110 protein-coding genes, 4 tRNA genes and 2 pseudogenes (2 of these 116 cut by a window edge) are annotated in these 111,925 nt (G+C 61.0%); 55 read left to right on the top strand and 61 right to left on the bottom strand.

Annotated features, from left to right (window positions below; genetic code table 11):
- The 4 genes from QNM96_RS13070 to QNM96_RS13055 form a co-directional block, all read right to left on the bottom strand.
- Positions 1-199, bottom strand: the 5' portion of a protein-coding gene (locus QNM96_RS13070) for a hypothetical protein (protein ID WP_283836842.1). Its footprint begins 752 nt before the window's first position; 199 of the gene's 951 nt are visible here — the first part of the coding sequence; it begins with the start codon at positions 197-199; its stop codon lies beyond the left edge, outside the window.
- Between the two features lie 97 nt (positions 200-296).
- Entirely contained in the window at positions 297-1,694 is a 1,398-nt protein-coding gene (locus tag QNM96_RS13065) for a signal recognition particle protein Srp54 (protein ID WP_283836841.1), read from the bottom strand.
- Between the two features lie 83 nt (positions 1,695-1,777).
- Complete coding sequence (locus QNM96_RS13060; protein WP_283836840.1) at positions 1,778-2,377, bottom strand: hypothetical protein; 600 nt, start codon at positions 2,375-2,377, stop codon at positions 1,778-1,780.
- Positions 2,378-2,471: 94 nt separating this feature from the next.
- Entirely contained in the window at positions 2,472-3,110 is a 639-nt protein-coding gene (locus tag QNM96_RS13055; protein WP_283836838.1) for a hypothetical protein, read from the bottom strand.
- Positions 3,111-3,338: 228 nt separating this feature from the next.
- Between QNM96_RS13055 and QNM96_RS13050 the strand changes: the two genes are divergently transcribed.
- A complete protein-coding gene (locus QNM96_RS13050) occupies positions 3,339-4,064 on the top strand; it encodes a hypothetical protein (RefSeq protein WP_283836837.1) in 726 nt (241 codons plus the stop codon).
- Between the two features lie 76 nt (positions 4,065-4,140).
- On the opposite strand, the gene QNM96_RS13045 is transcribed toward QNM96_RS13050, so the two are convergent.
- Positions 4,141-4,698, bottom strand: a complete 558-nt coding sequence (locus tag QNM96_RS13045; RefSeq protein ID WP_283836836.1) for a cupin — start codon at positions 4,696-4,698, stop codon at positions 4,141-4,143.
- A gap of 135 nt (positions 4,699-4,833) precedes the next feature.
- On the opposite strand from QNM96_RS13045, the gene QNM96_RS13040 reads away from it, so the two are divergent.
- Both QNM96_RS13040 and QNM96_RS13035 read left to right on the top strand, forming a co-directional pair.
- Positions 4,834-5,040, top strand: coding sequence for a hypothetical protein (locus QNM96_RS13040; protein ID WP_283836835.1), 207 nt, complete (start codon positions 4,834-4,836; stop codon positions 5,038-5,040).
- A gap of 75 nt (positions 5,041-5,115) precedes the next feature.
- Positions 5,116-6,576 carry a dihydrolipoyl dehydrogenase gene (locus QNM96_RS13035; RefSeq protein WP_283836834.1) on the top strand — a complete coding sequence of 487 codons (1,461 nt, stop codon included), beginning with the start codon at positions 5,116-5,118 and terminating at the stop codon, positions 6,574-6,576.
- A 264-nt stretch (positions 6,577-6,840) separates the two neighbouring features.
- Here QNM96_RS13035 and QNM96_RS13030 read toward each other — a convergent pair whose 3' ends face one another.
- Positions 6,841-7,041: a hypothetical protein gene (locus QNM96_RS13030; protein ID WP_283836833.1), complete on the bottom strand. Its 201-nt coding sequence runs from the start codon at positions 7,039-7,041 to the stop codon at positions 6,841-6,843.
- 103 nt (positions 7,042-7,144) lie between these two features.
- A complete protein-coding gene (locus tag QNM96_RS13025) occupies positions 7,145-7,945 on the bottom strand; it encodes a sulfurtransferase (RefSeq protein ID WP_283836963.1) in 801 nt (266 codons plus the stop codon).
- A 282-nt stretch (positions 7,946-8,227) separates the two neighbouring features.
- Here QNM96_RS13025 and QNM96_RS13020 point away from each other — a divergent pair, with 282 nt between their 5' ends.
- A complete protein-coding gene (locus tag QNM96_RS13020) occupies positions 8,228-9,091 on the top strand; it encodes a sulfurtransferase (RefSeq protein ID WP_283836832.1) in 864 nt (287 codons plus the stop codon).
- 342 nt (positions 9,092-9,433) lie between these two features.
- On the opposite strand, the gene QNM96_RS13015 is transcribed toward QNM96_RS13020, so the two are convergent.
- The gene (locus QNM96_RS13015) at positions 9,434-10,651 is read right to left on the bottom strand and encodes a polysaccharide deacetylase family protein (protein WP_283836831.1); all 1,218 of its coding nucleotides are present in this window, start codon (positions 10,649-10,651) and stop codon (positions 9,434-9,436) included.
- Between the two features lie 204 nt (positions 10,652-10,855).
- Here QNM96_RS13015 and QNM96_RS13010 point away from each other — a divergent pair, with 204 nt between their 5' ends.
- Positions 10,856-11,485, top strand: a complete 630-nt coding sequence (locus QNM96_RS13010) for a rubrerythrin family protein (protein WP_283836830.1) — start codon at positions 10,856-10,858, stop codon at positions 11,483-11,485.
- A gap of 33 nt (positions 11,486-11,518) precedes the next feature.
- Here the strand turns inward: QNM96_RS13010 and QNM96_RS13005 are convergent, their stop codons facing one another.
- From QNM96_RS13005 to rpl18a, 10 genes are all read right to left on the bottom strand, one after another.
- A complete protein-coding gene (locus QNM96_RS13005) occupies positions 11,519-11,791 on the bottom strand; it encodes a hypothetical protein (protein ID WP_283836829.1) in 273 nt (90 codons plus the stop codon).
- A 96-nt stretch (positions 11,792-11,887) separates the two neighbouring features.
- Positions 11,888-12,721 (bottom strand): hydroxyethylthiazole kinase, encoded by an 834-nt coding sequence (thiM, locus tag QNM96_RS13000; protein WP_283836827.1) that lies wholly within the window; start codon positions 12,719-12,721, stop codon positions 11,888-11,890.
- Complete coding sequence (gene thiE / locus QNM96_RS12995; RefSeq protein WP_283836826.1) at positions 12,718-13,437, bottom strand: thiamine phosphate synthase; 720 nt, start codon at positions 13,435-13,437, stop codon at positions 12,718-12,720. Before thiE ends, thiM begins: the two co-directional genes overlap by 4 nt.
- A 63-nt stretch (positions 13,438-13,500) precedes the next feature.
- Positions 13,501-14,118: an N-acetyltransferase family protein gene (locus QNM96_RS12990; RefSeq protein WP_283836825.1), complete on the bottom strand. Its 618-nt coding sequence runs from the start codon at positions 14,116-14,118 to the stop codon at positions 13,501-13,503.
- Between the two features lie 133 nt (positions 14,119-14,251).
- A complete protein-coding gene (locus tag QNM96_RS12985) occupies positions 14,252-15,970 on the bottom strand; it encodes a Coenzyme F420 hydrogenase/dehydrogenase, beta subunit C-terminal domain (protein WP_283836824.1) in 1,719 nt (572 codons plus the stop codon).
- Positions 15,960-17,660, bottom strand: a complete 1,701-nt coding sequence (locus QNM96_RS12980) for a ferredoxin--nitrite reductase (protein ID WP_283836822.1) — start codon at positions 17,658-17,660, stop codon at positions 15,960-15,962. Before QNM96_RS12980 ends, QNM96_RS12985 begins: the two co-directional genes overlap by 11 nt.
- 407 nt (positions 17,661-18,067) lie before the next feature.
- Entirely contained in the window at positions 18,068-18,919 is an 852-nt protein-coding gene (locus QNM96_RS12975; protein WP_283836821.1) for an NmrA/HSCARG family protein, read from the bottom strand.
- A 120-nt stretch (positions 18,920-19,039) separates the two neighbouring features.
- Positions 19,040-20,443: a signal recognition particle-docking protein FtsY gene (ftsY, locus tag QNM96_RS12970; RefSeq protein WP_283836820.1), complete on the bottom strand. Its 1,404-nt coding sequence runs from the start codon at positions 20,441-20,443 to the stop codon at positions 19,040-19,042.
- Positions 20,444-20,457: 14 nt separating this feature from the next.
- Positions 20,458-20,916: a prefoldin subunit alpha gene (pfdA, locus tag QNM96_RS12965; protein ID WP_283836819.1), complete on the bottom strand. Its 459-nt coding sequence runs from the start codon at positions 20,914-20,916 to the stop codon at positions 20,458-20,460.
- Positions 20,913-21,089, bottom strand: coding sequence for a 50S ribosomal protein L18Ae (rpl18a, locus tag QNM96_RS12960; protein WP_283836818.1), 177 nt, complete (start codon positions 21,087-21,089; stop codon positions 20,913-20,915). Before rpl18a ends, pfdA begins: the two co-directional genes overlap by 4 nt.
- Before the next feature lie 155 nt (positions 21,090-21,244).
- On the opposite strand from rpl18a, the gene QNM96_RS12955 reads away from it, so the two are divergent.
- Together QNM96_RS12955 and QNM96_RS12950 are read left to right on the top strand one after the other, a co-directional pair.
- Positions 21,245-22,153 (top strand): AEC family transporter, encoded by a 909-nt coding sequence (locus QNM96_RS12955; protein ID WP_283836817.1) that lies wholly within the window; start codon positions 21,245-21,247, stop codon positions 22,151-22,153.
- A gap of 76 nt (positions 22,154-22,229) precedes the next feature.
- Entirely contained in the window at positions 22,230-22,541 is a 312-nt protein-coding gene (locus tag QNM96_RS12950; protein ID WP_283836815.1) for an ASCH domain-containing protein, read from the top strand.
- A gap of 177 nt (positions 22,542-22,718) precedes the next feature.
- On the opposite strand, the gene QNM96_RS12945 is transcribed toward QNM96_RS12950, so the two are convergent.
- The 3 genes from QNM96_RS12945 to QNM96_RS12935 are packed head-to-tail and all read right to left on the bottom strand — an operon-like array spanning position 22,719 to position 23,825.
- On the bottom strand, positions 22,719-23,384 hold the full coding sequence (locus tag QNM96_RS12945; RefSeq protein WP_283836814.1) for a translation initiation factor IF-6: 666 nt from the start codon (positions 23,382-23,384) through the stop codon (positions 22,719-22,721).
- Position 23,385: 1 nt separating this feature from the next.
- A complete protein-coding gene (locus QNM96_RS12940) occupies positions 23,386-23,664 on the bottom strand; it encodes a 50S ribosomal protein L31e (RefSeq protein ID WP_283836812.1) in 279 nt (92 codons plus the stop codon).
- Positions 23,665-23,672: 8 nt separating this feature from the next.
- The gene (locus QNM96_RS12935; protein WP_049951558.1) at positions 23,673-23,825 is read right to left on the bottom strand and encodes a 50S ribosomal protein L39e; all 153 of its coding nucleotides are present in this window, start codon (positions 23,823-23,825) and stop codon (positions 23,673-23,675) included.
- 158 nt (positions 23,826-23,983) lie between these two features.
- On the opposite strand from QNM96_RS12935, the gene QNM96_RS12930 reads away from it, so the two are divergent.
- The 3 genes from QNM96_RS12930 to QNM96_RS12920 all read left to right on the top strand — a co-directional run bounded on the left by QNM96_RS12930 (position 23,984) and on the right by QNM96_RS12920 (position 25,589).
- Positions 23,984-24,553 carry a magnesium transporter gene (locus QNM96_RS12930; RefSeq protein ID WP_283836807.1) on the top strand — a complete coding sequence of 190 codons (570 nt, stop codon included), beginning with the start codon at positions 23,984-23,986 and terminating at the stop codon, positions 24,551-24,553.
- Positions 24,553-25,131, top strand: a complete 579-nt coding sequence (locus QNM96_RS12925) for a magnesium transporter (protein ID WP_283836805.1) — start codon at positions 24,553-24,555, stop codon at positions 25,129-25,131. The genes QNM96_RS12930 and QNM96_RS12925 overlap by 1 nt, the downstream gene beginning before the upstream one ends.
- A gap of 80 nt (positions 25,132-25,211) precedes the next feature.
- A complete protein-coding gene (locus QNM96_RS12920) occupies positions 25,212-25,589 on the top strand; it encodes a hypothetical protein (protein ID WP_283836804.1) in 378 nt (125 codons plus the stop codon).
- Between the two features lie 31 nt (positions 25,590-25,620).
- Here the strand turns inward: QNM96_RS12920 and QNM96_RS12915 are convergent, their stop codons facing one another.
- Positions 25,621-26,829: a TrkA C-terminal domain-containing protein gene (locus tag QNM96_RS12915; RefSeq protein ID WP_283836803.1), complete on the bottom strand. Its 1,209-nt coding sequence runs from the start codon at positions 26,827-26,829 to the stop codon at positions 25,621-25,623.
- Between the two features lie 193 nt (positions 26,830-27,022).
- On the opposite strand from QNM96_RS12915, the gene serS reads away from it, so the two are divergent.
- Complete coding sequence (gene serS, locus QNM96_RS12910; protein ID WP_283836801.1) at positions 27,023-28,402, top strand: serine--tRNA ligase; 1,380 nt, start codon at positions 27,023-27,025, stop codon at positions 28,400-28,402.
- 251 nt (positions 28,403-28,653) lie between these two features.
- Here the strand turns inward: serS and QNM96_RS12905 are convergent, their stop codons facing one another.
- Entirely contained in the window at positions 28,654-30,840 is a 2,187-nt protein-coding gene (locus QNM96_RS12905) for an elongation factor EF-2 (protein WP_283836799.1), read from the bottom strand.
- 250 nt (positions 30,841-31,090) lie between these two features.
- On the opposite strand from QNM96_RS12905, the gene QNM96_RS12900 reads away from it, so the two are divergent.
- Entirely contained in the window at positions 31,091-31,846 is a 756-nt protein-coding gene (locus QNM96_RS12900) for a DUF5781 family protein (protein WP_283836797.1), read from the top strand.
- Positions 31,847-32,123: 277 nt separating this feature from the next.
- On the opposite strand, the gene QNM96_RS12895 is transcribed toward QNM96_RS12900, so the two are convergent.
- The 8 genes from QNM96_RS12895 to QNM96_RS12860 all read right to left on the bottom strand — a co-directional run bounded on the left by QNM96_RS12895 (position 32,124) and on the right by QNM96_RS12860 (position 41,658).
- Positions 32,124-32,732 (bottom strand): 30S ribosomal protein S7, encoded by a 609-nt coding sequence (locus tag QNM96_RS12895; RefSeq protein ID WP_283836795.1) that lies wholly within the window; start codon positions 32,730-32,732, stop codon positions 32,124-32,126.
- 2 nt (positions 32,733-32,734) lie between these two features.
- Positions 32,735-33,163 (bottom strand): 30S ribosomal protein S12, encoded by a 429-nt coding sequence (locus tag QNM96_RS12890; protein WP_004267302.1) that lies wholly within the window; start codon positions 33,161-33,163, stop codon positions 32,735-32,737.
- A 278-nt stretch (positions 33,164-33,441) separates the two neighbouring features.
- Positions 33,442-33,861 carry a NusA-like transcription termination signal-binding factor gene (locus QNM96_RS12885; protein ID WP_283836786.1) on the bottom strand — a complete coding sequence of 140 codons (420 nt, stop codon included), beginning with the start codon at positions 33,859-33,861 and terminating at the stop codon, positions 33,442-33,444.
- Positions 33,861-35,054 (bottom strand): DNA-directed RNA polymerase subunit A'', encoded by a 1,194-nt coding sequence (gene rpoA2 / locus QNM96_RS12880; RefSeq protein WP_283836785.1) that lies wholly within the window; start codon positions 35,052-35,054, stop codon positions 33,861-33,863. The genes QNM96_RS12885 and rpoA2 overlap by 1 nt, the downstream gene beginning before the upstream one ends.
- A complete protein-coding gene (locus tag QNM96_RS12875; RefSeq protein ID WP_283836784.1) occupies positions 35,047-38,010 on the bottom strand; it encodes a DNA-directed RNA polymerase subunit A' in 2,964 nt (987 codons plus the stop codon). Before QNM96_RS12875 ends, rpoA2 begins: the two co-directional genes overlap by 8 nt.
- Before the next feature lie 3 nt (positions 38,011-38,013).
- Positions 38,014-39,843, bottom strand: a complete 1,830-nt coding sequence (gene rpoB / locus QNM96_RS12870; RefSeq protein ID WP_283836783.1) for a DNA-directed RNA polymerase subunit B — start codon at positions 39,841-39,843, stop codon at positions 38,014-38,016.
- A 6-nt stretch (positions 39,844-39,849) separates the two neighbouring features.
- Positions 39,850-41,430, bottom strand: coding sequence for a DNA-directed RNA polymerase subunit B'' (locus QNM96_RS12865; RefSeq protein WP_283836782.1), 1,581 nt, complete (start codon positions 41,428-41,430; stop codon positions 39,850-39,852).
- Positions 41,431-41,658, bottom strand: a complete 228-nt coding sequence (locus tag QNM96_RS12860) for a DNA-directed RNA polymerase subunit H (protein ID WP_283836781.1) — start codon at positions 41,656-41,658, stop codon at positions 41,431-41,433. It abuts the gene before it with no gap.
- 297 nt (positions 41,659-41,955) lie between these two features.
- On the opposite strand from QNM96_RS12860, the gene QNM96_RS12855 reads away from it, so the two are divergent.
- From QNM96_RS12855 to QNM96_RS12840, 4 genes are all read left to right on the top strand, one after another.
- Positions 41,956-42,028 (top strand) — tRNA-Asp (locus QNM96_RS12855).
- Between the two features lie 730 nt (positions 42,029-42,758).
- Positions 42,759-42,831, top strand: a tRNA-Asp gene (locus tag QNM96_RS12850).
- A gap of 730 nt (positions 42,832-43,561) precedes the next feature.
- Positions 43,562-43,634: transfer RNA gene (locus QNM96_RS12845), tRNA-Asp, on the top strand.
- 435 nt (positions 43,635-44,069) lie between these two features.
- Positions 44,070-44,522, top strand: coding sequence for a hypothetical protein (locus QNM96_RS12840; RefSeq protein WP_283836780.1), 453 nt, complete (start codon positions 44,070-44,072; stop codon positions 44,520-44,522).
- Here QNM96_RS12840 and QNM96_RS12835 read toward each other — a convergent pair.
- Positions 44,503-45,264 carry a protein-L-isoaspartate O-methyltransferase gene (locus tag QNM96_RS12835; RefSeq protein WP_283836779.1) on the bottom strand — a complete coding sequence of 254 codons (762 nt, stop codon included), beginning with the start codon at positions 45,262-45,264 and terminating at the stop codon, positions 44,503-44,505. The genes QNM96_RS12840 and QNM96_RS12835 overlap by 20 nt on opposite strands.
- A gap of 145 nt (positions 45,265-45,409) precedes the next feature.
- Positions 45,410-45,967, bottom strand: a complete 558-nt coding sequence (gene thpR, locus QNM96_RS12830) for an RNA 2',3'-cyclic phosphodiesterase (RefSeq protein ID WP_283836778.1) — start codon at positions 45,965-45,967, stop codon at positions 45,410-45,412.
- 144 nt (positions 45,968-46,111) lie between these two features.
- On the opposite strand from thpR, the gene QNM96_RS12825 reads away from it, so the two are divergent.
- Positions 46,112-46,873: a tetratricopeptide repeat protein gene (locus QNM96_RS12825; RefSeq protein ID WP_283836777.1), complete on the top strand. Its 762-nt coding sequence runs from the start codon at positions 46,112-46,114 to the stop codon at positions 46,871-46,873.
- 30 nt (positions 46,874-46,903) lie between these two features.
- Positions 46,904-47,194 carry a DUF424 family protein gene (locus tag QNM96_RS12820; RefSeq protein WP_283836962.1) on the top strand — a complete coding sequence of 97 codons (291 nt, stop codon included), beginning with the start codon at positions 46,904-46,906 and terminating at the stop codon, positions 47,192-47,194.
- A gap of 54 nt (positions 47,195-47,248) precedes the next feature.
- Here QNM96_RS12820 and QNM96_RS12815 read toward each other — a convergent pair whose 3' ends face one another.
- Both QNM96_RS12815 and QNM96_RS12810 read right to left on the bottom strand, forming a co-directional pair.
- Positions 47,249-48,130 (bottom strand): ABC transporter permease subunit, encoded by an 882-nt coding sequence (locus QNM96_RS12815; RefSeq protein ID WP_283836776.1) that lies wholly within the window; start codon positions 48,128-48,130, stop codon positions 47,249-47,251.
- Positions 48,127-49,122 (bottom strand): ABC transporter ATP-binding protein, encoded by a 996-nt coding sequence (locus QNM96_RS12810; protein WP_283836775.1) that lies wholly within the window; start codon positions 49,120-49,122, stop codon positions 48,127-48,129. The genes QNM96_RS12815 and QNM96_RS12810 overlap by 4 nt, the downstream gene beginning before the upstream one ends.
- Before the next feature lie 199 nt (positions 49,123-49,321).
- On the opposite strand from QNM96_RS12810, the gene QNM96_RS12805 reads away from it, so the two are divergent.
- The 4 genes from QNM96_RS12805 (at position 49,322) to QNM96_RS12790 (ending at position 52,221) form a co-directional block, all read left to right on the top strand.
- Entirely contained in the window at positions 49,322-50,569 is a 1,248-nt protein-coding gene (locus tag QNM96_RS12805; protein WP_283836774.1) for a SufS family cysteine desulfurase, read from the top strand.
- Between the two features lie 257 nt (positions 50,570-50,826).
- Positions 50,827-51,087, top strand: coding sequence for a hypothetical protein (locus tag QNM96_RS12800; protein ID WP_283836773.1), 261 nt, complete (start codon positions 50,827-50,829; stop codon positions 51,085-51,087).
- Positions 51,088-51,250: 163 nt separating this feature from the next.
- Positions 51,251-51,670 carry a Fe-S cluster assembly sulfur transfer protein SufU gene (sufU, locus tag QNM96_RS12795; protein ID WP_283836772.1) on the top strand — a complete coding sequence of 140 codons (420 nt, stop codon included), beginning with the start codon at positions 51,251-51,253 and terminating at the stop codon, positions 51,668-51,670.
- A gap of 146 nt (positions 51,671-51,816) precedes the next feature.
- Entirely contained in the window at positions 51,817-52,221 is a 405-nt protein-coding gene (locus QNM96_RS12790; RefSeq protein WP_283836771.1) for a hypothetical protein, read from the top strand.
- A gap of 55 nt (positions 52,222-52,276) precedes the next feature.
- Here QNM96_RS12790 and radA read toward each other — a convergent pair whose 3' ends face one another.
- The 4 genes from radA to QNM96_RS12770 form a co-directional block, all read right to left on the bottom strand.
- Positions 52,277-53,308 (bottom strand): DNA repair and recombination protein RadA, encoded by a 1,032-nt coding sequence (gene radA, locus QNM96_RS12785; protein WP_283836770.1) that lies wholly within the window; start codon positions 53,306-53,308, stop codon positions 52,277-52,279.
- A 162-nt stretch (positions 53,309-53,470) separates the two neighbouring features.
- On the bottom strand, positions 53,471-54,856 hold the full coding sequence (locus QNM96_RS12780; protein ID WP_283836769.1) for a PQQ-binding-like beta-propeller repeat protein: 1,386 nt from the start codon (positions 54,854-54,856) through the stop codon (positions 53,471-53,473).
- Positions 54,857-54,946: 90 nt separating this feature from the next.
- Positions 54,947-55,567 (bottom strand): hypothetical protein, encoded by a 621-nt coding sequence (locus tag QNM96_RS12775; protein WP_283836768.1) that lies wholly within the window; start codon positions 55,565-55,567, stop codon positions 54,947-54,949.
- Positions 55,568-55,675: 108 nt separating this feature from the next.
- Positions 55,676-55,951 (bottom strand): hypothetical protein, encoded by a 276-nt coding sequence (locus QNM96_RS12770; protein ID WP_283836767.1) that lies wholly within the window; start codon positions 55,949-55,951, stop codon positions 55,676-55,678.
- Positions 55,952-56,046: 95 nt separating this feature from the next.
- On the opposite strand from QNM96_RS12770, the pseudogene QNM96_RS12765 reads away from it, so the two are divergent.
- A pseudogene (locus QNM96_RS12765) lies at positions 56,047-56,199 on the top strand (IS5/IS1182 family transposase); the annotation flags it as partial.
- A 270-nt stretch (positions 56,200-56,469) separates the two neighbouring features.
- A complete protein-coding gene (locus QNM96_RS12760; protein ID WP_283836766.1) occupies positions 56,470-56,664 on the top strand; it encodes a hypothetical protein in 195 nt (64 codons plus the stop codon).
- Positions 56,665-56,690: 26 nt separating this feature from the next.
- On the opposite strand, the gene htpX is transcribed toward QNM96_RS12760, so the two are convergent.
- On the bottom strand, positions 56,691-57,599 hold the full coding sequence (htpX, locus tag QNM96_RS12755; RefSeq protein WP_283836765.1) for a zinc metalloprotease HtpX: 909 nt from the start codon (positions 57,597-57,599) through the stop codon (positions 56,691-56,693).
- A gap of 508 nt (positions 57,600-58,107) precedes the next feature.
- On the opposite strand from htpX, the gene QNM96_RS12750 reads away from it, so the two are divergent.
- Both QNM96_RS12750 and QNM96_RS12745 read left to right on the top strand, forming a co-directional pair.
- Positions 58,108-59,304, top strand: coding sequence for a 60S ribosomal export protein NMD3 (locus QNM96_RS12750; protein WP_283836764.1), 1,197 nt, complete (start codon positions 58,108-58,110; stop codon positions 59,302-59,304).
- Positions 59,297-60,454 carry a class I SAM-dependent methyltransferase family protein gene (locus QNM96_RS12745; protein ID WP_283836763.1) on the top strand — a complete coding sequence of 386 codons (1,158 nt, stop codon included), beginning with the start codon at positions 59,297-59,299 and terminating at the stop codon, positions 60,452-60,454. Before QNM96_RS12750 ends, QNM96_RS12745 begins: the two co-directional genes overlap by 8 nt.
- 223 nt (positions 60,455-60,677) lie before the next feature.
- Here QNM96_RS12745 and QNM96_RS12740 read toward each other — a convergent pair.
- From QNM96_RS12740 to QNM96_RS12730, 3 genes and pseudogenes are all read right to left on the bottom strand, one after another.
- Positions 60,678-60,934, bottom strand: a pseudogene (locus tag QNM96_RS12740) (AEC family transporter); the annotation flags it as partial.
- 5 nt (positions 60,935-60,939) lie between these two features.
- A complete protein-coding gene (locus tag QNM96_RS12735; RefSeq protein WP_283836762.1) occupies positions 60,940-61,062 on the bottom strand; it encodes a hypothetical protein in 123 nt (40 codons plus the stop codon).
- Between the two features lie 63 nt (positions 61,063-61,125).
- Positions 61,126-63,006, bottom strand: coding sequence for an ATP-dependent DNA helicase (locus tag QNM96_RS12730; RefSeq protein WP_283836961.1), 1,881 nt, complete (start codon positions 63,004-63,006; stop codon positions 61,126-61,128).
- 171 nt (positions 63,007-63,177) lie between these two features.
- Between QNM96_RS12730 and QNM96_RS12725 the strand changes: the two genes are divergently transcribed.
- Positions 63,178-63,264 (top strand) — tRNA-OTHER (locus QNM96_RS12725).
- 47 nt (positions 63,265-63,311) lie between these two features.
- Here the strand turns inward: QNM96_RS12725 and QNM96_RS12720 are convergent.
- On the bottom strand, positions 63,312-63,557 hold the full coding sequence (locus tag QNM96_RS12720; protein WP_283836761.1) for a hypothetical protein: 246 nt from the start codon (positions 63,555-63,557) through the stop codon (positions 63,312-63,314).
- Between the two features lie 105 nt (positions 63,558-63,662).
- A complete protein-coding gene (locus QNM96_RS12715) occupies positions 63,663-63,836 on the bottom strand; it encodes a DUF5786 family protein (RefSeq protein ID WP_283836960.1) in 174 nt (57 codons plus the stop codon).
- Positions 63,837-63,981: 145 nt separating this feature from the next.
- Between QNM96_RS12715 and QNM96_RS12710 the strand changes: the two genes are divergently transcribed.
- The gene (locus tag QNM96_RS12710; protein ID WP_283836760.1) at positions 63,982-65,001 is read left to right on the top strand and encodes a DUF5784 family protein; all 1,020 of its coding nucleotides are present in this window, start codon (positions 63,982-63,984) and stop codon (positions 64,999-65,001) included.
- Between the two features lie 267 nt (positions 65,002-65,268).
- On the opposite strand, the gene QNM96_RS12705 is transcribed toward QNM96_RS12710, so the two are convergent.
- Entirely contained in the window at positions 65,269-65,556 is a 288-nt protein-coding gene (locus QNM96_RS12705; RefSeq protein ID WP_283836759.1) for a DUF2795 domain-containing protein, read from the bottom strand.
- Between the two features lie 318 nt (positions 65,557-65,874).
- Between QNM96_RS12705 and QNM96_RS12700 the strand changes: the two genes are divergently transcribed.
- Positions 65,875-66,651: a PHP domain-containing protein gene (locus tag QNM96_RS12700; protein ID WP_283836758.1), complete on the top strand. Its 777-nt coding sequence runs from the start codon at positions 65,875-65,877 to the stop codon at positions 66,649-66,651.
- 60 nt (positions 66,652-66,711) lie between these two features.
- On the top strand, positions 66,712-66,876 hold the full coding sequence (locus tag QNM96_RS12695) for a DUF6757 family protein (RefSeq protein ID WP_283836757.1): 165 nt from the start codon (positions 66,712-66,714) through the stop codon (positions 66,874-66,876).
- A 26-nt stretch (positions 66,877-66,902) separates the two neighbouring features.
- On the opposite strand, the gene QNM96_RS12690 is transcribed toward QNM96_RS12695, so the two are convergent.
- Positions 66,903-67,226 carry a ferredoxin family protein gene (locus tag QNM96_RS12690; RefSeq protein ID WP_283836756.1) on the bottom strand — a complete coding sequence of 108 codons (324 nt, stop codon included), beginning with the start codon at positions 67,224-67,226 and terminating at the stop codon, positions 66,903-66,905.
- Positions 67,227-67,430: 204 nt separating this feature from the next.
- Here QNM96_RS12690 and QNM96_RS12685 point away from each other — a divergent pair, with 204 nt between their 5' ends.
- The 6 genes from QNM96_RS12685 (at position 67,431) to QNM96_RS12660 (ending at position 74,732) form a co-directional block, all read left to right on the top strand.
- Positions 67,431-67,817, top strand: coding sequence for a DCC1-like thiol-disulfide oxidoreductase family protein (locus QNM96_RS12685; RefSeq protein WP_283836755.1), 387 nt, complete (start codon positions 67,431-67,433; stop codon positions 67,815-67,817).
- Positions 67,818-67,947: 130 nt separating this feature from the next.
- Positions 67,948-68,997 carry a porphobilinogen synthase gene (hemB, locus tag QNM96_RS12680; protein ID WP_283836754.1) on the top strand — a complete coding sequence of 350 codons (1,050 nt, stop codon included), beginning with the start codon at positions 67,948-67,950 and terminating at the stop codon, positions 68,995-68,997.
- Between the two features lie 535 nt (positions 68,998-69,532).
- The gene (locus QNM96_RS12675; protein ID WP_283836959.1) at positions 69,533-71,191 is read left to right on the top strand and encodes an ammonium transporter; all 1,659 of its coding nucleotides are present in this window, start codon (positions 69,533-69,535) and stop codon (positions 71,189-71,191) included.
- 167 nt (positions 71,192-71,358) lie between these two features.
- Complete coding sequence (locus QNM96_RS12670; RefSeq protein WP_283836753.1) at positions 71,359-72,705, top strand: glutamate-1-semialdehyde 2,1-aminomutase; 1,347 nt, start codon at positions 71,359-71,361, stop codon at positions 72,703-72,705.
- 241 nt (positions 72,706-72,946) lie between these two features.
- Positions 72,947-73,801, top strand: a complete 855-nt coding sequence (locus QNM96_RS12665) for an NAD+ synthase (RefSeq protein ID WP_283836752.1) — start codon at positions 72,947-72,949, stop codon at positions 73,799-73,801.
- 166 nt (positions 73,802-73,967) lie between these two features.
- On the top strand, positions 73,968-74,732 hold the full coding sequence (locus tag QNM96_RS12660) for a hypothetical protein (protein WP_283836958.1): 765 nt from the start codon (positions 73,968-73,970) through the stop codon (positions 74,730-74,732).
- 95 nt (positions 74,733-74,827) lie between these two features.
- Here the strand turns inward: QNM96_RS12660 and QNM96_RS12655 are convergent, their stop codons facing one another.
- Positions 74,828-75,193: a group 1 truncated hemoglobin gene (locus QNM96_RS12655; RefSeq protein WP_283836751.1), complete on the bottom strand. Its 366-nt coding sequence runs from the start codon at positions 75,191-75,193 to the stop codon at positions 74,828-74,830.
- A 161-nt stretch (positions 75,194-75,354) separates the two neighbouring features.
- On the opposite strand from QNM96_RS12655, the gene hemC reads away from it, so the two are divergent.
- The 3 genes from hemC to QNM96_RS12640 are packed head-to-tail and all read left to right on the top strand — an operon-like array spanning position 75,355 to position 78,142.
- Positions 75,355-76,557 carry a hydroxymethylbilane synthase gene (gene hemC, locus QNM96_RS12650; protein ID WP_283836750.1) on the top strand — a complete coding sequence of 401 codons (1,203 nt, stop codon included), beginning with the start codon at positions 75,355-75,357 and terminating at the stop codon, positions 76,555-76,557.
- A gap of 1 nt (position 76,558) precedes the next feature.
- Positions 76,559-77,398 carry a uroporphyrinogen-III C-methyltransferase gene (cobA, locus tag QNM96_RS12645; RefSeq protein WP_283836749.1) on the top strand — a complete coding sequence of 280 codons (840 nt, stop codon included), beginning with the start codon at positions 76,559-76,561 and terminating at the stop codon, positions 77,396-77,398.
- Positions 77,399-77,401: 3 nt separating this feature from the next.
- Positions 77,402-78,142 carry a uroporphyrinogen-III synthase gene (locus QNM96_RS12640; RefSeq protein ID WP_283836748.1) on the top strand — a complete coding sequence of 247 codons (741 nt, stop codon included), beginning with the start codon at positions 77,402-77,404 and terminating at the stop codon, positions 78,140-78,142.
- Between the two features lie 174 nt (positions 78,143-78,316).
- Here the strand turns inward: QNM96_RS12640 and QNM96_RS12635 are convergent, their stop codons facing one another.
- Positions 78,317-79,309 carry a hypothetical protein gene (locus QNM96_RS12635; protein ID WP_283836747.1) on the bottom strand — a complete coding sequence of 331 codons (993 nt, stop codon included), beginning with the start codon at positions 79,307-79,309 and terminating at the stop codon, positions 78,317-78,319.
- A 354-nt stretch (positions 79,310-79,663) separates the two neighbouring features.
- Between QNM96_RS12635 and QNM96_RS12630 the strand changes: the two genes are divergently transcribed.
- Entirely contained in the window at positions 79,664-81,217 is a 1,554-nt protein-coding gene (locus tag QNM96_RS12630) for a DHH family phosphoesterase (RefSeq protein WP_283836746.1), read from the top strand.
- Between the two features lie 38 nt (positions 81,218-81,255).
- Here the strand turns inward: QNM96_RS12630 and QNM96_RS12625 are convergent, their stop codons facing one another.
- The gene (locus QNM96_RS12625; protein WP_283836745.1) at positions 81,256-82,008 is read right to left on the bottom strand and encodes a PHP domain-containing protein; all 753 of its coding nucleotides are present in this window, start codon (positions 82,006-82,008) and stop codon (positions 81,256-81,258) included.
- Positions 82,009-82,346: 338 nt separating this feature from the next.
- Here QNM96_RS12625 and QNM96_RS12620 point away from each other — a divergent pair, with 338 nt between their 5' ends.
- Entirely contained in the window at positions 82,347-84,044 is a 1,698-nt protein-coding gene (locus tag QNM96_RS12620; RefSeq protein WP_283836744.1) for a thiamine pyrophosphate-binding protein, read from the top strand.
- Between the two features lie 171 nt (positions 84,045-84,215).
- Here the strand turns inward: QNM96_RS12620 and QNM96_RS12615 are convergent, their stop codons facing one another.
- The gene (locus tag QNM96_RS12615) at positions 84,216-84,605 is read right to left on the bottom strand and encodes a hypothetical protein (RefSeq protein WP_283836743.1); all 390 of its coding nucleotides are present in this window, start codon (positions 84,603-84,605) and stop codon (positions 84,216-84,218) included.
- Positions 84,606-84,804: 199 nt separating this feature from the next.
- Between QNM96_RS12615 and QNM96_RS12610 the strand changes: the two genes are divergently transcribed.
- Both QNM96_RS12610 and QNM96_RS12605 read left to right on the top strand, forming a co-directional pair.
- A complete protein-coding gene (locus tag QNM96_RS12610) occupies positions 84,805-85,119 on the top strand; it encodes a DUF5783 family protein (protein WP_283836742.1) in 315 nt (104 codons plus the stop codon).
- A gap of 102 nt (positions 85,120-85,221) precedes the next feature.
- Positions 85,222-85,584: a NifU family protein gene (locus QNM96_RS12605; protein ID WP_283836741.1), complete on the top strand. Its 363-nt coding sequence runs from the start codon at positions 85,222-85,224 to the stop codon at positions 85,582-85,584.
- Between the two features lie 114 nt (positions 85,585-85,698).
- Here the strand turns inward: QNM96_RS12605 and QNM96_RS12600 are convergent, their stop codons facing one another.
- The 4 genes from QNM96_RS12600 to QNM96_RS12585 form a co-directional block, all read right to left on the bottom strand.
- Entirely contained in the window at positions 85,699-86,604 is a 906-nt protein-coding gene (locus QNM96_RS12600) for a ketopantoate reductase family protein (protein ID WP_283836740.1), read from the bottom strand.
- A 395-nt stretch (positions 86,605-86,999) separates the two neighbouring features.
- Positions 87,000-87,293 (bottom strand): hypothetical protein, encoded by a 294-nt coding sequence (locus QNM96_RS12595; protein WP_283836739.1) that lies wholly within the window; start codon positions 87,291-87,293, stop codon positions 87,000-87,002.
- Between the two features lie 66 nt (positions 87,294-87,359).
- Positions 87,360-91,001, bottom strand: a complete 3,642-nt coding sequence (locus tag QNM96_RS12590; protein WP_283836738.1) for a DNA polymerase II large subunit — start codon at positions 90,999-91,001, stop codon at positions 87,360-87,362.
- Position 91,002: 1 nt separating this feature from the next.
- Positions 91,003-91,422, bottom strand: a complete 420-nt coding sequence (locus QNM96_RS12585) for a DNA-binding protein (RefSeq protein ID WP_283836737.1) — start codon at positions 91,420-91,422, stop codon at positions 91,003-91,005.
- Between the two features lie 290 nt (positions 91,423-91,712).
- Here QNM96_RS12585 and QNM96_RS12580 point away from each other — a divergent pair, with 290 nt between their 5' ends.
- The 5 genes from QNM96_RS12580 to QNM96_RS12560 all read left to right on the top strand — a co-directional run bounded on the left by QNM96_RS12580 (position 91,713) and on the right by QNM96_RS12560 (position 98,183).
- On the top strand, positions 91,713-93,383 hold the full coding sequence (locus QNM96_RS12580) for an ABC transporter substrate-binding protein (protein ID WP_283836736.1): 1,671 nt from the start codon (positions 91,713-91,715) through the stop codon (positions 93,381-93,383).
- An 82-nt stretch (positions 93,384-93,465) separates the two neighbouring features.
- Complete coding sequence (locus QNM96_RS12575) at positions 93,466-94,464, top strand: ABC transporter permease (RefSeq protein WP_283836735.1); 999 nt, start codon at positions 93,466-93,468, stop codon at positions 94,462-94,464.
- A 2-nt stretch (positions 94,465-94,466) separates the two neighbouring features.
- Entirely contained in the window at positions 94,467-95,462 is a 996-nt protein-coding gene (locus QNM96_RS12570) for an ABC transporter permease (RefSeq protein WP_283836734.1), read from the top strand.
- A gap of 2 nt (positions 95,463-95,464) precedes the next feature.
- Positions 95,465-96,586: an ABC transporter ATP-binding protein gene (locus QNM96_RS12565; protein WP_283836733.1), complete on the top strand. Its 1,122-nt coding sequence runs from the start codon at positions 95,465-95,467 to the stop codon at positions 96,584-96,586.
- A gap of 49 nt (positions 96,587-96,635) precedes the next feature.
- Complete coding sequence (locus QNM96_RS12560; protein ID WP_283836957.1) at positions 96,636-98,183, top strand: oligopeptide/dipeptide ABC transporter ATP-binding protein; 1,548 nt, start codon at positions 96,636-96,638, stop codon at positions 98,181-98,183.
- Positions 98,184-98,331: 148 nt separating this feature from the next.
- Here QNM96_RS12560 and QNM96_RS12555 read toward each other — a convergent pair whose 3' ends face one another.
- Both QNM96_RS12555 and QNM96_RS12550 read right to left on the bottom strand, forming a co-directional pair.
- The gene (locus tag QNM96_RS12555; protein WP_283836732.1) at positions 98,332-98,595 is read right to left on the bottom strand and encodes a hypothetical protein; all 264 of its coding nucleotides are present in this window, start codon (positions 98,593-98,595) and stop codon (positions 98,332-98,334) included.
- A gap of 95 nt (positions 98,596-98,690) precedes the next feature.
- Positions 98,691-99,188 carry a hypothetical protein gene (locus tag QNM96_RS12550; protein ID WP_283836731.1) on the bottom strand — a complete coding sequence of 166 codons (498 nt, stop codon included), beginning with the start codon at positions 99,186-99,188 and terminating at the stop codon, positions 98,691-98,693.
- Between the two features lie 264 nt (positions 99,189-99,452).
- Between QNM96_RS12550 and QNM96_RS12545 the strand changes: the two genes are divergently transcribed.
- Positions 99,453-100,349 (top strand): DMT family transporter, encoded by an 897-nt coding sequence (locus QNM96_RS12545; protein ID WP_283836956.1) that lies wholly within the window; start codon positions 99,453-99,455, stop codon positions 100,347-100,349.
- Between the two features lie 97 nt (positions 100,350-100,446).
- Here the strand turns inward: QNM96_RS12545 and QNM96_RS12540 are convergent, their stop codons facing one another.
- Positions 100,447-100,875 carry a universal stress protein gene (locus QNM96_RS12540; RefSeq protein ID WP_283836730.1) on the bottom strand — a complete coding sequence of 143 codons (429 nt, stop codon included), beginning with the start codon at positions 100,873-100,875 and terminating at the stop codon, positions 100,447-100,449.
- Between the two features lie 186 nt (positions 100,876-101,061).
- Here QNM96_RS12540 and QNM96_RS12535 point away from each other — a divergent pair, with 186 nt between their 5' ends.
- From QNM96_RS12535 to serA, 6 genes are all read left to right on the top strand, one after another.
- Positions 101,062-102,405, top strand: a complete 1,344-nt coding sequence (locus QNM96_RS12535) for a 2-hydroxycarboxylate transporter family protein (RefSeq protein ID WP_283836729.1) — start codon at positions 101,062-101,064, stop codon at positions 102,403-102,405.
- A 478-nt stretch (positions 102,406-102,883) separates the two neighbouring features.
- A complete protein-coding gene (locus tag QNM96_RS12530; RefSeq protein ID WP_283836728.1) occupies positions 102,884-104,431 on the top strand; it encodes an ABC transporter substrate-binding protein in 1,548 nt (515 codons plus the stop codon).
- 15 nt (positions 104,432-104,446) lie between these two features.
- Entirely contained in the window at positions 104,447-105,391 is a 945-nt protein-coding gene (gene nikB / locus QNM96_RS12525) for a nickel ABC transporter permease (RefSeq protein ID WP_283836727.1), read from the top strand.
- Entirely contained in the window at positions 105,388-106,284 is an 897-nt protein-coding gene (nikC, locus tag QNM96_RS12520; RefSeq protein ID WP_283836726.1) for a nickel transporter permease, read from the top strand. The genes nikB and nikC overlap by 4 nt, the downstream gene beginning before the upstream one ends.
- 2 nt (positions 106,285-106,286) lie before the next feature.
- Positions 106,287-108,536, top strand: a complete 2,250-nt coding sequence (locus QNM96_RS12515) for an ABC transporter ATP-binding protein (protein ID WP_283836725.1) — start codon at positions 106,287-106,289, stop codon at positions 108,534-108,536.
- 157 nt (positions 108,537-108,693) lie between these two features.
- Positions 108,694-110,280: a phosphoglycerate dehydrogenase gene (gene serA, locus QNM96_RS12510; protein WP_283836724.1), complete on the top strand. Its 1,587-nt coding sequence runs from the start codon at positions 108,694-108,696 to the stop codon at positions 110,278-110,280.
- Positions 110,281-110,500: 220 nt separating this feature from the next.
- On the opposite strand, the gene QNM96_RS12505 is transcribed toward serA, so the two are convergent.
- The 3 genes from QNM96_RS12505 to QNM96_RS12495 all read right to left on the bottom strand — a co-directional run.
- Positions 110,501-110,743, bottom strand: coding sequence for a hypothetical protein (locus tag QNM96_RS12505; RefSeq protein WP_345782531.1), 243 nt, complete (start codon positions 110,741-110,743; stop codon positions 110,501-110,503).
- Positions 110,744-110,806: 63 nt separating this feature from the next.
- Positions 110,807-111,322 (bottom strand): TlpA disulfide reductase family protein, encoded by a 516-nt coding sequence (locus tag QNM96_RS12500; protein WP_283836722.1) that lies wholly within the window; start codon positions 111,320-111,322, stop codon positions 110,807-110,809.
- Positions 111,319-111,925, bottom strand: partial view of an SCO family protein gene (locus QNM96_RS12495; RefSeq protein ID WP_283836721.1) — the 3' portion only. It continues 227 nt past the right edge of the window; 607 of the gene's 834 nt are visible here — the last part of the coding sequence; the start codon falls outside the window, past its right edge — the gene reads right to left on this strand; its stop codon occupies positions 111,319-111,321. Before QNM96_RS12495 ends, QNM96_RS12500 begins: the two co-directional genes overlap by 4 nt.

Raw genomic sequence — 111,925 nt, 5'->3', positions numbered from 1 at the left:
GGCCGCTTTCGGCCCCGTCGATGGAGACAGCCGCTTTGTTCAAATTGCCGACGGCGCGGTTGATACTGCGCTCGTCGGCGCGGTGGTCGTCCGGAAGCGGCTCTCCCTCCTCGGAGTCCATGATTCCGCCCAGACAGCCGGCGAGAGATGAGACGACAGCTAAACTGCCCACAGTCGAGAGATACTGGCGACGATTCATACTGACGAACGCAGTTACGAGGGCAAGAAACTGATGGCCGAATCGGCTCGAGAAGGTGTTAGACGGCCATCATCAACAAACGACGAAAGGGTTTGGGTTATCCGAACGGACCCATGCCACCCATTCCGCCGCCGCCTCCGCCGCCACCGCCCTGTTGCATCTGTTGCATCATCCGTTGCATCTCCTTTTCGGAGCCCATACCCTGGAACTGCTTGATCGTTCGTTCCATCATCTTATACTGCTCGAGCAGTTCTCGGACCTTATCTTCGTCCGTGCCGGAGCCGCGAGCGATCCGCTCGACCTGGCTCGCACCGATCGCTTTCGGGTACTCCTTTTCGGCGTCGGTCATCGAGTCCATGATGACGCTGAAGGTGCGCATCCGGTCCTGGGTGACGTCCATCGCGTTGTCGGGGAGCTGGTCTTTGATCCCGCCGCCGAAGCCGGGGATCATATCCATAACCTGATCGAGCGGCCCCATGTTGTTCATCGCCTCCATCTGCTTTTGCATGTCGTTCAGGGTGAACGAGCCCTGCAACATGTCTTCGGGATCCCAGTCTTCCTCTTCGACATCGGTTTGTTGCATCGCTCGCTCGACTCGCTCTGCGAGCTGGCCGAGGTCGCCCATCCCGAGCAGTCGCGAGATGAAGCCGTCCGGCTCGAAGCGTTCGACGTCCTCGACCTCCTCGCCGGTCCCGAGGAACGCGATCGACGAATCCGTCTGGTCAACCGCCGTCAGCGCGCCACCACCCTTTGCGGTCCCGTCAAGTTTCGTGATGACGACGCCGTCGATGCCGATCGACTCGTCGAACTGCTGGGCCTGATCCTTTGCGCCCTGACCGATCGCCGCGTCGAGGACGAGCAGGGATCGATCCGGTTCGACGACGCCTTCGATCTGTTCGATTTCGGCGATCAGGTCGTCCTCGAGTGCATGGCGACCCGCCGTGTCCACGATGTGAACGTCGGCGTCACTGGTCGCCTCGAGGCCCTCGCGGGCGATCTGGACGGGGTCCTCGCCATCGGGGTCGCCGTAGAAGTCGACCTCCGCACGTTCGCTCATCTGCTCAGCCTGATCGTACGCGCCGGGTCGGAACGTGTCCGTCTGGATGACGGCCGGACGGAGTCCCTTCGTCGAGAACCACCACGCCATCTTGGCCGCGGAGGTCGTTTTACCGGATCCCTGCAGACCCGCAAGGAGGATCGTCTGCTCCTCGAGGGGCAGGTCCGTCGACTCGCCAATGAGTTCGACCAGTTCTTCGTAGACGATACGGAGGACGAAATCGCGTGCCGGAGTCCCGGCGGGGGGCTCTTCCTCGAGCGCCCGCCGTTCGATGTTGTCCGACAGCTCCATGACGAGCGAGACGTCGACGTCGGCGGAGAGCAGCGATCGCTGGATCTCCTTGACGATCTCCTCGACGTCCTCTTCGCTGATCCGTGACTTCCCGCGGAGTTTATCGAGGGTGCCCCGAAGGGAACTCCCGAGATCGTCGAGTACCATTTGCTCGGTGTACGAGACGGCGGCGTTAAAGCCTTTTTCTGTGATGGCCGACAGCGACTCGAGCGATCACGACGCCAGCACGATCACAACCCCAGTAACGCGTCCAGTACCATCTGTCCGGGGATGGCGCCGACGAAGACACAGAGAACGAGCGCAGTAACAGTCTTTTGGACTCGTTTTTCGTACTCGTTGAGGTCGGTATTATCGGCGTTCGAAATCTGGAGGGCGCGAACAGGACGCTTGTAAAGCGGCGTCTCGCGATAGCTCGGCGACTGATTCTGCAAGTAGCGTTTTCGCAGTCGTCGCTGTTTCCAGAACGACCACACAGTGTACCCAACCATCGAAACCGCAGTTCCGGTGAGCGACAAGAGCCACGTCCACCCGCTGATCGGATCCTCGAGATGGGGTTGATCGACGAACGGTTCGTCGGACTCGATGAGCAAGACCGCGACCAGCGCGAGCATGGAGAGTATCGTCAGCAGAAAGAACGCGAACGCGAGCCGAGCGAACAGCCCGCCCAGATCGGGCGGGATCACGATCGCACGGATCCACGACTGGTCGTCGCCCTCGCCGTCTTCGTCCTCACCGGCTTCGTCCCACCTCGCGTTTTCGGCGTCGGTTTCCGACCACCCGCTTTCGTCGTCGTCATCGTCGCCCGACCCGATCCGAATTCGCATGACCATGCTGGTCAGTTACTCGGTCGCGACTACTGAAAGATTTCGACAGTGTGTGGTCAGTACAGGTTTGACCAGTGAAAATTTGATAGCGATCAGAAGACTAGAAAAGTTCGTCGAGAGGCCGGTCTGCTCCGTCTTTGGTCTCGACGTTCTCATCCGGCTCAATAGGAGGAGCATCGAAGAGCCGGCCACCATCACGTTCTCGGGCAGCGAGCGCGTTATCGATAATCGCCTCTGTTTCGTCGTCGATTTCTGGGATTTTGAGGGGGTCACTGACGGCTTCTGGCAGTTCTGGTCGCGGCGCATCCTGATGTCTCTCGATTTTCTCGGTAAGATAGAGATTTTCCTGTAGGGCACGCAGAACCGGGACGTACCGGAGGTAGCTGTACTCATCTAAGAGGGATATTCCGTAGCTGGTGAACCCCCAAAACTCCTGTGGGTCGTTATGCTCGGCCTCATCTCCACGGTATTTGTACTTCGCCATCACCCGTTTCTCTGTAAGTCGGTCGAGATGCTCCCGGATGGTGGAGCGATTCTTGGGCACGAGGTATTCGAGTTCGTCGAGTGTCGCCAGGTACTTCGGATGCCCAAGCACGGCTTGGATGATGTGGTAGCGGGTTTCTTGAGTGAGGAATTGGTGTGCCCGTCGCTGTTTCTCGATCGGCATGACGTCGTCACCGCCAAATGGGTCTGCCTCGCCGCCGCCCGAACTTCGTGGACTCCCCGCACTGTTGCTCATACGTGTCTGTTTCGTCTCCACTCCTGTAACTGTTCGGGATAGGTAGGTTGGGATTATAGAGTATTTACAACCCGGATATGAACGTTTAAGTCGAACACATTTGTAGTCAATAATATGAACGGTCCACGGGTTCCGCGCAATTCGTACGCCATCTACCGGGCTGTCGACCGAATTTTCGAGGGGATTAGCTCCCCACCACAGGGAGACTACCACGAAGTCGTCCGGTATATGAACGAAGAACTCCCCCGGTTCGAGCAAGCCGATAGTAGCTACCTGGTTCTTGGTAGCTACCGCAGCGCATACGGACGACGCCTTCGAGAGTTCGCTAACTGCCTCAACATGCCAACGAACGCTGAATCAATCGTTCTCGGGGATACAATCGACTTGGATACCGAGGTTGTCCCCGAATTCGACATCAAAATCAACCTCCTCGGTGAGGCAGCAGATTACATCGCTGGCGTCTATGAGAAGGAAAACGGTGGGGAGAGTCCGGAACTCGGGGTTGTCAGAGCACTCTTCGTGAACAAGACATTCGTGTTGCCGCGCGACTATACTGGTCTCACCCGCGATAGCCTGGAGACGCGAGAAAACGTCATCCAAGCTGCTCTGGCGGTCTACTACGCTGACTTCGATCATATCGATAGTAAGCAAAGAGTCGCCGAAAAAAAGAAAGCGGAAATCGCATCACTGCTGACAGCAGCGCGAGAGGGAGGCGTCGACATCACCGAGCGAGAACTTACCGACATCATCAAAGAGCGTCAAAGCGACATTGATGAGGCGCCCGCCGAATATAGCTGGGTCCACCTGAGCTTCTTCAAACGGTTTGAGGCGATGGACCAGTGCCACCCCTGGACAACGTTGGCCGAGCTGCGAGATCTTGCCGATGAGATGCCGGGGCCAGAACGCCCGCGGTGGGAAACTGAATTTACCGTAGGGACGTTCCACGACGAATAGCTACACCGTACCGTTCACTAACTCCTATTCTCTCCGGCGTTGGGTATTCAGAGAACAAAACGACTCGAGAACCCACCTATTCGACATCCATCGTCGCGCCACAATCGGGACAGACGAGTTCCGACTCGGTTCCCGACGAGATTCCCATGTGCTCGAGTCCGCACTCGGGGCACCCAATAGTTCTATCGTCCAGCGTCGGAATTCGGGAAATTCGCACGTCGTCGCTGTTTTTCGGCGCACCCAGCGCGAACGCGACGACTGTCTCGTCAGCGTCGTTTTTCCCGGACTGAAACTCGCCGGGAGCGAACCGAATCGCTTCGCCGGCGTCGACGCTAATTTCGTTTCCGTTGCTCGAAGGGGCGTTCCCGTCACCCGAGCGGTCGTCCCCATCCTCTCCGTTCGAACTCGAGCGGTCTCGCCGGAGCTCGAACGTCACGGTCCCCTCGAGGACGAGAAACACTTCTTCTTGATCCATGTGCGTGTGGACCGAGCCGCTGAATCGTTCACCGGGCTCGAGGACGTACCGGGTGATCGCAACGTTGGACGTTCCCAACGGGTCGGCTAACGCGCGCCGATCCGAGTGACAGTCGTCGTCGGGAGTGGGCTCGACCTCGTCGATGGAAACGCGCTCCATGCTCGAGACAGTGACACGAATTGGCAAATACCTGTGGCACGAGCCGAAAGTGGTTTACACAACTCGAGGAGAGCCGAGCTCCGTCGGGAACCCGTTGTCAGCAGATATTTGATGCCGCCAGCGATAGTTTCGGGTATGACAGGCGACCCTCGAGACGCGAGCGAACTCGCGGATGACGAGTCGATCACCGTAACAGTCGAGAACGACCTCTTCATCGCAGAAGACGAAGAAACCGGCATCTCGAGCCAGGGGCAGACCGAGGAGGCGGCCCTCGAGAACCTCGCCGCGTCACTCGAGACGTACCGCGAGGGAGAGACGGACGACGATGGCGGCTGGCTGTAGTCGGGTCGACTCCTCGAGGCAGCTACAGCGGGGGAGCCTCGAGTTATTTGGCGGTCCTCGTAGTCGAGGACACGCATGGAAACGTACGATGTACTCGTCCTCGGCGGTGGCTCTGGCTCCCAAGTCGCGACGGCGGCGGCCGACGACGGCCTCGAGGCGGCCGTCCTCGAGCCCGGTCCGCTCGGCGGGGCTTGTATCACCAGAGGCTGCATTCCTTCGAAGGCGCTCATCCACCGAGCGGAGCTCCTCGAGGAGATCCGTCGCGCGGATCGGTTCGGAATCGACGCCGAAGTCACCGACGTCACCTACGGGGAGATCACCGATGCGATCCGCGAGACCGTTTTCGGGAAGGCAGATCGCCAACGCCAGAGCCTCGAGGCGAACGAACACGTTACCCTCTACGAGTCGGCGGGGCGGTTCGTCGACGATCGAACGGTCGAGCTCGTCGATCCCGAACGCGAGGAAAGCGGCGCTGATGCCGAAGGACGACGGATCCGCGGGGAAAACGTAATCATCGCCGTCGGCTCGAGACCGACAGAACCACCGATAGACGGCCTCGAGGACCTCGAGTACCTGACGAGCGACAACGCGCTCTACCTCGACGACCAACCCGAGCGCCTCGTCATCGTCGGCGGCGGCTACATCGCGGCCGAACTCGGTTACTTCTTCGCCGCGCTCGGCACCGAAGTCACGATTGTCGGGCGAAGCGATCGGCTCGTGCCTCGAGAAGACGAGGCGATCGGCGAGGTCGTGACCGAATCGCTCGAGCGCTACTGCGAACTCTACACCGGGTTCGAGGCGACGGCCGTCTCGAGTCGAAACGGTGGCGTCTCCGTCTCCGTCGAGTCGACCGACGGGGGGGACGGGGAGGGCCCAACGAAGGAACTCGAGGCCGACGAACTCCTCGTTGCCGCCGGCCGGCGTCCCAACACGGATACGCTCGATTTGGAAGAAACTGGCCTCGAGACGGCCGAGGACGGATCGATTCCGGTCAACAAGGGGCTCGAGACCGACGTGGACGGCATCTGGGCGCTCGGGGACGTGACCGGCGAGTTCCCGTTCAAGCACGTCGCGGACTACGAGAGCGAAATCGTCGCGGCGAACGTGCTTGGCGACGAGGCGCGTGCGGTCGATTACACGGGCGTTCCCCACGCCGTTTTCACGTCGCCGCAGGTCGCGAGTCTGGGGAAGACGGAGTCGGAACTCGAGGACGAGAATCGAGAGTACGACTCGGCGGCGACACCGTACGGTACCGCACCGATGGGCGTGGTCCTCAAGGCCGACGACGGGCTCGTAAAGGTACTCGCGGGTTCCGACGGAGAAATTTTAGGCTGTCACATCGTCGGTCCGCAGGCATCCACGCTGATCCACGAGGTCGCCGTCGTCGTCCAGCGCGGCGAGGGAACGGTGTCGGAAATCGCCGAGACGGTCCACGTCCACCCGGCGCTGAACGAGGTCGTCGTTTCGGCGTTCGACGAGGTTGCCTCGAAGCCGTACTCGACGACGCCGGACTGGCGAGACGTGAGCGAGATGTAGCGCAATCCCAGAGGTCACGTCGTTTCGGTTTCCCAGAGTTCACCGAGACAAGCGACGACATCCCTACAAATTCGCCCCACCACAACGAAGAAATCGGTAGGAAACGACGCGTCGACCGGATCCTCCATCCCGGCGAGTGGCGGCTGGTGGTGATAATCTCGAGCGTTGTGGGGGTTTTCGTGTCGGGGCCCCATCTTGTCATTTCGCTCGAGCGCGACGATGGGCAACGCCCTCGTGAGAAATTGGGAAGCTGTCCGAACGCGCTTAGCGGAATCGACGATACGCGCGGAGCATGATCGACGCCGCAGTTCCGATACCGGGAACGCGCGAAGAGAGGGCCGCAGCACCGAGTAATACGAGACCCTCGACTCGCCGGCCCTTCGCGAATTCGGCTATCGCATCGATCACGGTCGTGACGGTACTCGCTTTCTTGAGCGTGTCCGCTCGGTTACCAGTTGTGGACATCGGTTCGAGTAAACTAACGGGGTTTGCGAGAAAAACACAGTTGGCCTGCAGATGCAGGCTATGTGCCGTATGCAGACATCTACACCCGATATCCAAACCCAAATCAACGCGACTCGGTCTCGGTCTCGAGCGCACCGTCCGCCGCGATCCACTCCGTAAGACTCCCTTCGTAGAACGCGATGTCGTCGTAGCCCAGCGCCCGGAGGACGACGTAGGTGTGGCTGATCCGTCTGGCCGTGTTGCAGTAGAGGACGATCTCTCGGTCGGGCGTAATGCCGTGGTCGATCAGTAGCTCCTCGAGTTCGTCTTCGGGCTTTAGCCGCCGCGTCTCGTCGTCGACGACTTCCCGCCAGTCGAACCGAACCGCGCCGGGGAGGTGGGCCTCCGCAAACTCCTCGCGCTCGCGCGTATCGACGAATGCGGCGTCGCGCTCGAGCGCGGCTTCGACCCCCTCAAGGTCGATCAACGGGCTCTCCTCGGCGGTCAGCGGATCGGGCGCGTAGCTCGAGGACTCGATTTCGGGATCGTCGCTCGTCATCTCGTGTTCGCGACTCCAGGCGCTGAAGTCGCCGTCGAGGAGTCGAACGTCGTCGTGGCCGTAGACGCACGCGGTCAGGACGAAACGGGCGGCGAACACGCCGTGCATGTCGTCGTAGGCGACGAGCGTATCCCTGGGTTCGATTCCGGACTCCTCGAGCAGGTTGGCGAAGGCGTCCGCGCCGGGAAGCGTTCCGGGTTCGTCGTTCGACGCGTCGCGATAGGTGTCGAAGGGAACGTTCACTGCGCCCGGAACGTGGCCGATGCCGTCGAACTCCCAAGCGTCCCGCACGTCGACGGGACGGACCATCGGATCCTCGAGGTGTTCCGCGAGCCACTCCGGCGAAACGACGAGCGAATCATCCATTGGCGCTACCATGTCGTCGGAGCCTCGAGAGGGCACCGGTTCCGGCACCGCTCTCGTGGGTGCCGAGGTGGTGGCAAATGTTTCCGTCATCCGTTGCAAACGATCAGAGATTCCACGGAAAAAACAAACAAACCGACGGTAGCAACGCTATACGCACGGTTTACGCTCCGACGGATCCAACACTTTTGAGATTAAGAGGCAACGCTATCCGCCAAAATGAAGCTGTGACCGCATTGTCCGGTTAGAAGGGGTTCTTTGTGGTTCTCGATCCAAGTGGAATGTATGGCAACAGACTACGCCAACGACGTACTCGTAACGGCTGATTGGGTCGAAGAACGACTCGACGAGTTCGAGAGCGACGATCCGGAGCTTCGACTGGTCGAGGTCGACGTCGATACGGAAGCTTACGACGACGCACACGCACCCGGCGCGATCGGGTTTAACTGGGAGACCCAACTGCAGGACCAGACGCGACGGGATATCCTCGAGAAAGAGGACTTCGAGGACCTCCTCGGCAGCCACGGCATCACCGAGGATTCGACGGTCGTCCTCTACGGCGACAACTCGAACTGGTTCGCCGCCTACACCTACTGGCAGTTCAAGTACTACGGCCACGACGAGGTCTACCTGCTCGACGGCGGTCGAGAGTACTGGCTCGAGAACGACTATCCAACGACCGACGAGGAGCCCGACTTCTCCGGAGTCGAGTACGACGCCGCCGGGCCGCGCGAGAGCATCCGCGCCTACCGCGAAGACGTCGAAAACGCGATCGAACGCGGCGTTCCGCTCGTCGACGTTCGCTCGCCCGAGGAGTTCCGCGGCGAGATTCTCGCACCCCCAGGGCTCCAGGAGACGGCCCAGCGCGGCGGCCACGTCCCCGGTGCCCAGAACATCTCCTGGGCGGCGGTCACGGACGACGACGGCCTGTTCAAGAGTCCCGAGGAACTCGAGGAGCTCTACGCCGAGAAGGGAATCGACGGCGACGAAACGACCGTCGCCTACTGCCGAATCGGCGAGCGCTCCTCGGTTGCGTGGTTCGCACTGCACGAACTGCTCGGCTATGAGGACACCGTCAACTACGACGGATCCTGGACCGAGTGGGGCAATCTTGTGAACGCGCCGGTAGAGACGGGCGAGGCTGAGTAAGCGAAGCGAACGAAGCCTCGAGAAGTCGAACGGGGAACGAAGTGACCCGTAAGACGGGCGAGGCTGAGTAACCAACGGGAACGAAGCCTCGAGGCGGAGCGGTGACCGGTGGGAAACCGCGGAGCGGACGAAGCCGACGACTGACGCGAGAACGACCGATAGGGAGAGAAATTGGGCATCACTGCCGAACCAGCCCTCGAGGCGGAGCGTGACAAACAGGGAATCTCGAACGCTCGGTCGACAGCAAACCGCGCTGTGGTTCGGTCTCGATCGCCGTTTTCTCTCGAGACACGCCAGACGTCGACTTCCTCGCTTCCCGAATCTGCTACTTGATTTAGGTCTCTAGAGCACGTACTCTTCTTCGACGTCACCGGGGAGAACGACCTCGAGCTCCCCGTCGGCTTCCATCTCGCTCAGGTCGGCCATCGTCTCCTCGAACGAGTCGAGCAGATCGTCCTCGAGTTCGTGGTAGTAAAGCGTCGTGAGGCCGTTCATCTCCGCGGTCCACTCTAGGAGTTCTCGTGCATCCTCCGGATCCGGGTCACCGATGCGCGGGCAGAGTGTGGTGTTGGTGATCTGGCCGCCCGCACCGTAGCCGCTCGCGAAACAAAGGTCGTGGTGATCGCCGGCGGCTTCGACTGCGGCTTCGTCGAAGTTTCCGAGCGGGTACGCAAAGTAGCCCGCTCCGTCCTCGAAGCCGTTGTCCTCGAGCCACTCGACGGCCGATTCGATCTGTGCGGACGGATCGTCCGTGTCGGTCAGATCGCCGTTGTTCGCCGACTGACTGGCGATCGTCCACCCGGCGTCGTGCAGTTCCTCGAGTTCGCTCTGGCTCATTCGAGAGTCGCCACCGACGAAATCGGTGTTGACGAACGCCGTCGCGGGAATGTCGTACTCCTCGAGAACCGGGAACCCTTCGGAGTAAGTCGTCTCGTAGCCGTAATCGAACTGGACCATCACCGTGCCCGTCTCTGGACGCGGCGTGAAGTACAGATCGTCACACCAGAATTCCTTTTCCTTTTCGTCGCCGGTCCAGGACGCGATCTGGATCGAGGAAATCGCAGAGAGGTCCGGATCGCCGTCGATCGAACCGACGCCGAAGTTGTACCGCATGAGCGGCATATCCGCGGCAGACCGGCCGCGAAAATCGACCCGGTCGCCGTTTTTGTCGGTGAGCTGGATAATCGGATTCTGCAGGTCGTCGGAGGCGACTGCCAGCCCGGGCACCTCGTCGGAGAAATCCTGTGGCGAATCGAACTCGCGTCGGATCATGACGCCGCTGTCGGATTCCGATGCCTCGAGTCGCGCGGATTGAGAGCCGACGAGCGATCGATCTTCGTCGGCTGTGAGCGAGCCTTCGACCTCCGTCCACGCGTCGAGATCCTCGAAATCGTCGAACGTTCCGTCGTCGTCGGTTTCGACGTTATCTCCGTTCGGATCGCCGCCTTCGTTCGGGTCCTCGTCACCGTTTTCGTCATCTTCGGGATCGTCTCCCGAGCCCGCACAGCCAGCGAGTCCTACGACGCCTGCTGTCGTTACGAGGTACGTTCGTCGTTTCATTGTTCACTTGAAGACGTTCCACGTTCGGAGATTGTTATGACTTCATTACCGTCAGTTCAACCGGTAGAAGGGACCGAATACCGCCGAGTAACGACCGCCAAACCGCCGTTTTACCCGGCACAAAAAGGTCGGTTGAGGGTGAAATAGGATCCACTTCGACGCTATCACGACACAACTAACTCGATTCCGATCGTAGGCCGATCCATGACCAATGGCGAGACGTTTCTCGACCGCGTTCGTGAGACGAACCAGACACCGCTCTCCCGACTCGGGTCGTCAAAGTCGCTGTACGCCGCCACGGACGGCGATATCGACACCGAACCGGTCCTCGAGGCGACCGCCGACGCCGAGTACGCCGCATGGCATACGTTCGACGAGTGGGCCGAAGACGAATCGAACGACCGAGCGCGCGAAGCGTTCGAGACGACCGCCGAAGAAGAACGGGAGCACTACGAAACCGTCTCCGAGCAACTCGAGGCGTACGACCCCGAGACCGTTCCCGCGCTCCACGAGTATCTCCGCGGGCTCGAGTCGACCGTTCCTCGAGTCGGCGCGTTCGCCGGACGGATCCTCGCGAGCAAGCACTCGAAAGAGCAGGTCGTCGGCTACTTCGTCGGGAACGCAGATCCCCAGAGTGCACAGTTGTTCCGCGAGTTCGGCGGGGATTTAGACGAGCAACTCGAGCGGGTTACCGACCTCCTCGAGGCAGTCTGTAACGGGGAGGACGACTGGGATCGGGCCGAAGAGGCCGCAACAGGAGCCATCGAAGCCGCCTACGGCGAGTACGTCGAGAGTCTCGAGGCGATGGGGGCGAATCCGAAACCAGTCTGTTGATTCGACGCCCTAGTGGCCAGCGCCTCCGGGAGATCAGACGCCCTCGAGCGTTTCGCGGAACTCGTGAATCGAGTCAAGTGCGTCGTCGGCGTGATCGGCAACGTCACCGCCCTCCTCGTCGGCGATCTCGGTGATGATGTGTTCGTGACGGGCGAGTCGACCGTGATCGGGGCCGCGGTCGGCTGTCGCGAGCTGGTTGAGTTGGTTCGATTGTTTCTCCAGTCGTTCGCGCGCTTCGTCGTTGCCGGCCGCGTCGGCCGCATCTGTCAGCGATTCGGCCGCGTTCTCGAGTTCAGTTCGTGACATTGATGTCGGTTCAAGGTTCGGGCTCGAGTACAATAGCTGTTGGAGACGTCGATGTCGAGAAACTGCAAGCGATGATCGCAAGAGAGTGCAGATCGGTTACTCGAGCGGAGTTACTCGTCCCTCGGGATCCAGTTCGTCGACGACTTCCGCAGAGAGCTCGGCGACGGAATCGAGGAAGTTCGTCCGGTAGCTCGCGGGGCCGTTGTACTCGAGGTGCGTCGCCCGCTCGCCGGCGAGCCCGAACGCGAGCGTTCCCCGAACCGCCGCGGCTCGGTCGTCCTCGAGCGCGCCACAGAACGCGGCGACGGTGGCTCCGAGCATGCAACCGGTGCCGACGACCTCGCCCATCATCTCGTGGCCAGCCGAAACGGAGACCGCGTTCTCGGCGTCCGCGACGATATCCTCGACGCCGGAGGCGACGACGGTCGCACCGGTCGAATCCGCGAGCGATCGAGCCGTTTCGTCGATCTCGTCGTAGTCACCGATCGATTCGACGCCCTTGACGTCCGCTTCGACGCCCGAGAGGGCGCTTATCTCGCCGTAGTTGCCCTTGATAACGGCGAAATCAACTTCCGAAAGGAGGCTCTCGGCGACCGCCTCCCGCGACGGCGTCGAACCGACGCCGACGGGGTCGAGAACGACTGGAATTCCGCGATCGTTGGCCATCCGGCCGGCCTCGTGCATCGCTTCGACGTTGTCGTCCGCGATCTGGCCGGCGTTGATGAGGATCGCGCCCGCGATTTCGGCCATCTCGCCGGCGTCGCCGAACGAATCCGCCATCACCGGCAACGCCCCCCAGTGGAGGATGATGTTCGCCACGTCATTCATCGTCACCTGATTCGTCAGCGCCTGCACGAGCGGTTTCGACTCCTCGAGTGCGTCGAGTGTCGTCTCGAGTTCCTGCGCTGTTACCGCTTCGAAGTCGGTCATTGTACCACCCCTCCGTCGTCGACGGTCTTTCCGGTTTCCCCGGCCGCATCGGTGTCTTCGTTCGGCGCTGTCTCACCCGCACGTCCCGCCTCGACCGCGGAAGCGAGCGATTCGGTCGCCGCTTTCGGGTCGTCGGCGGCCGTAATCTCGCTGACGACCGCGACGCCGATTGCGCCCGCCTCGACGACGGGAGCCGCGTTTTCGGCAGTTATCCCCCCGATCCCGACGACCGGAATCGAGACGGTGTCGACGATTTCGCGGATCTGATCGTGGCCGATTCCGTCTTTGGATTCCTCAACGTTTTTTGAGGACGTGCCGTACACCGCGCCGACGCCGAGGTAATCCGCGCCGTCAGCTTCGGCCTTCGTAGCCTCCTCGAACGTCGAGGCCGAACAACCGATTATCGCGTCGGCTCCGAGCAGGTCTCGAGCGATCGCGACCGGGAGATCCGACTGCCCGAGGTGGACGCCGTCAGCGTCGATCGCCTGCGCGAGGTCGACCCGATCGTTGACGATCAGGTCGATATCCGCCGCCTCGGTGAGTTCCCTGCACTCGAGGCCGATCTCGTATCGCTCGCGCGTCTCGAGGCCCTTGTCCCGCAACTGGACGACGTCGATGCCGCCGTCGATCGCGGCACGGACAATATCCGGTGTCGATCGACCGGCTGAAATCGACGACTGAGTGACGAGATAGGTCTGCCACGTCGATGGATTCATGAGAGATACCATGTGGTGGTTCGATAAATCGCTTTGGACTGCGTCAGGTCGCAAAGACCGAAATCAGCCGACTACGTCCTGATCCCCGAACTCGAGGTGCGGTTCACCGGTGGCTACCAGTTCGTCCCAATCAGCTGACTCTCGAACCTCGGGAAACGGATCGGGACGCTCCGGATCCATTGGTTTCGTCGCGATTTCGCGCCGCCACCACCGCACGTCGTGCCAATCGCCCTGCGTGTAGCCGACCCGCGGAAAGTCGGCGAAGCGCTCGAAGCCGAGTCGTTCGTGAAATCGAACCGTTGCCGGGTTCGGGAGCGTCGTCACGGCGTAGGCGTCCCGGACGCCCTGGCGCTCGAGGACGGCAAACAGCGACTCGTACAGTGCTCGACCGACGCCCGATCGGCGAGCGTCCTCGGCAACGTAGACCGACAGTTCGACGACCCATTCGTAGGCCCGTCGTTTCCGAAGTTTGCTCGCGTACGCGTAGCCGACGACGTCGCCGTCGCGTTCGCAGACGAGCCACGGGTAGGTCTCGAGCGTCTCCTCGATTCGGTCGACCATTTCGGATTCGTCGGGAACGCTTTCTTCGAACGTCACCGCTGAGTCCTCGCAGAAGGGGGCATAGATACGTCGAACCTCGCCGGCGTCCGCTGGCGTCGCAACTCGAATACCGGATTCCATGGCCGCACTTCCGGCCGTTCGCCAATAAGTCCGCTGAACGAGGAAGGGAGAAGTTCCGACGCTGACGCTCGAGAGCCGATAAACGCAAAAAACGGAATGAAAACGAGATCAATCGAAACCGCAGCGGTGGCCGTTAGTGACCGTAGTCGTGCGGGTTCAGCTCAGTGCCGTAGTTCTCGGCGTGGTCCGTGTAGTCGATGAACCGGGGTGCGTCGGGATCGAACGGTCGCTCGAGGCTCTCGAAGGCCTTCTTCTTGTCCCAACCCTGGAGCTTGCCGACCGCGGACTTGTCCTCAAGGTCGTGGTAGTCCAGATCGGGTTCGGTGATCTCCCAGGCTTTCATGCCCTGTTCGGTTCGGACGATGACGCTCGAGTACTCGTCGGACGAGCCGACCGAGCCGACGGTGAGGTCGGCACAGAAGCCGGTGAAGTCGGCACATTCGTCGCAGCCTTTGAGCGCGGCGTCGTGGAAGTTCTCGATGTCTTCGTCGAGAATCATCTCGCCGTCGTGGTCGTAGACCATCAGCTTGCCGTGGAGAACGTCCATCTTGCCGATCTCATCGGGCGAAATGCCGCGCTGATCCTCGAGTTGCTCGCCCATGAGGCTGTAGTAGTTGAAGTTCTTCGTACACATCAACGCGATCGTGTAGTCGACCGCACGAATGCCCTCGTTCTGTTCCTGGTAGTCCCACTCGAAGTCCTGCAGGGCGCGGATCCCTTCGATCTCACACGGCGTGCCGACGAGCGCGAGGCTGAGTTCGTCGAACGGCTTGTCCGGGAGCTTGTGCTCCCATCGATCGAGGTTCAGGTTGCCAAGTGCCATCGTCTGATTGTAGATGGTCCCGGCGTTCTCGATCAGGTCCTCGTGACTGGTCGCGAGGTAGCTTTCGGCCTTCCAGGCTTCGTCCTCGCTTTCGGTCGCGATGAGTGCACCGTCGATTTCGCCCGCCTCGAGGAGGTGGGAGAGAACCGTCGTGACGACGCCGCCGTCCTGTGCGCCTTTCGTCCAGTCTTCGTCGACTCGCGCGGAGAACTCCGTAATCGGATCGCCGGCACCTTTGACGTTGTCGTCGCCGCCGGTGATCTTCCACTGGCGTTCATAGCGCAGGCCGCCGCGGGGACAGAAGTCCCAACAGAGCGAACAGCCGGTACACATCTTGACGAGTTCCGGCTTGCCATCGTCGCCGATTCCGATCGAATCGGACGGGCAGGCGGCGACACAGGTCCCACACTGGATACAGCGGCCGTCGTCGATGACGGCCTCGTCCAGTTCCATGAACCAGGTTTTCTCGTCGGGCGTCTCGATGTCGTTCATCTCCGAGCGAATCGAGTACGTCGGCGTCTCAAGGTCGACGCCGTCTGGAACGCCAACGCGCGTATCGGGAGCGTCGTCGTAGACGTCCTGGCTCGCGTTCTCAGCAGGCTCTGTGAACTCGAGGTCGCCGAGGTTGCCCTGTTCGTCGACATTTGCAACCCCTGCACCGTCGGTCGCAACGGCTTTCTCCTGAGTCTTCTCGCCGCAGGTGCAGGTGTTCGGCGAGCAACTCTCGCCGGCGTCGGCGTCGCCGCTTGCACCGCTTCCTGCGGGCTGAACGGGTCCTTCTCGAGCGTGGTCAGTGTCGGCCCGAGACCGCGGCGCTCGACCGCTGGTTTCGGGGACGATAACGTCTTCAGCGTTGTCGCCGCTGGATTCTGGAACGCCGGGGAACGGCTGCTCGTCTTCGCGGCTCGCGGTTTCACCGCTCGCTCGGTCCGAGGCCTCACTACGTTCGTCCTCGCGGCTCGCGTGTCGCTTCGCTCCCGCTCGCGTCTCCGAGGACTCGCTTCGCTCGTCCTCGCTATCAATCCCCATGGGCAACACCTCCTGCAACCGGCGCGTCGGCCTGTTGCATGATCGATCGAAGGCGCTCGTTGTCGACGCGGCGACACCAGGCGTAGAACTGCTCGTCGTCGTGTTTCTCCTCGGCGTAGGCGTCGAACAGTCGCTCGAGGGCCGGAATTACGGAGTCGGCCGGAACGGCGTGTTCGATCCAATCGAGGAACTCGTTGTCGGTGCCGAGCGAGCCGCCGAGGCCGAAGTCCATTCCTTCGACGAGGTTGTCACCTTCCTCGTTCGGACTGTCTTCGTCTTCCAGCTTCACCGTCTCGCCGCGGAAACCGATGTCCGCGATCTGTGGCTGTGCACAGGAGGCCGAGCAGCCGGACATATGCATCCGAACGACGTCGAGGTCGTCTGGCGTGTTGATGCGCTCGTCAAGCTCTCGAGCCCAGCGCTTGGTGCGCTTTTTGGTCTCGATGATGGCGTAATTACAGAACTCGTTGCCCGTACAGCCGACCGCACCGCGGGAGAACGGCCCCGGATCGGGCTGATAGTCCTCGGCGAACGGTTCGGCCAGAAGGTCCTCGACGTTCTCTTCGGGAATGTGCGTGATGAGGAAGTTCTGGTCGGTCGCGAGGCGCACGGAGGCGTCCTCGGTGCCGTACTTTTCGGCCGCTCGAGCGGCCTCGGCGAACTCGTCGCCGCCCATACGGCCGGCGATCACGTTGAAGCCGACGTACTGGAGTCCGTCCTGTTTCTGGTCGTGAACGCCGACGTGGTCGCCCTTGTAGCCGACGGTCAGGTTCTCGCCGCCGTCGGGCAGGTCGACGGTACAGCGGTCGCGGATGGCTTCCTCGAACTTCTCGGGACCGAGCTGTTCGACGAGATAGCGCATGCGGCAGACGCCGCGGTTGTTTCGGTCGCCGATCTCCTTGAACGTCTGGGCGACAGCACGACAGAACTCGACGGCGTCTTCGGGTCGGATGAACGCGTCCAGTTCGGAGCCCATCCGCGGCCCGTCCGAGAGGCCGCCGCCGACGCGGGCGTGAAAGCCGTAGAGATGTTCCCCGTCGATCTCCTTTTTCGCGGGAACGAGCCCGATATCGTTGATCTGGGATTGGCCGCAGTCGTGAGCGCAACCGGTGATTGTGAGTTTGAACTTGCGGGGCAAGTTAGCGTACTCGCGGTTGCCGGTGAAGAAGTCCGAGACGGCGTCAATAACCGGTTGTGCGTTGAAGCACTCGTGGTCATCGAGCCCGGCCGCGGGGCAGCCGAGGACGTTCCGGGCGGAATCACCACAGCCCTGGACCGTCGTCAGACCGACTTCGTCGTAGCGGTCCCACATTTCGGGGACATCCTCGACGCGGATCCAGTGTTTCTGGATATCCTGTCGGGTCGTGATGTCGAGGTAGGCGTCTCCCCAGAGTTCGTTTTGCTCTTCGCCGCCGTACTCCTCGGGGGCGACTGCGAGGTCGTCGGTAACTTCGCCGATGACCTCGGCCTGTTCAGGCGTGAGTTTTCCGCCGGGGACCTTCGTTCGGATCATGAAGTACCCCTCCTGTTTCTGGGCGTACATACCGGCCCACTTCAGGCGCTCCCACTCGCCGTCGCCAGCTCGCTCTTCGATCTCCTCGAAGGTGAGCCCGTCCTCGGCGTACTCGTAGACATCGTCAAGGACGTCAAGGGGATGCTTGTTCTGTTTGTACTGTTCGGTCGTGTTCACGCAGACCACCGCCGTGTCAAAAGGCGACCAGCTGGTAGCGTACTCGAGATAGCTGTCTCGCTCATCGGTTACCGGATCCTAGCACCCTACCACTATACCCTTCAGTAATCAGGCGAACCATGACGGGGCTAGGATAATCCGGTCAATATTACCACGACCCGAACTGGCCCGAGCGAGAAGAGACTTCGAAACGAACTGAACGGGTTCGGTCATCACTGGCACCGAAGCGGCCGTCGCGTATTCGCGGAAATTGTTTCCGGTAGGTGCTACGGGGCCGAATATCGATTCGAGAGAGAAATACCTTTACAATCATATTTCAGCCAATTGCGAGTCTCGTGCCGGCCCAATCGGCGTTCAAATCCGGACGGCTCGCCGGACCGAACGGCCAGCGATTGGAACGTCACCCGTCAGTCACGCCACTCCCGCTCGAGATACGTCTCGAGGCGGTTAAACGGGATCTCGTACTCGGCCCGAAGTTCGTCGATCGGTGATTCGTAGCCCGATTCGTTGAACCACTCGAACATCACGGCGTACTCCTCTCCCTGACTCTCTTCTACGTCCTCGATCGAGAGATGCTGAGCGCGAACCGGCGTCTCGAGCACGTCTGCAAAGCGAACGGCCATCGCGCGAAGGGAGAGTTCGTCGCTCGCGAATTCGCAAGATTCGCCCTCGTGAGCCTCGGGATCGGCAAACACGTCCGCAACGAACGCGCCGAGGTCCTCGACGTCGAGGACCTGCAACGGGTTCGACGGCTCGAGTCCCATCGCGAGCGTCCCGTCCTCGATCGATTCGCGAAAGCCCTCGAGATTCTGGGCGAAGAAGACCGGACGGACGACCGTCGCCGGGAGTTCGCGGTCGTCGATCATCGTTTCGATCTCCCACTTCGACTCGAAGTGGGGAATGCCGCTGTCGCGTTCGGCTCCGCCGACCGAGGAGAAAACGAAGTGATCAACTCCCACGTCATCGACCAGTTCGATCACGTTCCGTCCCTGTTCGACCTCGTCGTCGTAGCCGTGTTCCCAGTAGTTAGTCATCAAGAAGACGCCGTCGGCAGCTTCGACGAGCGGTTCGATGCTGTTTTTCTCTTCGAGACTCCCCTCGACGATCTCGGCCCCGCGCTCGGCGAGTTGGTGTGACTCGTGTTTGTCTTTGTCTCGAGTCAGCGCAAGCACCTCGAAATCCCGCTCGAGGAGATGCCGGGCGACGGCCCCGCCTTGCGTACCCGTCGAACCGACCACGAGAACTGTGTCGATAGCCATGGCAAGCCGGTTACAATAGCGGAGACTAAGAAATTGATCCGGGCGCTTGCAACCACGGAACATCGCACAAATACGAGAACCGTCGCATCGGACTCGAGCCGAACCTACCCTCGACAACGACTACTCGTCCTCGAGCAGTCGATCCGCCATCTCCTCGGGATCGAACCGCTCGAGATCGTCGTACTCCTGGCCAACACCGAGGAACAGGATCGGTTTCCCGGTAACGTGAGCCACCGAAATCGCCGCGCCGCCGTTCGAGTCGGCGTCCGCCTTCGTCAGAATCGCCCCGTCGATCTCGGCGGCTTCGTCGAACTCTCGAGCGCGGTTCACCGCGTCCTGTCCGGCGACGGCCTCGTCGACGAACAGGGTCATATCGGGGCCGACGACGCGACCGATCTTCTCGAGTTGATCCATCAACCCTTCGTCAGTGTGGAGCCGACCCGCCGTATCGCCGAGGACGACGTCGATATCGTTCGCTTCGGCGTACTCGACGGCGTCGTACAACACTGCGGCGGGGTCCCCGCCCTGATCGTGGGCGATGAGCTTGCTGTCCCGCGCCTCGGCGTGTTCGCGGATCTGCTCGTTGGCACCCGCACGATACGTGTCGCCGTTGGCCATCACGCTCGAGTAGCCGCGTTCCTCGAAGTACCGGTCGAGTTTCGCGATCGAGGTCGTCTTCCCGACGCCGTTGACGCCGGTGAAGATGATGACGATCGGCTTGTCTTCGGTCGCGATGCGCTCGTCGAAGTCGAACTGGCCGACGCTGATGACGTCGTAGATCGCATCTCGGAGCGCCTCCTCGACGACATCGCCCGTCGACGTCGTAAACGTCCGCGTCTCGCCGATCAGTTCGTCGCGGATGTTGTCGAGGATCTCCTCCGCGACGCCCATCTCGACATCGCTCGAGAGCAACGCGAACTCGAGTTCCTGAAGCGGAGCCTCAAGGTCTTCTTCCTCGATGACGAACTTCCCGCGAACAAGCGATTTGGCCTTCCGACCGAAGCCGGTCGAACCGTTATCGTCGCTTTCGCTGCCCTCGTCCGTCTCCGCAGTATCCGAGGCTTCCGCGTCGCCAGTCGCGTCCGAATCCGCCGTCACCGGTTCGTCAGTTTCAGTTCCCGCCGTTACGCCGGCGGTTCCCGACGGGGACGAACTACTGATTCCCGTCGACGAGTCGCTTGGCTCCTCGTCGATCGAAGCGGTATCAGTGGTGGACGTCGTCGCCGACCCACCCGATACCTCGGCCGTAGTTACGTCGCTCTCGAGTTCCGAATCGGCCGAAGAACCGTCCTGTGTCGCGTTGACGGTATCTGTTCGTGGTTCCTCGGACGCGTCCGGACTCGCCGCTGTGTCGGCGGTCTCGCTACCTGCATCCGCCTCGGCGACTGTCTCGCTTTCGCCTTCGGCGACTGCATCATCTGCGAGGTCCTCTGCAGGCTCTTCGACTTCCTCGACGTTCTCTTCGGCGGCCTCTTCGGCGTCTTTCCGGAAGCTCCCGAGTTTCTCCTTCAGGTTATCGAACATGGGTCGTAGACGGCTTATTCGTCAGGACCTTGACCCTGCTGGCCCTGCATCTGCTGCATCTGCTGTTGCATCGCTTGCTGTTGCATCTGCTGAGCCTGCTGCTCGAGTTGCGAACTCTCTGCTTCGAGTTCGGAGATCTGTGCGTTGACCTCGTCGATCTCGTCGTCGAGGTTCTCCTTTTTGTTCTCGAGCGTGTCGACTGCGCCCTCTCGCTCAAACTCTGCTGCGTAATCGGCACCGAGTTCGACGATCACTTCGTCGATATCTTCGACGGTTGCACGAACGTACGCGCCGCCACCGAGGGGAACCTGCACGACCGAGTCCGACTCGAGGGTTTCGACGGCTTCGATCGCCTCGTCGACTTCGGTCTGCTCTTGCTGGATCGCTTCGACGTTCCCTTCGAGCGCTTCGATCTGCTCGTCGAGCTCTTGAATCTGCTGGGAGAGCTGCTGGAGTTCCTGCTGACTACTCATTGCTGGGATACCTCCTCGAGTTCGATTCCGGTTCGTTTGACGCCGTGTCGACTCCCAATCTGGGAAAGCACGTGCTCGCGAGCGACGTTCTCGTTCTCGGCTTCGATCGTCGTCTCGAACGGTGCGTAACCATCTCGGTTTTTGAATCGACCGCTAACGTTGAATTCACTCATGCCCATTGCTCCGTCGGGGAGCCGGAAGAACCTTGCCTTCCCATCCGGTGTCGTGTCTGGATGACGACCCAATCCGCTCGGACAAGGATAACGAATTATGAACAGATTTGCGCCAAACCGAACGGTAAAAGACACCGCACGAACTGTGCGGGGGCATGGAGGTTGTCGGGCGTCTGCTAGCCCTGCTCGTGTTATTACTCGTCGGGACCGGATTACGAGCGAGCGAGATACTCGATACGAGCAGAACCGCGCGGCTAAACGATATCGCCTACTACGTCGCGCTTCCGGCACTCATCTTCATCTCGACGTACGATCAAGCGATAGGTGAACTCCTCACCCCGGCCCTGCTCGTCGGACTGCTCTTCGTCCTGTTCTCGACGGCGGGGCTCGCCTGGCTCGTCCACCGAAATCGGTCCTCGAGGCCGCGCCAGAGCGTCGCCATCGTCCAATCGTATCACTCGAATCTCGGCTATCTCGGGCTTCCGCTGGTCGCGGCGACGTTCGACGCCGAGGTAACCGCCATCGCGAGCGTGGTTCTCGGAATCCTTTCGCTGGTTCAGGTACCCCTCACTGTTCTGATTCTCGTCTTCGTCAACGAAGCGGAGACGAAAATCGGCCGAGAACTCGGAGGACTCCTCACGAATCCGGTTCTCCTCGCACTGATCACCGGGCTCGGCGTCGGGTCGTCGTCGGTCACCGTTCCCCCGCTTGCGGTGAGCGGACTCGACATCGTCGGCGCGTTCGCGCTTCCGCTCGCACTGCTCTGTGTCGGTGCATCTCTGCAGGTCGATCTTCCGTCGGTCGATTTCGGGGCTTCCGGCTCGGTCGTCGCGCTCAAAATCGTTTGTATGCCGCTGCTCGCCTGGATCGTCTTCTCGTTGCTGACCGTCGACGAGGCAACGTTCACCGCGAGCGTTGTCATGCTTGGAACGCCGACGGCCGTCTCGACGTTCGTGTTCGCGAACGAACTCGGCGGCGATGAAGAGTTCGCGTCGTTGAACGTCTTCGCGACGACGCTGGTTTCTATTGCGACGCTGTTCGTTCTCATCACGCTCGTGAGTTGACTCGAGAGGCGGAGCAAACGACTGGTACCGACTCGAGCAGCTGAACAGTTTTCCTCCTGGCGAGCGAACTCGAGCTATGAGCGAGATCGAACCAGGCGAACTCCTGCCGAGCGAACGAATGCGCGAACAGGCTCTCGAAGGCGAGATCACACAGATCCACCGCGGCCATCAGTACGCCGACCCGGGCGATACGTTCGCCATCGACGGGACGACGTTCGAAGTCACCGAGATCACGGAGCGCACGCTGGGAGACCTGACCGACGAAGACGCACGGGCCGAAGGCCTCGAGGATCTCGAGACGTACAGAGCCATGCTCGAACACGCTCACGACCACTTCGAGTGGGACGACGAGAGCGATATCGTTCGGCACAAGTTCGAGAAACAGTGATTATCGCCACTGAAACAATCCGGTGAGAGTACCCGCAAGACTCACTCCACCAGCGGCTCGGGTGAGGACTAATACGGGCCCAAAGTCGAATACAGGATTAAAGGACAAACCCGTAAGAAAACACGTTTGCTGAATCAATAAACCGGTCTCGGCAACTCAGTCGATCCAGTCGACGACTCAGTCGATGTAGCCGAGCGCGTCTTCGATCCGACCGAGTTCGGGCCCCGTCGTATTCTCTCCGACGGCGTAGCCCGACTCGTTTGCGAGCAACCCGGAGCCCACGAGCGGAGCGCCGTAGTTGATCGTTCCGACATCAGCCCGGACGTCGAGTGCCTCCTCGAGCAAGTCGAGTTCCGCGTCGGTCGCCTTTGGATGACAGAGGACGCCCGTGTTGTTCGCGACGGCGGCTGTCCCGACCGTCCGAACGCCCGCGAGGTCGCCGCGTTCGACCGGCACCTCGAGGGTGTCTTTCACGATTTTGATCGCTTCGCGCGGCAGATCGGGGTGGACGTACGCGCCGTAATCGTTGGCCAGCACGACGTTTCCGGCGGCGTTGATACTTCCCGGAAGCTCCGCGACGGGAACGCCGACGGCGTCTTCGATCTCCTCGCGTTCGATCTCGAGGACACGCGTGCTGACGAGCAAGCCGTTTTCGTTGCCCGTCGCGAGCGCGCCGACCGTCGAGGAGCCACCGACTGTCGTCCGTACCGGATCGACACTGAGTTCCTCGGCGAGCCCGTCGACGGTGTCGTCGTCGGCATCGGGCCGGACGAGCAGACACGAATCGGTCGCACGGGCGAAGACGCCGATATAGGACGATCCGGTGAAGGAGGCACGTAGCAAGTTAGTCGGCGACCTCGGCCTCGACGATGACCTCGCCGTCTTCGTCGAATCGCGCGGCGCGAACGCGAAGCTTTCGCGGCGGGTTCGATCGGCCTTCCGACCAGACGGTCTCGTTGATCGAGGGGTCGAGTCGGACGGCGTCTTCGTCGACCGCGAAGTGTTTTGCGAGGTGTTCGCGGATGATTGTCATTGCACGACCTGCGGCTTCGTGGTTTGCACCCTTCTTCACATCGCGCAGTGGGACGGTAACAACACGTTCTTCGAAATCAGTTGCACTCATAGATATCCTTACTCGTCGGTGTCGCTACGACGCCAGTTGCGTCGCTTCGGGTTTCGCTGGACGTTCATGTCGGTCTTGAGCATGACCCAGGACGGAACACGGCTGTTCTGGTTCTCGAGCTTAGCGAGACGTTTTTTCTTGCCCTTCGATTTTTTACCCATAGTGGGCTGGTCTAGCCCACGCTGGCTTAAAATCCTGTCCATCCGTCGCCAGTCGTCCGCCCGATTGAAATACCTCATCCGAAGCGACGAGATCCCGATATCCGGTCGTCAGAGTCCCTTCTCGTTAGGTTTAACAGGGTACTGTGTGAGTCACAGATATGAGTGTCCGCGGTGACGTCTGGTCGATCTACCGTGAAGCGATCCCCATCCTACTCATCGCGCTTGGCGGCGGCCTCTTCGCCGGATTAGTACTCGAGGGAATGGTCGAAAGCGTCGAACGATTTCCCGGCTTACTCGTGATGGTTCCCGTCTTTCTGGCCACGCGAGGAAACGTCTACGGCGCGCTCGGCGGACGCATCTCGAGCGGACTCCACCAGGGACTGATCGAACCGCGATTCGACTGGAACGAGCGACTCGTGAACGCGGTCGTGGCGTCGTTTATCAACGGTATCGGCATCTCGGTCGTGATCGGCGTCGTAACGTGGCTCGCACTCCAGATCATCGGCTGGGAGTCCGCCGCACTCTACGAGTTCATTGGGATCATGCTCATCGCGGGCGTACTAACCTCGTTCGTGTTGATATTCGGACTGCTGGCGTTGATCTTCGCCGGCTACAAGTACGGGTACGACCCGGACAACCTCGTCGGCCCGATCGTCACCACGCTCGGTGACATCTTCGGCATGCTGTTCTTGCTGTTCGCCATCGGCATCGTCGAGGTGATCGTCTGATGGTCGTTCCGCAGGGCTCGCTCGGGACGTGGGACGTCCGGAGCATCGTCGGCAACATGTTCCCGCTGTTGATCGTTCTCACCGTAATCGTGCTGATCGCGGGGATTACACTCGAGGACGCAGAGGAAATGCTCACCGAGTACGGGTTGCTCGCCGTCATGGTCCCGACAATGGTCGACATGGGCGGAAACCTCGGCGCGATATTGAGCTCGAGGCTCTCGACGCGGCTTCACCTGGGGACGACAGATTTCGATCCGCGCGATCGAGAGCTGTGGGCGAACGTCCTTGCCGTCCTCGCCCTCGGCGCGACGATATTCACCGCACTCGCGGTCGGCGCGTGGCTCATCGGGCAGGTCATCGGCGCCGCGCTCCCGCTGTCGGTGCTGCTGACGATTTCGCTGATCAGCGGGATGTCGGTCGTGGTGATTGCGGTCATCTCCAGCTTCGCCGCGACGTACGCCTCGTTCCAGCTCGGGATCGACCCCGACGACACGACGATCCCGATCGTCACGAACGTCGTCGATGTCTTCGGGATGGTTATTTTCATCGGCGTTTCGGCGCTCGTGCTCGGCTTCTGATCGGCACCGGGAAGGGACGAGCGTGGATTCAACGAACGATCTCGAGAAACGCTTATTCACAGTCGCCGACATGCATCAGTATGAACGATAACGGAACCCTCCAGACGACGCTCTCGATCGTGCTCGGAATCGTCCTCGTCGCTCTGGGCATCGGAGCCTACGTACTTTCTGACTTCGCGAGTGTCACGGCGCTAATCCCGGCCATCTTCGGCGTGGTGATCACCGCTCTGGGTGCCATCGGCCGGAAAACGAATCGAGAACGGCTGAGCATCTACGGGGTCGGAGTCCTGGCGCTCTTGGGAGTCATGGGATCCCTCCGGGGAATCCCGGACATCATCGCACTGGTCACCGGAGAAAGCGTCGACTCAAGCGTCGCCGCGATTTCCCAGGGGGCGATGATACTGATCAGTCTCGTCCTCGTCCTCGCCGTCGGAAAATACGTCCTCGACGAGCGGTAACGATTGCCGCGAACGGCCGATGCCCCGCGAGTCAGGCCCGCGCTAATTTTTCGAACTCGTCGGCCGCCGTTCGCGTCCCTTTCGAAATGAGAACATCCCCGCCGCGGAGTGTCGCGCCGGCTTCGCCGACGAGCAGCCATCCCTCCTCAGGGCGACGGATCGCGATAACGGACATCGTCGCATCGACGTCGGGAACGCCAGCGGTCACGGACGTGCCGTCGAGTTCGCTTCCCTCCTCGAGTTCGACGCGAGTGAGGATCTCGTCGCTCTCTTGGACCGCGAGGTGGACGACCGGGTGAACGTCGATATCCCTGAGAACGCCCTCACTGATGTCGACTGCGGCGTCGCTGATGACCTCCGTACTGCTGCCGAGGTGAATCAGTCCCCGAAGCGCGACCGGGTCTTCGGCGTCGGCGGCCGCTCGCAGCGTCCAGGCTTCGAAGCGCGACTCCATGGCGTCGACTTCGACCTCGAGGTTTCGAACTTCCTCGGCAAGTTCCTCGCTGTCGAAGAGAATAGAGCTATAAGCCAGATCGACAGCCAGCTCCGAGAGGTTCTTCATGTGCACAATCGTGTCGACGGCGCGCTCTAAGTCGTCGATCGCCGGCGCATCTGTCGCCGGCGGGTCGTAGGGCTTGCCGGTGAGTTGTTCGAACACGTCGCCGATCGACGACTCGGGGCCGCGAAGAAACGCGACGTCATCGGCCTCGATACGGGTCGTCGGACCAGGATTGAGCAACCACTCCTCACCCCGGCGAAGTGCGATAACCCGCACGCCGGTTTTAGATTCGAGGTCGATATCCTCGAGCGTCCGGCCCTTGTACTCGGAATCGCCGTCGACAACGCCGCGGACGAGCATCTCGACCGCCTCGGGGAGCGCCGCGCGCATCGCCTCGGGAAGTCTGATATCCTCGAGGACGATCTTCGCGATATCGCCGGCGGCGTCGCTGATCAGTCCCGCCGCGGCGACGATACCGAGCACTGGCGCGAGCTGTTCTGCTTCGTCCGGACTGCGAGCGGCCATCATCAAGCTCATTCGCGCGCGAAGCTCGAGGACGTCCATGCGCTCTTCCAACCGAAGGACCTCCGTCGCAAGCTCTTCGTTACGGTGTAAAACCGCGGAGTAGGACAGATCTATCAGCAGTTCCGCGGTGTCTTTCATCTCAACCAGGACGTCTTTGACGCTGACGGGCTCGTATTCGACGGGCCGCGACGACGCTTCGCCCTCGAACGGATCCATAGCGGAGAACTGCGCCCCCGGCAAAAAAGCGTTTCCCGCGAACTGCGGCTTCGAAGCAGACAGTGCCGATATGAGTCATCCCGAGACGGATTACGACCACTCGTTCCGGATCGGGCGGTCTCGTTGCGATTTGATTCACGGAAAACGTCGTCTTCCGACACGGTTTTGCCGAGTGACAAAGAATCACCGTTCAATGCTCGATCGGACTTATCTACGCGAGAACCCTGACGCGGTACGCGACGCTCTCGAGAATCGAGGGACCGACGTCGATTTCGACGAGATCCTCGACCTCGACGAACGCTGGCGCGAACTGAAAGCACGCGGCGACGAGCTTCGTCACGAGCGCAACGAGATTAGCTCTCAGATCGGCGAACTGAAACAGGAGGGCAAAGACGACGAGGCCGAGGAAGCCATCGAGCGATCGCAGTCGCTCAAAGCCGACATCGAGGACGTCGAATCCGAGGCTTCGGAACTCGAGGACGAACTCGAAGCGCAGATGCTCGAAATCCCACAGGTCCCCGACGAGAGCGTCCCCGTCGGCGAGGACGAGGCCGACAACGTCGAACACCGCCGCTGGGGCTTTGACGGCGAGCACGACCTGCCCGAGGAGGTCGTCCCCCACTACGATTTGGGCGAGGAACTCGATATCATCGACGAGGCTCGCGGCGCGAAGACGACCGGCTCCGGCTTCTACTTCCTGAAAGGCGACGGTGCCCGCCTCGAGCACGCGCTGATCCAGTTTATGCTCGACGTCCACCGTGAGCAGGACTACGTCGATATCTTCCCGCCGGTCCCGGTCAATAGCCAGTCGATGCGCGGAACCGGCCAGCTTCCGAAGTTCGCCGACGACGCCTACCGCCTCAGCGGGGATAACGAGGAAGCGTACGACGACGACGACCTCTGGCTCTGTCCGACCGCGGAGGTCTCGGTCACCAACATGTACGCCGACGAGATCCTGCTTTCCGATGACCTCCCGCTCAAGCATCAAGCCTACTCGCCGAACTTCCGACGCGAAGCCGGCGAGCACGGGACCGAGACGCGGGGCATCGTCCGCGTCCACCAGTTCAACAAAGTCGAACTGGTCAACTTCGTCGACCCCGAGGACAGCGAAGAGCGCCTCGAGTCGTTGCTCGGGGAAGCAGAAGAAGTCCTGCGCAAACTCGAGCTTCCCTACCGAATCCTCGAGCTCTGTACCGGCGACCTGACCTTCGCCTCGGCCAAGACCTACGACATCGAAGTCTGGTCGCCTGGCGACGACATGGAAGACGGCCCCGAGGAAGGCGGCCGGTGGCTCGAGGTCTCCTCGGCGTCGAACTTCAAGGAGTTCCAGGCTCGTCGCGCCGGGCTTCGATACCGACCCGAGCGACACGAATCAGCCGAGTACCTGCACACGCTGAACGCCTCCGGGCTCGCGCTTCCTCGAGTGATGGTGGCGGTCCTCGAGTATCATCAGAACGACGACGGAACCGTGACGATTCCCGAGGCGCTTCGGCCGTACATGGGCGGTCAGGAAGTTATCGAGGGCCACGAGAAAGTCGGTGAGAGTGCGCTCGGAGCGGGCGAGCGCGAATAACGAGACGCACGGCCAGTTGCTTACTCGAGACACTCGGCCTGTTCAGCCTGTAGACCGCCACGTTAACTGTTTCAACGAAACGACAACTACCGGCACAACTTGGTGCTCAGAATTTACGTTTCGCTGATAAGAATAACTAAGACCAGCAACTGCAGCCGATTCAATAATCGTATACGGAACGAAGAAGCGGCTCTCAACCGAAGGGACAATCGAAAAGGCGATATCCGCAAAACGCGATCCGCAGAACGGCCTTAGATATACTCGATAGCCGGCGGCAGCTCGAGTTTCATACCCTTGCGCTCTCGGATCTCCATAACCTTCTCACGCTGGAGCGAGTCGGACATGACCTCGAAGCCTGCGTTCTCCGTGTTCCAGGAGGCGCGACCCTCGGTCGCGGAGCGAATGTCGCTCGCGAATCCGATCATCTCGTCGACGGGCGCGATACCCTCGACGACCATGAGGTCTCCTTCCTGGTACATGTCGTCGACGCGGCCACGACGACCCTGGATCTCGCCGGAGGCGGCACCCATGTGGTCGTTCGGCACGTCGATACGGCAGTCCTGCATCGGCTCGAGCATCTTGATCTGGCCGTCGATCAGCGACTTGTGGACGGCGTTTCGCGTTGCCGGGATAACCTGTGCAGGGCCACGGTGGATGGTGTCCTCGTGGAGCCGTGCGTCGTGAAGTCGGATGAGCGTTCCCTGGACCGGCTCGTTCGCGAGCGGACCGTTGTCGAGGGCGTCCTCGAGTCCCTCGATGAACAGCTCCATCGTCTCGTTCAAGTGCTGGATACCTTTCGTCTGGTCCAGCAGGATGTTCGAGCCGTGAATGTGCTCGACGTCCTGGGAGTCATCTTTGTCCATGCCGGATTCCTGCAGGGCTTCGCGGCGTTCCTGCTCGGGCATGTCCATGGACGCCTCGCCCATCTTAATCGTGTCGACAAGTTCCTCCGAGAGCGGCTCGACGGAGATGTAGAAACGATTGTGGCGGTTCGGCGAGATCCCCTCGACCTGATCACTGGCCTGCTGGATCGCTTCGCGGTAGACAACGATCGGTTCACCGGTGTTGACCGGAATCCCCTGGTTCTTCTCGATACGCTGGGTGATAACCTCGAGGTGGAGCTCACCCTGACCGGAGATCAGGTGTTCGCCCGTATCCTCGTTGATCGTAATCTGGATCGTTGGATCCTCCTTGGAGACCTGTCGGAGCGTTTCGATCAGCTTCGGCAGGTCGTCCATGGTCTGTGCTTCGACGCTCTTGGTGATGACCGGCTCGGAGATGTGCTCGATCGATTCGAACGGCGTCATCTCGACGCTCGAGACGGTCGAACCGGCGATCGCATCCCGAAGACCGGTGACGGCGGCGATGTTCCCTGCCGGAACGTTGTCCACTTCCTCGCGTTCGCCACCCATGTAGATACCGACGGACTGAACGCGGTTCTTGCCCGCGGTCCCGGAAACGTAGAGTTCCTGGCCCTTCTCGAGTGTTCCCGAGAAGACACGACCGCTGGCGATCTCGCCGGCGTGTGGGTCCATCGAGATATCGGTGACCATCAGAACGACTTCGCCAGATTCGTCGACGAGGCGCATCTGCTCTGCGAGTTCGGATTCGGCGTCGCCACGCCAGACCCGCGGAATACGACGCGGCTGTGCGTTGACTGGGTTCGGGAAGTGCTCACAGACCATGTCGAGCACGACGTCCGACAGCGGCGTCTTCTCGTGGAGCTCCTGGCGACTGTCCGAGCGCTCGAGTTCCATGATCTCGGCGAAGTCCATGCCGGTCCGTTGCATCGACGGCATCGAGACGCCCCACTTGTAGAGTGCGGAACCGAAGCCGACGGTACCGTCTTCGACGGAGACCGTCCAGTCCTCGATGTCGTCCATATCCTGGGTCATTCCCCGGATCAGTTCGTTGACGTCGTTGATGACCGAGACGAGACGCTGTTGCATCTCCTCGGGACCCTCCTGCAGTTCGGAAATCAGGCGGTCGACCTTGTTGATGAACAGGGTCGGTTTGACGCCTTCGCGAAGCGCCTGCCGGAGGACCGTTTCGGTCTGTGGCATGGCACCCTCGACGGCGTCGACGACGACGAGCGCACCGTCAACGGCACGCATCGCACGGGTTACGTCGCCACCGAAGTCGACGTGGCCCGGCGTGTCGATGAGGTTGATGAGGTGGTTCGTGTCCTCGTACTCGTGGGTCATCGAAACGTTCGCCGCGTCGATGGTGATCCCACGTTCCTGCTCGTCTTCTTCCGTGTCCATCGCGAGCTGTTCACCGGCAGTGTCGTCGGAGATCATGCCGGCACCGGCCAGCAGATTGTCCGAAAGCGTCGTTTTACCGTGATCAACGTGAGCGGCGATAGCGATGTTCCGGATGTTCTCCGGTTCGTCCATCAACCGTTCACACTCCTGTACGATCTTCTTGCGTCGGCCCATATATCCACCTTTACCGGCAGTGGGGTCAAAAGGGTAGTGTTTCGCTGGCGTCGGAAATCGAGACAATAACCCGCTGGATGACGTGAATCTCCCGTTTCCGTGAGTGAATACCACGCAAGATCGAACCGGCAGAACGGAACCTTCAGCGGATCTCATCGCAATCAAAACCCCCACCGACTCGAGCAACAGTGCTCGACGCCGACGAACGGGCGAAAAAGACATACATGACCAGCCCTTGCTACTGATAACCATGGATATCCGCGTGCACGGATCGGGCCCCGCCGCCCCCTTTCTCAGCGCCCGTGACCGCTTCGAAACCGAACACGACCTCTCACTCCCCGTTACCGTTCGTCTCAGAGACGACCCCGACGAACGGACCTGGGCCGCCCACTACGATGACTACCACGTGCTGAACATCTCGAGACAGGTCGCCTCGAGCGCGATGGCCAGCGAACTCGCCCTCCACGAGTTCGCCCATATGGCCCGCCACGAGGAGGCCCACCCCTCTCACACCCAGTCCATCGACGAAGTACTCTACCTCTCGCTCGCGGGCAAGCGCGTCGAGCGCCGAAAACTCGCCCACTGCTACCAGATCGCCAATCACATGAAAGACATCTACGCCGACGACATCACCCTCTCGGTGGGCCCCGGCGAGAAACTACTTGCCTTCCTCGAGTCCTCGCTCGCGGCGGCGGTCGCGGATCGGCCGAACCCGCCTTCGAGACCCGGCCTCGAGCGAATCTCGCCGAGCGCCGACCCCGAAATCACCGCAGTCAACGCCGCGTTTGCGCTGGCGCTGGCCGAACGTCACGACCTCCTCGAGGACGACCACCGACTGTACGACCTCGCCCACGCGGCCGCGATGGACGCCCCCGGCATCGATTTCGAGGGATTCAGAGAACGGTTTCGAGAGTTGACCGAGGAACCGGACTCGAGTTCCTACAAGCAAGTGCTCGTGGACGCGACGCGATCCTACGTCAGCGACGACACCGTAGCGGCGGACTGAAGCCGAGGCGACCGCGTGCTCGAGAGAACGAACGACTCCGTCCCGGATGAGAGCTACGGCCCGGACAAGCGTGTGCGAGTTGGTTTCTGAACCATCACCGCGTGATCTCTGACGACATCTCCCGTCGATTGCTCGAGGGCCGTCACGAAGATGGTTGTGCTCTCGAGTGCTGTGGCGACAAATCGCCGTAGTAGAGATCCGAAACCACTCAAAACCGCCTACCGTGAAAACGAGAGCTATCGCTCCCGAGGGGCTGAAAACAAAAGTGAAAAACGCGTTAGCGTGCGGCGGCCGCAACGCGCTCTTTTTCTTCTTTCTGACTGATCGCGTACGTCTGGACGTCGTAGTCCGCGGCACCGATCAGCTGGCTCGCGATCGCCTCTTCAGCGGGCGTCGGCGTCTTGAAGGAGTTGCTCTGGACGCCGTCGGCGATGAACTTCAACGACTGGTCGACACGTCGCTGTGGGGCGACGTCGACCGCCTTCGGAACGGAGATGCCACCGTATTTCAGGCGGACGGTCTCCTCTCGAGGTGCGGCGTTTTCGACGGCCGAGACGAGCACCTGCACGGGGTTTTCCTCCGTGCGTTCGTGGATGATGTCGAAGGCCTCACGGACGAGGTTCAGCGTCTGCTGTTTCTTGCCCGTGTTCTCTTCGGTCTGCATCAGCCGGTTGATGAAGCGCTCGACGATCGAGATCTGGGACTTCTGGAACTGCTTGCTCGCGTGTCGGCCCGCGGTGTGAGCAACGGGCGTCGCGTTGATGTATCGCTCCGTCGACGGGTCGCCGTACTCGATCTCGCCGATGTCCCACTTGCCGAACAGCTGCGCTGAAACATCAGCATCGCCGGCGGGTGCATCTGGGTCTGGTTGGTCTTCTGCCGCCATGATTATCGCACCGGTTTTTCCGCGTTTCCGCGAACGAGTTCTTTGAGTGCGACACCGTTGACCTTGTCAACCTTGTAGTTAACACCGGAAAGGTCACCCATCGCACGACCCTTCGCTCCACCGATACCGGCGATGGTCACTTCGTCGTGCTCGTCGATGAACGAAATTGCACCGTCACCGGGACAGAACGCGGTGACCTGCTTTCCGTTCTTGATCAGCTGCACTCGGACGCACTTTCGAATCGCCGAGTTCGGCTGTTTTGCCTCGATACCAACCTTCTCGAGGACAATCCCGCGAGCCTGCGGGGCACCCTCGAGCGGGTCGGACTTCTCTCGAAGTCCACGTGCACGGCGCGCGTAGTCAGAGTCGGACCACCGCTGATTCTGGCGGTCCTTCTTGAGCTTGCGCGCGGCGTATTTGCCGTTTGCCATGCACGTCGGTATCCGACGGAGGCACTTAAGCATCCCTGTTTGGAGTCGGCGTTACGTCCCGAGAACGCTCGAGGTACCCCCCTCGAGGAATCTGAGCGCGTTTCATAACGACTCGAGTTACGGGCAGAACGCGGCGTAGCGCCCCTCGGCGGGCAGGAGGTGTCGGAATGGTCGCCGACAACTCGTCTTTCCCGTTTCGGAACGCATCTCGAACCCCCCATCGCGAAAGACGTCCCTCGAGTCAACTCGTTTCTCGCAAAAGGAAACTCGCGACCGCGTCAGATCAACTGCACGTCGTCGAATCCGAAGTGCCGGTCGCACAACGTGCGTGCCCGCTCGATCGTCTCGCCGTTCGAACCGATCGCGACGCCGCGGTCTTCGTCCGCGACCTCGACGTAAGCCACGAGGTCGTCGTTCTCGCTGACCGTTACGTTGTACACCGCAGCCGGCGCGAGCGTGTTCGCGACGAACGTCTCGGGGTCATCCGCGTCTTCGACGAGCCGAACCGACTTGTCGACGCGGTCCTCGAACTGCATCACGTTCTGTCCGCCGGGCCCGATCGCCTCGCCCATCTCGCCGCTTTCGACCACGATTAACAACTGGTCGTCGTCGACGAGACAGTCCTGGCCCGTCGTCTCGGTCGCGTCTTCGAAGGCCGCGAGGTACTGACGTGCCTCGTCCTCGAGGGTGACGCCCATCAGTCGGCTTGACTACTCGGCCCGGTCGATCCCATCCGCAGGTCGACGTCACCGGTTCCGAGCTTGATCGGTTTGCCGACGATGACGTTCTCCGTAACGCCGTCGAGTTCGTCGATCTCGCCGTGGATCGCCGCGTTCAGGAGGTGATTGACCGTGACCTCGAACGCCGCCCGTGCGAGGACGGAATCTTTCGATCCGGAGATGCCGTGGCGACCGATCGACTCGATCGTTCCTTCGTTGCTCATCATGTCGGCGACAAGCATCAGGTGCCGAACGTTCACGTCGTCGAGCCCCTGCTCGGCCAGCGTGTTGTTCGTCTCCTCGATGATCGTCTCTCGAGCGGCTTCGATCCCGAGATTGCGGTGGATCTCGTGGATGTTGTTACACTTCGTTCGCGAGGCGTCGACGCCCTCGATCGCGAGCGCGTCGCCGAAGGCCGACCCCTCGGTGTAGAGGACGAACTCCTCGTTGCCGTCGTCCAACTCTTCGCGCCGGATAACGACCCGAGAGACCTCTTCGATACCCTTGAACGTGATATCCCGAAGCTCTTCAACGAGCTGAAGGAGATCGCGGTAGGACGGCTCTTCGGGACCGAATTCGATCGTTGGCCCTTGCTGGACTGTCTTCACGCCGAGGTTGTCTTCGATGATCCCCGCGACCGCTTCGGCGGAGATCATTCGCTCCTCGAGCGTGTCCTGGTTCAGCGAGATCTGAACGCGCATGTCGGCGACGTTCGTCGACACGTCACCGAGTGCGAGGATCTGCGTCGCCTCGATCTTCCAGACGACCTCGTGGGCTTTCTCGCGTTCGGTCGCGTACTCGTCCTCGAGGAACACCGTCATCATCGGTGTATCCGGCGTCTTCCGTGCGTCGACAAGCTCGATGAGGCGTGGAAGCCCCTGGGTCACGTCGATCTCCGCGACGCCGGCGTAGTGGAACGTGTTCATCGTCAGCTGCGTCCCGGGTTCGCCGATCGACTGCGCGGAGACGGTGCCGACGGGGTCGAGCGGATCGACTCGCGTATCGACGTACTTGTTCTCGACGGCGGTGACGATTTCGTTGATCTGCTCGTTCGTGAGCGCGTCTCGAGCTTCGATCGTCTCGTAGACGTTGTCTTTGAGTCGTCGCGGCAGATCCGAATCTTCGACGAGAACGATCGTGTCCTCGCTGACGTCGTAGGCAATCTCAGTCATCGGAGCTCACCTCCGCGCCGTCGGGCAATCGACGACTGTCCGCGTGCTCGGAGAGGTTCGTCGTCTCCTGTTTCGGACCGATGAACGCCGCCTTCTCGGCGTCGTCCTCGAACTCGGCCTCGACGATGCGGTCGGCGATTCCGTCGACGTCGACGGCGTGTTCCTCGTCGGAGCCGACCTTGACTGGCGAGGTGCCGTCCTCGCCGAACTCGAACTGAACGATCGTGTCGCTCGTATCTCGAACGGTCCCGTCGTACTGGGTCTCGAGTTCCGAGAGCGCGTTGATCAGCCGGCGCTGGAGGTAGCCGGACTTCGACGTCCGGACTGCCGTGTCGACCAGCCCTTCGCGGCCACCCATCGCGTGGAAGAAGAACTCGCGCGGTGTGAGTCCACTCGTGTAGGAATTCTCGACGAACCCGTGTGCCTCAGCCGAGAGGTCGTTCGGTTCGTAGTGCGAGAGGGTCCGGTCCTCGTAGCCGCGGTTGATACGCTCTCCCCGAACTGCCTGCTGGCCGACACAGCCGGCCATCTGGGTCAGGTTGAGCATCGAGCCACGCGCTCCGGATTCGGCCATGACTACGGCCGGGTTATCCTCCGTGAAGTGCTCCTCCGCAATGTTACCCGCGTTGTCACGTGCCCGCGAGAGCGTCTGCATGATCTTCATCTCGAGGGTTTCGTCGATCGTTCGGCCGGGCAGGCTCTCGAGTTCGCCCGCATCGTAGGCGTCGATGAGTTCCTCGACGCGGTCGTTCGCATCGAGGATCGTCTCGTCGATGCGATCCTGAGCCTCTCCGGGGATCGTCTCGTCGTCGATCCCGATCGAGAACCCGAAGTGCATGATCGCACGCATCGCCAGCGTCGAGACTTCGTTGATGAAGACTCGAGCGCGGGTGTTCCCGTACTCCTTTGTGATTGTGTCGACGATCTCTCCACCGAACTCGCCAACCTCGTCCTCGGCGATGGTGCCCTCGAGGAGCTGTCCGTCCTCGATGGTCACGTCCTCGCCGACGGTGCCGGTAAAGTGGAGGTTGAGATCGTCCGGCAGGAGTTCGGAAAAGACATCGTGGCCAGTCCAGAACGGTTCGTCTTCGTCATCGATACCGCTCGGCTCCGGCAGCTCGTCGATCCGCGTCGCACGAAGCAAGTCGAGTGCCTGTGTCTCGTTGAACCGCGGATTGTCGTGTGTCAGCAGGTACGTCCCGGAGATGTGGTCCTGAATCGCGCCGATGATGTTCTCACCGAAGCGGGGGCTCAGGATCTGTTCTTGCACGCGCATGAGGACGCGCGCTTCGGCGCGTGCCTCCTCGTTTTGTAACGCGTGCATGTTCATCTCGTCACCGTCGAAGTCAGCGTTGTACGGCGGACAGACGACAGTGTTGAGACGGAACGTCTTGTACGGCATGACCACGACCTCGTGGGCCATAATCGACATCCGGTGCAAGGATGGCTGGCGGTTGAAGATCACGATGTCGCCGTCAATGAGGTGTCGGTTGACCTCCCAGCCGGGACCGATCGTTTGGATCCCTTCCGCGTCGGAATCTTCGGTCATTCCTGCGAGTGCCTCGCAGTTCTTCTCGGTGACCTTCAGCCGACGGCCGTCGGGTCGGCGAACGTAGTTCGCACCGGGGTGTGAGTTCGGTCCGTTCGCGACGTATCGTCGCGCATCCTCAACGTTTCGCTCTGTGACGAGCATCGTCTGGGTCATCTCCGATGCGACCCGGTCGGGGACACCAACCTCATTAAGCGAAAGGGTCGGGTCCGGCGAGATGACAGTCCGGGCGGAGAAGTTCACACGCTTCCCCGAAAGGGATCCGCGGAAACGCCCCTCCTTACCCTTGAGTCGCTGACTGAGGGTCTTGAGCGGTCGACCCGAGCGGTGTCGGGCTGGCGGCGTTCCGGAAATCTCGTTGTCCATGAACGTCGTGACGTGGTACTGCAGCAGTTCCCAGAGGTCCTCGATAATCAGCTGTGGCGCACCGGCTTCGCGGTTCTCCATGAACCGCTGGTTGATCCGGATGATGTCCACAAGCTTGTGCGTGAGGTCGTCTTCAGAACGCTGGCCGTTATCCAGCGTGATCGACGGTCGTGCCGTCACGGGCGGGACCGGAAGGACGGTGAGGATCATCCACTCCGGACGGGAACGGTCGGGATCGATTCCGAGCACTTCGATATCCTCGTCGGGAATGTTCTCAAACCAATCCCGGATATCGCTCGGCATTAGCTTGTTTGTGTCCTCCTCAGTCAGGTCGATGTCCAGTGCCTTCTCGATAGCCTTTCGCTGGCTCTCGCGCGGACGGAACGATCCCGAGAGAATCTCGTTGACTCGAGTGATCTCGATTTCGGTCTTTTCAGCGAGTTCGTCCGGCGTCGTTCGCTCGATGCCTTCCTCTTCATCGCCCTGCATGGCACCGGCGATACGCTGAGAGAACTCACTCGTGAGAACCTGCTGGACCTCGTAGTAGGTCGTCGGCTTCTCGTGATCGATGTCGTACTGAATTTCGCCGCAGTGTGGACACCGATCCTTCTTTCGAGCCTGCCGGATCGCCGCTTTGGTGACGTCGTTTAAGTCCCGCCCCAGTTTTCGAGATTCCGTGATGTCGTCGCGGAACTCGTCCCGCTCGTCTTCGGTCAACAGGAGCTTCGAACACTCTCGACAGGTTCCTCGAAGGAGCCGTCGAATGAGTTTCGTAAAGCCGACGTGGATAACCGGCGCGGCCAGTTCGATGTGGCCGAAGTGACCGTTACACGACCCGGAGTGTTTACCGCAGGTCTTACACTCGAGACCGGGGTCGATAACGCCCAATCGCGGGTCCATCAGCCCCATGTCGATGGGGAACCCGTCGTCGTCGTACGTGTCCGCGGTGATGATCTTCGTCGCGCTCATCTCCCGATACTCTTCGGGCTCCATGAGCCCGAAGTTTATCGATCCAATGTCTTTTGGTGTGCTGTTTTGCATGGGTTAGACGGCGTCTACTAGTTCCAGTCGTGGTGCGATACCCAGCGCCTTCATCTCGTCCAAGAGGAGCTTGAATGCGTAGCTCATCTCGATTTCGTGGATGTCGGTCTCCTCGTCACAGTTCGGGCAGTAGACCCGGCGCTGCTCGACGTTCTCGACTGCGCTCATCCCACACTGCCCGCAGATGTTGATGAACTCGCGGTCGGATTCGTCGAGGAGTCGCTCTTTGAGGGTCATCGCCGCACCGTGGCCAATGAAAACGTCCCGTTCCATCTCACCGATACGGAGTCCACCCTCACGGGCACGACCCTCTGTCGGCTGACGGGTAAGAACCTGCACGGGCCCGCGAGAGCGAGCGTGCAGTTTGTTCGAGACCATGTGGTAGAGCTTCTGGTAGAAAATGATCCCGACGAAGATCTCGGCCTCGATCTTCTCGCCCGTGATGCCAGAGTACATCGTCTCCTTCCCTGACGACTCGAAGCCGGACTCCTCGAGTCCGCCTCGAAGTTCGTCTTCGTCCTCGCCGAGGAACGGCGTTCCGTCGACGCGACGTCCTTCCATCGCACCGAGTTTCCCGCCGATCATCTCGAGGATGTGCCCGACGGTCATCCGCGACGGCAGTGCGTGCGGGTTAAGCACGAGGTCGGGGACGACACCCTCTTCGGTGAAGGGCATGTCTTCTTGCGGTGCGAGGTGGCCCACAACTCCCTTCTGGCCGTGCCGAGACGCGAACTTGTCCCCGAGTTCGGGGATCCGTTCGTCGCGCACGGAGACCTTCGAGAGCTTCGAGCCGTCCTCGCCTTCCATCAACGTAACCGTGTCGACGACGCCGCTCTCTCCCGAGCGCATCGTGACACTGGTCTCCCGTCGTTTCTGTGGCGAGAGGCCACCCATGTCGTCGGGCTCCTCGAGGAAGCGCGGTGGACTCGTCTTCCCGAGCAGCACGCTGTTTTCGTCGACCTTCGTTTCGGGATTGACCAGTCCGTCCTCATCCAGGTGCGTGTAGGCATCCTCGCCTCGAGCACCGCGGACGTCCTGTGACGGAATCTCGAAGCGGTCTTCCTGACCGCCCGGATAGCGTCGTTCCTCGCCCTCGTAGGTCCGGAAGAAGTGCGAGCGAGCGAGCGCGCGTTCGACCGAGGCCTTGTTCATGACGAGGGCGTCCTCGATGTTGAACCCCTCGTAGCTCATCACGGCGACGACGAAGTTCTGTGCGGCGGGTCGGTCGTCGAAGCCGATCTGTTCGGTCGTCTGCGTTTTGACCATCGAGAGCTGCGGGTAGTGTAGCAGATGCTGGCGCGTGTCCGGACGAATTCGGTAGTTCGCTGACGGCAGTCCTAGCGACTGCTTGATCATCCCCGCACCCATCGTAATGCGCGGCGAGGCGTTGTGTTCCGGATACGGAATCATCCCCGCACCGATCCCGAAGATGAGCTGCGGGTCGATCTCGAGGTGTGTGTGGCGTTCGTTGAGATCGTCCTCCTCGACGGCCACGTAGATGTCCTCTTCCTCCTCGGCGTCGATGAACTCGATGTAGCCGTGGGCGACGAGATCTTCGAACTCGAGTTCGTCGTTACGAAGCGCTTCGATCTCGTCGTCGGTAATTCGCGGTTCGCCGTCCTCGACGACCAGTAGGGGCCGTCGCGCTCGTCCGGCGTCGGCGTTGATGATTACTTCGCGCGTGCGATCTTTCACGGAGACGTTGACCATCTCCGAAACGTCGCCGATACGTCGCGCTTCGCGGATCTGTTCGGCAAGTTCGTGCGGATCCTCGTGTGTCCCCACCAGCGATCCGTTCACGTACACCTTGGCTTCTCGTTGTTGGCTACTCATTATTGGTTAGTCGTCTGCTGGCGATGTCGTACGCTCGATGCCTTCGAGGCCCGGAATTCCTTCGACCCCCATCGATGCCAGTTCGCGTTTGAGTCCCTGTTCGTCCTCGACGTTCTGGGAGAGTTCCATCGCCTGCGCGAAGTTCTTCACCAGTCCGCAGTTCGGTCCTTCCGGCGTCTCCGAGGGACAGATGCGACCCCACTGGGTCGCGTGTAAGTCCCGCGCCTCGAAGTGTGGCTGCGACCGCGAAAGTGGCGACCGCAGACGGCGAAGGTGAGAAAGAACTCCCATGAAGTCAGTTCGGTCGACCAGCTGAGAGACGCCCGAACGACCGCCAACCCAGTTCCCCGTCGCGATCGGGTGCTCGAGGCGTTCGGTGAGCACGTCCGATCGCACGACGGTGTTGACCGACAACTGACGATTTCGCATGTTTGCACGCTCGAGCTGGTACTTCACGTCCCGGGCCAGCTTGTTCAGCGCAGTTCGGAACAGATCCTTCATCAGGTCGCCGCTGACCTTCAGTCGCTTGTTCGCGTAGTGGTCCTTGTCGTCGGATTCTCGGCGGTCGAGTGCGAGCTCGAAACACGCCTCGGCCATCCGACAGAGGTAGTGGGCCTTGTTGATTCGGACGTCTTCTTCCTCGACACCGTCCTCGTGGAGGTGGGGAAGCAGGTACCGATCGATGACGTAGTTCGCCCGTTTGAGCTGGTAGTTCTTGCCCTGACCGGAGGCGACGCGTTTCCCGAGTTCCTCGATCGCTTGCTCTTCGCTCTGGACTTCCGCTTCCTCCAGGTTCTCGAGCATGTACTTGACGACCTCGGGGTCGTTCGACACCTTGTGGACGATCTCCTCGTCGGATTCGAGGCCGAGTGCGCGGACGAGCGTGACGAAGTTGATCGAGCCCGATACGGATGGGAACGAAACCTCGAGCAGTCCGTCTCGCGTCCGTTCACACAGCACGAGTGCGCGATAGCCACGGCGCTGGGAGAACGTCTTGGCGACCTGAATCTCGTCGCCGTATTTGGTGTCGTACTCCGCGAGGATCTTGTTCGGTGCGAGGTCCTCGCTGGTCATCAGCACGCGCTCGGAGCCGTTGACGATGAAGTAGCCACCGGGATCGGCGGGGTCTTCGCCGATGTCGATCAGTTCCTGATCGGAAAAGCCCGCGATGTTACACTTATCGGAGCCGACCATGACCGGCATCCGACCGATCTTCGTCTCCGTGGAGTCGACGACCCGCTGGTCGCCCTCCTCGCCCTTGACGATGGACATCTCCATGAAGACCGGCGCGGAGTAGGTGATGTTCCGGAGTCGAGCCTCCTGTGGGTAAAGTAGCTCTTCGGAGCCGTCGGCCTCCCGAACGCGGGGCGTGACGACACGGACGTCACCGAGTTCGACGTGGACTGGTTCCTCGCCTTCCTTGTCGCCGATGTCCGTGTCGATCGTCTCCTTCTCGTCGACCACCCGCTGCATCCCCCGGTTAAGGAAGGAGTTGAACGAACGGTAGTGGTGTTCTGCGAGTCGTTCCCTCGAGAAATATTCGCGCGAAATGTCCCGTCGTTTTTCTCTGTTAAGTTCTGTTGCCATTTATTCCACCACGAGTCGGTAAATTACCGCCTGATCAGTCGTTCGTGAATCCCGAACGATTTTGATTACGTCCCCGATCTCTGCGTCGTCGGGCAGTGCGGGGTCGTTGCGTTTGATTTTCGGCAGGTCTGTACGGTCGATGTCGTACTCGTCGAGTACTTCATCGAGGACATCGTCCTCGAGGATAGTGTGCTCTGGAACGAGTTCGTGTTGGCTTACGTCTACCATGGGTTGTGCTGGGCTATGGGGAGAGAAGCTGCTGTCACGAGATACTACAGTGACGTATCGGCGGCAGGCAGTTAAGAGTTTCTAAGTCGGACGCAAGCGTAGCGCTATCCGGCCGGCCAAACCTGACCGGAGTAGCCGTTCACACTCCAAAATACCCCGTTATCAGTTAAATCCCTTTTGGGAACTGTTGTTTCGTTGATTTTTCTTAGAGAAACGACCCTCCTCGAGATCGACTACCATACAGCAACCGAGTAAGAATCCTTAAGAGTGTCACCGGGAAAGGAATGGTTGTCAGGTGCCCGGGTGGTGTAGTGGCCCATCATACAACCCTGTCACGGTTGTGACGCGGGTTCAAATCCCGCCTCGGGCGTCTTTCTTCCGCGAACAATTTCGACGAGCACCGCGTAGCGTGTGCTCGTCTTCGTGAGCGGAAACGACGGCATAAGGGATTTGAACTAAAGAGCACGCAACCGAGCGAAGCGAGGTCGTTCGACCGTAGTTCAAATCCCGCCTCGGGCGCTTTTTCGAGAACTAATACGACGACCGAAGCGAGTCGCTTGTTCTCGAAAACCTAACAAGGGATTTGGATACAAGTAGTCGCACCGCCCGGAACGGCTCTACTGGGTCCAAATTCCACCTCGAGCCGTACCTGATTCTACTTCTCGAGCGAACAACAGCTGTGGCAAACGAGAACTGAGATCATCAACTATCCAGCTACAATGCAGTATGGCGAGTCCCATCGTTAGCAGAGCGGTGAGAAACTGTAGTTCATAACCCCGATCCAGGTAGTGATCCAAAGTTGCATTCCGACCGCAAACAACAATACAAGTCCGAACGCGCGGGTTCGATCCGCACCAACATCATCGACGGCCACCTCCAAAAGTAGCGATCCCGGTTACGCTCGTAGTGGAGGGGCACACCTCTTAAGGACTGGTAGCTACGACGTCAAACTTCTCCGGAATAGGAGAGCCAAAGCGGAGCAAACGGAAAGCCAAGTTCGAACGCTCGAGAATTGCCTCGACGTCCCCGTTTCGCACTACCACGCGGCCCTCGATTGGAAAGCCTTAATACCATCACCGGGAAAGGAATGATTGTCAGGTGCCCGGGTGGTGTAGTGGCCCATCATACAACCCTGTCACGGTTGTGACGCGGGTTCAAATCCCGCCTCGGGCGTCTTTCTTCCGCGAACAATTTCGACGAGCACCGCGTAGCGTGTGCTCGTCTTCGTGAGCGGAAACGACGGCATAAGGGATTTGAACTAAAGAGCACGCAACCGAGCGAAGCGAGGTCGTTCGACCGTAGTTCAAATCCCGCCTCGGGCGCTTTTTCGAGAACTAATACGACGACCGAAGCGAGTCGCTTGTTCTCGAAAACCTAACAAGGGATTTGGATACAAGTAGTCGCACCGCCCGGAACGGCTCTACTGGGTCCAAATTCCACCTCGAGCCGTACCTGATTCTACTTCTCGAGCGAACAACAGCTGTGGCAAACGAGAACTGAGATCATCAACTATCCAGCTACAATGCAGTATGGCGAGTCCCATCGTTAGCAGAGCGGTGAGAAACTGTAGTTCATAACCCCGATCCAGGTAGTGATCCAAAGTTGCATTCCGACCGCAAACAACAATACAAGTCCGAACGCGCGGGTTCGATCCGCACCAACATCATCGACGGCCACCTCCAAAAGTAGCGATCCCGGTTACGCTCGTAGTGGAGGGGCACACCTCTTAAGGACTGGTAGCTACGACGTCAAACTTCTCCGGAATAGGAGAGCCAAAGCGGAGCAAACGGAAAGCCAAGTTCGAACGCTCGAGAATTGCCTCGACGTCCCCGTTTCGCACTACCACGCGGCCCTCGATTGGAAAGCCTTAATACCATCACCGGGAAAGGAATGATTGTCAGGTGCCCGGGTGGTGTAGTGGCCCATCATACAACCCTGTCACGGTTGTGACGCGGGTTCAAATCCCGCCTCGGGCGTCTTTCTTCCGCGAACAATTTCGACGAGCACCGCGTAGCGTGTGCTCGTCTTCATGAGCGGACGGCATAAGGGAGTTGAACCCTGGAAGTCGCAGCCCCGCGCAGGCTCCTCGAGCCGAGCAGGATCGTCTTCCTTCGGTTCAAATCCCGCCTCGGGCGCTTTTTCGAATTTTAAACTCGTGAGCAACCAGCTTGTTGTCTCACGGGATTCTCGAGTTCTGAAGATGCTGATCTCGTTGGAGTAATCTCCTCATTTCAACGCCCACCCGGAGGGTTCGAGGCCGAGTTCATGGACAAGCCCCACCCTAAGCGCCAATGGCGCTTAGGGTGGGTAGTTGACCGCTCGAGCAGACGGAGACAACGGAACGCGAACAGACTATCCGCTCACGCTGAGCAAGACGTGAGTTTATATACCAATAGTCTGCCAAACGGCGTATGCGAACGCTCTCACGATTTCACGAGGACGATCGAGCGATCGAAGGACTCCCGATTCGGCTCGTCATCGCACTCGTTGTCGGCGTCGCCTGCCTCGGGATCATGATGAACATGCTCAGCGGCATCGGAACGCTCTCGGAGACCGAAGTCGACGTCGAAATCGATCCGACGACGATTCCCGCGGGTGCGGAAGAAGACGTCAATATAACCGTTATTGGCGAAGACGGAAACGATGTCGAAGGCGCGACCGTCATCGTCTCGAGCGGGAGCGCGTCGATCAATGAAACTGTAGATAACGAAACGGACAGCGACGGGACCACCATACTGAACCTCGAGCCCGAAATCAGACAGGGGCAGGGAACGGGAACGCTTGAGGTCGACGTCCATCCGCCGACGAGCACCGACTACGTCGACGAGCAGGCGAACAACGACATCATCGTGACCGAGGACTGATCCCGTCGTCCCACTCGATCCACTCCTGTTCCCAGCCCCGGCGAGACTGGGCGTGTCGAACGGCGTGTTCGCGATCCTCTCGAGCGGTTCGGTTTCGCTCGACGGCACCCGACTGTTCACCCTCGACCAATAGCGGATCGAACGAAACGGCACCACGTTCAACTTCCACCGGTGACCCGGCGGCCGAAACGGCTGTCAGCCGTTGGGTGTGGCTCCCCTGTGGATATACGAGACGGCCACTGTCAGCCAATTGCTGGAGAAGCGCTTGCGGCGGGGAAACCGCGGCCGCCTCGAGAAGAATTCGATCGAACGGTGCGTACTCCGGAAGTCCGTACGCGCCGTCCCGACAGTCGACGAGGATGCCTTCGTAATCCGCGTTCTCGAGGTTCGTTCGCGCCTCGTAGACGACGGGGCGAGCGATATCGATCGCGTGGACGTTCGTCTCGCCGACGAGTTCGGCGGTGACGGCCGCCGTGTAGCCGACCCCGGCACCGACGATCAAGACGTCGTCGTCCGCCTCCGGAGAAAGAACCTGTAGCAAGCGGGCAACAACGCTCGGGGCGAGGATTCGCGTTCCCAGACAGTCGGTATCCCGATCGGCGTACGCCAACTGCTCGTCGTCGAAGAACTCGTGACGAGGGACCTCACGCATCGCGACGCCGATGTCGTTGTCGATGAGGATCCCTTTGGCCGCGGATTCGAGCCCGTCGACCATATCTTCACGTAATACCGCCAAATCCATACGACGAGTAAACTGCCGGTGGTAATCAAAGACGCGCTTGCGTTACTGTGTGGCCTTCCGGTGGGGACGCGACCCCCCTACTTCCACCGAAATCGGCGAGCAACGAACTCGAGCACTCGAAAATCGGCTACTCCGACGAGATCAACTATCCAAGCGACAATCGCTCGACCGTCGAATAGCGCGGTCCGTCCCGCGAAAGCGTACTCTCGGTCAGCCGAACCGACGTAACACGGGTTTCGCCGATAGTTGGATCTCGATTTCGAACCGCCTCCTGCACCAAATCCTTCCCACCTGCGTGTTCCATTCGCGCGAGCGTAACATGTGGTGTGAAGTCGTGTTCCTCCGGTTCGAAGCCCATCGCCGTCGTTCGAGCTTCGATCGTTTCGTGTAACCGACGAAGCTGATCGCCGCCCGTTTCGACGCCCAGCCAGACAACACTGATGTACTCGAGGTCCGGAAAGACGCCGAGGCCGCCGAATCGAACGGTAAACGGGTCGATGTTGGCATCGGCGACGGCGGCCTCGAGTTCGGATTCGAGGTTCGGAACCTGGTCTTCGTCGACATCGCCGAGGAATTTGAGCGTGATATGCGCCTGGGTAGGATCGACGAAGTTCAACCCGCTGGCGTCCTCGAGTGCCGTCTGGAGATCGGCGACTGACTCCGTGAGTGTCTCGGGAAGGTCGATGCTGACGAACAGTCGCATGGGTAGCGATTCGGTGGGGAGGGTATTCAACGAACGGGGAGCCGCGACGCTCGAGAAGAAGCCGGCGGAATAGAGCGCGGACTGAGGAATTCTCGGTTGTCGAGGGTCGCAGGTCTTAACAGTCGTCGCCGCCAAAAAATTGCAATGACCGAACGAGAGAACGACCGAGATCCCGAACACCAGTTCTCCGAGGGAGAGGGACTCGACCAGTCGTATGACGAGTTCGATCTCGACCCGCCTGAGCTCGGCGTCGATCCGACGAAAGTCGACCCGGTCGACTCCCGGGCCGTCACGGACCTCCTAGACGAACGGAATATCGGGAGCGAAGACGTCGATGCCGAAGAACTGCTCGAGGTCGGCCTGAGCTACATGCGGATCAACCGCCACGAGCAGGCGACCGAAGCCTTCGAACGGGCGGCCAACTTCGCCGAAGACGACCTCGTCGAACAGGAGGCGTGGGTGAACAAGGGTGTCGCCCATTCGGAACTCGAGGAGTACGATCAGGCGATCGGTGCCCACCAGGAGGCGCTTCGAATCGACGACGAGAGCGAGCACGCGGCGAGTGCGGAGACGAACCTGGCCTACGCGCTCTGGGAGTTCGGCGAGACCGCACAGGCACTCGAGCACGCCGAGCGGGCCGTCGAAATCGACGAGCGGTTCGCACAGGCGTGGTTCAATCGTGCCTTTTTCCTCGCGGAACGGGGGCTCGCCGAGGAGGCCCACAACTGCATCGACAATGCGATTCGTCTCGGACTGCGAAACGCACAGGTTCTCGAGGAGAAGGCGCGAATCCTCGAGGAACTGGGCGAGTACGACGAAGCAGAAGAGATCGCCGAGGAGGCCAACGAGATGCGCGAGAGCGCAGAGGAGCGACTCGTTGAAGAGCGCCAGCAGCTACAGGAGTAGTCGTAACCACCGATGGAATCTGAGAGAGACATGCTCGTGACGGAACGCGAGACGCCGGAGGGGTTGCTCGTCGCCGTCTGTGACCGGGCGGTACTCGGAGAAACCTTCGAAAGCGACGATTTCTCCTTGACTGTCACCGAGGAGTTTTACGGTGGCGACGACGCCGACGAAGAGGCGGTCGCACACAGCCTCGCTCGAGCGACCGTCGCTAACATCGTTGGTCAGAAGTCGGTCGACCTCGCGATCGACGAAGGGATTGTCGACGAAGCGAACGTGCTCGAGGTCGGTGAGACGGTCCACGCGCAGTTGTTGCGGATGTGAGATGGCCGCGGTCGATGAGGAGATAGCTGCGGTCGAGAAGGCCGATCGCGCGACTTACAGCTCCGCTCTCTGGAATCGATAATACCCGATAGCCACGGGGACGACGAGCCAGAACAGGAGAACGACGATGCCGAACCACTCCTGTAAGAAGAATGGTGCGTCACCCGATCCGGCGTAGCGCTCGGCCGGCGTCAGCTGGTAGGCTTCGGTGGACTCGAGTCCGTACTGGAACTGGAAGGGGAAGATACCACCGTCGACGAGGGAATTCGCGAAGTTCGTGTATGCGAATATTGGATTGAACTGATCGATCAGTAGGTACCACGTTTCCACTTCGACGGGTGGCCCCTCGTCGTAGATGAGATAGTACGTACCGGCGGTGAGGAGTTCCCAGAGGGCGACGAACACCATGTAGATCCCAACGACGATAGCCATTGATCGACCGCGGGAGGAAACGCTCGCAGAGACCCCGACAGCCATCCCGACGAACGTGATTCCAAATAACACGGTTAGCGCGCCGAACGCGAGCCAGTCGGTGAACGGGACCGACCGAAACAGAACCAAGCTGAGAACGAACGCGACGATGAACGCGATGACAATAGCGACCACGACGACGCCGATTCGCCCGAGTAATTTGCCGAGCACGATGTCGGTCCGGTTCGGTGGAAGCCCGAGCAGGAGCTTAATGCTTCCCGATTGGCGCTCGCCGACGACGGCCATATAGCCGACGATAAGTGCGGCAACCGGCAGGACAACCTGTATCGGAAAGTTGAGGAAACCGAGCGCTTCGGAGGCGACCACGTCATCGAGAGTAGCCCAGATAGCAACGTACCCGATGACAACAATGCCGACGAACAATCCGACTATTCCCCAGAGCAATTTCGATCGTCCAGCATCGGCGAAATCCTTTCGAGCGACGGTGGCGATATGCGACGTCATCCGGCCACCTCGCTGTCCGGGTTCTGGGTCACAGGTTCGGTGGTATCCTCGGAAGCAATGTGCGAACGCTGGGCTCGCTCACTATCACCGTTCGTCAACGTCGTGAACAGCGACTCGAGGGACACCTCCTCGATTCGGATGTCGTGAATCGTCGCGCCCGTCCGCGTAAGTTCCGTGACGACTGTCGCCTTCGCCAGTGGATCGACGACGGAGCACTCGAGCGTTTGCCCGGAGACGGAGGCCGCGGTAACGCCCTCGATCGACGCGGCAGTCTCTCGAGCGTGTTCGTCGGCGTCCGCGAGGGTAAGCGTCATCGTCGCACCACCGCCGATAGATTCGCGCAGACCCTCGATCGTGTCGACCGCGACGAGGTGGCCGTCGTTCAACACGCCGATTCGGTCACAGACTGCGTCGACGTGCTCTAAGATGTGACTCGAGAAGAAGACGGTTGTCCCGGAGTCGGCCTCGCTCCGGACGAGTTCTTGCATTTCGCGGATTCCGTGTGGATCGAGACCCGAGGAGGGTTCGTCCATGATCAACAGATCGGGGTCGCCGACGAGCGCCATCGCCATCGCCAGTCGCTGGCGCATTCCCGTCGAGTATTCGCCCGCTCGGCGACGACGATCCTCGGGAGCTAATCCGACCCGCTCGAGAAGGTCGTCTGGGTCGTCGTCGGCGTCTTTGGTCTCGATCGCGAACTCGACGTGGCGGCGACCCGTCAATCGAGGGTAACAATCGAATCCTTCGGGAAGGACGCCGACGCGAGGACTGATCCGATCCGCTTCCTCCTGAGCGTCGTAGCCGAGTACCGTTGCCGACCCCTCGGTCGGGCGCGTAAAATCCAGCAGCGTGTTGATCGTTGTCGACTTGCCGGCCCCGTTTGGGCCGAGAAACCCGAACACTTCCCCCTCTCGAACCTCGAGATCGAGATCGGCGATTGCAGTCAAGTCGCCGTATCGTTTCGTCAAACCGGACGTGCGGATTGCAACCATCGTGCGGGCCCTACCACATTGTGCGTTATAATTCGACAGCCAGGGTTTCAGCTCGAGAAGGAGCGGGCCCTCATCGGAAAGTATCGGAGACAACGCGCCGACGCCATCAGATCCGCGTAGCTGGCCGGTCGAGCGTCGACTCCGTAAAGGCGGGGGTGGACCGAAGGAGTGTTTTGTCTCCAGTCCCTCTTATTTACCAATGAGTCAACGAAATGTCGGCACGCTCGATATCGAGCGTATCCGGTCGGACTTCCCGATTCTCGAGCGGGAGTTCGACGATCAGCAGGTGGTCTACCTCGACAACGCGGCGACGACCCAGACGCCGGATCCGGTTATCGACGCGATGAGCGACTACTACCGGTACACGAACTCGAACGTCCACCGAGGCATCCACCACCTCAGTCAGGAGGCCTCGGAGGCCTACGAGCGAGCCCACGACCGCGTCGCCGAGTTTATCGGCGCGAGCGGCGGCCGCGAAGAGGTCATCTTCACGAAGAACACGACCGAGAGCGAGAACCTCGTCGCCTACTCGTGGGGCCTGAACGAACTCGGCCCCGGCGACGAGGTCGTCCTCACGGAGATGGAACACCACGCCTCGCTGGTCACCTGGCAACAGATAGCCCACGAGACGGGTGCGGAGGTCAAATACATCCAGATCGACGAGGACGGCCGCCTCGACATGGATCACGCACGCGAGTGCATCACCGACGACACCGCGATCCTCTCGGCGGTCCACGTCTCGAACACGCTCGGCACCGTCAACCCGGTCGCCAAACTGACCGAAATTGCCCACAAACACGGCGCACTCTCCTTTATCGACGGCGCACAAGCCGTTCCAAATCGACCAGTCGACGTCGAGGAGATCGACGCCGACTTCTACGCCTTCTCCGGGCACAAGATGGCTGGTCCGACCGGAATCGGCGTTCTCTACGGAAAGAAACAGCTACTCGAGGAGATGGAGCCCTACCTCTACGGCGGTGGTATGATCCGGAAGGTCACCTTCGAGGACTCTACCTGGGCGGACCTCCCCTGGAAGTTCGAGCCCGGCACACCGCCAATTGCCGAGGCCGTCGGCCTCGAGGCTGCGATCGACTACCTCGAGGAGATCGGCATGGAACGGGTTCAGGCTCACGAAGAGGAGTTAGCCGAGTACGCCTACGAACAGCTCAAGGCCGAAGGCGACGTCGAAATTTACGGCCCCGAACCCGGCCCCGATCGCAGCGGTCTCGTCGGCTTCAATCTCGAGTCGGTCCACGCCCACGACCTCGCTTCAATCATGAACGACCACACGGTTGCGGTCCGTGCCGGCGATCACTGTACCCAGCCGCTGCACGATAAACTGGGCGTCGCAGCCTCGGCTCGAGCGTCCTTCTATGTCTACAACACGCGCGAGGAGATCGACAAGCTGATCGACGCGATCGACGACGCACGGCAGTTGTTCGCGTGAGCGGACGACTGCCGTGCGAGGAGATCCATCGATGACGGTTTCACGAGTGAGCGAAGTGAACGAGTGAAACTCAGCGAGACGCGGTGCGTCTCGCCAGACCGCCAGTTGTTCGCGTAGGCAAACACGGTCATCGTGAAGTGACACGACCGCGAGAGTTCCACAAACAGTATCGCCGGACAGCCTCTCTGTATGTGATTTGTTCCCACGCGGGATTTTTCACTTTCAGTCACGTATTCAGTAGTGCCGAGGTGAGAACCATGTACGAGACACCACAGGACGTTCCCAAACGGGATCCGTTCGAGACCCTGGTCGACGTTCTCACCGCGGCGACCCGATACGACCTCGCACTCGGGATCATCCCGATTGCGTTCGCGGTTGCGCTGGTCGCCGCGTTCGTACTGGCCGTTCCGGTACAGTACGCTCTGCTGCCCGCAGCGGTCGTCGGCGCGGTAGTCGTCGTCGACGCCTGCTACCTGAACCCGCCGGTCGATCCCGACCAGGGTTCGGACGCAGTATAGACTATCAACCGTTCTTTCTTTGAAGCGATCGAACGTCTCTTACGCAACAGTAGCCGTCCTCAAGTTGATCGACGCTCCGCAAACGAGACACGGTCGAGCACTTCTCGAGTAGTACGCGACCCCGGAATCCTTTTACAGCAGACAGCCGTATCCGTATCCAATCATGGGAATGGGCTCGGATATGTATCGACAGCAGATCCTCGACCACTACAAGAGTCCTCGAAACTACGGGGAACTCGAGGATCCGACCTTCACGCACGTCGGGGAGAATCCGATGTGCGGTGACGAGATCCAGATGGACGTCAAACTCGAGGACGACGAGGAGACGATCAAGCACGTCGCGTTCTCCGGCGACGGCTGTGCGATCAGTCAGGCCTCCGCGAGCATGCTCTCCGGAAAGCTCGCAGGGAAGACGATCGACGAACTGCTCGAGATGGATCGGGACGACATCGTCGACATGCTCGGCGTCGAAATTTCGCCGATGCGGATCAAGTGTGCCGTCCTCGCCGAGAAGGTCGCACAGGACGGGGCGAAGATCTATCGCGGCGAGTTGGATAAATCGAAGACATCGACCGAAGACTGAGCGGTTTTTCAACGAAAGCTTCTCGGACTCGACGTCGTTGCCGGCCCAATTTCGTTCTCGCTCGTTCGTCAACCAATAGTTTAGCCGTCATCGGACAGTGCTGTTGCAACCCGATAGCTTACCCTCGAGACGACCGTTCGTCCGATATGGTCGAAACGGCGGTCGGGTTCGTCCTCGGCGCGGTCATCGGAGCGATAGCGACGGCAGCCGGCTCGTACCTGCTGTACTGGAAACGCGAGCGCGACGCGACAAAGCGGCTCCGGCAGGCATTCAGCGAGGAACTTCGAGCGTACAAACACGTCGACGAGATTATCGACGACGGTGGCTACGAACGGGTGACGACCAGCGTCGAGAATCCGGTTATCTACGAGTCGGCCGCGGGCGATCTCGGTCTCCTAACCGAAGCCGAGATCGGGAAGCTGGTGGCCTTTTACAGTTCGTTGTACTGGTTGCAGGGACTCGAGGACCCCGAGGACAAGAAAGAACAAATCGAGGAGGTTACGGAGATGCGTCAGGCGGCGCTCGAGGCATTGGGTAATTCGAGCGAGTGAATAGCAATAATTGAGCGAACAGTTCCGAGTGTGTCGGGACGGTTCCAGCTTCCGACTACTCCGGCTTCAGTCCCTCGTCCTGTACGCGCATTACGCCCTCGCCATCGGCGAGGTTCGGCGCGTCGACCAGTCGGACGATCCGTTTGTCGGCTTTGGACTTTCGGAGGTAGATACGGAACGTGGACTTGTGGCCGAGGATGTTCCCACCGATCGGCTGCGTCGGGTCGCCGAAGAATGAGTCGGGATTCGAGGCGACCTGATTGGTGACGATGATGGCCGCGTTGTAGAGGTTTCCGACCTTGTCGATGTCGTGAAGGTGCTTGTTGAGTTTCTGCTGTCGGTCGGCGAGGTTACCACGGCCGACGTACTCCGCGCGGAAGTGGGCGGTCAGCGAGTCGATACAGAGCAGTCGAACCGGGTACTCCGAGTCTTCCCGTTCGCTCGCTAGTTCTTTGGCCTTCTCGGCGAGCAGCATCTGGTGGTTCGAGTTGAACGCCTTTGCGACGTGAATCTTCTCGAGGATGTCCTCGATGAGAGTGTCAAGCGTGGCTTCGTCGTCAGGTGATCCTTCGATTTCGCGGTCCTCGAGGGTCGCTTCGATCGCCTCGTCGGGGAGGCCACGAACCATGTCGTCGATACGTTCCGGTCGGAACGTGTCTTCGGAGTCCACGAAGATGGCGCTCCCGTGGAGTCCGCCGACTTCCTTCGGAAGCTGGACGTTGACGGCCATCTGGTGGGTGACCTGAGACTTCCCGGCACCGAACTCGCCGTACACTTCGGTGATCGACTGGGTCTCGATACCGCCGCCCAGCAATTCGTCGACCTCGTCGATGTGCCAGCTGAGTTTGCCGATCTCGTTTCGTCGCTCGAGAACCGTCGAACCGGTTTCGAAGCCACCGATATCGGCTTCGTCGCGGGCCGCGCGAACGATATCGCTCGCGGTAGACTCGCCCACATCGGCCGTATTCGAGAGTTCCGACGGAGCGGCGACGGCGAGACTCTGGAAAGAATCAAAGCCTGCATCGTAGAGTTTGTCTGCGGTTGCCGGTCCGACACCAGGGAGTGCTTCGAGGTCTGCGTCTGCCATACTCAGTCGTTGTGCCGGTATCCGTATAAAGCCTCGTTAACAGGGAAGTGAAAGTGAAAGTGCCGGACGTAGCGGGGTCGAACAGATTCGTACCCGAGAGTATATCCGTCGGGAGAAATTTTGGCGGCCAGCGTTCGACGGCGCTGAGGAGAACGGATCGAATTAGTCCCAGCCCGCAGTTTCGTCCCGCCACGAGAGACAGCAGAGTCGACCGTCGTCCGTGACCACGTACAGGGATCCGTCCGAGACCGCAGGGCCGCTCGAGACGCCCTCCTCGAGCGGGTAGTGCCAGCCAAAGTCCGGTTCGTCGACGTCGATTCCGTAGACCGAGCCGCTCGAGTCGCCGAGACAGAGGGTGTCACCGACGACGGCTGGCTCCGCATGGGCGACGCCGTCGAGGTTGATTCCCTTCTTCGCGAAGAGCCACCCGCGGAGTTTCCGCTTGCCGAACATCGTGTCGGTGATGTGGAGGTAGCCGTCCGACGCGCCGGCGAACACGCTGTCGTCGGTGACCGTCGGTGCGGTCGTAAACGAATCTCTGATCTCGTAAGTAAACCAGGACTGGCCCGTCTCGGCGTTCAACGCGACGAGGAGCCCGCCCTCGTCGGCAACGTACACGCGGTCACCGGAGCCCGCGTCGATGTCGCCATCGACGGCGAGGTGTTCCTGTCCGCTCTCAGCCGTGTCGACGGCCGTCTGGCTGGACTCGAGATCTGTTCCAGCTGCGGTGCTGGCGATACCTGTGTCATCCGCCGGGTCAACTTCTTGTGTGGTGTCGATATCACGACCGGAGTCGTCCCCGAGTGCGGACGAACTCCCGGATTCGGTATCGGCGTCGGACGCCTTCGAACTGAGCGCAGGAGAAAGTCGTTCGTCGGATCCGAGGGGGTCGGTTCCGTCCGCGCCGCCGTTGCCCGGAACGACGGTCGGGCCGCCGACGACCGCGCCGTTCGTTGGAGCCGTCCAGACTTCCTCGCCGGTCGCCGTCTCGAGCGCGAGGACTTCGTCCTGATAGGTTCCGACGTAGACGTGATCCGTTTCGAACCTGTCCGTTGTCGCAGGAGTTCCGACGACTCCGGCGTCAGTCTCGTGGAACCACAGCTCCTCACCGGTTTCGGCCGCGAGCGCCGAGACGCCGTCTACGTGGCCAATAAAGAGGACTCCACGCGAGAGCGTGGGTGCCGATTCGACGCCACCGGAGACTTCGGCCTCCCACCGGAGCTCGCCGGTTTCCGGATCGAGTGCGAACACCGTACCGTCGGATGCGACGACGAAAAGCGACTCACCGGTGACGACGAGCGCCGAGTCGATCGGCAGTTGCGTCTCGAAGACCCACCGGCGGCGGCCCTCGTACCTGTCGAACGCGTAGACGTTCCCTGCGCTCGAGCCGATGTAGACGGTGTCGCGATCGAGAACCGGCGAGGCCTCGACGGAACCGCTGATTTCGGTCTCCCAAGATGTGTCGGGACGATCCGGATCCTCGAGCGTCGGGGCTCGCCGATGGCCGGAGTTCTCGTGATCGCTCCTGAACTGGTTCCAATCGCTCACTGGCACACCGTTGCGACTCACAGGGCATAATAGATACGGCACGCACCGAACCCGTCGGCCGATTCGACGGATGTGGTTGGTCGAAACCGCTCACTCCCAGGGGTGCGTTCCGGACGAACTCGGCCACAGCGGGTACCAGTACTCCTTCTCGCGCTCGACCTCGAGTTCGCCGTCGAGTACCGATTCGAGTTTGAACTCAGCACTCGAGTCCCGCTCACGGCCGGGGCGGGGAGCGAACGGATAGAAGCGCCCGCGCCGGAAGGAGTAGATCCAGTAGGCGGGGCCGTCGCCGTTGGCGACCCCGGTCCCCTCGTAAGCGAAGACCGCCGCGAGCAGCCGCGAGCCGTAGCCGTGCTCGATGAACGTGTCCGCCGCAAAATGCATGCTCGTGATGAGATCCTCAGGATCGCTCTCCTCGAGGATTACCCACCTGTAGCCGTGGTCGTCTTCTGCGACCTCGAACTCGGTGCCCGTCTCCTCGCGGCCCGCCTCGAGGATCGCCTCGACCTCCGAGACGGCCTCGCGGAAGGTGCTCGAGTCGACGCCGGAGAAACAGAGCGCGCCGACGTCGGCCGATTCATAGCCCAGTTCGGCCTCCATGGTGAAGTAGGCCGTGCTCATCCCGAAGAGGTCGTCGGGGTCGGCGTCTCGCTTGGCGTCCGACTCGGCGCGCAAGCCGAGTACGGAACGAAGTCCGTCCAGCAGTCCCATATCCGTATTGTCGTGGGAACTACCTTAGAAGTCATCCATTTTCGCGCGCACTCGAGTGCACGTTCGGGTTCTGTCGATGGGAGAGGGGGAGACTACTCGAGAAAAGCCCTACTGAACAGCAGCCATGATCGCTTCTAACTCATCTTTCCGGAACGACGACGATGTATCCTCTGGATTGGGCTCTTGTGCAGCACCGATCTTCCTCAAGATTCCTGCCCTCAATTCTGCTTTCGGAGGCAGACGCCCGCTCGTGTCAATCTCGTACCCCACTACATCACAAACTGCGGCGAGGTCCTCTTTCGTGAACGCTGTCGTTCTCTCTCGTTCAAATCGACCGACCGCGATCCGAATTTCATTCCGAAGTTCATCGACGGTTTGTGCCATATCTATCACGACGCACACGTACACTGTCTTTGTTCCGGTCAGAATTCGTGTACGGACGGTGGCCTCGGAACCGGAGAGAACGTCCAGCTGTTAGTGAAATCGGAGTTTTGCTTGGAGACAAGGGGCACAACGATCAGCAGATTCGGGCGATGGCCCGCGAGAACGGGATTGGTCCGTTCACAACGATGGTGGAAGCAGTTTCGTGAATCGTCCTTGCGTGTATCGTCCACAATCTCGACCGAGCCCTCCAACGATCAGTACAGGCGGAGGTGTTACCGCTTGCACCCGCGACCGAACGCAGTGAGCGAGCGGGCCAAGGAGCCCTCGAAGCCGCGCCAACGGCGCGGCTGAGGGGGTGACGACGTGCTTTTCATCAACGTTTTGCCGAGTGCGGTCGCGAAGCGACCGCACGCAGAGCAAAAGGTTGGCATGTGTAGTGAACAGTAGTTTCATAGAATCAGGTGTCTAAAGAAGAGGATTTCGTCAGAGCCTACAGAGACAAGTTACCACGGACAGACATGACCGAGAGAGATCCGACGTGTCGGGGGAGCGGGGCCAGGGGACGAATCGTCATCGAAAAGCCCAGCTCCAACGAGTTCCGTGCCGACGGATATCGTTGGCGAGCCGAGCGGGCTCGAGAGTTGATCGGCGAAATGCGCGGAACCTCACGCGAGGCGAACGCACATCTCGATGACGCGCCGAAGTGGGAATAGTACGTTCTGGACACGATGCATACCGTTCAGGCCGTCGCCGTCTCGCGCTCGAGGTCCCGAAGCTGTTCGATCCGTCGTTCCGTCGAGGGGTGGGTGCTGAACAGTCGGCCGACGATGCCGGACTTGAGCGGGATGATGAAAAAGGCGTTCATCTCGGCTTCCTCGCGGAGATCCTCATCGGGTACCTTATCGACTTCACCGGAAATTTTCATCAGCGCGGACGCGAGCGCGCCCGGGTTGCCGGTGATGGCGGCCGCGCCGCGGTCGGCGGCGAACTCGCGGTAGCGCGAGAGCGCGCGGATGAGAACGTAGCTGATGATCCAGACGATTAGCGAGATCAGGATGGCGACGAGAATCCCCGCCGCGCCCTTTCCGCCGCCCTGACTTCGCCCACCGCCGGTGAAGATCATCGTCTGGCCGCCGAAGCGAACGATGAGGAAGGCGATGGTCGAGAGAAAGGAAGCGATGGTCATCACGGCCACGTCGCGGTTCTTCACGTGGGCGAGTTCGTGTGCGAGCACGCCGTCTAACTCCTCCTGATCCAGCGTTCGCATGAGTCCGGACGTTACCGCGACGACAGCATTGCTCGGCGAGCGCCCGGTTGCGAACGCGTTCGGTACCTTCGAATCGACGACGGCCACTTTCGGCTTCGGCAGATCGGCCTGCTGGGAGAGTCGATCCACCGAGGCGTGTAACTGCGGATACTCCTCGTATTCGACCTCCTCGGCACCCATACTCCACAGCGTGAGTTTGTCGCTGTAGAAAAATTGGATCAGTGAAAAGCTCCCGAACAGCAACGCGACGAGGAGGAGACTCGAGGCGGTTCCACCGAACGCGGTCGTGAGTGCAACGATAAAAAACAGGTACACTCCGAAGAGCAGGAACATCGTGAGGCCCATTCGCGCGCGAAGCCCCCAGTCCGGTTGCCAGTCCATATGGGGACTATAACTCGAGGGGAAATAAGTGTCGTCAAACCGACGAGCGAGCGCTCGAGCGAAACCCCCCTGTTTCCTATCGAGATCCAATGACGGAAGCACGTCTGACATGAACGAGACGCAACCATCTGACGTATGGCAGACGTTCGTCTTGCTCATCGTGTGATAGTTCCACATGTGATAGAGGTTTCCGACCGAGGGATCCCAACATTCACTCCGAATATCTCGAGGAAGGGCCGGAAATCACCCGACTACGCGAGGGACGAGCGCGTCCGATCGCGACCGGTAGCGTTGAAACGTTCCTCGAGCATGACCAGTTCACCCCCCTATTTCGCGTGGAAAGAAGTGACAGTCAGATCGACAGACGCAAACTGGACCCCCTCGTTTCGTGTGGAGCACTCACAAACGGAAAGGAGGAGGTATCGCTTTATGCGATCAAGATATCCTCGAGTAGGATCGAAAGCGAGAGAGCGCGCCGTTTAACTCGCTCAGCCTCAAAGTGGAGTCAATGGCTGATTCGCGTGCGTTCTGTCCCCGCTGCGGTGATCCGATTCCGGATCGATCCAGGAGCGACGCGACCGAAACCGGGGATGCAACCGAGACGACAGAGACGACGAACGAGGGAGACGGGACCGAGACGAGCGAGATCCCCGATCCGAGAACCGAGGGAAGCGACCTCTGCCGGGCGTGTTACTTCGAGGACTTCGAATTCGTCGATGCACCCCAGCAGGTCGACGTCCGGGTTTGTGCGCGGTGTGGAGCGGTCCACCGGGGACAGCGCTGGGTCGACGTGGGTGCAGACGACTACACCGACGTCGCAATCGAAGAGGTGAGCGAAGCACTCGGCGTTCACGTCGACGCCGAAGACGTGGCCTGGCAGGTCGAACCCGAACAGGTCGACGAGAACACGATCCGGATGCACTGTTATTTCACGGGTGTCGTGCGCGGCGAACCCGTCGAAGAGCAAGTAACAGTTCCCGTGAGAATCGCTCGACAGACCTGTACGCGCTGTGGCCGAATCGCTGGCGACTACTACGCGAGCATCGTCCAGATTCGCGCCGAAGACCGGACGCCGGTCGCCGAGGAGACCGAACGCGCGAAAGAAATCGCGAATAATATCGTCGCCGAAATGGAGGCGACCGGAGACCGCAACGCCTTCATCACCAAAATGAGCGAAACGCCCGACGGGCTGAACATGCGGGTCTCGACCAACAAAATCGGGAAGAAAATCTCGAACAAGATGGTCGAGGAGTTCGGCGGGGCCATCAACGACGCCGAGACGCTCGTGACGGAAGATTCCGACGGAAACGAGGTCTACCGCGTCACCTTCGCCGTTCGTCTGCCGCCGTACCGACCAGGCGACATTATCGAACTCGCCGACGAAGACGACGATGATGGCCCCGTCCTCGTCCGGAGCGCTCGAGGAAACCTCAAAGGAACGCGCGTAACGACGGGCGAGCACTACGAAGCGGACTACGAGGAAGGCAACTCCCCCGACGCCCGAAAGCTCGGCGAACTCGAGGCCGCCGAGGAGACGACCGTCGTCACCGTCGAGGACGAAAACGCCGTGCAGGTCCTCGATCCCGAAACCTATCAGGCGAAGACGGTATCCCGGCCCGACTACTTCGATCCCGACGCCGAGACGGTCCCCGTCCTGAAAAGCCGCGCCGGGTTGCACGTCCTTCCGGCAGAGAGCGATGACTGAGGAGCCAGAAGGGGCGAGTCCGATTCCCGAAGGGGAAAGCCCGACGCTCGAGGCGAGAACGGACACACCGCTTGCCGTCGTCGTCGAAAAGCCCCGCGCTGAAACCGCAACCGAATCCCTGCGAGCCGAATGTGTCTACGACGACGAGCGACGGGTCCGCGAGTACACCGCCGAAACGGTCGCACTGCCGGTTTCGTCCCAGCCGTCCGAGACGTCGGTGCTCGAGGTGATCCGCCAGATCGACCCCGACTACCGGAGTCCGGATCTCGAGACCAGACTCGCCGAACGGGGCTGGAGCGACGCTGAACTCGAGACGGTTCCAGGTTCGTGGGCCGTCGTCGGATCGGTAATCCTCGTGACGGTTCCCGAGGACTGCCCCGACGAGACAGCACTTGGCGAGGAACTACTCGGGATTCACGGCGAGGCCGAAAGCGTCCTCGCCGACGAGGGCGTCGCGAACGACGGTACTGCGGGGACCTATCGGGAGCCGCGAACGCGGTTGCTTGCAGGCCACCGCGACACCGAGACGATCCATGTAGAACACGGTACGAAGTACGGTCTCGATCCGACAGAAGTGATGTTCTCGCCCGGGAATCAGGCCGAACGAGCGCGAATGGGCGAGGTCGTTTCGGCGGGTGAACGAGTGTTCGACATGTTCGCCGGGATCGGCTACTTCACGCTCCCGATGGCGCGAGCCGGTGCGAAGGTGACTGCCGCCGAGGTCAATCCGACCGCGTTTCGGTATCTCCTCGAGAACGCGATGTTGAACGAGGTTCAGTCCGATCTCGAAGCCTACATGACCGACTGCCGGGAGCTGGCTGAGGGTCTCGAGGTCGACCGAGTGGTTATGGGCTACTACGGCGTCGGGAACGAGCCGAAACCGTCCAGTGACCCCGGTGACGAAACCGGCACCCGAACCGACGAAGCCCACGAGTTCCTCCCCGCGGCACTCGAGGCACTCGAGCCCGGTGGAACGGTCCACTACCACGAGGCGACCCCCGAGTCGCTCCTGTGGGAGCGGCCGGTCGAGCGGGTCGAAGGAGCCATCGAGACGGCGGGGCGGACGCTCGAGCGGGTCGACGACCGGCGTCGCGTCAAAAGTCACAGCGCCGGCGTCGAACACGTCGTTCTCGACGCCGTCATCGACTGAAACGATCCGGTTGTGAACGCTCGACGTTCAACGATTCGGGAGCCGACGGCATCGAGCGGCGAACACAGCCGTGACATTCATACAGGTTGAGACAGAACCAGTGAATAATGAACAGAGGACAGGTCATCGCGCTGGTGTTCGCAATACTGATGGCGACTTCGATGGTCGCGATGCCGGCGATCTATCTCTTTTAGCCCGACCTCGTTTCGCCACCGGATAGCCGGTCCTCGTCGCCCTCGAGTTCGGCGGCGAAGACGTACATCGAGACGGCCGTCGACGTTCCGAGCATGACGACGCTCACGAGAACGTCGCCTCGTCGACGGTCAGCAGCGAGAAGACGATCCACGCGAGCACCGGCATGCAGACGATTTTCAGCGCGACGACGGAGCCGGTCGCACCGAAATCGATCGCCGACAGGTCGACCTTGAGCGAGACACCGACACAGAGCAACGCGAGCGGGAGCGCGACGGAGTAAACGACGCCGTTCAGCCGGTCGGTCCGTCGCGCGTCGATGACACCGTCCGCTCGGAGCCGGTTCCGACGAAAAGGACGACGGGTAACGCCAGAAACCGGATAAGAGCGTCCACGTCCGTACCGAGTGGATCCATATCAATCTCGAGTGACTCGAGCGTTTCTACCACCGGTTAGCTATGACGGCGTGAGGGGTCACGTTAGCCGTCAGTGTCCCAGACGTCGGCCAACGGACTCGAGCGCGAAGAATTCCGCTTCCGGGATCGGTTGTTGTCTCGCGAGGATCGGTTACCGTCGTCAGCGGACCCGGACGCGCTGCCGGACCCGGAACTGCCGTTCGAACCGGCAGACGAAGAGAACCCGGAACGACTCGAAGACGACCGTCTACCACCCGCCTCAGCCACCGCAGTCCGAGGCTCGAACGCGGGCAGCGACGGCTGGTCCATCCGAACGACCTGCGCTTCGAACCAGTCGGGCATGTCTGTGCGTGCGCGATCAAACAGATCTAACAGGCTCGAGTCCGCCAGATACGTCGCGCCGTAGTCGTCGGGCGCGCGGACGACCCGACCACAGCCCTGGATAATCGTCCGGAGCGCGGTTCGGTAGTACCAGGCCCACTGGCCCTCCTCGAGGCGGTGGGCGACGCGCGAATCGCCGGTGTTGAGAAACGGCGCTTTACAGAGGACTTGCCAGCGACAGAGATCGCCCTTGAGATCGAGCGCTTCCTCCATCTTGACCGAGAGGAACACGTCCGGATCGTCGCTCGCCTTCCAGGCCTCGAGGTCGCCGTCGCGGCCATCTCTCGAGTGGGTACGAACTCGCTCGCCGACGCCGAAATCCCGGAGGAGATCGGCCAGTCGCTCCTGGATCGCGTAGGAGTGAGCGTGGACCAGCCCCTTCTCGTCGGGGTGTTCCTGCATGATCCGGACGATCGTTCGAGCGATCTTCGGCAGGGTTTCGTCGCGTTCGTCGTAGGTCATCTTCCCTTGTGTCACGTCGTACAGCGGTCGGTTTTCGACGGGGAACGTGTGTTCGACATCGACGAGGGCGACGTCCGCGGGATTGAGTCCGACCTGCCTGCAGAACGCTTCTTTGTTGAGAATCGTCGCCGAGAGGAGCGCGAATTTGTTTCCCCGATCCCAGACGGTGTGTCTGAGGTATCGCTCGGGGTTCATCGGCTTGATCGTCAGCGGGCCGCCGAGTTCGTCGTCTGTGCCGTCCGAATCGGTATCCTGTTCGTTTTCGTCGGCCGGCTCCTGATCGACGAGCCAGGTCGTCGGACTCTCCGGATCCCGATAGTCCGAGACGAACCACTCGAGTTCACCGATGAGTTCCTGAAAGCGATCCCGTTCGCGAACGTCCGCGGGTGTGAGCGTCTCCTGCTCGAGTAATTCATCTTTTCTGCGGGTACACGTCTGGGCGAGATTCTCGGCGTAGCGTGCGGCGCGGTCGACGCCGTCGATGTCGGGAACGCGAAGGTCCTCCCAGATGGGGATCGATCGAGGGCCGAGCCGGATCGTGGCGTACATCTCGGCCCACTCGGCGAGCCCGTGCGCTTCGTCGACGACGACGACGTCTCGAGTTCGAAAGACTTCGCTCCCCGCGGTCTGCATGAAGTACGCGAGCGTCATCGCCGCGATTTCGCGGTTCGAGGCGATCGCGCGGTCAGAAAAGTACGGACAGCGATGTTTGACCGAGCAGTCGTACCCGCGTTCGCGAACGCAGGGGGCCTGATTGACGGGCGTGTTCCGCTCGTTCGGGAGGATACAGTCGTAGTTCGATTTCCCGCGGATAACGTTCAGATCCGCGAGCAAGTCGTCGGCCGCGACATCGTCGAGTTGGGAAACTTGCGGTGTCGTGTAGTAGGCTCCGGAGGGATCGCTCGGATCCGCCTCCTCGACGGTCTGGGCACAGCCCGCGATCGCTCGAGCCAACAGGGACTTGCCGCTCCCCGTCGGCGCTCGAACGAGAACGACGTCGTTGCCGGCCTCGAAGGCGTCTTGTATGTCTCGGAGGGCCGTCTCCTGCGTTCCGCGGTAGCTCGGCGCGGGAAACTCCTCGAAGATCCGCTCGGTGTTCACCGTTCGGTTCACGGAGGGGCTCGATCCTAAAAGCACCGAACCGTCGCCGTCAGTGAGTCTTGGGACAGGGTATCGGTCGAACACCACTGCCCACAGAGATGCCGAAACCGCCGCCTACCGAACGGTAGGGACTCGATTACAAATACGAAATCTCCCTTCGAACCTGAACGTGGAAGGGTCGCTCAGCGGAAGAGCACCGTGGGCCATTGGCCCGCGGAGGCCCTCAGGCCTCGTGGCGTTCGAATCCCACCCCTTCCGTGTTCTCTGTCGTCTGCTGTCGAACGACAGTTAGCGGAGTAGCACTCTCAACGAAGCGATAGTGTGGATGTCTCCTCGTCGACCCGTTCTAACTTCTCGATATCCTTGGCAGTCGGTTCGTCGGGCAACGCCCCGAGACAGGGATAGCACAATAGATGGCTCGAGCCGTCCTCGAACTCGAGGGTCATCGCAGTACCGTCGCTGCCGTCGTCCTCGCCGAACGTCCAGATATTGGCGATGCCGCCCGCGACTGAGATCGGTCGGCCGCAGCCATCGCACGAGTCAGTTCCCATAGCTGACTATCGTGACGGAACGGTCAAAGTCGTTCCCCTGTCCTCGACTCGACGGACCTGCCAGTAGAGGTGGTAGATTCCAGCGGAAACGGAAGCGATCCGCCACTAGTTCGATTTGATCTCCTCGAACTTGCTCAAGAGCTCGTCCGCAGAATCGCCCGAATCGTATTCGACCGTTCCGTGGTGGATCGTCCGCTCATCGTCGAAATCCGTGTCCACCTTGGAAGCTTGCTTTTCACGCCGCTCGTGTTCGTCTTCGTCATAGGCACCCATTGACATGGTAACTATGAACATGTAAGTAGTTCTCTCTTATCAAGGTAACGGTTGCACCAGTCGTTAACATGTATGAAACGGAGAGTATCACCAGATGCACAATGAGCGAGAGAAGGGAAGACGTATGCGAGCTCAGCGCGTACTCGCCACTGTGGCACGGCCGCTTCGCTTCCGTTATTCGCCCGCCCACTGGAGCGAGCAACGGGTTCGACAGGAAATTTTGCAACCGCTTCGGAACAACATCGGCGCTCAAGCCGTCAGTCCGCGATATCGGATCAACGGCGGGTGGGACACCCACCGATTCGAGATGGCAAACGACGACGTCGCGCTGTTCGCCCGAAACGAGGAGGAGGCCTACTGGATGGGCAACACCGAGACGCCGTCGGCGCTGTGGCGAACCGATAAATTCGGCTGGCGCGACGTGCCGTATCACGTCTCCCGGTGGGCACAGCGGGAATTACTCTCGACGCTCCACGAGGAAGATCCGTGGCTCGCCGACTATCCGCACCTCTCGTGGTTTTTCCTTCCCGTGTTCATGTCCAAGGACGGGCGTGAATCCACGCGAGCCTTTTTCCGCGAGCACGCGGCCGGCTTCCCCGATGCCGGACGCAGGGAATCGACGCGCTTTTTCGAGGAGTTCTTCTCGAGCGGCACGCTTGATGAGTACCGACACGTCATGTCGGGAAAACTCGGCACCAGCGATCACGTCGACCGGGTTCGAATGAGCGCGGCGATGGGCGAGTTTATCGCCGCGAAAGTCCTCGTCGACGCGGGCTACGACGTGGTGCCCGAGATCGAGGTGACGACGGGACACTCGCTGGATTTCCGCGCGAAAGACGCGGAAACGAACGTGCTCGTCGAAGTAACTCGACCCCAGCCGCCCGCAAACCGGGCCGCCGCGGGGCCGGTCGCCGCGGTTCGGGATACCGCCGAAACGAAGACCAACGGCCAACTCGCCGAACACGGCGGCGGCGCAGTGTTGTTCGTCGACTGCTCGAGTTTCCGCGAGGACAACTGGAACGCAGTTCGGGGCGAGCAGCCCGACGTTCGCCACCGACCCGCCGTCGTCTATCGAGCCCGGCCGAACGGGCACATCGAGGGCTATCAGAAGGGATCGGTGCCACTCGAGTTAGACGACGCGCTCGAGTTCGAGAATTTCGGTCAGTTTTGAGACGGAGCAGTCGCACTATCCGCAGTAGTGAGACGAAGCTAAAGTGTTGTTCTGATCACTCGAGAGAAAGACGTTCACGAGAGTGAAAGGTCTCAGCCCGCTGGCGGTCCTACAGCGACAGATCGCCCGTACGAACGAAGGTATGGAGAAAAGACGCGGAATTTCGCACAGATCACTCGAGTGACCCAGTAACACGTCAACTAGCGAATTCCGGACGAAGTACGGACGGAAACCCCGAAACGGGGGACTCAATTTCGAGCGAGTGTCTCAGAACGACACCTGTTCGGGGGCGTAGGGGCTTCCCAGCGGCGTTGGGTCGCGGTCGCTGTAGCCGACGCGGCCGACCGCCTTCTTGCTCACGGCAGAGTAGACCGCAAACCGCACTTCTTCGGAGGACTCGAACGTCTCCGAATCGAGGCGAGCGAGTACCTCCTCGACGGATTCAGAGCCGTTCGGGAGCTCGAGCGTGCGTTCCCCGTAGGCCTCGATCATTTCCTCGGTTGTCGCGGGATACTCGTGTGCGTCGATCATCTCGCCGGTGCCATTGAGCAACATTACACGCTAACCGTTGTGAACGATAATTATAAACATTGTCCATAAACGTTCTTTAGGAGGTCGATAGACATTATATGCCTATATCGTCCTAGAATGTACTCCGACTCATCCCTCGAGGACGCCATCGGAGACCTCGATTTTGAAATACGTCGATCGATACGGAACCGACCAGCGGCTCGAAACTCCCGCGAGGAGCAGTGATACTGCCGGCTGTAACTATATGAAGATTTTCGCACCCCCCGAGCGACGAAAATCTTGAACGACTTACAGCCGGCAGTATGAGAAACGGCTTTAGGACCGGACTGACTCGATCACAGTATGCCCTACGCCGATCTCCACGTCCACACGACCCGCTCGGACGGGAGCTTAGAACTCGAGGAGGTTCCCGATGCCGCCCGCCGCCACGGCGTCGACATCGTCGCGATCACTGACCACGACCGACGCCAACCGTTCGAAGAGCCGGTCATCGAGCGCGGCGGCGTGACAATCCTCCACGGTATCGAACTGCGCGTCGAGACGGTCGACGGCCAGCGCGTCGACCTGCTGGGCTACGAACTCGAGCCGACGCCGGAACTCGAGGAAACCCTCGAGGGAATTCAGACGAACCGCCGCGAGCGCGGACAGGAAATCGTCGACTGTATCGAGGATCGCCTCGGCGTCGACCTCGGCGTCACCGTCGACGACGGCTTCGGCCGACCGCACGTCGCCCGCGCGGTCGGAGACCACCCCGACACCGAATACGACTACGAAGCGACGTTCGACGAACTAATCGGAAGCGGAAAACCCTGTTTCGTTTCGCGGGAGATCCCCTCGTTCGAGCGCGGCCAGCGGCTCCTCTCGGAAGCCGCGGCGGTCGTCTCCTTGGCTCATCCGCTTCGGTATCCGGAACCGGAGCGGGCGCTCGAGCTTACCGCCGACCTCGACGCCGTCGAATTACACTATCCCTACGGCGCTTCCGTCGATCTCGAGCCGGTCAAGCGAGCGATCGAGCGAAACGACCTGCTCGTCACCGGCGGAACGGACGCCCACGGCGAACAGCTCGGTCTCGAGGGACTCTCGAAGAAGGCGTATCACGAGCTCGAACTGTCAGGCTAGAAATGGGGGTTTTCGACCGATAACGGAGGCTTCAATGTGTCTCGGCCCAAATGGCCGTCCATGAATTGCCACTACTGCGACCGCGAGGCCGCTTTCGCCGCCGAGTCCGACGGACTCAGGGTCGGCCTCTGCGAGGAACACTTCCGCGAGCGGTTGCAGGAACTCGCCGAGGCCGACGGCCTCGAGACGTTGAAAGAGCAAGTCGATGTCGACCGCGCTGAGTAACGCAGACGGCAACTGACAGTCCGTAGTTAGGCCGTCCGGCCCGCATCCACGTCGATCGCATCAACTGGGCAGACATCGACACAGAGCATGCAATCGATGCACTGGGCCTCCTTGGTTGGCTCCGCTTTCTTGTCGCTCTCGGGGTGTCCCGGCGTGTCGACCCACGTGAAGACGTCGACGGGACAGTCCTCGAGGCAGGCCCCGTCGGCGATACAGAGGTCGTAATCGACGGCGACGTGCGTGCCCCGAATGCCGAGCTCTTCGGGTTCGTCGACCGGCCCCCAGACGGCAACCCCGTTCTCTTCGCCTTCTTTCTCGCGGTTTTCGTGGAACTGTGGATCTATGGCCATTGCTAACAGATGTAAATGGGAGGCGCGAACTTAAATTTATGTTCCTCCGTGCGTGCGTGCGACTTCGATGTCTGAGACAGTGCAGAGGTTGCTTTGGGACAGTGCGAGAACGTTGCTCCTCGAGAGACGGGACCGTCGTGACAGCCGTCACGAGGGAGCTTCCGCGGTGCTGAAGCTTTTGGTAGCCGGACCACAAGTACCAGCATGAGCGAGTCCGAATCGGCCACGCCGCGGCTGGTCTTCGACGACGACTGCGGATTCTGTACCTGGTGTGCCGAGTACGCCGCCGAGCGCGGCGAGTTCGAACTCGTCGGCTTTCGGGACCTCACGCCGGACCAACTGGCCCGGCTCCCCGACGAGTACGAAGATTGTGCCCATCTCCTCACCCAGGACGCCGTCTACTCCTGTGGCGAAGCGATCGAGGAGGTCGGCACGCGACTCGAGACATCCTCGAGACACCTCGCGGAGGCCTTTCGACGACTTCCCGGTACCGAAGAGGCGCGAGAGCCGCTCTACCGCCGGATTGCGGATAACAGGGACCTGTTCGGTCGAATTGTGAGACGAGACCCACCCGCCAGAGAGAACAGATAGCCACAGGGTATCAATAGACGGCGGACTTCCGAGGGAACGGCTGGGCGGGTTCTCGAGCGCGCGACGACCGCGGCGGAACGAACCAGACAACGAACGCATTGTTTTTGCGCGACCCGACGAAAGAAAGGACATGGACCTCACTCATCGCCCACGACGGCTTCGTCAAGATGGAATTCGCTCGCTGGTGAGCGAGACGAGTCTCGAGCCGTCGGATTTCATCGCACCAATTTTCGTCGACGCGACGACGGACGAACGCGTCCCGATCGAGTCGATGCCGGGCCACGAGCGCGTCCCGGTAGACGAGGCGATCGCCCGCGTCGAGGAAGTCAGAGAGACCGGCGTCGAGGCCGTCATGCTGTTCGGCATTCCGGAATCGAAAGATCCCGAGGGGACCCGTGCGTGGGCCGAAGACGGCGTCGTCCAGGAGGCGACTCGACGAATTACGAGCGAGACCGACGCGTACGTTATCACCGACGTCTGTCTCTGCGAGTACACCGACCACGGCCACTGCGGGCCGTTGGCCGAGGAACTCCGGGGTGAGAGTGGAGGCGGCGGCGTCCCCGAAGGAACCTGTGGACACGACGGCGCCGTGTCGACCGATACGATGACCGTCGACAACGACGCGACCCTCGAGTCCCTCGAGAAGATCGCGACCTCCCACGCCGAGTCCGGGGCGGATATGATCGCGCCGAGCGGGATGATGGACGGGATGGTCGGCGCGATTCGCGGGGCGCTCGACGAAGCCGGCTTCAAAGGCGTCCCGATCATGAGCTACGCGGCGAAGTACGAGAGCGCCTTCTACGGCCCGTTTCGGGATGCCGCGGACGGCGCACCCTCCTTCGGAAACCGACGACACTACCAGATGGATCCCGCGAACGCGCGCGAGGCGATCCGGGAGGTCGAACTCGACGTCGAGCAGGGAGCGGACGTCTTGATGGTCAAACCGGCGCTACCGTACCTCGACATCGTCTCCGATCTCCGGCGAGAGTTCGACCACCCAATCGCGGCCTACAACGTCTCCGGCGAGTACGCTATGCTTCACGCCGCCGCGGAAAAGGGGTGGCTCGAGTTGGACGAAGTGGCGCTCGAGTCCTTGCTGTCGATCAAACGTGCAGGTGCAGATCTAATTCTGACGTACTTCGCAGAAACTGTCGCCGAAGGGCTATCGGCAGGGTCCTAAACGAGAGCCAGTCTCTCATATGATCCGGCACTCGAGTATGTCGGTGGTGGTGAAACAAGAGGTCGCTTCTTCGAGAAATGCCATCTCACTCGAGATCGATAAATATGTTATCCACAGATGGCTGAAAACAGCCAGAAACCGCCAAACGTTCACATGCACTCGAGCCGGGACACTCGTGCGGCAACATCTGCCGCGCGCAAGCCCAAAGAGGCCAAAATCCGTTCAATCGTCGCAAAAATTTCCACGGTCGATCCGAATCCCGGTGGACGGACGGTCAGTGTATAAGCACGTGAGAAGACGAACGGTCCTAGTCAAGGCCCTAATACACATTATATTGCCTTTAGATTTGTCCGAGTTTCCCTATTACACCACCATTCCTACCTGATTGTCAACGCCAACCATTATATATGGGTGAGACCTCGGGAACGAACGTGATTTGGAGTACAATCATGACTCAAAACAAAGATAGTGTGGACATACGTAACGGTATTGGGGACAGTGCGTTCGGAACGGGTAGCGAGGTGATCCACGCATGATTGAGCCAACGGTTCTTCAGGCCGACACCGAGATGATGATCGAGGCGATCAATAGTACCTGGATTCTGGTCGTCACGTTCCTCATCTTCTTCATGCACGCGGGCTTCGCTATGCTCGAGGCGGGGCAGGTACGCTCGAAGAACGTAGCAAATCAGCTGACGAAGAACCTCCTGACCTGGAGCGTCGGAGTAACGGTGTTCTTCCTCATCGGCGTCGGCGTCGAAAGCGCCGTCGCCGGCGCTGGTTTCGAGCCTGCGTTCGTCGGTGACGCCGGTAGCTGGATCGACTGGTTGTACGGTGCCGTCTTCGCGATGACGGCGGCGACCATCGTTTCGGGTGCTGTAGCCGGTCGTGCGAAGCTTCGCGCGTACGTTGGATACACGTTCTTGCTGGCCGCGGTGATCTACCCGGTTGTCACCGGGATCACCTGGGCCGGTGGATACATCGAGACGATCACCGGCACGCCGTTCGCCGACTTCGCGGGTGGCATGATCGTCCACGGTATGGGCGGTCTCGCCGGCCTTACCGCAGCGTGGATGCTCGGCCCACGAATCGGCCGCTTCAACGATGACGGCTCGGCGAACGTTATTCCCGGCCACTCGTTGACCTTCGCCGTTCTGGGAACGCTCATCCTCGCTTTCGGCTGGTACGGTTTCAACGTCGGAACCTCGGCGATCTTCGGCGATGGCGTGTTCCTGGGCGACCAGCTCGGTCGCGTCGCCGCAACCACGACGATTTCGATGGCCTGCGGTGCGATGGCTGCTGGACTCGTCGCATGGTCGATGACCGGAAAAGTCGACACACTGTACGTTGCTAATGGATTGCTCGCCGGCCTCGTCGGAATCACGGCAATTCCAGACACCACCGCGTGGTGGGGCGCGTTCGTCGTCGGCGGAATCGCCGGTGCACAGCTTCCGCTCGTCTTCAAGGCCGTCGAGGACTACCTGAAAATCGACGATGTCTGTGCAGTCTTCCCCGTTCACGGCTCGGCCGGTATCCTGGGGACGCTCCTGTTCCCGTTCGTAGCCGCACCCGGTGTCGTCGATAACGTTGCAAACGCGTTCGTCGCACAGGTCACCGGTGTCGTCCTTATCAGCGCCTGGACGATCGCCGCGACTGCCGTGATCTGGGGTGCCTTCAAAGCGGTCGGGCAGGCACGTGTCACCCCCGAGCACGAACGCGATGGACTCGACGTCTCCGAGCACGGCGTCGACACGTATCCCGAATTCGGCGGCCCCGACGTCGCCACCGACGGCGGCACGGCCACCGGTACTGACAACGTAATTCGGACCGACGGCGGGAACCCGAACGATGGCGAAATCAAGATGATCACCGCCATCATCCGTCCGGACCGCCTCGGTGACGTGAAAAAAGCGCTCGCCGAAAGCGGTGCGCCGTCGCTCACCGTCACGAACGTCTCCGGGCGCGGGTCCCAGCCCGCCAAGAAGGGACAGTGGCGCGGCGAGGAGTACACCGTCGACCTTCACCAGAAGGTCAAAATCGAGTGCGTCGTCGCGGATGTCCCCGCAGAGGACGTCGTCGACGCGATCCGAGAGGGAGCTAACACCGGCGAACCCGGCGACGGCAAGATCTTCGTACTCCCCGTCGAAAGCGCGATGCAGGTTCGCACCGGCGACACCGGAACGGACGCAGTCTGATCGGATCGGTTCCGATTTGACTGTCGATTTTAAGACGTTGCTCCGCTCGATCATTGTGACTCGCCACGAGGTTCGTTCGGCTCACTTCTGTCGTTTCTTTTCGCTCCGACGAGCAGTCATCGGCTAACCTCGGTACTTCTTTGTCGTCCGATACGTAAGGCCCGCATATGAACGACGACAACTCGCGGGACCTGTACGACAGGGCACTGTCGGTGATGCCAGGCGGCGTGAATTCGGCAGTTCGTGCGGCGATCGAACCGTACCCCTTTTTCGTCCAGAAGGGGGACGGCGGCCACGTCATCGACGCCGACGGCAACCGCTACGTCGACTGGGTGATGGGACTCGGTCCGCTACTGCTCGGCCACGACCTCCCGGAGGAAGTTCGAGCCGGAATTCAACGAAACGCGAGCGAGGGGCCGATGTACGGCGCGCCGACCGAGATCGAAGTCGACCTCGCGGAGTTCGTCGTCCGACACGTCCCGAGCGTCGAGAAGATACGGTTCGTCAACTCCGGGACCGAAGCGACGACCTCCGCGGTTCGACTGGCTCGAGGACACACCGGCCGGAACAAGATCGTCGTCATGCAGGGTGGCTATCACGGCGCGCAGGAATCGACGCTCGTCGAGGGCGACGCCGACGAGCGCGGACCGAGTTCGGCGGGGATTCCCGTCTCCTTTTCTGACCACACGATTCCAGTGCCGTTCAACGACGAAGACGCCGTCCGCGAGGTCTTCGAGGAACACGGCGACGACATCGCCGCCGTGCTCACCGAGCCGATTCTCGGGAACAACGGCATCGTCCACCCCGTTCCGGGCTATCACGAGTTCCTTCGAGAGATCACCGACGAGTACGGCTCGCTGTTGATCTTCGACGAGGTAATTACCGGCTTCCGCGTTGGCGGACTCGGCTGCGCACAGAGCGAACTCGACGTGACCCCCGACCTCACGACATTTGGCAAGATCATCGGCGGCGGCTTTCCCGTCGGCGCGATCGGCGGTAAAGCGGAGATCATGGAAGGACTCACGCCTGCGGGCGACGTCTTTCAGGCAGGCACCTTCTCGGGCCACCCCGTGACGATGGCCGCCGGCCTCGAGACGCTGAAATTCGCCGCAGAGAACGATGTCTACGAGCACGTCGACGGGCTCGGAGACCGGCTCCGATCGGGACTCTCCGACATCGTCGCCGACCAGGCGCCGAGTTACACCGTCGCGGGAACGGCGAGCATGTTCAAGGTGATTTTCACCCGCGAAAATCCCGGAACGGGAGCGCTCGAGGGAGAATCGGAGTTCGGTTGCGTACAAGATCCCGACTCCCCTCGCTACGAGTACGCACCGAAAAACGCCGCGGATGTAAGCGCCGCCGAAACCGACCGCTGGCGGCGCGTGTTCTGGGGACAGATGAAAGAGCGGGGTATCTTCCTCAGCCAGAACCAGTTCGAGTGTCAGTTCGTCAGCTACGCACACACCGAAGCCGACGTCGAGGAGACGCTCGAGGCGTACAAAGAAGCGCTCTAAGAAATTCATCTCGAGCAGAGAATCTCAACACCTGCAACGAACCCACATCTACAAGTCGTGGGCTATCTCATAAAAGAGTGGAAGGGTTGCTAGCCGGGAAGAATACAGGGAATCCGGCGTTTTTTGGAGCGGTAACGCGGAGAGAGGCGACACTCGAAACAGTGTACGATCCCGTCTCTCGGGTGAGCGCGCTCGAAAGCACGGCCATTATGAGTCTCAAGCTGGTTACTCCGGCACCTGCATGCCCGAAATCTACGACCAGATCGACGAGTCGATCGAGCCAGTCGACCTTCGGTTCTCCGAAACCGAAATCGAAGAACAGACCGATCATCTTCTGGAATTCATTCGAGAACGAGTCGACGCATCCGACGCTGACGGCGTCGAAATCGCGCTCTCAGGCGGTATCGATAGCACGGTGACTGCGGCGCTCGCGGTCGAAGCCCTCGGTGCCGACGCGGTCCACGGAGTCACCCTCCCGAAGGAGGTAAACGAGGACGAAAACATGAGCGACGCCGAGCGCGTCGCGACCGACCTCGGGATTTCCTACGACGTCTTCGGTATCGACTCCATCATGAACGAGGTGCTCGAGACCGCAGACGCCGACAGCGGGAATATCGCCGAGGATCAGTGGGAGGGGCGATACGTGGGGAACACGAGCGCCCGAGTCCGGATGACCGTCACGTATCTCCTCGCCAACCGAGAGAACAGGATCGTCCTCGGAACCGGAAACCGCGCGGAGCTCGCGACGGGTTACGTGACGAAGTACGGAGACGGCGGGGTGGACTGTAACCCGCTCGCGAACCTCTACAAACAGCAGGTTCGACAGGTTGCCGCCTACCTCGGCGTCGACGAGTCGATCGTTCAGAAGACGCCGACCGGCGGGATGGTCGACTACGGTACCGACGAGGAGGAACTCGGACTCGACTACAACACGCTCGACGCCGTATTGGCGTTCTACATCGACGGAAACCTCTCCGCTTCGGTGACCGCGCGCCTCACCGACACGACCCCCGAGAAGGTAAATGAGGTCGAACGGCTCCACGAAGAGAGCGAACACAAACGAACGCCGCCGACGGAACCCGAGGCGCTGTTCTAGAGAGGTCGATTGTCAGAGGCGGTCGTTCACAACGTTCTCGATGCAGACAACGGCTCGGAATACCGTCAAAGCTCCCAGCGGCTCCAAATTCCCAGTCCAGACAAGGGATCCGAACACCGCTCAACGCCAGACGTTTCCGTTCTAGGGTGGAACGTCACGATACGTGATTACTCTCGAGCGGCCCTCGAGTGTTTCGGCTGTCGACTGGGGACGGGTTATCGAGCGGCTGTGCTTTCTCTTTCCGCCGGTGATCGGCGTCGGAGCGATCGGAGTCATTCAGGAGGCAGACCCCGGCGTCCCCGGCCTCGCGTGGGGACTCTTTTTGGTCGGGACCTTCGGCTACACCCTGTTGACGATTGGAATGATGCTTGCACTCTTCGTCGACGCGCGCGACGTTCGGTCTGACTCGATCGCCGCCGCAAGCTCCAAGGGGACTGCGAGTGCAGAAGAATCCTCGAGTTCGAACGGCGACTCGAGATCGAAGAACTCCACGAGCACGAACTGGACGCCGAGTCCCTGGCTCTACGCAGCGTTTGCACTGCTCTGGGCGCCGGCGGCGGGGGTCATCTATCTCGCGAGACGTCACAGGGCGGCCGGGACGAAAGCTGGATGGAACGGCTGGTGGCTCGTCGTCGCACTCTCGCTGATGACGACCGTACTCGGAGTGATTACCGCGGTAATCGCCGTCGTCTTCTCGATCCCGGGACTGCTCCTGGCCGCAGTCGCACTCACCGGTGCGGTGGCGTTCGGCACGTTTCCGATTGCGATCCACCAGGACGCCGCTTACGTCAGTGCACGGGACGGGTCGTGGCAACCGAATCCCGGGCTCTTCCTCGGTATCGCACTAGTGAGCCTGTTCGCCGCCCCGATTCAGCCCGTACTGGCCGGGTACTATCTGTTCCGTCGACGACGGTCGACGGGGACGCCCTGACACCCTCTCTAGTGGCGGACAGGGATACGCACTTGCCCACCCTCGACGGTGACAGTGAGAAACGCCGCTCCTCGAGGACACGTGCTTCTACGCTCTCAATCGGCGGTGACGATCGCGTCCTCGTACTGGCCGACCGCCTCGAGAACCGCCTTCCGGTCCGCTTCGTCGACATCGAACTCCGCCAGCGTCTCCCCGAGGTACTGTGCAATCACGTCGAAATCCTTCTGCGAGATCCCGAGATGGTCGTGGGCGGTTTCCATATCTTCGCCCGTGTACTCGACGGGGCCACCCGCGACCGAGCTCAGGAACTGGGTCTGGTGGGCGCGCTGGGCCTGCATATCTACATCCTCGAAGTACCCGACCAGATCGTCGTCGGCGAGAACGTATTCGTAAAACTGGTCGACGACGGCACCGATCGCTTCCTCGCCGCCGAGACGGTCGTACAGGGTTTGTTCTGCCATCGACAACAAGTTTCAGTTACGGTACCAAAAACGTCCTGACGAACATCTTCGACTAACGTTCTCACGAACAGCTTCGGCTTCAGTGGTCACGAATGCACCGTTCGATGACAGAACGGAGACAGAGCGTGCGCTTTTCATAGGTGAGGCCCGGATCTGTGTCTATGAGAACACGCGGGACATTGCGGCTGGCGACACGAGGGTCCACACTCGCCCGAAGACAGGCGGCCCTCGTTCAGGAGCAACTCGAGGAACGAGGGTATGAGGTCGAACTCGTCACCGTCGAGACCACGGGCGACCAAATTCGGGACGAATTGATCCACCGGCTGGGGAAGACGGGTGCGTTCGTCCGGGAACTCGACGAACGGGTCCTCGACGGCGACCTCGACGGCGCGATCCACTCGATGAAAGACATGCCGACCGAGCAACCGTCGGAACTCGTTACCGCGGCCATCCCCCAGCGCGGACGGCCGGGCGACGCCCTCGTCACACCCGACGGAACGTCGCTTGAGGAACTCCCCGAAGGAGCAACGGTCGGAACCTCGAGTCTCCGTCGCCGCGCCCAACTCCTCTCAGAACGCCCCGACCTCGAGGTCGAGCCCCTCCGCGGAAACGTCGACACGCGACTCGAGAAACTCCTCGCACCCGCGTTGCAAGAAGAACACGCAGAACGGAGCGACGCCGACAAGGAACGAAAGGGCGACACCGGCGGCTACAAGCCGGATTACGAGGACAAGAACACCGACGACGATGAAGACGACGAAACGAATAATCAAACCGTCGACGAGTGGTTCGACGGCCTCTCGGAGATCGAAAAGCAGGCCCTCGGGCGCGAAATCGAGACGGAGTACGACGCGATCGTCCTCGCGGAAGCCGGCCTCGAGCGAAGCGGGCTGGCCCACCACGTCGAGTACGAACAACTCTCGAAGAAGACGTTCGTTCCCGCACCAGGCCAGGGCGCGCTCGCGGTGACTGCAACCGACGGTGAAACGGCCCGAAATATCCAGTCGGCGATCGACCACCCGCGCAGTCGCGCCGAGACGACCGTCGAACGAACGTTACTTTCGGAACTCGGCGGCGGCTGTATCGCTCCGATCGGCATCTACGCGATCGTGCAGGGAGAATATGTCCAGGCTCGAGTCACAGTCTTCGACCGGGATGGCGAGGAATCCGTTCTCGCGAATCGAGATCTCCCCGTCGAAACGCACGCTGACGCGGCCATCGAGTTCGCACGAGACCTCGAAGACCGCGGTGCCGCGGAGCTGATCGCGGAGGCTCGAAAAGACGGTGAAACGGAAACCGACGAGAACGAAGCCGATACCGACCAAAATCTTCCGGATCGGGAGGACCAACCGGAGGGAAAGTAAGGTGACGGGAGACACGGTTCAGTTCAACGACGGCGACCCGGATTCCGACGCCGAGCAAGCGGCCGGAACCGTCTCGTTGGTCGGGAGCGGCCCCGGCGACCCCGAACTGCTGACGGTCAAAGCGAAACGGTTGCTCGACGATGCGGATGTCGTTCTCCACGACAAGCTTCCGGGCCCGAAGATCATCGAGACGCTTCCCGAGGATCGGCGCGAGGACGTCGGCAAACGCGCTGGCGGCGAACGCACCTCCCAGTCCGAGATCAACGAGCGGCTCGTCGAACTCGCCCGCGAGGGCAAGGACGTTGTTCGGCTCAAGGGCGGCGATTCGTTCGTGTTCGGCCGCGGCGGCGAAGAGGCCGAGTACCTCGCCGAGCGCGAGATTCCCTTCGAGGTCGTCCCCGGCGTCACCTCGGCGATCGCCGCGCCAGCCGTCGCCGGCGTCCCCGTTACCCACCGCGATCACGCCTCCTCCGTGAGCTTCGTTACGGGTCACGAGGATCCGACCAAAGAAGAGTCCGCAGTCGATTGGGACGCACTTGCCGCGACGGGCGGCACCATCGTCGTCCTGATGGGCGTCGGCCGACTTCCCGATTACACGAAGGCGCTTCTCGAGACCGGTATGGCTCCCGAAACGCCCGTCGCGCTGATCGAGCGCGGCACCTGGCCGGGCCAGCAAGTCGCGACGGGGACTCTCGAGACCATCGTCGGCGTTCGCGACGAGGAAGGCATCTCCCCGCCCGCCGTGGCGGTGATCGGCGACGTGGCCTCGACCCGGGAGGCCGTCGTCGAGTTCATCGAAAACGACTACGAGACGGGAGAAGACGGTTCCGCGGAGGGATAATTCATGCCGACAGACACCTCCTCGGTCGCCGTCTTCCGCCCCGACGACGATCGGATCGAAACCGCGACCGCCCTGCTCTCCGAACTCGGGGTCGACCCCGTTCCGGACCCGATGCTGGCCGTCGAACCGACCGACGCGGTTCCACGGACCGACGCCGAATACGTCGTGTTGACGAGCAAGACCGGTGCGGAACTCGTCGCCGACGCCGGCTGGGAACCCGGCGAGGCGACCGTCTGTGCGATCGGTCCCGCGACGGCCGACGCCCTTCGCCAGGTCGGCTACGATGTCGATATCGTCCCCGAGGAGTACACCTCGAGCGGACTCGTTTCGCGGCTCGCGAACGAGGTCGACGGCGCGCGCGTCGAGGTGGCTCGCAGCGATCACGGGAGCGACGTGTTGCTCGAGGGCCTCGAACGCGAGGGAGCGTACCTCCACGAAACGATCCTCTACCGGCTCGTTCGCCCCGACGCAAGCGGCGACTCGGTCGAACTCGCGGCAGAAAGGCGACTCGACGCGGCGTGTTTCACCTCGTCGCTGACCGTCGAACACTTCCTTGAGGCCGCGCGGGCGCGAGCGAACGGGGACACAACGAACGCCCTCGAGGGGCTTAACGACGCCGTCGTCGGCGTCATCGGCGAACCGACCGCGGCAACGGCGGCGGAGCTCGGCGTCGACGTCGACGTCGTCTCGAGCGAAGCGACCTTCGAGACGCTGGCTCGGGAAACGGTCGCCGAACTCGAGTAGGCGGTTTTCTCGGTTTACAAGCGGACCAAGAGAATGCCCCGGCCGTTCGGAAATCGAGGAGTTTCGTAATCAAGCAAAACCCTCAGTTTCGCAGACCTCGCGGAAACTGCGCTCAGCTTATCTTCGCTTAGTCACGAGAATCGAAGATTCTCCAACGGGTTGACCCCGAGCGATTCACGTCCCGTACCCGCACCCGACCGTGGCGAACAGCGCGTCGATTACGTCGGTCGGTTCGTCAGCCGGCGCCCGGTAGTTCAGCATCACGCGTGTCCCATCTCGGTCGAGTGAAACATGTCGCATTCCGTCGTGAGTGAAAATGTCATCCGCAGGGAGGTCGTCCCGACCGCCGAATCCGAGGGCGGACACCACGTCTTCCTCGACCGCCTCGGCGTCGTCGAACTCGTCGGTTCGAAACGTTACCGTCGAAACATGTACATCGTCCTCGGCGAACGCGTCCCCGGAAACGTATCCAATCCGGTTTGCCGTCTCCTCGCCGCCGACGGTATCTCGGCAGTTCCTAACGGGGCGCTCAACCGCGAACCGAACGGGCGCCTCTCGCGTCGCTGCGGTGAACGCATCAAGGAGGGGACCGGCCAACGGATCGGATTTGTCGTTCCAGACGGCCGCTACCGACGTCGCCGTCTCCCGCTCACCGAGGACAAAGAGGTTTTCCGTGATCGACGCGACAGCTGCCTCGCCAACAACGTGAATCGGAGAGTCGTCGTCGGTGATCATTTCAGCCGTCTCGTCGGCGGTCGACTCGAGTTCTGCCAGCAAGTCGGCTTCGTTCCAGGTTACCCACGCCAGCGCCGCCGCCCCGTCGTCGTCACCGACGAGGACCAGTTTCGCGAGACCGTCGACCTCGATGTCAGTAACCGTTTCACGGTCGATGAACGACGTGATCGCGTCGGGTACGTCTGCGAACGCGGGCGAATCAAGAAGCGTCAACGCACCCGCTCGAGCGATATCGTCCGTCTGGAGGTCGTCGACGCGAACGTGGACGAGCCGATCGATACTGCTCGGAACCGAGCCGGAGGTGAGAATCCAGGCGCCGGGGCGGTCATCCGATCCGTTGGTGAGGGCCCAGGTGCCGCCGAAAACGCCGAGCGCAGCGGCGAGTCCGCCCGCGCCAACGACGGCCCGCCGTGTTGGATTGGGGAGGGTCATCGATAGGAGATGATCGTATTCGGTATAGACATATTGTTCATTCGGATTCGCCATAGGAGTTAGGGCTGTGACATAAAACTGTGTACCCGGCGTGCCTATCGTCCTCGACGCCGAATATGAATACTCACTAGCACGGTAGTCCGGGGGGTAGCTCCCACACCAATATGCGACTCAGTGATTCATCGATACCAGCTGTTTCACAGAGAAGATCACTGGAAAAGCATCGCAGAAGCCATCCAACGGAGAACAGACACGCAGAATGTCGATCCGGTAGTAGCAGGCAGAACTGAACGCGTCACTCCACGCCGGACCGCAACTTTATCCCGGAAGCCGACCCACAACCGACCGAGACGTATGTCAGGCCCCGTCCCCGAACTCGACGATCGCGCCCGCGAGTGCGCCAAGCGGCTATGCGAGGCCGAGGAAGTGCTGCTTGCCTCCCACATCGACGCTGACGGACTCACCAGCGCGGCGATCGCCGCGAGCGCCCTCGAGCGTGCGAACATTCCCTTCGAAACCGTCTTCGAAAAACAACTCGACGAGGAGGCGATCGCCGGAATCGCCGCCAGGGAGTACGAGACGGTGCTGTTCACGGACTTCGGGAGCGGCCAGCTCGATGTGATCGGCGAGCACGAAGACGATGGCGCGTTCACGCCCGTCATCGCCGACCACCACCAGCCCGCGGACAGGGAGACAGAGTACCACCTCAATCCGCTGTTGTTCGGGATCAACGGCGCGTCGGAGCTATCCGGCGCAGGGGCAAGTTACGTCCTCGCTCGAGCGCTCGCGGAAACGTCCGGAGGTGGGAACGAACCTGACGGAAGCATCGCAACCGACGGCGGAGCCGAAGCCGAGAGCGGGGCAAACCCAGAGTGTGGAACCGGGACCGCCACAATCCCGCCCGCTGGCGGAACGGGACCACAAGCGGACAATCGTGACCTCGCCGCGCTCGCCGTCGTCGGAGCCGTCGGCGACATGCAAGCCTCCGGCGGCGAACTCCACGGCGCGAACGAAGGGATCGTCGAGGAAGGCGTTGAAGCAGGCGTCCTCGAGACCGCAACCGACCTGGCGATTTACGGTAAACAGACCCGTCCGTTGCCGAAACTGCTCGAGTACTCCACCGACGTTTACATTCCCGGCATCTCGAACGACTCGAACGGCGCGCTCCGATTTCTCGACGGGCTCGACCTCGAGTTGAAACGCGACGGCGAGTGGCGGCGCTGGTCCGGGCTGACCGGCGAGGAAAAACAAACCGTCGCGAGCGCGCTCGTCCAGCGAGCCGTCTCGAGCGGCGTGCCGGCATCCAAAATCGACGGTCTCGTGGGCACCTCATACGTGCTAAGCGCCGAACCGGTCGGAACGGAGCTCCGCGATGCGAGCGAGTTTTCCACGCTCTTAAACGCTACAGCGCGATACGAAAGAGCTGATGTCGGGCTGGGCGTCTGCCTCGGAAACCGCGAGGGGGCGCTCGAGAGAGCCCGAACGCTCCTTCGAAATCACCGGCAAAACCTCTCGAAGGGGATCGATCTGGTCACACAGGAGGGTGTAACGACCGAGGAGCACGTGCAGTGGTTCGACGCAGGCGACCGCATTCGAGAGACCATCGTGGGAATCGTCGCCGGCATGGCGATGGGCAACGACGGAATCACCACTGGAAAGCCGATCTTCGCGTTCGCCGAAAAGGAAGGGAACGACGGCGAGGATGTCGAAATCAAGGTCTCTGCAAGAGGGACCCACAGCCTCGTCAGGAACGGACTCGACCTCTCGGTCGTCATGAGCGATGCGTCACAGGCAGTGGGCGGTGACGGTGGCGGTCACGACGTCGCCGCCGGTGCAACGGTTCCCGCCGGGAAAGAGTCGGCGTTCATCGAGCGAGCCGACGAGATCGTGGGCGAACAGCTCGAATAGAGCGATATTAAAGCGGAAAACGTCGCGACTCGAGAAAGTCAGGGCCGGTCCATCGAAGCGGGAACGGTCGGAACTAGCGGCGCTCGCTTGGTGAGCATGTACGTCGACTTTCGGACGGCACCTTTGGCGTACTGGACCGTACTTTTGTGAATCGGCGTGCGCTTTCCGCGGATTTGTGTTCGGCCCTCGAGAATCGCGTCGACGAGTTCGTCGCCGTCGATATCGGCTTTCGTCGCCACCGGTCGCTCGGGTTCGATTAGAATCTCCGTGTAGGCCTTTCCGACGTTCGGGAGGTAATGAGCGTCGCTAGCACCGATTTGGGGATATTCTCGCTTTCTGGCGAACGTTCGCGCACGGCGGTTCCGATAGCCGGTAAAGACCATCGAGTTGTACACCTCGATTGCGTCGGCGTCTTTGATCCGGCGCTTGCGGACGCCGTGGCGCGAGCGCTGGAACGGATGGGGAACGATCGCAATCCCACCCAATTCGCGCACGTGTTCGACCGTCTCCATGAACGGCATGCCCGGACTCGGTCGTTCTTCGACGCCGATAGCCAGCAGGTGGCCGTGTCGGGTCGAGACTTCGACGCCTGGAATGCCGACCAGACCGTACTCCGGGGCGAGCTCGGCCGCGCGGAGCGACTCCCCGATTTCGTCGTGGTCCGTGATTACGACACCGTCGAGGTCGATATCCGCGGCGTGTTCCAAGATGAGCTCGATCGGTTCGTGCCCGTCGTAGGAGTCATCGGAGTGAACGTGAAAATCGATCGAAAATGGGAGGTATGAGTTCATATGACCGACTGTCGCTGTCAACGATAGGACTGACAAACCCATAAGCGCTCCGCTCGAAACGCCACCGCGAGGCGACAGTCATCAGACAAAGCAGACCCGCCTCGAGGCCAGCGACCGACGGTGAAATTCGTCGAGTAGCGACGCCGTCCGCGTACAGACAGACGACGGCGAGCTTTCGACTCGCCGCTTCCATCAATCGAGATCAGGATAGTATCGTACTCAGTTGAGCGACGAGACGTGATTGAATATAGCACTGTATAGTTTATCGGGGAGAAAACGACTTCGCGGCCGGGAGACGCGTCGCTTTTTGTAGGTTCCCAACAATGTGTGAACAAGCCATGACAACAACGTACACAGGTGCGGATCTGTTCATCGATACCCTCGAGTCCTACGGCGTTTCGCACGTATTCGGGAACCCCGGCACGACGGAACTGCCGGTGATGAACGCCCTTTCGGAAAGCGACCTCGAGTACGTCCTGGGTCTTCACGAGGATGTGGCGGTGGGAATGGCCTCCGGATACGCCAGTACGCGACGGTATCACGCCGACGACGACCCCTCGATCAACCCTGTGGGGGTCGTAAACCTCCACATCACCCCGGGGCTTGCCCACGGATTGGGGAACATCTACGCCGCGAAGATGGCCGGAACGCCACTCGTGGTTACGGCGGGAAACCACGAACGAGACTTTCGGCACGAAGAACCGCTGCTGTCGGGCGAACTCGTTGAGATGACCGAGCAGTTCTGCAAGTGGTCCGACGAAGTGCTCGACGTGACCGCCCTGCCGACAATGCTTCGCCGGGCGTTTCGGGTCGCACTGACGCCCCCGACCGGTCCCGTCTTCCTCGGGCTCCCGATGGACGTCATGCTCTCGGAGACCAGTCCGGACGAAATCGAACCGCTCGGCCCAGTTCCCACCGCCGGCGGCGGAGATACGGACCAGCTCGAGCACGCCGCGACCCTGCTGGCGGAGGCGAACGACCCCGTCATGATCGTCGGCGACCACGTAGCTCGAGCGGGTGAGAGCGCAGTCGACGCCGCGGTCGATCTCGCGGAGGCGTCGGGCGCACGCGTCCACGGCGAAATCCTTGCCTGCGAGATCAACTTCCCGACCGATCACGATCATTGGATCTCCTTCGTGCCGCCGGATGAGGACATCGCGTCGATGTTGATGAGTACGGATACGCTCGTCTTCGCCGGGATATCGACGAATACGACCCTCATGCGCCACGAAGAGCCGCTGGTCGATTCGGAGGCGACCTGCATCCACCTGAGCGACGCCCCCTGGGAAGTGGGGAAGAATCAACGCGCCGACGCGGCGATACTCGGCGATCCCGGCACCGTCATGGCTGATCTGGCGGACCGCGTCTCGGATCGGCTTTCCGAAGACGAACACGAGAACCGACTCGAGAACGTTCGTGCGGTAAAAGAATCGATGAAGGGGCTCATCAGGGAGATGGGAGTTGACGAGAACTCGGAGGACGAAACCCGGGCGGGGAAACACGAACTCGTAGACGCACTCGAGGCCGTTGTGCCGAACGCGTACATCGTCGACGAAGGAATAACGTCGAAGTACCCGCTGTTGGCCCGGTTCTCGCTTTCGCCACAACAGATGATTTCGAACAAGGGCGGCGGACTCGGCTACGGACTCCCCGCTTCCGTTGGTGCCTCCCTGGCCGAATCGATGCGCGAAGAGTCACGCGACGTGATCGGCTACATCGGCGACGGTTCGTACCTCTACTACCCGAACACCATCTACACGGCGGCCCGGTACGACCTCGATCTGACGGTCGTCGTCTCCGACAACCGCAACTACCGGATCCTGAAGGACAATATGCAAAATATCTACGGTGGAACCGACGAGGACTTCGAGTACGTCGGGATGGACTTCGAACCAGCCGTCGACCTCGTCGCCAACGCGGAGAGTTACGGGGCACGCGGGCACCTCGTGGAGACGCCCGACGAACTCGAGCCAACGCTGGAGGAGGCACTCGAGCACGACGGAACCGACGTGGTGGACGTGCTCGTCCACGATTAGTTATCGTGTATTGGTAGCATAGAACATATTTTGGGTCGCAATCGGTTCTGGGGATCAGTTTCGAGCGGTAGCGCTCCGATAACGATTGCTATCGAATACTGAGGAGGAGAGTCTTTTCCCGATATGAATCGTATTTCGATATATGAAACATCCTCACCCTCCGATCAGTTGTTACGAAAGCGCCGAGGAATCTTCCGGGATGAGCGCCGGCAGAGACACCGACTCGAGGGCAGTGCGGATATCGAGCGGGCTACCCGGTGAGTCGACGGAGTCGTAGACGTGGTGCATACACTCGAGAAGGGCGTCGAGTGCGGCGCTACGGGTCGTGACGCTCCCGAGTCGTTCGGTCGCCGAACACTCGCCGACCGAGTATCGGTACCGGATCTCCCAGCATCGACTTAGACCGAGCGACGGATGGGAGCTATGAGCGGAAACTCGAGCCGCAAATAACGTAGCCGAGGACCGACTGTGACGATACGAGATTCGATCGTCGCTGGTCTCGACCGGTCCCCAATTAGGCGGGAGTTCCTCCCTCGGAAGGGACCGTTGTGTTAGTGTCATATCAGATCGAACGCGACTGCTCGGGGTGCTCGTTTGGCCTGCGAGTTCATCCCACCTATGTAGGTACCCGATACTGTATCAGCCAGAGAGACAATATCAGCGAGTACGAACAAAAGCATCCGGCAATCGCAACCCCAGACTGGCAGTGCCAAAACAACTAATCGCCCCACTTTTGGTGACGCTGACCCTTTCACCCGACATGGCCGACTTCGACTCCGAGAAGTTCGAGGATAAGTACGCGAATTACTTCCCCGAACTCCAGCAGGCGTACAAGAACGCGTTCAACCGGATGAACGACAAGTACGACTCCGAACTCGTTCACGCGATCGACCAACAAGTGCTCAACGAGAGCGAGCCGTTTTACGAGGGAGACGGTGAATTCTACGTGGAACTGCCGGACGATCCCTACGACCGACTCGCGGGCGTCGTCGTCGAAGAAGAACGATTCGAGCAGGTGCTCGAGAAACACGTCGAAGAGATCGAAACCGAGCTCCAGCGAGTGTTTAATTTTTAAGTGACGCGTCTGCCGGTGTCACCTCCTAAAATGGGAATCTGAGCCAAGAAACCGAATACAAACTGCGGAAGGTCTAAGGACGTTCGCCACCAACACGAATTCATGAGCACGGAAACCCAGAACGACGGAGACGACCTCGAAGATAGCGTGACGAACTTCTTGCGCCGGAACTTCCCGCAGATTCAGATGCACGGCGGGAACGCAGCGATTCAGGACCTCGACCGTGAGACCGGAGAGGTTACCATCGCGCTCGGTGGTGCCTGCAGTGGCTGTGGTATTTCGCCGATGACGATTCAGGCGATCAAGAGCCGAATGGTCAAGGAAATTCCCGAAATCGAGAAGGTTAACGCACACACCGGCGCTGGCGGCGGTGGCGACATGGGCGGTGCAACGCCATCGTTCCCCGGCGAGACCGTCGATGACGACGAGGGCGAGTCCGACGAAGGACCAGCCGCACCGTTCTGAAAGAAAGTCGTCCACAGACGTGATTCGTGGTTGATTACGACGCTAGTTTTTGAATACCTGCGTTAGTTCCGCCGAAAGTAGATTCCGATCCGAGCAGTGCTCGCGACCGGTTGGCTACGTTCGGTTCGGCGTATGGCCCTGTTCCCACGTTCGAACCAGTTCGGTGAGCAGTCGATTCGTCGGAACGTCGATCCCCCGTTCCGCGGCCCGGTCGACCACGTAGCCGTTGATCGCGTCGATCTCGGTTCGGCGTCCAGCAAGTACGTCCTGGGCCATCGAAGAGGTGTTGTTCCGCGTCAACGTCGCTACCGTTCTCACTGCCTCGAGCGCCTCTCTATTCGATAACGAAACGCCGTTCTCGCGTGCGACTCGAGCCGTTTCGCGTGTTGCGGCCCGCGAGATCGCACTCGCCGGCGGCTCGAGAACCGTCCCGTTTTCGACCACCGTCAACGCCGTTATCGGGTTGATGCCGGTGTTAACGGCGAGTTTCTTCCAGCGACGAAACGGCATGTCACAGGCGACGGTCGTCTCGAGGCCCGCTCGGTCGAACGCGTCTCCCACCCGATCCGCGAGAGTGGATTGACCACCGCCGTTGGGGCCGAGAACGATATCGCCCAGGCCCGTACACTCGACGACGCCGGGGTCTCGCAACATTGCCCCGTACGTTGCGGTCCCCGACAGTATCGTCGTCTCCAGATGGGCCCCGAGCGTCTCCTCGTTTCCCATCCCGTTCTGGAGCGAGCAGACGGCATCGAACGTCCCCGTCGCAAGCGTTTTTGCCGCCGATTCGGTGTCGAACGATTTTACTGTCAAAAGCGCGATATCTGACTCGAGGTCCGTGCCGTCGGTCGTCACATTGGGATGAACGACAGTCTCGAGTTCGCCCTCGATTCGGAGTCCCTCCTCGCGGACGGCGGACGCGTGAGCGTCGCGAGCGACGAGCGTCACGTCGTGTTCGCGTGCGAGCGTTCCGCCGAGCAGGCTCCCGAGGCTTCCGGCTCCGAAGACGACGATTCGCATGGCTCGAGGTGGAACGAGCGGGGTGAAAACCGTTTTTGTCTCGAGTTACGGGAACGGGTCGAACACCGCCGTGACCGCGAGAAGAGCACATACCAGGACGGCGAGGGCGTAGTGAATACCGCGAAGCCGAACTCGAGTGACCGGAGAGTCGTCTCGAATGTCCCGAAAAGGACACGACGACCAGATAGTCGTTATCCTGTCATAGGGTCGGTTGTAACTGTTTACCGGTTTGTCGCCAGAGTGGGATGGCGAATAGCCGGAAATGACTGACAACCGACCCCATCAGGAGCGGCGACGAACCGAAGGTCAGGTGGAGTTCCTGCGTGCACTCACCCATCCGGTCCAGCGGGAAATTCGTCGGAAGCTGTTCTCCGACGACGGGTCACCGACACCAGTCAATCTTCAGTCCAATAATAGATATCCTCCCGGTCGGCACCACAGTTCGGGCAGTTGTCCGGAATATCGTGATCGAGTTTGCCCATCTCACCGCACTCCCAGCAACGCCACATGAGTTCAGCTTCGCCGAAGTTCTTTCCGGAGCGGACGTGTTCGACGCTCATTCCCTCGAGACCTTCCCGAAGCGTGACGTAGAACCCGTCCTCGTCGAATCCGCGAATCCGTCCGATTTTGGTCCCATCTTCGGCGTAGACTTCCGTTCCGAATCCGAGGCGTGTCGTATCGTCGGTCATAGACTACTCGTCTACACGAAACTGCATAAAGGGACGGCGGTGGTTTCCAGTTTCCAAACGGTGGAGTTACATGAAGTCTTCAATACCCGATTGCTTGTTCTTATCGTTCTCGAAAACGCTCTCGAGAGCCTTCTCGAGCACCTCGAGTCGCTGTTTCGTGTAGGGGCGACAGTCGTACTCCTCGGCGACCTCGATCGCAGTCTGCATGTACTTGTTCACCGACCCCTGATGGACGGTGAGGTTGACCCGGCCGCCACACTCCCGGCAGGTTTCGGTCAGGGGCATCCGGCGGAACTTCTCGCCGCAGTCGAGACAGCGCGTCTCCTGTCTGGAGAACGCCCGCAGGTTGCCGATCAGGTCCGGCAAGAAGTGGTACTCGATGACTCGCTCGGCGACGTCCGTCTCGTCGACGGCCTCGAGTTTCCGCGAGAGCGCGAGCTGGGCATCCATCTTGTCCATCATCGATCCCAGAGTCTTGTACGCCGAGAGGTCGGGCCCCATCGCGATGTCGGTGGTGTCGTGGGTGTGGGAAAAGCCGGTGTACTCCTGATCCGTCCCGAGGGTCTCTTCGGCGATTTGGACGTCCACTTCACCCGGATCAGCCATCTCGAGGGTCGCCTCGTAGAACTCCCGGGGATATTGTGAGACGATATCGATGTTGTGGGCTTCGTCGTCGATCTCGGAGGGGTCGATCCGCGAAGACATCACGAGGGGGGCATCCATCTTCCCCCCTCTCTGGTCTGGCAGAAAACTCATACTAAAGTTCAATAAGCCGTCCATGAGGAGCATCACGCAATCCTCGTCGCCATCACAATTTCGGCGTTTTGCGGCGTGGAAGTACGGATGAGCATATCCGACAGCTGCACTCGTGAAACCAATCACCCTCCCAACAGTTGCCGCACTCGTGTGGGGTGCCATCCCGAAGACGAGTTCGCCGACCAGTTCCTCGCGTTCCTCGAGTTCATAGAAGGGCTCGAGGCCGTAGTACTGCTCTAAGAGGTCGTCGATGAAGTCGGCCGTCTTGAGCATGTGTTCTGCCGCGCCGTCCGAGAGGACGACGTCCTGAACCTTGAGTTCGACAAGTTGATCCTCGTGAACGAGCGCTTCGCCGTGGATATCCTCCTCGTAGCCCAAGGCCTGTAGTTGGCCGACGTCGACGTCGAGTTCGCTCGCACGGACCGACGTGATCGGGAGGTCGGTCATGTCGTAGCGGACGGTCCCGTCTTTAAACGAGGAGACGTCGTGTTTCGCCCGCAGGATCCCCTTTTCCATGGGCTCGGGAATCTTGTTCGCGGAGGTCAGACCCTTGACGCCTTTGAGGATGTCGAAGGCGTTCTCGCGCTCGCCGACGGACTCGAGGGCGTTTCGGTACTCCTCGTGGAGGTTGACCTCACGGTTTTCGACGCAGGTGGCTTCGGTTTCGCAGTGATCGCATTCGACGCGGCCGGCTTCGTCGGGTTCGATCGCCGAGTCACAGGAGGGGCATCGATAGTCGGGCTCTGTCCGGGAGCCACACTCCGGACAGCGGTTTTTGAACGTCTCCGTGTCGCACGTCTCGCAGTAGTGTCGGCCGATCTGGACCTCGACGACGCCGGGCGTATCGGCCATCGTTTCGGCGTGTTTACCGGCTTTAGCGATGTCGCGCTGTGCGCCGCCGGCCTCGGCGATCGGAAACAGCGTGTGGACCGCGGGGCTGAGATCGCGACTTTCGGATTTCTCGGGTCGACCCATCCGGTTGCCGATTCGGGTCGGCGCGCGTTCCCGAACGCTAAATGGTGCGATCTCGTTGACCGCTTCGATCGCATTCTCGCCGGAGTACGTCCTGTCCTCCTCCGCTTTCTCCTCGTCAGCGGCTTCCGCCTCGTCGCCAGCCTCCGTATCGTCGCCAGCGGAGCGTCCCCAGGTACGTGCTCGTTCCGAGAGGTCGTCGTCGGCCCATGTCCGCTCGAAGTCTCCGTCGTCGTTCCGAGTAACACCGAGCGTCCTGGCTAACGGAACCCAGTCGTCGACCTCGAGTCGGCCCTCCCGCTGGCGGTGTTCGATAACGATGGTCTCGAGGGCATCTCGAACCGTCTCTGTTCGCTCGAGAACGAGCGTCTCGCCGGCGTTCTCGATTCGTCCGTTCGAGACGGCTTCCGCGAGCGAACAAAAGGCGTCGACGGACAGATCGTGCCAGAGGTAGGTGTAGTCGGGGTGAAGCGGCGCGTCGTACTCGAGGGCCCACTCGAGGGCCCGCTTGGCGGGCGGATGCTCCGCGTCGATCCGCGGATCGTCGAGCAGGGCCTGTGCGTCCGCGCCGGCTTGCTCCATATCCTGAATCCACCACTCGTAGACGTAGGAAGCGGGCGCAAGTGGGTGGTTGTTCTCGACGAACTCGCCGTAGTTGACGAGGTACTCGCCCGTGTCGAGGATCTCCTCGACGCCGTTTCTGATCTCGAGAGCCTCCTCAGGGTCGTTGATGCGGCGGACATCGCCGTTGGCGAGTTTGACCGTCGGTCCCTCGATGGAATCGACGGGGACGACGCCGTGGGCTTTCCCCGGTCGCTCGGTCTTGATCTGCGTTCCGGTGGCAAGGAAGTCGTCGACCAGGTGCATCGTCGCCGGGTGAACACCGCCGGTCGCGAACCCGTGATTTCGCGAGCGACCGTAGCGCAATCGAAAGCCGCCTTCGGCGCTAGGGTGTGAGAAAACGGGCCGTCCGGCGATCAAGTCCCGGAGGAACTTCTTCGAGGGGTCCGGCCGAACCGGTCCCGCGTCGTCGTCCGCCGCTTGGGCTTTCTCGACGCCGGCTTCGGAGTCGGTCTCGGCGTCGGATTCCCCATCGCCGTCGGCGTCGGACTCGTCGTCTCCCGCTTCGTCCGCGTCGTCGTAGTACGTTCCGTCGATCAAGTCCTGAAGCCACGGCCAGTCGACCTCCTCAAGCTGAGAAGTATACCGCTGAATCTTCGGTGCCTTCAGCGCGATCCCCTCGGCGAGAACGAGACACATGCCGCCGCGGGCGGAATTGGTGTCGACGCGCTCTAAGTCGCGAAAGCCGGAAACCTCCTCGTCGCCGGTCGCCTCGCCGTCTAACATGATCGGGAGGTGTTTCGCGATGAACTTCGTCTCCGGATCCTTCGGGGAGTACTGGAGGCCGGTTTCCTTATCGTAAAGAGAGATTTCCTCGGCGTACCGTTCGATCTCTTCGCTTCGTGCGTTGTACTGGTCGACGCCGACGAGCGCGCGCGTATAATCTCCTACGAGAACCGATAGCGCCTGTGCGGTCCCGCCGGCCGAGCGGATCGGGCCGGCGTAATAGACGTTGACGAACTCCGTGCCGTCGTCGTTCTCGAGGAGCTCGACCTTGTCGATGCCCTCGATGGGGGCGGCGACGACACCCTCGGTGAGCAACGCGACGGCGGTTCGAACCGCGCCTTCGATCTTGCCCGCTTTCGTCTCGTAATCGCCGACGGTCCCCTCGGCGAAGTCCTTCGCAAGCTCCAGAGCCGCCTCCTCGCGGCTCATCTGGCCCTCGAGTTCCCGAACTCGTTCGGCGACCCCGTCGATGCCGAGGATGTTTTCGACGCGGTCGGCCATATCCTTCGCGACCGGAATCTCGACTTCGGGCTCGGGGTCCCCGCCGCGTTCCTTGGCGGTCTCGGCGACGTCGAACGCCTCGTCGAGTTGGGCTTCTAGCCGCGAGAAATACTGCCGGTCTTCCTCGCGCATTTCAGAGCCAGAGATCGAGATCGGTCGTCTCGTCGTGTTCGCGCTCCAAATCGTTCTCGAAGACGCGCATGTACACTTCGCCGGCCCAGACGGTCGCCTCGTTGAGGTGACCGGAAATCGTCTCGCCGTCGGCGTCCGAGAGGACCACGTGCGTGTGCGCAAAACGGTCCCCGTTGAGCCAGGAGACGTTTCCGACGCAACTTGCAACCTCGAGTGGCTCGTCCGCGTCTATCGAGTAGTACTCGAGGTCGTCCTGATCGTAAAACGCGAGTTCGGCGTCCTGGACGGCGCCGAGTGCGGTAAACCAGGCCGCGCCCGCATCGACGTCGGCCGCGAGAGCTTCGATTTCGGCTCGCCAATCCGAGCCCGTCTCGAGGCGGGCGACGTACTCGTCCGTGGTTTCGACGGCTCGATAGTCCATACAGACGTACAGTGTTCGGAGGGTGAAAAAGGTCATCGGTTGCTCGCAGGTTCGATCTCGACCGGTCGAACGAACGTCGTGAAACGAACTACGGCCCCGGGGCTACTGACCGGAAAGTCACAATAGGTAACCAGATGTACACAGATATTCATCATCATAATCAACCACGTAAAATGGTGAAATTGGAACATTGATGCATGCATCACCTCGGTAGGATATCTGAACATCGCGTTGGATATCCGCGCTCTACCAAAACATATATAGTGAAATATTGCACCATCTATGCTAGAATGGCGAAAAAGCTATCAGACCTTTCGCGGCGGCGGGTGCTCGCCTCCGGTGTTGCAGCTTCTGCTGCGGCGTTTGCAGGGTGTATCGGTGGAAACGGTGACGACGACGGCGACGATGAAATTCTCGATCCCGAAGATTACGACTACGACCGAGAAGAGCCGGACGACCCGGACGCCGTACGAGACAGTTCGATGATCTACACGCAGGAACTCGAGCGGGCCGAGGACTTCGATCCAGTTGTCTCGAACGACGCCTACAGCATGCAGATCGCGATGTTGATCTACGACGGGCTCTACGAGTACGACTACGATCTGGAACTACAGCCAAAGGTGGCCGTCGATTATCCGGACGTCGAAAACGACGGAACGCGGTATCTCTACGAGATCCACGACGGGATCGAGTTCCACGACGGAACCGAACTGACGGCGTCGGACGTCGCCCACTCGTTCCGCGCTCCCGTCGAAGAGGAAACGCCGAACATCTCCTCCTACGACATGATCGACGATATCGAGGTAATCGACGACCTCCAACTGCAGGTCGATCTCCAGCATCCGTACGGTCCGTGGGAGACGATGAGTCAGGCCGTCGAGATCGTTCCCGAAGACACTCGAACCGACGACCGCGAGGAGTTCAACACGAACCCGGTCGGCTCCGGGCCGTTCATGTGGAGTGACTTCGAGTACAACGAGTACGTCGAACTCGAGCGCAACGACGATTACTGGGACGAGCCCGAACCGCTCATGGAAGAGATTCGGTTCGAAGACAACGTCGACGATCCGGGTCGGGTCAGCGACGTGCTGAGCGGCGGAACCGACGCGATCGGAGACATTCCGAACGACGACTGGGATAACCTCGAGGACGACGACGACATTCGCGTCCACGTTTCCGAAAGCCCGTCCGTCACGTACGTCTATTTCAACTGCAACGAGGGAGCAGGGACGGCGATCCCCGAAGTCCGACGGGCAATCGCACACTCGTTCTCGATGACGGACTACGTCGAGACGTACCTGAACAATTCGGCGATGCCGATCGTGACGCCGACATCGCCCATCTCGAACGAGCTGTGGGACTTCCCGCTCGACGAGTGGGAAGAGGCCTACCCCGAGTACGATCCGGATCTCGCCCAGGAATTACTCGACGAGCACGCGCCGGACGACTGGAACCCGACGTTCCTCGCGCCGGACGACGAGCGAGCGACGCTCGCAGAACGCGTCGCCTCGCGCCTCGACGAAATCGGCTACGACATGGAGGTCCAGACGCGACAGTTCAGCCAGATGCTCGATGAGACGATCTACAGCGACGGCGACCCGGACGATTACGAAGCGTACATCGTCGGCTGGACGGGGGGTCCGGATCCGGACTACTACCTGTACCCCAACTTCCACGAGAGCCAGGAGAGTACCAATCAGGGGCACTTCTACGGAGGACAGGGCGACTTCCACGACAAGATCCTCGAAGCGCGCGAATCCGCCGACCAAGAGGAGCGAGAACAGCTCTACATCGAACTCATCGACGAGGTTATTGAGCAGCTACCGGCTCTGCCAGCCTACACCGAACACAACTCGATGGCCACTGCGGAGTACGTCAAGGACATGCACGTGCACCCGCAGATGCAGTACAACCCGAACATCGTCTCGGACGGCAGTAACGTCTGGGTCGACGACGACTGATCGACGTACTGCAGTCCAACCGCAACTGATTTCGGGCAATATTTAGCTACCGTTCCATGAAAGACTTGCACACACACTTTCGATGAGACTACTTCGATACACGATCTACCGACTCGTTCAATCGATCCCTGTTCTGATCGGGATTACGCTTATTACGTTTATTCTTGCGAATCTCGCACCCGGAGACCCGGTGCAGTTGATGCTCCACGGACAGGAAGTCGACGAGGACCTCGTCAGGACGGTCGAAGAACGATACGGCCTCGATCAACCGCTCCACGAGCGGTATCTCAACTACATGGCCGGCTTGGTACAGGGCGATTTCGGACACAGCATTCACCGCGACCGACCAGTACGAGATCTGATGCTCGACCGAATCGGACCGACGCTCTTGCTCGTCCTTTCGGCGTACGTGTTCGCAATCGTGACGTCGATCCCGCTCGGCATTCTGGCCGCCAAGCGACGAAACGAGCCCGCGGACCACATTTCGCGAATCGTCGCGCTGTTCGGGGTCAGCACGCCGTCGTTCTGGATCGGCATCATGCTGATCGTGATCTTCTCGGTCACTCTCGGCGTACTTCCCTCGAGCGGGCTCGTCTATCCGTGGCGGACACCCGCCGATACGAGCTTTTTCGGGTATCTCGCCCACTTCTATGACGTGTTACGGCACCTCCTGTTGCCGATGATCGCGCTCGGAACACTCCAGATGGCGACGTTGATGCGCGTCGAACGAACGCAGATGATCAACTCGTTACAGGGAGAGTACGTCAAACTCGCACGCGCCTACGGCGTTCCGGAGCGGCGGGTTCTCCGAAAGCACGCCTTCAAGCCCGCGCAGTTGCCGATCATCACCATTATCGGCCTCAACCTCTCGACGGCCCTCGGCGGAGCCGTCCTCATCGAGTACGTGTTCAACATCAACGGCATGGGCCGGCTGTTGATCGAGGCGATCCAGGAGTTAGACTATCAACTCATCATGGGAATCACTATCGTAATCGGATTCATCTTCGTGATCGGCGTCATCATCACTGACATTTCCTACGCCTACATCGATCCGCGAGTGACCTACGGGGAGGAAGAATAATCATGTCCATCGAATCACAGAGCGAAGTCGGCGACGGTTCGGGCGGCGGCACTGAGAACCAGTACGGCTGGCGCTATACGATCTCGAAAGTCCTAGAAGACACGACTGCACGCTGGGGACTGTACGTCGTCTGTGTTGTCTTGTTCATCTCCGCGTACACGGCGATCGACAGCAACCTGTCGGTCATCACGTTCGGGCGAGTGTCCGACTTTACGTTCGCGGAAGCGCTCCCGCTTCTCGAGGATCCAGAGCGGATCCCGCCGCCGGGAGAGACGGACGGCAACCAGCCGCCGGTGTTCCACGCCGACGGCTCGATAACCCACCCGCTCGGAACCGACCCCGACGGACGGGATTATCTCAGCCGTATCGTCTACGGGGCGCAAGTGTCCGTCAGCGTCGGGATTTTCTCGACGCTCATCGGCCTGCTCGGCGGGACGATCATCGGCGCGGTCGCCGGTTACTACGGCGGTATCGTCGACGACATCCTGATGCGATCCGTCGAAATCGTCTACGCCATCCCACCGCTGGTCCTCATCATCGTCTTTACGGTGCTGATCAGCGGCGGAAGTCCGGACATTCAGTTCGCTATCGTCGGGGTAGGGATCGCGTTCATACCGGTGTTCGCCAGAATCATCCGAAGCGAAGTGTTGAGCGTCCGCGAGATGGATTACATCGAAGCGGCGCGCGCCTCAGGCGTGAAAGATTACAACATCATCCTGAGACACATCATCCCGAACAGTTTCGCGCCGGTGATGGTGTATGCAACCCTGCAGATCGGCGTGACGATCCTGATCGTCGCGGGGCTCTCCTTCCTCGGATACGGAGCCCAACCGCCAACGCCGGACTGGGGCGAGATGCTCCGAGTGTCTCACGGGCACATGCTCTCGAACATCTGGCTCTCGATCTGGCCCGGACTCGCAATCTTGATCACGATTATGGGGTTCAACCTCCTCGGCGACGGCATCCAGGACGCGCTCGATCCCCAAATTGACGACTAACAATGACTGAACCACTCCTACGCGTCGAGAATCTCAAGACGCAGTTCTTCACGGAAACAGGCACAGTGCGCGCGGTAGACGGAATATCGTTCGAAGTCAACGAGGGCGAAATCGTCGGGCTGGTCGGCGAAAGCGGGGCCGGCAAGAGCGTCGCCTCGATGAGTCTGATGCGACTCATCGATAGCCCGGGCGAAATCGTCGGCGGGGAAATCACCTACAACGGCGAGACGATCTTCGGCCTCGAGGAAGGCCCTGACGGAGAACTTCGCGAGCGAGAGGATATGCTCTCTCCCGAACGGATGCGCCGGGAGATCCGCGGCAACGAGATCGCGGTCATCTTTCAGGATCCGATGGAGTCGCTGAACCCGGTGTTTACCGTCGGCGGACAGCTTCGGGAGTTCATCGAACTCAACCGCGACCTCGAGGGGGCGGCGGCCAAGGAGGAAGCGATCGAGATGCTTCGCGAGGTCGGGATCCCCGACCCGGAAGAGCGCTACGAGGAGTATCCCCACCAGTTCTCCGGCGGGATGCGCCAACGGGTGCTCATCGCGATGGCGCTGGCTTGCGAACCGAACCTGATCATCGCCGACGAGCCGACGACGGCCCTCGACGTGACTGTCGAAGGCCAGATTCTGGATCTCGTCGATGATCTACAAGAGAAGTACGGCACGAGCTTCATCTGGGTCACCCACGATCTCGGCGTCGTTGCCGAGATTTGCGACCGAGTAAACGTCATGTATCTCGGGGAAATCGTCGAGCAAGCGCCCGTCGACGAGCTCTTTTACGAGACCAGCCATCCCTACACCAACGCGCTGTTGAACTCGATGCCCCGACCCGATCGAACGGTCGATGAACTCGAGCCGATCGAGGGCATGATGCCGGAGGCGATCAATCCGCCGTCGGGCTGTCGGTTCCATCCGCGCTGTCCCGACGCGAAGGAAGTCTGTACGCGCGTTCACCCGGACCCGAAGGTCGTCGACACCGTCGACGGTGACCCGCACCGGTCGGCCTGTCTCAAGCGCGACGCCTTCGACGTCGGCTACGACGAGAGCCCGCCGATCGACGCCGAACCGGACGTGGTTGCGGCCGCCGGAAGCGGTGCCGGAGGTGAGGACGATGAGTGATTCGGTCGGAAGTCAGGACGCACCACCCCAGGAGGAAGAACGCATCGAGATGGGCGATACGGTACTCGAGGTCGACAGCTTGAAAAAGCACTTCGGCTCGGATTCCGGACTGCTCGCGGGCCTCGAGTTCGACCCCGGGTCGTTCCCGCCGTTTAGTACCGGGACGGACCAGGTCAAGGCCGTCGACGACGTCTCGTTCGATATCGAGAAGGGGGAAACGCTCGGTCTCGTCGGCGAATCCGGCTGCGGGAAGAGTACGCTCGGACGGACCATACTCCGACTGCTCGAGCCGACGGACGGGAGCATCGAGTTCAAGGGAGAGGATCTCGCGGAACTGAGCGGGGAACGTCTCCGCCAGAAGCGCTCGGAGATCCAGATGATCTTTCAGGATCCCCAATCGTCGCTCGACCCCCGTATGAAAGTCGGGCAGATCGTCGAGGAGCCGATGAAGGCCCACGGCATGCCGGAGTCGGATCCGGAGGTCGAAACGACGGCCGAAGTCGAAGCAACCGAACTATCGGAACCGATCGAGGTCGAGGTTGCCGACGATATCGACATGGTGGTCGATCCGGAGAACGAGGTTGCGACCGTTCCGGTCCGGGTGACTCGAGACGCGGACGGCGAGATTACCGCGAGCGTCCCGGATCAGCTGGAGGCAGACGTTGCGGTGTCGGGAGAGGGGGCGATTCACGTCGACATCTCCGTCGCGGCGTCGAAGGATACGCTCCGACGGGATCGCGCCGAGTTCCTGCTCGACAAAGTCGGGCTCGACTCCAATCACTATAACCGGTATCCACACGAGTTCTCCGGTGGCCAGCGCCAGCGGGTCAATCTGGCTCGAGCGCTGTCGGTCGATCCCGACTTCATCGTCTGTGACGAACCTGTTTCGGCGCTGGACGTCTCGATTCAGGCCCAGGTGCTGAACACGATGGAGGAGCTTCAGGAGGAGTTCGGCCTGACCTACCTCTTTATCGCCCACGACCTCTCGGTGATTCGCCACATTTCCGACCGCGTGGCGGTGATGTACCTCGGACACATCGTCGAACTCGCCGACAAGACGGAACTGTTCGAGAATCCACAGCATCCCTACACGGAGGCGTTGCTCGAGTCGATCCCCGTCCCCGATCCGCGGGACGAGGGGGCTCGAGGCGTACTCGAGGGCGAAGTGCCGAGCCCGATCGACCCGCCCTCGGGCTGTCGGTTCCGGACACGGTGTCCGAAGCTGATCGCGCCCGACGCCTACGAGTTCGCCGAGCGAGAGTGGGAGGCGACGCGGGCGTTTATGCGCGCGGTCAAGCGCCGGACGTTCGAACCGGCACACGAGTCGGAGATCCGCGAGCGGTTCTTCGGGGATGTCTCTCCGAGAGGCGAAGCGGGAGAAATCGTCGACGAAGCGATCCGACTCGTCGCGGCGGGACGAGAAGATCAGGACGAACTCGAACCGGATGAGACTCGAGAAGCGTGGACCGAGGCGACCGAACTGCTACTCGAGAGCTTCGCCGAGGAGAGCATCTGTGCACAGGAGCGTCCGAGCTACGAGTTCGAGTCAGAACACAGCGACGAGACGCACTTCGCCGCCTGTCACCTCCACCGGTAATGGCTCCACCGGTACGCCTTGAGGTACAATCACGACCGCCTCTTCGAGGAGTTTCGTGGATAGCCGACTTCTAGTTGAAGCGATACCGACGAGACACGACTCGAGAAGAGTAGTGAGATCGTGGAAAACGCACGATCTGCCGCGAGTTCTACAGCGATCGACGATAGCCACACATGGGACAGTGTAGCGTTCCGTCCGTGACGAGGAGGTTGACTCGACCACAGCGCCCGCAGGGTCCGCTCACCGTAACGTCCGCTTCGCGGGCGACAGCTCGAACCGTGTTTTGGAGCTGTGTGAGCCGTCTTTCCGTCGCCTCGAGGCGTTCCGTGACCTGCTCGAGTTGGGCGCGACGAGCGCGGTCACCCGTTCGCTCGCGTTGTCGCTCTTGGGGGTAGGTTTCTCGAGGTGTCATCGGGTCATCGGACACAGTACGTCGCCAGAGAATAAAACCATGCTGTGAGGTGCTCTCGGTTGAGAAAATCGGCGGCTACTGACAGTCACGAGGCCTCACTCGAGCGTGATCGTCGTCGTATCGCTCGGATCGCGTTCTCCCTGTGTCGCGACGAACACGCGAATGTCGTGTTTGCCCGGCTCGGGACGGACCGATTCGTGTCGGCCGCGAGTGTACTCGAGTCGACCGTTCCAGACGAACGAAACGCGTTTTCGTTCGCCGCCCCGGAACCGGAACGTCGAGGGGGACGATCGAGTGTAGAGCCGCTCGTCGCTCGCCTCAAGGAAGCCGTCGACGCTCCATCCCCAACGGCGTTGGCTCGGCGTCGAGAGTTCGATCGGAACCGGAAGCCGGTTCTTGAACTCGGCGGTTACCTCGACGGGGTCGCCGCGTTCGTACACGTCCCGGTCAGTCGAGACGGAGACGACGACCGCCCGTTTGGCGAGCGCTGCGGGAACGAACGGGGAAAGGTATCTCGAGAGCGTATACCGCGAGGAGTCGACACCGTACTCGTCGGCGTCGTTTCCCCGGCCTTGAGGGCGACGGCCCACCATCGACTGTGGGTCAGCAGTCGACAGATAAAGGATTGGTCATTATCTCGCTCCTCGAGCGGGCGAGGGCAACACAAAAAACGGGTGCGAGGGAAACATCAGAAAGCGCGTGCGAGGGCAACATCCAAAAGCGTGGGCGGGGCCAACAGCCGGGAACGGGCGCGGGAACCAGCGTCCGGAAGGGGAACACTAATTCGACTCGTCTCCCCACCCTCCGACGATGAACTCGACTCGAGCGACGGTCGGTGCGGCGGAGCGTGGTCTGCCGTGACGGGGGCCGCTCCCGAGGCCGTCGCTCTCGCGATGCTCACGGCGCTTTTCTGGGGGTTCTCCCCGATCTTCGACAAACGCGGCATGGCCGCGGGCGGGGATTCGGTTCAGGCGTCGCTGGTCGTCGTGCTCGTCGACTCGACCGTTTACTGGCTCCTCATCGTCGTTCTTTACGGCCGGAGCGCGTTCTCGGGGCTAACGCTCGAGGTCGCCGCCGTCTTCGTTTTCGCGGGCGTCATCGGAACGGGCATCGGTCGAATCGCGATTTTCGTCGGCGTCGACAAGGTCGGCGCGAGTCTCAACAGCGCGATCTTGAGCACGCGGCCGCTGTTCGCGGCGCTGATCGCGCTGGTCGTCCTCGAGGAGCCGTTCGGGCCGATAACCGGCCTCGGGATCGTCGTGATCGTGATCGGCCTCTCGGTGCTTACGACTTCGAGGGGCGGCGATCTGGCGGGCTGGGAACCACGAGACCTCCTCTGGCCCCTCGCCGCCGCGGTGACGTTCGCCGTCGCCAACGTCGCCCGCCGGTACGGGATGCTCGAGAGCCCGATTTCGGCGCTTGAGGCGGTGGCGATAAACGAGACGGCAGGGCTGGTCGCACTCGTCGCGTTCGCGCTCGCCACGAATCGGCGAAAAATCCTCTCGCGACCGCGAGAGAGCTACACCTATTTCGTCGGTGCCGGGCTCCTAACGAGCGTCGCGATGTTGTCGCTGATGGCCGCACTGGGACTCGAGGCGGGCCGAATCGCCATCGTGGATCCGCTGGTCGCGACCGCACCGTTTTTCACCCTCGTGTTCGCGGCCGTGTTGCTCCGGGATCTCGAGCGGGTGACGAGAGGCGTCGTCGTCGGTGCCGGACTGATCGTCATCGGCGCGGTGATGGTGACGGTCTGAGCGGGAATAGGCCTCCGAAAGCGAAAATCGAGGACTCCCAGCGATGCCGAACCCAATCACGAGCAGGGTAGGACGTGAGAACGGTAGTAGTCAGCCGTCAGGACGTGAGAACGGTGACCGGGCCGTCGAACTCGAGGATCACCGATTGTGCAACGTCACCGAAAATAGCCTTTCCAGCGGGCGAGCGGCCTTTTCCGCTCACGAAGACGTGATCACACTCTCGTTCCGCCGCGATTTCCAGAATGTCGTCTGGAATCCGTCCGACGACTTCGCGAACCGTATACGGAATGTTCGAACCGAAGACCTCGTCCGCGAGGTCCGCCGCGTTCGCCTGTCTGGTTCGCTTTATTTCCTCGAGGGTTCGATCCGGTCTGGCCTGACGTTGTAGTTCGTTCTGGATTCGGTCGGCATCTATTGAAACACAGACGAGCACCTCCTTTTCGGTTCCCGTGACGTGTTCTGCTGCCGTCTTGAAAAGTGTCTCATCGATCGCGTCTCCAGTCTGCACGATCAGTACGTTCTCCATAGCACACAATTATCAGTGCATTAGGAAAACTATCTTTTGAGAAGAAGAAGTCGAAACTGCGGAGAAACTGATTTTGGGACCATCTATACCCGATTCTCAGTCTTTTTATTCAGCCTCACATGGTAAATAATCATGTTCTATTCAATCAGAATATCTTAATGCTACGGGTTGACAGTGCTAATGTGAATGTATAATACAATTAATCAATATTGGAACAATTCAGAATCATCTCTCCTCCGAGCGGAGATTGCCTACGGCGTCCCGCTGTATATTTACCTTCCACTGCTTCTCACCGTACTCACCGCCGTCTTCACCGGCGACCTTCCGGACGACATGGTCGGCGCGACAGCCTTCTTGCTCGTCATATCAGGGATCACCGTCTTTATCGGCGATCGAGTTCCAGTCTGGCGCACGTGGTTCGGCGGCGGACTCGTTCTCTGTCTCGTGTTGGGACTGCTGATAAACTACTTCTCGCTGATCCCCGCGGAGTCGTACCAGACCATCGAGGGCTTCCTGCAGGATAGCTCGAACATGCTCGACTGGTTCATCGCCGCGTTGATCACGGGAAGCATCCTCTCGATGCCGCGGTCGTATCTGGTCAAGGCGCTTCCGATATACGCTCCAGCCGTCGTTGGTGGGCTGGTCGTCGCCGCGTTGACGGCCTACGTTTCGGGGGCGATTCTGGGCTACGGCGGACTGGATGCACTGCTAACAATACTGATCCCGGTCTTCGGGGGTGGGATGGGTGCAGGCGGGATCCCGCTGAGCGAAATCTACGCGAGCGAGACGGGGACGAGTTTCGAACAGATGTTCTCGATCATCGCTCCCGTGATCATCCTCGGCAATATGGCCGGAATCCTCTTCGCCGCGATCGCGAACCGAATCGGGAAGGTTCGCCCGTCGCTGAGCGGCGACGGCGTCGTCATGCCCGAAGAAAAGTGGATGCCAGAATCCGGTTCCGAGACCGAAGATTCCGGCGTCGAGCTCACCGAGGACACGATCGTCACGGGGTGGATGATCGCGATGGGACTGTTGATACTCGGCTATCTGTTCGCGAACATCATCCCGATTCATCCGTTCGCGATCATGATCCTGCTCGCGGTCGGAATCAAGGTTTCACAGGTGTTTCCGGATCGGTTAGAAGACGGTGCGGGCCACTTCTATGACTTCATGGTCGCCGGATTCGTCGGCCCGCTTTTGCTCGCGATCGGAATGGCGCTCATCGATATCGACGTCCTCATCGAGATGATCACGCCGACGTACTTCGCCATCGTGATCCTCGTCGTCATCGGCGGCGCGGTCGGTGCCGCACTCGTCGGCTACCTCTTCGGCATGTTCCCGATCGAGGCGGCCCTCTGTGGCGGCCTCTGTATGGTCAACATGGGCGGGTCGGGTGATGTCGCGACCCTCGCGGCCGCCGAGCGAATGGAGTTGATGGCGTTCGCGCAGATGTCCTCGAGACTCGGCGGAGCGCTGATGCTCCTGATCGGGCAGGTCGCGGTTACGATGTGGGGGTCGATTCTGCTATAGGAACATTCAGGATTCACTTCTCGAGAACATCGTTCTGTATCCAGGACAGTCACAATTTCCGGCATTCGTTTGGCCCTCGCACCCCTTTTTCGAGCGGTCGAACGACCGATTTTGAGCTACGACGCAGTGGAACACGGCCTGCAGTTCGCTAGTACGGATCTCGTTCTCGACAGAAACGACTCGACGAACATCGGTTAGTACGTTCGCCGATAGTAGCCGGGAGCGTTCTTCGTGGATCCGTCGTTCACCTGTGAATTCTTCCGCCGTTCGGACATCGTGAGCGGTGATCGATCGGTAGCTTTACAATCTAACTTTCACTACTGAAAACTGATTTTCATGGTTGCCGCTATCGACGGTCAATCGCTTCGTCTCGTTGAGCCCACCCGCAGTGCATTCACACCAAACGGCCTTGGTTATAATTATACCACTAATCAAATTAGCAAATCTTATTAATGTATTCCCATATCTTATTAAAACGATGAACTCGACAGTATCACGTCGTCAGTTGCTTGGTGGAATCGGTGCCGCCGCAGTTTCAGGACTCGCGGGTTGTGCGGAAGGGAGTACGGACGAGCCGGGAACGTTTACGATCGTTCCGCACATGGACCCGACCGGAGCCGGCGATTCGTGGGACAACTGGGGCGGTATGAGCCCCTACTGGACGCGAGTCGTCGAACCGCTCGTCTGGGGAACCGAAGACATGCAGCCCGAGCCGTGGCTGGCGACCGACTGGGAAGCGACCGGCGACACCACCTGGGTGTTCGAGCTGCGCGAGGGAGTCAGCTTCCACAATGGTGAGGAGATGACCGCCGACGACGTGGTCACGACGTTCGAGGACGACATCCTGACCGAGCGTGGCGACTTCGTTTACGGCTGGCTCCACCTCGAGCCAAACAGCGTCGAAAAGATCGACGACTACACCGTCGAGTTCGAAAACACCGAACCGTTCCCCGGGTTTCCCGGAACGATCGCTCACAACATGATCGACATCCATCCGCCCGAAGCCGAACCCAGGGAGGGTAACGTCATCGGAACCGGCCCGTTCACTTTAGAGGAGATCGACAACGGCCAACAACTCGAGGTCGCGGCGTTCGAGGACTACTGGGGTGGCGAACCAGGTCCGGACAGCCTCACGTTCCGAGCGGCCGAAGACGCGACGACGCGGACGAACCTCCTCGAGTCGGGGGATGTCGATATCATCTACGACCCTGCCAAGAGTCGCGTCTCCTCGTTCCGAGCGGACGACGACATCGCCCTCGAGACCGAACAGTCGCCGGGCTCGACGTACGTCTCGGTCAACCTCTACAACGAGCCGACCGACGACGCGGCGCTCCGGCAGGCGCTCAATCACGCGATTTCGCAGGAGGAGATCGTCGATTCGTTGCTCGAGGGAATCGGAATCGCGGCTCGCGGGCCGATTTCGACGGTAATCGACTGGGCCGCAGACAAGGAACTGCCGAACTACGAACGGGATCACGACGCCGCGCGAGAGCTCGTCGACGAGTCGAGCTACGACGGGGAAGCGCTGTCCTGTCTCGTCGAAAACGACATGGACGACGGCGGTCTCATCGCCCAGCGACTCGACTCAGAGTTCGACGACATCGGCGTCGATATCGACGTCGAAGTGCTCGAGCAGGCCTCCCTCGACGACCGCGTCGACAGCGGCGAGTTCCACCTCAGGATCAGAGGATCGCAGTCGAACAGTCCGGCGGCCGACTACCTCATGTGGGAAAATTTCCACTCGCTGGGCATCAGCAACATAGATCGATACGAGAACGAGGGAACTGGCCTCCACAACCTCGGTGGAGAGGTCGACGAACTGATCGAGACGGGATTCCAGTCTCGAGAGCCCGACGAGAAAGAGACGGCGTATGTCGAGGCTCAACGACAGATCATGGAGGGAGCAGTCGTCATCCCGCTTTACTTTCAGGAGTACGTCGTCGCCGCCGACGCCGCCATCGAAGGAATCGGCCACCACCCCATCGATCGACTCACCGAGTGGACCGATCTTCGGAGAGAGTCGTAAGGAGCGAACCCACCGATGTACAACTACCTCGCATATCGCTTCGGAACGTCGCTCGCGGTCATGTTCGGCGTCTCGATCGTTACCTTCGGATTGGTCTTTTTGACACCCGGCGATCCGGCTGAGGTGATCCTCCGCCAGCAACTCGAGCGCCAGCCCTCCCAACAGGAGATCGACGCTTTCCGTGCCGAACGGGGCTTGGACGAACCGGTTCCAATCCAGTACCTCGACTGGTTGAGCGGCGTGCTCCGGGGCGACCTCGGCTCGTCGTATTACACAGACACCGCCGTGTCGACGCTGCTCGTCGACGCGCTTCCGCTAACCCTCGAGTTGGCCGTCGTGTCGATGGCGGTCGCGCTCGTGATTGCGATCCCGACGGGCGTCCTGAGTGCCGTCCATCGAGGCTCCGCCGTCGACCACGCCAGCCAATTCGGCGCGTTGATCGGCGTCTCGATGCCGAACTTCTGGCTCGGCTACCTCCTCATCCTGGTCTTCTCGCTGACGCTCGGCGTTCTCCCGGTCGCCGGTGCGGGCAGTTACAGCCAACTCGTCTTGCCGGCGCTCACGCTCGGGACCGGAATGGCCGCCATCGTAACGCGACTCGTCAGAACCTCGATGCTCGAGGTTCTCGAGGATCCGTACATCGATACGGCTCGGACGAAAGGGCTCCGAGAGCGGATCGTCGTCTACAAACACGCGTTCAGAAACGGGATCATTCCCGTCGTGACGATCGTCGGCCTCCAGTTCGGTTCGCTCCTCAACGGCGCGGTCGTCGTCGAAATCGTCTTCCAACGACCCGGGCTCGGCATGTTACTCGTCGATGCAGTCTTCGAGCGTAATTACCCCGTCGTCCAGGGGATCGCCCTGTTCACCGCCCTGATATTCGTCGCGACGAACCTGTTGGTCGACGCGAGCTATCGGTACCTCGATCCGCGCGTCTCCCTGGGTGGTGAAACGGCGTGAACGACCTGGTGGGTTCCCTCCGGACACGGTATCGAGACGTACGAACCTCTCGAGAACTCCGTGCGTTCCTCGCGGATCCGCTCAACATCGCGGGACTGGCTATCGTCGGAACGCTCGTCATCGCGGCCGTATTCGGCCCGCTGGTCGCCCCCTACGATCCGGCCGCTCAGGACGTTCCCAACCGGCTCCAGGGGCCCTCGCTCGCCCACCCGTTCGGGACCGACCAGCTCGGGCGAGACATCTTCTCGAGACTATTATACGGGGCGCGGCTTTCGCTCGGGATCGCCGTTTTGGTTACCGCGATCAGGCTCGTCCTCGGGACGACGATCGGGGTACTCGCGGGGTACGCGGGCGGCTGGATCGACGAACTGCTGATGCGACTCGTCGACGTTCAGCTCGCGTTTCCCGGGCTCGTCCTCGCGCTCGTGATAGCCGGCATCCTCGGCCCGAGCCTGCGAAACGTCATGATCGCACTCGCCGTCGTCGGCTGGGCGTCCTACGCCCGGGTCGTCCGAGCCAGCGTACTCTCGACGAAAGAACGCGAGTTCGTACAGGCGGCACAGCTGATGGGCGTCTCTCGGTTCCGAATCACGATCCGACACCTCCTGCCGAACGTCGCCAGCCCGGTCATCGTTTTGGCGACGTTGAACCTGGGAACTGTCATCCTCGGAACGGCCGGACTCTCGTTTATCGGCCTCGGCGCACAGCCGCCGACGCCCGAATGGGGGACGATGCTCTCGGCCGGCCGGCACTACCTCCGGGACGCCTGGTGGATCGCAAACATCCCTGGCGTCGCGATCATGCTCACCGTCCTCGGGTTCAACCTTCTCGGTGACGGACTCCGGGACATCCTCGATCCGAAACACGACGCGACGAGCGAGAAAATCACGTAACTATGACCGAACTACTCACCGTCGAAAACCTCCACACGCAGTTTCAGACGCACGACGGAATCGTTCGCGCGGTCGACGGCGTCTCCTTTACCGTCGACCACGGCGAAATCGTTGGCGTCGTCGGCGAGAGCGGCTGTGGCAAGTCCGTCACCGCCCGCTCTATCGTCGGCCTCGAGGACCCCGGCGAGATCGTCCGGGGATCTGTCCGGATCGACGGGACCGAAGTCACCGACGCGTCGCCCCGGGAGCTTCGACGGCTTCGCGGCGACGCCGTCTCGATGGTGTTTCAGGACCCAACAGAGACGTTAAACCCCGTCTTCGATATCGGCGAACAGATCGCCGAATCGCTCAAGGTCCACGACGAACCGGACTCCCAGCGGCTCCTCGACTACCTCCACGCTCCCCTGTTCAGCCGCCGGTCCGACTGGCGAGAAAAGCGCGACCGGGCGGTCGAACTCATGGAAGCGGTTGGGATCGCAAGTCCCGACGACCGCGTCGATGCGTATCCGCACGAACTCTCGGGTGGAATGCGCCAACGGGCCGGCCTCGCGATCGCACTCGCCTCGGAACCCGACCTCCTGATCGCCGACGAACCGACGACGGCGCTGGATACGACGACGCAGGCACAGATCCTCGAGCGACTTCGACGGCTCAACGACGAGCGCGGCCTCGCGATGGTCCTGATCAGCCACGACATCGGCGTCGTCGCCGACATCTGCGATCGAATCGTCGTGATGTACGCGGGCGAAGTGATGGAAACCGGCCCGACCGAACGCATCCTCGAGGACCCGCGCCATCCGTACACGCGAGCGTTACTCGAGTGTTTGACCCAGGAGTCAGAACGAAAGTCGTCCTTACCCACGATCGACGGATCGGTCCCCGACCTGCTCGAGGAGCGACCCGGCTGTTCGTTCGCGCCGCGTTGTCCCCATGCGACCGACTCGTGTCGAACCCGCGAGATACCACACGTGGAGATCGACGGAGCCACCGGCGGGACCGCGGCGTGTACCGAACCGGTCGTGTTCGACTCGAGTCGAGCGGACGGAACTCGGGGCGGCAACTCGAATCCCTCAATGGGGAAACTCTTCCCCTCGATGGGGGAAACCGCCTCGAGTCGCGAGCGGTCGCGGACCGAACGGGCCGAGGAACGCTCCGGCGCGGAGCCCCTCGTCGAGTGCGACGGCGTCTCCAAGCGGTTCGATCTCGACGGCACGATCCTCGATCGGATCCTCGGGAACGAGCGAACCCTCACGGCGGTCTCCGACATCGATCTCGAGGTTCGCTCGGGAGAAACGCTCGGCCTCGTCGGCGAAAGCGGGAGCGGGAAGTCGACGGTGGCTGGCCTCGTCGCCGGCCTCGAGACGCCGACGACGGGAGAGATCCGCATCGACGGCGCGGAGATGGGGGCGGTCGGCGAACGGTCGGCGGAGACCCTCGCAACCGTCGGATACGTGTTCCAGAATCCGCGGTCGAGTATCAACCCGCGGATGACGGTTGAAGCGGCGATCGCCGAACCCATGCGCGCTCGGGGGTGGAGCGAACGCCGTCGGGAGGAACGCGTTGTAAAGCTGCTCGATCGCGTCGGATTGGCGTCCGGCTACGCAAAGAGCTATCCTCACGAGCTTTCCGGGGGCCAGATTCAACGCGTCGCGATCGCCCGTGCGATCGCGCTCGATCCGGACCTTCTCGTCCTCGACGAACCCGTCTCGGCGCTCGACATATCCGTGCAAGCGCGGATCCTTAACCTCCTGTTGGATCTCCAAGAAGAGCTTGGTCTCACGTACCTGCTCATCTCCCACGACCTCGATGTCGTCGAACACGTCGCGGACCGCATTGCCGTGATGTACCTCGGTGAGTTGATGGAAGTCGGCCCCGCCGCGCAGGTGTTCGGTCGGCCGACGCACCCGTACACGGAGGCGTTACTCGAGGCGATTCCGTCGCTCGGAGAGGCGTCGAACAGAACCAGCCTCGAGGGCGAGATCCCCAGTTCCGTCTCGCCGCCCAACGGCTGTGCGTTCCACACGCGGTGTCCGAGAGCGCAACCGGAGTGTGCGTCAGTAGAACCCGACCATCGTCAGATCGGAGCGACGCGGTCGGCGTGTCACGTTCCGCTAACGGAGACCGGTTCCGCGGGAAGAACGGATTCCGAAGGGAAAACCGAGTCTACAGCAGGGACGGATTCGCAGTCGGACGACGGATCGTACGAAGAGCGCGACGCTACGGAATCAGAACCCGATGTCACATCGACCTGACGATCGGATATGGTCCGAGGCCGATGGTCACACGAACGGGAACGATTCGCGACGGCGGCGTCAACGGCTATCGAACGGCTGATCGGCCACGGCGGCAACTTTCGCCAGCTTCGGACACAACGGAAGGGTTTACCCTATCGACGCAATTGACTCGCGCATGAAGGTTCTGGTCACGGACCCTATCGCTGACGCGGGCTTGGCGGTACTCAGGGACGCCGGCTACGAAGTCGAAACGGCATACGAACTCGAGGGCGAGGCGCTCCTCGAGGAGATTTCGGACGCCAACGGACTGATCGTTCGTTCGGGAACCGAAGTCACAGAGGACGTCCTCGCGGCCGCCGAAGAACTGGCTATCGTCGGTCGCGCGGGAATCGGTGTCGACAATATCGACATCGACGCTGCGACCGACGAGGGCGTTATCGTCGCGAACGCGCCGGAAGGGAACGTTCGAGCCGCCGCCGAGCACACCGTCGCGATGACGTTCGCGGCCGCGCGCTCGATTCCGCAAGCACACGTCCGCCTCAAAGGCGGCGAGTGGGCCAAAAGCGACTACCTCGGAACCGAACTCGACGACAAGACCCTCGGCGTCGTCGGCCTCGGCCGCGTCGGTCAGGAGGTCGCCAAAAAGCTCGACTCGATGGGTATGGACATCGTCGCGTACGACCCCTACATCTCCGAGGACCGCGCAGACCGCATCGGCGCGGAGCTCGTCGAGTTCGAGGAGTGTCTCGAGGCCGCGGACTTCGTCACGGTTCACACGCCGCTGACCCCCGAAACGGAAGGGCTGATCAGCGACGAGGAGCTCGAACTGCTCGAGGGCGGCTACCTGATCAACTGCGCCCGCGGGGGCGTCGTCGACGAGGACGCGCTCGCGGCGAAAGTCGAAGACGGCACCCTCGAGGGGGCCGCACTCGACGTCTTCGCCGAGGAACCGCTCTCCGAGGACTCGCCGCTTTTGTACGTCGACGACGTGATCGTCACGCCACACCTCGGTGCCTCGACGGAAGCCGCCCAGGAGAACGTCGCTACTCAGACCGCAGAGCAGGTCGTCGCCGCCATCGAAGGCGAGCCGGTCGCGAACGCGCTCAACGCGCCCTCGATCGACGAGAGCGCGTTCCCGCGCGTCGAACCCTACATCGACCTGGCCGAAACCGCGGGCAAAGTTTCCGCACAACTACTCGACGGCCGCATCGAGAGCGTCGAGGTCACCTACGAAGGCGACATCGCCGACGAAGACATCGAGTTCGTCACCGCGAGCGCGCTCAAGGGCGTCTTCGAACCCCTCGAGTGGCAGGTCAACGCCGTCAACGCGCCCCAGATCGCGGAGGACCGCGGCGTCGACGTCACCGAATCGAAGACCCGACAGGCCGAGGACTTCCAGGGCCTGATCTCGGTCACCGTCGGCAACGGCGATTCGGAAGTCTCCGTCGACGGAACGCTCTTTGCGGGGAACGACCCCCGAATCGTCCGCATCGACGGCTACCGCGTCGACGCGATCCCCCACGGCCGAATGGTCATCACGCGAAACACCGACGAGCCCGGCGTCATCGGTCTCATCGGCTCGGTGATGGGCAAACACGGCGTCAACATCGCCGGCATGTTCAACGCCCGCGAAACGATCGGCGGCGAAGCGCTCACCGTCTACAACGTCGACAGCGCCGTGCCCGACGAAGCGCGGGAGGAACTCGAGGCCGACGAACGGATCATCGGCGTTGCAGATATCACCCTGAACGGCCAGGACTGACCGGAGCTCGTATTTCTCGAGAAGCGGTTTTTTGTTGGTTCTCAAGACGAAGTTGCGATTGAAACAATCACCGTCGAGATGGATCGCAGTCGCCGAATCGTCCGACTACGACGCTTTCCCGCGACCGCCGGTCGGCGCGGCGCGGGTGCGTCCCAACGCATCACGGTTCCGTACTGATGTCTCACGGCATCGTAGACAGCTCGCGATCCGTCTTGACGCGTCACGACTCCGCATCGGTGAACGATCCGGGCGCGTGGACGTACACGGCGTACAGAATAATCGCCGCGATGAGGAAATCGAGACTGTGTTCGAGGAAATGGTGGACCGTCATCGGGACGTAGCCGAGTACGGTTCCCCCGCCGACGATCGAACGGGTGAACAGCGCCCCGACGGCGACGCTAACGAAGAGGTACTGCGTCGTGCCCCGTCGACGGTACGCGGCGAGGCTCACGACGAAAAGGATCCCCGTTCCGGGCTCTCGTTCGCGCGGTCAGCGAACTTGACACCCCCGAGGACGCCATCGCGATCACACTCGTGCGGATTCGATCCACTCGAGCAACGTATCGGCCGATTTGGTCCCCGTGTCGGCGTTGACGATCCGATTTTGTTCATCGAAAACGAACGTGGCGGGGACGGCTCTTACGTCGAGTTCGGACGTCAAGACGAGATCCGCGTCGACTCCGACGGTCCAGGATCCGTCGTGTGCCCGCCACCACTCCACCACGTCCGTTCGATCGACGGTCGCTCCGAGCGGTTCGTTCGAGACGGAAAGAAAGTGAACGTCGTCGGTCCGTTCGTGGACCTCCTGTAACGTCGACATCATCCCGCGACAGGTCGAACACCACGTGGCGAACACCTCGAGAAACGTGACGCGACCGGCTTCCGGCACGGTTGTCTCGCCGGCTTCGCTACCGGGAGCCTCGAGCGTTTCGACCGTCACCGGATCGACGTCCCCGTCGGCTTGAAATCTCGAGTAGACGACCGCGCTGGTGCCGAGCACACCGACGCTTCCGAGACCCGCGAGTACGTCGCGTCTGTTCATGCGAACTGATCGCGCACGTCGGCGAGGTCACGAAGGACTTCGTCCGGCCGGGGCGGTTGGCGACCGTACGCTCGCTCGACGTAGCCGTCGCGGTTGACGAGCAACAGGAGGTTTCCGTGGACGAACGTCGTTTCGTCATCGTCGTCGTGGCCGCTATCGTGGTCGTCGCCCTCCTGCTCCTCTTGGTCATCGTGGTCGTGGTCGCTGTCCTGATCGTGATCGTCGTGGCTTTCTTGCTCGTCGTGGTCGCTGTCCTGATCGTGGTCATCGGCGCTCTCTTGGTCGTCGTGGTCATCGTGGTTGACCTCCCCCATCGGCACTTCCTCGAACCCGACGCCGAAGCCGTCGTTGATGACCGCCGCCGCCTCAGATGTCGATTCGGGCCGGAGGAACTGCCAGTTCTCGGCGTTCGGATCCGCACCGTTTGACTCGGAGAACGATCGAAGTTCTTCGGGGGTGTCGTGTTCGGGATCGAACGTCGTCGGGAGGAGCGCGACCTCGTCGGCGTAGCCGTTCTCGAGCGCGTCGGCCTGAACGTGTGCGAGACTCGAGGTGAGCGAGTGACACGGGCCGGGACAGCGGGTGAAGACGAAGGTGAGCAAG

Origin of the sequence: Halostagnicola sp. A-GB9-2 (assembly GCF_030068615.1) — an archaeon.
Classification (GTDB): Archaea; Halobacteriota; Halobacteria; order Halobacteriales; family Natrialbaceae; genus Halostagnicola.
The sequence above is the reverse complement of the archived record's forward strand: the minus strand, read 5'-3'. Positions and strand labels throughout refer to the sequence as shown.

Excerpts from the sequence above, each read along its gene's own strand:
- QNM96_RS12695 (WP_283836757.1), top strand. The coding sequence starts at position 66,712 with ATGAATTGCCACTACTGCGACCGCGAGGCCGCTTTCGCCGCCGAGTCC.
- QNM96_RS12610 (WP_283836742.1), top strand. The coding sequence starts at position 84,805 with ATGGCCGACTTCGACTCCGAGAAGTTCGAGGATAAGTACGCGAATTAC.
- QNM96_RS12815 (WP_283836776.1), bottom strand. The coding sequence starts at position 48,130 with ATGACGTCGCATATCGCCACCGTCGCTCGAAAGGATTTCGCCGATGCT.
- QNM96_RS12920 (WP_283836804.1), top strand. The coding sequence starts at position 25,212 with ATGAACGATAACGGAACCCTCCAGACGACGCTCTCGATCGTGCTCGGA.
- QNM96_RS13045 (WP_283836836.1), bottom strand. The coding sequence starts at position 4,698 with ATGGAGCGCGTTTCCATCGACGAGGTCGAGCCCACTCCCGACGACGAC.
- QNM96_RS13015 (WP_283836831.1), bottom strand. The coding sequence starts at position 10,651 with ATGAAACGACGAACGTACCTCGTAACGACAGCAGGCGTCGTAGGACTC.
- QNM96_RS12600 (WP_283836740.1), bottom strand. The coding sequence starts at position 86,604 with ATGCGAATCGTCGTCTTCGGAGCCGGAAGCCTCGGGAGCCTGCTCGGC.
- serA (WP_283836724.1), top strand. The coding sequence starts at position 108,694 with ATGAAGGTTCTGGTCACGGACCCTATCGCTGACGCGGGCTTGGCGGTA.
- QNM96_RS12605 (WP_283836741.1), top strand. The coding sequence starts at position 85,222 with ATGAGCACGGAAACCCAGAACGACGGAGACGACCTCGAAGATAGCGTG.
- QNM96_RS12770 (WP_283836767.1), bottom strand. The coding sequence starts at position 55,951 with ATGGCACAAACCGTCGATGAACTTCGGAATGAAATTCGGATCGCGGTC.
- QNM96_RS13025 (WP_283836963.1), bottom strand. The coding sequence starts at position 7,945 with ATGGATGATTCGCTCGTCGTTTCGCCGGAGTGGCTCGCGGAACACCTC.
- QNM96_RS12825 (WP_283836777.1), top strand. The coding sequence starts at position 46,112 with ATGACCGAACGAGAGAACGACCGAGATCCCGAACACCAGTTCTCCGAG.
- hemC (WP_283836750.1), top strand. The coding sequence starts at position 75,355 with ATGAGAACACGCGGGACATTGCGGCTGGCGACACGAGGGTCCACACTC.
- QNM96_RS12750 (WP_283836764.1), top strand. The coding sequence starts at position 58,108 with ATGGCTGATTCGCGTGCGTTCTGTCCCCGCTGCGGTGATCCGATTCCG.
- QNM96_RS12985 (WP_283836824.1), bottom strand. The coding sequence starts at position 15,970 with ATGGGGATTGATAGCGAGGACGAGCGAAGCGAGTCCTCGGAGACGCGA.
- QNM96_RS12550 (WP_283836731.1), bottom strand. The coding sequence starts at position 99,188 with ATGGTGGGCCGTCGCCCTCAAGGCCGGGGAAACGACGCCGACGAGTAC.
- QNM96_RS12775 (WP_283836768.1), bottom strand. The coding sequence starts at position 55,567 with ATGGGACTGCTGGACGGACTTCGTTCCGTACTCGGCTTGCGCGCCGAG.
- QNM96_RS12620 (WP_283836744.1), top strand. The coding sequence starts at position 82,347 with ATGACAACAACGTACACAGGTGCGGATCTGTTCATCGATACCCTCGAG.
- QNM96_RS12955 (WP_283836817.1), top strand. The coding sequence starts at position 21,245 with ATGGAGGTTGTCGGGCGTCTGCTAGCCCTGCTCGTGTTATTACTCGTC.
- QNM96_RS12530 (WP_283836728.1), top strand. The coding sequence starts at position 102,884 with ATGAACTCGACAGTATCACGTCGTCAGTTGCTTGGTGGAATCGGTGCC.
- QNM96_RS13035 (WP_283836834.1), top strand. The coding sequence starts at position 5,116 with ATGGAAACGTACGATGTACTCGTCCTCGGCGGTGGCTCTGGCTCCCAA.
- QNM96_RS12715 (WP_283836960.1), bottom strand. The coding sequence starts at position 63,836 with ATGTCAATGGGTGCCTATGACGAAGACGAACACGAGCGGCGTGAAAAG.
- QNM96_RS12500 (WP_283836722.1), bottom strand. The coding sequence starts at position 111,322 with ATGAACAGACGCGACGTACTCGCGGGTCTCGGAAGCGTCGGTGTGCTC.
- QNM96_RS12690 (WP_283836756.1), bottom strand. The coding sequence starts at position 67,226 with ATGGCCATAGATCCACAGTTCCACGAAAACCGCGAGAAAGAAGGCGAA.
- QNM96_RS12540 (WP_283836730.1), bottom strand. The coding sequence starts at position 100,875 with ATGGAGAACGTACTGATCGTGCAGACTGGAGACGCGATCGATGAGACA.
- QNM96_RS12560 (WP_283836957.1), top strand. The coding sequence starts at position 96,636 with ATGGGCGATACGGTACTCGAGGTCGACAGCTTGAAAAAGCACTTCGGC.
- QNM96_RS12835 (WP_283836779.1), bottom strand. The coding sequence starts at position 45,264 with ATGGATTTGGCGGTATTACGTGAAGATATGGTCGACGGGCTCGAATCC.
- serS (WP_283836801.1), top strand. The coding sequence starts at position 27,023 with ATGCTCGATCGGACTTATCTACGCGAGAACCCTGACGCGGTACGCGAC.
- radA (WP_283836770.1), bottom strand. The coding sequence starts at position 53,308 with ATGGCAGACGCAGACCTCGAAGCACTCCCTGGTGTCGGACCGGCAACC.
- QNM96_RS12685 (WP_283836755.1), top strand. The coding sequence starts at position 67,431 with ATGAGCGAGTCCGAATCGGCCACGCCGCGGCTGGTCTTCGACGACGAC.
- thiM (WP_283836827.1), bottom strand. The coding sequence starts at position 12,721 with ATGACCGACTTCGAAGCGGTAACAGCGCAGGAACTCGAGACGACACTC.
- QNM96_RS12810 (WP_283836775.1), bottom strand. The coding sequence starts at position 49,122 with ATGGTTGCAATCCGCACGTCCGGTTTGACGAAACGATACGGCGACTTG.
- QNM96_RS13060 (WP_283836840.1), bottom strand. The coding sequence starts at position 2,377 with ATGGTCATGCGAATTCGGATCGGGTCGGGCGACGATGACGACGACGAA.
- QNM96_RS12885 (WP_283836786.1), bottom strand. The coding sequence starts at position 33,861 with ATGGGCGTCACCCTCGAGGACGAGGCACGTCAGTACCTCGCGGCCTTC.
- QNM96_RS12655 (WP_283836751.1), bottom strand. The coding sequence starts at position 75,193 with ATGGCAGAACAAACCCTGTACGACCGTCTCGGCGGCGAGGAAGCGATC.
- QNM96_RS12990 (WP_283836825.1), bottom strand. The coding sequence starts at position 14,118 with ATGGAATCCGGTATTCGAGTTGCGACGCCAGCGGACGCCGGCGAGGTT.
- QNM96_RS12820 (WP_283836962.1), top strand. The coding sequence starts at position 46,904 with ATGCTCGTGACGGAACGCGAGACGCCGGAGGGGTTGCTCGTCGCCGTC.
- thpR (WP_283836778.1), bottom strand. The coding sequence starts at position 45,967 with ATGCGACTGTTCGTCAGCATCGACCTTCCCGAGACACTCACGGAGTCA.
- QNM96_RS12925 (WP_283836805.1), top strand. The coding sequence starts at position 24,553 with ATGGTCGTTCCGCAGGGCTCGCTCGGGACGTGGGACGTCCGGAGCATC.
- QNM96_RS12935 (WP_049951558.1), bottom strand. The coding sequence starts at position 23,825 with ATGGGTAAAAAATCGAAGGGCAAGAAAAAACGTCTCGCTAAGCTCGAG.
- QNM96_RS12515 (WP_283836725.1), top strand. The coding sequence starts at position 106,287 with ATGACCGAACTACTCACCGTCGAAAACCTCCACACGCAGTTTCAGACG.
- QNM96_RS12705 (WP_283836759.1), bottom strand. The coding sequence starts at position 65,556 with ATGTTGCTCAATGGCACCGGCGAGATGATCGACGCACACGAGTATCCC.
- QNM96_RS12580 (WP_283836736.1), top strand. The coding sequence starts at position 91,713 with ATGGCGAAAAAGCTATCAGACCTTTCGCGGCGGCGGGTGCTCGCCTCC.
- QNM96_RS12720 (WP_283836761.1), bottom strand. The coding sequence starts at position 63,557 with ATGGGAACTGACTCGTGCGATGGCTGCGGCCGACCGATCTCAGTCGCG.
- nikB (WP_283836727.1), top strand. The coding sequence starts at position 104,447 with ATGTACAACTACCTCGCATATCGCTTCGGAACGTCGCTCGCGGTCATG.
- QNM96_RS12950 (WP_283836815.1), top strand. The coding sequence starts at position 22,230 with ATGAGCGAGATCGAACCAGGCGAACTCCTGCCGAGCGAACGAATGCGC.
- rpoB (WP_283836783.1), bottom strand. The coding sequence starts at position 39,843 with ATGAGTAGCCAACAACGAGAAGCCAAGGTGTACGTGAACGGATCGCTG.
- QNM96_RS12900 (WP_283836797.1), top strand. The coding sequence starts at position 31,091 with ATGGATATCCGCGTGCACGGATCGGGCCCCGCCGCCCCCTTTCTCAGC.
- QNM96_RS12840 (WP_283836780.1), top strand. The coding sequence starts at position 44,070 with ATGCGAACGCTCTCACGATTTCACGAGGACGATCGAGCGATCGAAGGA.
- QNM96_RS12735 (WP_283836762.1), bottom strand. The coding sequence starts at position 61,062 with ATGGATCCACTCGGTACGGACGTGGACGCTCTTATCCGGTTTCTGGCG.
- QNM96_RS12890 (WP_004267302.1), bottom strand. The coding sequence starts at position 33,163 with ATGGCAAACGGCAAATACGCCGCGCGCAAGCTCAAGAAGGACCGCCAG.
- QNM96_RS12535 (WP_283836729.1), top strand. The coding sequence starts at position 101,062 with ATGTATAATACAATTAATCAATATTGGAACAATTCAGAATCATCTCTC.
- rpoA2 (WP_283836785.1), bottom strand. The coding sequence starts at position 35,054 with ATGACTGAGATTGCCTACGACGTCAGCGAGGACACGATCGTTCTCGTC.
- QNM96_RS12930 (WP_283836807.1), top strand. The coding sequence starts at position 23,984 with ATGAGTGTCCGCGGTGACGTCTGGTCGATCTACCGTGAAGCGATCCCC.
- hemB (WP_283836754.1), top strand. The coding sequence starts at position 67,948 with ATGGACCTCACTCATCGCCCACGACGGCTTCGTCAAGATGGAATTCGC.
- QNM96_RS12975 (WP_283836821.1), bottom strand. The coding sequence starts at position 18,919 with ATGGCTATCGACACAGTTCTCGTGGTCGGTTCGACGGGTACGCAAGGC.
- QNM96_RS12700 (WP_283836758.1), top strand. The coding sequence starts at position 65,875 with ATGCCCTACGCCGATCTCCACGTCCACACGACCCGCTCGGACGGGAGC.
- QNM96_RS12640 (WP_283836748.1), top strand. The coding sequence starts at position 77,402 with ATGCCGACAGACACCTCCTCGGTCGCCGTCTTCCGCCCCGACGACGAT.
- QNM96_RS12895 (WP_283836795.1), bottom strand. The coding sequence starts at position 32,732 with ATGGCGGCAGAAGACCAACCAGACCCAGATGCACCCGCCGGCGATGCT.
- QNM96_RS12860 (WP_283836781.1), bottom strand. The coding sequence starts at position 41,658 with ATGGTAGACGTAAGCCAACACGAACTCGTTCCAGAGCACACTATCCTC.
- QNM96_RS12615 (WP_283836743.1), bottom strand. The coding sequence starts at position 84,605 with ATGACACTAACACAACGGTCCCTTCCGAGGGAGGAACTCCCGCCTAAT.
- QNM96_RS13055 (WP_283836838.1), bottom strand. The coding sequence starts at position 3,110 with ATGAGCAACAGTGCGGGGAGTCCACGAAGTTCGGGCGGCGGCGAGGCA.
- QNM96_RS12665 (WP_283836752.1), top strand. The coding sequence starts at position 72,947 with ATGCCCGAAATCTACGACCAGATCGACGAGTCGATCGAGCCAGTCGAC.
- QNM96_RS12865 (WP_283836782.1), bottom strand. The coding sequence starts at position 41,430 with ATGGCAACAGAACTTAACAGAGAAAAACGACGGGACATTTCGCGCGAA.
- ftsY (WP_283836820.1), bottom strand. The coding sequence starts at position 20,443 with ATGTTCGATAACCTGAAGGAGAAACTCGGGAGCTTCCGGAAAGACGCC.
- QNM96_RS12595 (WP_283836739.1), bottom strand. The coding sequence starts at position 87,293 with ATGACCGACGATACGACACGCCTCGGATTCGGAACGGAAGTCTACGCC.
- QNM96_RS12565 (WP_283836733.1), top strand. The coding sequence starts at position 95,465 with ATGACTGAACCACTCCTACGCGTCGAGAATCTCAAGACGCAGTTCTTC.
- QNM96_RS12590 (WP_283836738.1), bottom strand. The coding sequence starts at position 91,001 with ATGCGCGAGGAAGACCGGCAGTATTTCTCGCGGCTAGAAGCCCAACTC.
- QNM96_RS12630 (WP_283836746.1), top strand. The coding sequence starts at position 79,664 with ATGTCAGGCCCCGTCCCCGAACTCGACGATCGCGCCCGCGAGTGCGCC.
- QNM96_RS12625 (WP_283836745.1), bottom strand. The coding sequence starts at position 82,008 with ATGAACTCATACCTCCCATTTTCGATCGATTTTCACGTTCACTCCGAT.
- QNM96_RS12635 (WP_283836747.1), bottom strand. The coding sequence starts at position 79,309 with ATGACCCTCCCCAATCCAACACGGCGGGCCGTCGTTGGCGCGGGCGGA.
- QNM96_RS13010 (WP_283836830.1), top strand. The coding sequence starts at position 10,856 with ATGACCAATGGCGAGACGTTTCTCGACCGCGTTCGTGAGACGAACCAG.
- QNM96_RS12915 (WP_283836803.1), bottom strand. The coding sequence starts at position 26,829 with ATGGATCCGTTCGAGGGCGAAGCGTCGTCGCGGCCCGTCGAATACGAG.
- sufU (WP_283836772.1), top strand. The coding sequence starts at position 51,251 with ATGGGAATGGGCTCGGATATGTATCGACAGCAGATCCTCGACCACTAC.
- QNM96_RS12800 (WP_283836773.1), top strand. The coding sequence starts at position 50,827 with ATGTACGAGACACCACAGGACGTTCCCAAACGGGATCCGTTCGAGACC.
- QNM96_RS12745 (WP_283836763.1), top strand. The coding sequence starts at position 59,297 with ATGACTGAGGAGCCAGAAGGGGCGAGTCCGATTCCCGAAGGGGAAAGC.
- QNM96_RS12575 (WP_283836735.1), top strand. The coding sequence starts at position 93,466 with ATGAGACTACTTCGATACACGATCTACCGACTCGTTCAATCGATCCCT.
- QNM96_RS13065 (WP_283836841.1), bottom strand. The coding sequence starts at position 1,694 with ATGGTACTCGACGATCTCGGGAGTTCCCTTCGGGGCACCCTCGATAAA.
- thiE (WP_283836826.1), bottom strand. The coding sequence starts at position 13,437 with ATGAATCCATCGACGTGGCAGACCTATCTCGTCACTCAGTCGTCGATT.
- QNM96_RS12790 (WP_283836771.1), top strand. The coding sequence starts at position 51,817 with ATGGTCGAAACGGCGGTCGGGTTCGTCCTCGGCGCGGTCATCGGAGCG.
- QNM96_RS12585 (WP_283836737.1), bottom strand. The coding sequence starts at position 91,422 with ATGGACTATCGAGCCGTCGAAACCACGGACGAGTACGTCGCCCGCCTC.
- QNM96_RS12875 (WP_283836784.1), bottom strand. The coding sequence starts at position 38,010 with ATGCAAAACAGCACACCAAAAGACATTGGATCGATAAACTTCGGGCTC.
- QNM96_RS12670 (WP_283836753.1), top strand. The coding sequence starts at position 71,359 with ATGAACGACGACAACTCGCGGGACCTGTACGACAGGGCACTGTCGGTG.
- QNM96_RS12940 (WP_283836812.1), bottom strand. The coding sequence starts at position 23,664 with ATGAGTGCAACTGATTTCGAAGAACGTGTTGTTACCGTCCCACTGCGC.
- htpX (WP_283836765.1), bottom strand. The coding sequence starts at position 57,599 with ATGGACTGGCAACCGGACTGGGGGCTTCGCGCGCGAATGGGCCTCACG.
- pfdA (WP_283836819.1), bottom strand. The coding sequence starts at position 20,916 with ATGAGTAGTCAGCAGGAACTCCAGCAGCTCTCCCAGCAGATTCAAGAG.
- QNM96_RS13005 (WP_283836829.1), bottom strand. The coding sequence starts at position 11,791 with ATGTCACGAACTGAACTCGAGAACGCGGCCGAATCGCTGACAGATGCG.
- QNM96_RS13040 (WP_283836835.1), top strand. The coding sequence starts at position 4,834 with ATGACAGGCGACCCTCGAGACGCGAGCGAACTCGCGGATGACGAGTCG.
- QNM96_RS13020 (WP_283836832.1), top strand. The coding sequence starts at position 8,228 with ATGGCAACAGACTACGCCAACGACGTACTCGTAACGGCTGATTGGGTC.
- QNM96_RS13050 (WP_283836837.1), top strand. The coding sequence starts at position 3,339 with ATGAACGAAGAACTCCCCCGGTTCGAGCAAGCCGATAGTAGCTACCTG.
- rpl18a (WP_283836818.1), bottom strand. The coding sequence starts at position 21,089 with ATGAGTGAATTCAACGTTAGCGGTCGATTCAAAAACCGAGATGGTTAC.
- QNM96_RS12760 (WP_283836766.1), top strand. The coding sequence starts at position 56,470 with ATGACCGAGAGAGATCCGACGTGTCGGGGGAGCGGGGCCAGGGGACGA.
- QNM96_RS13030 (WP_283836833.1), bottom strand. The coding sequence starts at position 7,041 with ATGTCCACAACTGGTAACCGAGCGGACACGCTCAAGAAAGCGAGTACC.
- QNM96_RS12555 (WP_283836732.1), bottom strand. The coding sequence starts at position 98,595 with ATGACACCTCGAGAAACCTACCCCCAAGAGCGACAACGCGAGCGAACG.
- QNM96_RS12905 (WP_283836799.1), bottom strand. The coding sequence starts at position 30,840 with ATGGGCCGACGCAAGAAGATCGTACAGGAGTGTGAACGGTTGATGGAC.
- QNM96_RS12570 (WP_283836734.1), top strand. The coding sequence starts at position 94,467 with ATGTCCATCGAATCACAGAGCGAAGTCGGCGACGGTTCGGGCGGCGGC.
- QNM96_RS12805 (WP_283836774.1), top strand. The coding sequence starts at position 49,322 with ATGAGTCAACGAAATGTCGGCACGCTCGATATCGAGCGTATCCGGTCG.